The 108,963-nt window shown below is 69.5% G+C and carries 114 protein-coding genes, 2 tRNA genes and 1 pseudogene (2 of these 117 cut by a window edge); 60 read left to right on the forward strand and 57 right to left on the reverse strand.

Annotation, left to right across the window (positions count from 1 at the left end; all coding sequences use genetic code 11):
* Positions 1-201, forward strand: the end of a protein-coding gene (katG, locus tag F1C10_RS14885; protein WP_185207350.1) for a catalase/peroxidase HPI. Its footprint begins 2,037 nt before the window's first position; only the last 201 of its 2,238 coding nucleotides appear in the window; its start codon lies off the left edge, out of view; it ends in the stop codon at positions 199-201.
* Positions 202-275: 74 nt separating this feature from the next.
* On the opposite strand, the gene F1C10_RS14890 is transcribed toward katG, so the two are convergent.
* The gene (locus F1C10_RS14890; protein ID WP_185207352.1) at positions 276-2,324 is read right to left on the reverse strand and encodes a TonB-dependent siderophore receptor; all 2,049 of its coding nucleotides are present in this window, start codon (positions 2,322-2,324) and stop codon (positions 276-278) included.
* 230 nt (positions 2,325-2,554) lie between these two features.
* On the opposite strand from F1C10_RS14890, the gene F1C10_RS14895 reads away from it, so the two are divergent.
* The 4 genes from F1C10_RS14895 to F1C10_RS14910 all read left to right on the forward strand — a co-directional run bounded on the left by F1C10_RS14895 (position 2,555) and on the right by F1C10_RS14910 (position 6,678).
* A complete protein-coding gene (locus F1C10_RS14895) occupies positions 2,555-3,466 on the forward strand; it encodes a glutathione S-transferase family protein (RefSeq protein ID WP_185207354.1) in 912 nt (303 codons plus the stop codon).
* A 92-nt stretch (positions 3,467-3,558) separates the two neighbouring features.
* A complete protein-coding gene (locus F1C10_RS14900; protein ID WP_258042959.1) occupies positions 3,559-5,910 on the forward strand; it encodes a bifunctional diguanylate cyclase/phosphodiesterase in 2,352 nt (783 codons plus the stop codon).
* Positions 5,911-5,947: 37 nt separating this feature from the next.
* Positions 5,948-6,024: transfer RNA gene (locus F1C10_RS14905), tRNA-Trp, on the forward strand.
* A 153-nt stretch (positions 6,025-6,177) separates the two neighbouring features.
* Complete coding sequence (locus F1C10_RS14910) at positions 6,178-6,678, forward strand: hypothetical protein (protein WP_185207355.1); 501 nt, start codon at positions 6,178-6,180, stop codon at positions 6,676-6,678.
* A gap of 9 nt (positions 6,679-6,687) precedes the next feature.
* On the opposite strand, the gene F1C10_RS14915 is transcribed toward F1C10_RS14910, so the two are convergent.
* Positions 6,688-7,203: a GAF domain-containing protein gene (locus tag F1C10_RS14915; protein ID WP_185207357.1), complete on the reverse strand. Its 516-nt coding sequence runs from the start codon at positions 7,201-7,203 to the stop codon at positions 6,688-6,690.
* Between the two features lie 279 nt (positions 7,204-7,482).
* On the opposite strand from F1C10_RS14915, the gene secE reads away from it, so the two are divergent.
* Entirely contained in the window at positions 7,483-7,680 is a 198-nt protein-coding gene (gene secE / locus F1C10_RS14920; RefSeq protein ID WP_185207359.1) for a preprotein translocase subunit SecE, read from the forward strand.
* Between the two features lie 20 nt (positions 7,681-7,700).
* Positions 7,701-8,237 (forward strand): transcription termination/antitermination protein NusG, encoded by a 537-nt coding sequence (gene nusG / locus F1C10_RS14925; RefSeq protein WP_185207361.1) that lies wholly within the window; start codon positions 7,701-7,703, stop codon positions 8,235-8,237.
* A gap of 81 nt (positions 8,238-8,318) precedes the next feature.
* On the opposite strand, the gene F1C10_RS14930 is transcribed toward nusG, so the two are convergent.
* Both F1C10_RS14930 and glpX read right to left on the reverse strand, forming a co-directional pair.
* Positions 8,319-9,056: a CPBP family intramembrane glutamic endopeptidase gene (locus tag F1C10_RS14930; RefSeq protein WP_185207363.1), complete on the reverse strand. Its 738-nt coding sequence runs from the start codon at positions 9,054-9,056 to the stop codon at positions 8,319-8,321.
* A gap of 10 nt (positions 9,057-9,066) precedes the next feature.
* On the reverse strand, positions 9,067-10,032 hold the full coding sequence (gene glpX / locus F1C10_RS14935) for a class II fructose-bisphosphatase (protein WP_185207365.1): 966 nt from the start codon (positions 10,030-10,032) through the stop codon (positions 9,067-9,069).
* Between the two features lie 107 nt (positions 10,033-10,139).
* Between glpX and F1C10_RS14940 the strand changes: the two genes are divergently transcribed.
* A complete protein-coding gene (locus F1C10_RS14940; protein WP_185207367.1) occupies positions 10,140-10,694 on the forward strand; it encodes a hypothetical protein in 555 nt (184 codons plus the stop codon).
* A gap of 15 nt (positions 10,695-10,709) precedes the next feature.
* Here the strand turns inward: F1C10_RS14940 and F1C10_RS14945 are convergent, their stop codons facing one another.
* Complete coding sequence (locus tag F1C10_RS14945; RefSeq protein ID WP_185207369.1) at positions 10,710-12,458, reverse strand: fatty acyl-AMP ligase; 1,749 nt, start codon at positions 12,456-12,458, stop codon at positions 10,710-10,712.
* 114 nt (positions 12,459-12,572) lie between these two features.
* Here F1C10_RS14945 and F1C10_RS14950 point away from each other — a divergent pair, with 114 nt between their 5' ends.
* The 5 genes and pseudogenes from F1C10_RS14950 to F1C10_RS14970 all read left to right on the forward strand — a co-directional run.
* Positions 12,573-13,097 (forward strand): regulatory protein RecX, encoded by a 525-nt coding sequence (locus F1C10_RS14950; RefSeq protein WP_185207371.1) that lies wholly within the window; start codon positions 12,573-12,575, stop codon positions 13,095-13,097.
* Between the two features lie 68 nt (positions 13,098-13,165).
* The gene (locus tag F1C10_RS14955) at positions 13,166-13,735 is read left to right on the forward strand and encodes a cold-shock protein (RefSeq protein WP_258042960.1); all 570 of its coding nucleotides are present in this window, start codon (positions 13,166-13,168) and stop codon (positions 13,733-13,735) included.
* Positions 13,732-14,214 carry a DUF192 domain-containing protein gene (locus tag F1C10_RS14960; protein ID WP_185207375.1) on the forward strand — a complete coding sequence of 161 codons (483 nt, stop codon included), beginning with the start codon at positions 13,732-13,734 and terminating at the stop codon, positions 14,212-14,214. The genes F1C10_RS14955 and F1C10_RS14960 overlap by 4 nt, the downstream gene beginning before the upstream one ends.
* A gap of 85 nt (positions 14,215-14,299) precedes the next feature.
* Positions 14,300-14,692, forward strand: a complete 393-nt coding sequence (locus tag F1C10_RS14965; protein ID WP_185207377.1) for an NADH:ubiquinone oxidoreductase subunit NDUFA12 — start codon at positions 14,300-14,302, stop codon at positions 14,690-14,692.
* Positions 14,693-14,907: 215 nt separating this feature from the next.
* Positions 14,908-15,141: pseudogene (locus F1C10_RS14970) on the forward strand (DUF2155 domain-containing protein); the annotation flags it as partial.
* A gap of 35 nt (positions 15,142-15,176) precedes the next feature.
* On the opposite strand, the gene aat reads toward F1C10_RS14970, so the two are convergent.
* The 3 genes from aat to F1C10_RS14985 form a co-directional block, all read right to left on the reverse strand.
* Positions 15,177-15,911: a leucyl/phenylalanyl-tRNA--protein transferase gene (gene aat, locus F1C10_RS14975; RefSeq protein ID WP_185210284.1), complete on the reverse strand. Its 735-nt coding sequence runs from the start codon at positions 15,909-15,911 to the stop codon at positions 15,177-15,179.
* Between the two features lie 118 nt (positions 15,912-16,029).
* On the reverse strand, positions 16,030-16,413 hold the full coding sequence (locus F1C10_RS14980; RefSeq protein WP_185207379.1) for a hypothetical protein: 384 nt from the start codon (positions 16,411-16,413) through the stop codon (positions 16,030-16,032).
* An 81-nt stretch (positions 16,414-16,494) separates the two neighbouring features.
* The gene (locus F1C10_RS14985; RefSeq protein ID WP_258042961.1) at positions 16,495-17,814 is read right to left on the reverse strand and encodes a type VI secretion protein ImpB; all 1,320 of its coding nucleotides are present in this window, start codon (positions 17,812-17,814) and stop codon (positions 16,495-16,497) included.
* A 110-nt stretch (positions 17,815-17,924) separates the two neighbouring features.
* Between F1C10_RS14985 and radA the strand changes: the two genes are divergently transcribed.
* The 5 genes from radA to F1C10_RS15010 all read left to right on the forward strand — a co-directional run bounded on the left by radA (position 17,925) and on the right by F1C10_RS15010 (position 22,460).
* Positions 17,925-19,298 (forward strand): DNA repair protein RadA, encoded by a 1,374-nt coding sequence (gene radA, locus F1C10_RS14990; RefSeq protein WP_185207382.1) that lies wholly within the window; start codon positions 17,925-17,927, stop codon positions 19,296-19,298.
* Positions 19,299-19,367: 69 nt separating this feature from the next.
* Positions 19,368-19,940: a CvpA family protein gene (locus F1C10_RS14995; protein ID WP_185207384.1), complete on the forward strand. Its 573-nt coding sequence runs from the start codon at positions 19,368-19,370 to the stop codon at positions 19,938-19,940.
* Positions 19,937-20,374 (forward strand): iron-sulfur cluster assembly scaffold protein, encoded by a 438-nt coding sequence (locus F1C10_RS15000; protein WP_185207386.1) that lies wholly within the window; start codon positions 19,937-19,939, stop codon positions 20,372-20,374. The genes F1C10_RS14995 and F1C10_RS15000 overlap by 4 nt, the downstream gene beginning before the upstream one ends.
* A complete protein-coding gene (locus tag F1C10_RS15005; RefSeq protein WP_185207388.1) occupies positions 20,374-22,131 on the forward strand; it encodes a cation:proton antiporter in 1,758 nt (585 codons plus the stop codon). Before F1C10_RS15000 ends, F1C10_RS15005 begins: the two co-directional genes overlap by 1 nt.
* Positions 22,128-22,460, forward strand: coding sequence for a DUF423 domain-containing protein (locus F1C10_RS15010; protein ID WP_185207390.1), 333 nt, complete (start codon positions 22,128-22,130; stop codon positions 22,458-22,460). The genes F1C10_RS15005 and F1C10_RS15010 overlap by 4 nt, the downstream gene beginning before the upstream one ends.
* 21 nt (positions 22,461-22,481) lie before the next feature.
* Here F1C10_RS15010 and F1C10_RS15015 read toward each other — a convergent pair whose 3' ends face one another.
* From F1C10_RS15015 to F1C10_RS15025, 3 genes are read right to left on the reverse strand one after another with little or no spacing between them, the layout of a single operon-like run.
* Positions 22,482-22,622, reverse strand: coding sequence for a DUF2256 domain-containing protein (locus F1C10_RS15015; protein WP_185207392.1), 141 nt, complete (start codon positions 22,620-22,622; stop codon positions 22,482-22,484).
* Positions 22,622-23,722, reverse strand: coding sequence for a 3-dehydroquinate synthase (gene aroB / locus F1C10_RS15020; protein WP_185207394.1), 1,101 nt, complete (start codon positions 23,720-23,722; stop codon positions 22,622-22,624). The genes F1C10_RS15015 and aroB overlap by 1 nt, the downstream gene beginning before the upstream one ends.
* Entirely contained in the window at positions 23,719-24,282 is a 564-nt protein-coding gene (locus F1C10_RS15025) for a shikimate kinase (RefSeq protein WP_185207395.1), read from the reverse strand. The genes aroB and F1C10_RS15025 overlap by 4 nt, the downstream gene beginning before the upstream one ends.
* Positions 24,283-24,400: 118 nt before the next feature.
* On the opposite strand from F1C10_RS15025, the gene F1C10_RS15030 reads away from it, so the two are divergent.
* From F1C10_RS15030 to F1C10_RS15045, 4 genes are read left to right on the forward strand one after another with little or no spacing between them, the layout of a single operon-like run.
* Positions 24,401-24,538, forward strand: a complete 138-nt coding sequence (locus tag F1C10_RS15030; protein WP_185207397.1) for a hypothetical protein — start codon at positions 24,401-24,403, stop codon at positions 24,536-24,538.
* The gene (locus F1C10_RS15035) at positions 24,528-26,297 is read left to right on the forward strand and encodes a hypothetical protein (protein ID WP_258042962.1); all 1,770 of its coding nucleotides are present in this window, start codon (positions 24,528-24,530) and stop codon (positions 26,295-26,297) included. Before F1C10_RS15030 ends, F1C10_RS15035 begins: the two co-directional genes overlap by 11 nt.
* 2 nt (positions 26,298-26,299) lie before the next feature.
* Positions 26,300-27,199, forward strand: coding sequence for a tyrosine recombinase (locus F1C10_RS15040; RefSeq protein ID WP_185207399.1), 900 nt, complete (start codon positions 26,300-26,302; stop codon positions 27,197-27,199).
* 9 nt (positions 27,200-27,208) lie between these two features.
* Positions 27,209-28,162 (forward strand): acetyl-CoA carboxylase carboxyltransferase subunit alpha, encoded by a 954-nt coding sequence (locus tag F1C10_RS15045; protein WP_185207401.1) that lies wholly within the window; start codon positions 27,209-27,211, stop codon positions 28,160-28,162.
* 85 nt (positions 28,163-28,247) lie between these two features.
* Here the strand turns inward: F1C10_RS15045 and F1C10_RS15050 are convergent, their stop codons facing one another.
* On the reverse strand, positions 28,248-28,418 hold the full coding sequence (locus F1C10_RS15050; RefSeq protein ID WP_185207403.1) for a Flp family type IVb pilin: 171 nt from the start codon (positions 28,416-28,418) through the stop codon (positions 28,248-28,250).
* 128 nt (positions 28,419-28,546) lie between these two features.
* Positions 28,547-28,753, reverse strand: coding sequence for a Flp family type IVb pilin (locus F1C10_RS15055; RefSeq protein ID WP_185207405.1), 207 nt, complete (start codon positions 28,751-28,753; stop codon positions 28,547-28,549).
* A gap of 39 nt (positions 28,754-28,792) precedes the next feature.
* Between F1C10_RS15055 and F1C10_RS15060 the strand changes: the two genes are divergently transcribed.
* Positions 28,793-29,269, forward strand: coding sequence for a (deoxy)nucleoside triphosphate pyrophosphohydrolase (locus F1C10_RS15060; protein WP_185207407.1), 477 nt, complete (start codon positions 28,793-28,795; stop codon positions 29,267-29,269).
* An 11-nt stretch (positions 29,270-29,280) separates the two neighbouring features.
* The gene (locus F1C10_RS15065) at positions 29,281-30,096 is read left to right on the forward strand and encodes an acyl-CoA thioesterase II (RefSeq protein ID WP_185207409.1); all 816 of its coding nucleotides are present in this window, start codon (positions 29,281-29,283) and stop codon (positions 30,094-30,096) included.
* 4 nt (positions 30,097-30,100) lie between these two features.
* Here F1C10_RS15065 and F1C10_RS15070 read toward each other — a convergent pair whose 3' ends face one another.
* From F1C10_RS15070 to gltX, 5 genes are read right to left on the reverse strand one after another with little or no spacing between them, the layout of a single operon-like run.
* A complete protein-coding gene (locus F1C10_RS15070; RefSeq protein WP_185207411.1) occupies positions 30,101-31,291 on the reverse strand; it encodes a copper resistance protein B in 1,191 nt (396 codons plus the stop codon).
* Positions 31,288-33,165: a copper resistance system multicopper oxidase gene (locus F1C10_RS15075; RefSeq protein ID WP_185207413.1), complete on the reverse strand. Its 1,878-nt coding sequence runs from the start codon at positions 33,163-33,165 to the stop codon at positions 31,288-31,290. The genes F1C10_RS15070 and F1C10_RS15075 overlap by 4 nt, the downstream gene beginning before the upstream one ends.
* Positions 33,166-33,202: 37 nt before the next feature.
* Positions 33,203-33,403 carry a hypothetical protein gene (locus F1C10_RS15080; RefSeq protein ID WP_185207415.1) on the reverse strand — a complete coding sequence of 67 codons (201 nt, stop codon included), beginning with the start codon at positions 33,401-33,403 and terminating at the stop codon, positions 33,203-33,205.
* A 1-nt stretch (position 33,404) separates the two neighbouring features.
* Positions 33,405-34,685: a citrate synthase gene (locus tag F1C10_RS15085; protein ID WP_085810634.1), complete on the reverse strand. Its 1,281-nt coding sequence runs from the start codon at positions 34,683-34,685 to the stop codon at positions 33,405-33,407.
* Positions 34,682-36,142 carry a glutamate--tRNA ligase gene (gene gltX / locus F1C10_RS15090; protein ID WP_374939353.1) on the reverse strand — a complete coding sequence of 487 codons (1,461 nt, stop codon included), beginning with the start codon at positions 36,140-36,142 and terminating at the stop codon, positions 34,682-34,684. Before gltX ends, F1C10_RS15085 begins: the two co-directional genes overlap by 4 nt.
* A gap of 37 nt (positions 36,143-36,179) precedes the next feature.
* Here gltX and F1C10_RS15095 point away from each other — a divergent pair, with 37 nt between their 5' ends.
* Complete coding sequence (locus F1C10_RS15095; RefSeq protein ID WP_258043165.1) at positions 36,180-38,435, forward strand: ComEC/Rec2 family competence protein; 2,256 nt, start codon at positions 36,180-36,182, stop codon at positions 38,433-38,435.
* A gap of 149 nt (positions 38,436-38,584) precedes the next feature.
* Here the strand turns inward: F1C10_RS15095 and lexA are convergent, their stop codons facing one another.
* A complete protein-coding gene (lexA, locus tag F1C10_RS15100; RefSeq protein WP_185207419.1) occupies positions 38,585-39,247 on the reverse strand; it encodes a transcriptional repressor LexA in 663 nt (220 codons plus the stop codon).
* A 56-nt stretch (positions 39,248-39,303) separates the two neighbouring features.
* Positions 39,304-40,488, reverse strand: coding sequence for a molybdopterin molybdotransferase MoeA (locus tag F1C10_RS15105; protein WP_185207420.1), 1,185 nt, complete (start codon positions 40,486-40,488; stop codon positions 39,304-39,306).
* A gap of 87 nt (positions 40,489-40,575) precedes the next feature.
* Here F1C10_RS15105 and F1C10_RS15110 point away from each other — a divergent pair, with 87 nt between their 5' ends.
* Entirely contained in the window at positions 40,576-41,964 is a 1,389-nt protein-coding gene (locus F1C10_RS15110; RefSeq protein WP_185207422.1) for a M24 family metallopeptidase, read from the forward strand.
* 139 nt (positions 41,965-42,103) lie between these two features.
* Here F1C10_RS15110 and moaC read toward each other — a convergent pair whose 3' ends face one another.
* From moaC to F1C10_RS15130, 4 genes are read right to left on the reverse strand one after another with little or no spacing between them, the layout of a single operon-like run.
* Positions 42,104-42,571, reverse strand: coding sequence for a cyclic pyranopterin monophosphate synthase MoaC (moaC, locus tag F1C10_RS15115; RefSeq protein WP_185207423.1), 468 nt, complete (start codon positions 42,569-42,571; stop codon positions 42,104-42,106).
* Positions 42,568-43,365 (reverse strand): indole-3-glycerol phosphate synthase TrpC, encoded by a 798-nt coding sequence (gene trpC, locus F1C10_RS15120; RefSeq protein ID WP_185207425.1) that lies wholly within the window; start codon positions 43,363-43,365, stop codon positions 42,568-42,570. Before trpC ends, moaC begins: the two co-directional genes overlap by 4 nt.
* Positions 43,366-43,373: 8 nt before the next feature.
* The gene (trpD, locus tag F1C10_RS15125; RefSeq protein WP_185207427.1) at positions 43,374-44,363 is read right to left on the reverse strand and encodes an anthranilate phosphoribosyltransferase; all 990 of its coding nucleotides are present in this window, start codon (positions 44,361-44,363) and stop codon (positions 43,374-43,376) included.
* Positions 44,360-44,938 (reverse strand): aminodeoxychorismate/anthranilate synthase component II, encoded by a 579-nt coding sequence (locus F1C10_RS15130; RefSeq protein WP_185207429.1) that lies wholly within the window; start codon positions 44,936-44,938, stop codon positions 44,360-44,362. Before F1C10_RS15130 ends, trpD begins: the two co-directional genes overlap by 4 nt.
* A 182-nt stretch (positions 44,939-45,120) precedes the next feature.
* Here F1C10_RS15130 and F1C10_RS15135 point away from each other — a divergent pair, with 182 nt between their 5' ends.
* The gene (locus F1C10_RS15135; protein ID WP_185207431.1) at positions 45,121-45,621 is read left to right on the forward strand and encodes a hypothetical protein; all 501 of its coding nucleotides are present in this window, start codon (positions 45,121-45,123) and stop codon (positions 45,619-45,621) included.
* 126 nt (positions 45,622-45,747) lie between these two features.
* On the opposite strand, the gene F1C10_RS15140 is transcribed toward F1C10_RS15135, so the two are convergent.
* From F1C10_RS15140 to F1C10_RS15155, 4 genes are read right to left on the reverse strand one after another with little or no spacing between them, the layout of a single operon-like run.
* A complete protein-coding gene (locus F1C10_RS15140; protein ID WP_185210287.1) occupies positions 45,748-46,875 on the reverse strand; it encodes an alpha/beta fold hydrolase in 1,128 nt (375 codons plus the stop codon).
* A gap of 58 nt (positions 46,876-46,933) precedes the next feature.
* Positions 46,934-47,572, reverse strand: a complete 639-nt coding sequence (locus tag F1C10_RS15145; RefSeq protein WP_185207433.1) for a glutathione S-transferase family protein — start codon at positions 47,570-47,572, stop codon at positions 46,934-46,936.
* 45 nt (positions 47,573-47,617) lie between these two features.
* Positions 47,618-49,123: an anthranilate synthase component I gene (trpE, locus tag F1C10_RS15150; RefSeq protein ID WP_185207435.1), complete on the reverse strand. Its 1,506-nt coding sequence runs from the start codon at positions 49,121-49,123 to the stop codon at positions 47,618-47,620.
* Entirely contained in the window at positions 49,107-51,044 is a 1,938-nt protein-coding gene (locus F1C10_RS15155; RefSeq protein ID WP_185207437.1) for a peptidylprolyl isomerase, read from the reverse strand. The genes trpE and F1C10_RS15155 overlap by 17 nt, the downstream gene beginning before the upstream one ends.
* Before the next feature lie 87 nt (positions 51,045-51,131).
* Here F1C10_RS15155 and tpiA point away from each other — a divergent pair, with 87 nt between their 5' ends.
* Positions 51,132-51,866 (forward strand): triose-phosphate isomerase, encoded by a 735-nt coding sequence (tpiA, locus tag F1C10_RS15160; RefSeq protein WP_185207439.1) that lies wholly within the window; start codon positions 51,132-51,134, stop codon positions 51,864-51,866.
* A gap of 127 nt (positions 51,867-51,993) precedes the next feature.
* On the opposite strand, the gene F1C10_RS15165 is transcribed toward tpiA, so the two are convergent.
* Positions 51,994-52,080 (reverse strand) — tRNA-Leu (locus F1C10_RS15165).
* A gap of 122 nt (positions 52,081-52,202) precedes the next feature.
* Positions 52,203-53,003 carry a zinc-ribbon domain-containing protein gene (locus F1C10_RS15170; protein WP_185207441.1) on the reverse strand — a complete coding sequence of 267 codons (801 nt, stop codon included), beginning with the start codon at positions 53,001-53,003 and terminating at the stop codon, positions 52,203-52,205.
* A gap of 155 nt (positions 53,004-53,158) precedes the next feature.
* Between F1C10_RS15170 and ftsE the strand changes: the two genes are divergently transcribed.
* The 4 genes from ftsE to F1C10_RS15190 are packed head-to-tail and all read left to right on the forward strand — an operon-like array spanning position 53,159 to position 55,996.
* Positions 53,159-53,863 (forward strand): cell division ATP-binding protein FtsE, encoded by a 705-nt coding sequence (ftsE, locus tag F1C10_RS15175; RefSeq protein ID WP_185207443.1) that lies wholly within the window; start codon positions 53,159-53,161, stop codon positions 53,861-53,863.
* Entirely contained in the window at positions 53,860-54,753 is an 894-nt protein-coding gene (locus tag F1C10_RS15180; protein WP_185207445.1) for an ABC transporter permease, read from the forward strand. The genes ftsE and F1C10_RS15180 overlap by 4 nt, the downstream gene beginning before the upstream one ends.
* Positions 54,750-55,286, forward strand: coding sequence for a YdcF family protein (locus F1C10_RS15185; RefSeq protein WP_185207446.1), 537 nt, complete (start codon positions 54,750-54,752; stop codon positions 55,284-55,286). Before F1C10_RS15180 ends, F1C10_RS15185 begins: the two co-directional genes overlap by 4 nt.
* On the forward strand, positions 55,283-55,996 hold the full coding sequence (locus tag F1C10_RS15190) for a 1-acyl-sn-glycerol-3-phosphate acyltransferase (RefSeq protein ID WP_185207449.1): 714 nt from the start codon (positions 55,283-55,285) through the stop codon (positions 55,994-55,996). The genes F1C10_RS15185 and F1C10_RS15190 overlap by 4 nt, the downstream gene beginning before the upstream one ends.
* A 6-nt stretch (positions 55,997-56,002) precedes the next feature.
* Here F1C10_RS15190 and F1C10_RS15195 read toward each other — a convergent pair whose 3' ends face one another.
* Both F1C10_RS15195 and hisC read right to left on the reverse strand, forming a co-directional pair.
* On the reverse strand, positions 56,003-56,908 hold the full coding sequence (locus F1C10_RS15195) for a prephenate/arogenate dehydrogenase family protein (protein ID WP_185207451.1): 906 nt from the start codon (positions 56,906-56,908) through the stop codon (positions 56,003-56,005).
* Between the two features lie 106 nt (positions 56,909-57,014).
* The gene (gene hisC / locus F1C10_RS15200; RefSeq protein WP_185207453.1) at positions 57,015-58,112 is read right to left on the reverse strand and encodes a histidinol-phosphate transaminase; all 1,098 of its coding nucleotides are present in this window, start codon (positions 58,110-58,112) and stop codon (positions 57,015-57,017) included.
* Positions 58,113-58,208: 96 nt separating this feature from the next.
* Between hisC and F1C10_RS15205 the strand changes: the two genes are divergently transcribed.
* Genes F1C10_RS15205 through F1C10_RS15220 form a run of 4 tightly spaced genes read left to right on the forward strand, consistent with a single transcriptional unit; the run spans position 58,209 to position 60,783 of the window.
* Complete coding sequence (locus F1C10_RS15205; RefSeq protein ID WP_185207455.1) at positions 58,209-59,327, forward strand: homoserine O-acetyltransferase; 1,119 nt, start codon at positions 58,209-58,211, stop codon at positions 59,325-59,327.
* Positions 59,324-59,773: a GNAT family N-acetyltransferase gene (locus F1C10_RS15210; protein WP_258042963.1), complete on the forward strand. Its 450-nt coding sequence runs from the start codon at positions 59,324-59,326 to the stop codon at positions 59,771-59,773. The genes F1C10_RS15205 and F1C10_RS15210 overlap by 4 nt, the downstream gene beginning before the upstream one ends.
* The gene (gene metW, locus F1C10_RS15215) at positions 59,770-60,369 is read left to right on the forward strand and encodes a methionine biosynthesis protein MetW (RefSeq protein ID WP_185207456.1); all 600 of its coding nucleotides are present in this window, start codon (positions 59,770-59,772) and stop codon (positions 60,367-60,369) included. Before F1C10_RS15210 ends, metW begins: the two co-directional genes overlap by 4 nt.
* Before the next feature lie 21 nt (positions 60,370-60,390).
* On the forward strand, positions 60,391-60,783 hold the full coding sequence (locus tag F1C10_RS15220; protein ID WP_185207458.1) for a response regulator: 393 nt from the start codon (positions 60,391-60,393) through the stop codon (positions 60,781-60,783).
* On the opposite strand, the gene F1C10_RS15225 is transcribed toward F1C10_RS15220, so the two are convergent.
* The 6 genes from F1C10_RS15225 to F1C10_RS15250 form a co-directional block, all read right to left on the reverse strand.
* Positions 60,761-62,251, reverse strand: coding sequence for a sensor histidine kinase (locus F1C10_RS15225; protein WP_185210289.1), 1,491 nt, complete (start codon positions 62,249-62,251; stop codon positions 60,761-60,763). The two genes, F1C10_RS15220 and F1C10_RS15225, sit on opposite strands and share 23 nt — an antisense overlap.
* An 83-nt stretch (positions 62,252-62,334) precedes the next feature.
* A complete protein-coding gene (ssb, locus tag F1C10_RS15230) occupies positions 62,335-62,892 on the reverse strand; it encodes a single-stranded DNA-binding protein (protein WP_185207460.1) in 558 nt (185 codons plus the stop codon).
* A 27-nt stretch (positions 62,893-62,919) separates the two neighbouring features.
* Positions 62,920-64,773 carry a ferrous iron transporter B gene (locus F1C10_RS15235; protein WP_185207461.1) on the reverse strand — a complete coding sequence of 618 codons (1,854 nt, stop codon included), beginning with the start codon at positions 64,771-64,773 and terminating at the stop codon, positions 62,920-62,922.
* Position 64,774: 1 nt separating this feature from the next.
* The gene (locus F1C10_RS15240; RefSeq protein WP_258042964.1) at positions 64,775-65,026 is read right to left on the reverse strand and encodes a FeoA family protein; all 252 of its coding nucleotides are present in this window, start codon (positions 65,024-65,026) and stop codon (positions 64,775-64,777) included.
* Positions 65,027-65,100: 74 nt separating this feature from the next.
* Complete coding sequence (locus F1C10_RS15245) at positions 65,101-65,796, reverse strand: COQ9 family protein (protein ID WP_185207463.1); 696 nt, start codon at positions 65,794-65,796, stop codon at positions 65,101-65,103.
* Positions 65,797-65,837: 41 nt separating this feature from the next.
* Positions 65,838-66,752 (reverse strand): DMT family transporter, encoded by a 915-nt coding sequence (locus F1C10_RS15250; protein ID WP_185207465.1) that lies wholly within the window; start codon positions 66,750-66,752, stop codon positions 65,838-65,840.
* A 63-nt stretch (positions 66,753-66,815) separates the two neighbouring features.
* Between F1C10_RS15250 and F1C10_RS15255 the strand changes: the two genes are divergently transcribed.
* On the forward strand, positions 66,816-67,895 hold the full coding sequence (locus tag F1C10_RS15255) for an alkene reductase (protein WP_185207467.1): 1,080 nt from the start codon (positions 66,816-66,818) through the stop codon (positions 67,893-67,895).
* Positions 67,896-67,949: 54 nt separating this feature from the next.
* Here F1C10_RS15255 and F1C10_RS15260 read toward each other — a convergent pair whose 3' ends face one another.
* From F1C10_RS15260 to F1C10_RS15270, 3 genes are read right to left on the reverse strand one after another with little or no spacing between them, the layout of a single operon-like run.
* Positions 67,950-68,405 carry a GNAT family N-acetyltransferase gene (locus F1C10_RS15260; RefSeq protein WP_185210291.1) on the reverse strand — a complete coding sequence of 152 codons (456 nt, stop codon included), beginning with the start codon at positions 68,403-68,405 and terminating at the stop codon, positions 67,950-67,952.
* Positions 68,406-68,419: 14 nt separating this feature from the next.
* Positions 68,420-69,529, reverse strand: a complete 1,110-nt coding sequence (locus tag F1C10_RS15265; protein ID WP_185207469.1) for a carboxypeptidase family protein — start codon at positions 69,527-69,529, stop codon at positions 68,420-68,422.
* Positions 69,526-70,125, reverse strand: coding sequence for a DUF4136 domain-containing protein (locus F1C10_RS15270; RefSeq protein WP_185207471.1), 600 nt, complete (start codon positions 70,123-70,125; stop codon positions 69,526-69,528). Before F1C10_RS15270 ends, F1C10_RS15265 begins: the two co-directional genes overlap by 4 nt.
* A 135-nt stretch (positions 70,126-70,260) precedes the next feature.
* On the opposite strand from F1C10_RS15270, the gene ykgO reads away from it, so the two are divergent.
* Complete coding sequence (gene ykgO / locus F1C10_RS15275; protein ID WP_003046794.1) at positions 70,261-70,386, forward strand: type B 50S ribosomal protein L36; 126 nt, start codon at positions 70,261-70,263, stop codon at positions 70,384-70,386.
* Positions 70,387-70,402: 16 nt separating this feature from the next.
* A complete protein-coding gene (locus F1C10_RS15280) occupies positions 70,403-71,017 on the forward strand; it encodes an HAD family phosphatase (RefSeq protein ID WP_185207472.1) in 615 nt (204 codons plus the stop codon).
* 21 nt (positions 71,018-71,038) lie between these two features.
* On the opposite strand, the gene pyk is transcribed toward F1C10_RS15280, so the two are convergent.
* Entirely contained in the window at positions 71,039-72,493 is a 1,455-nt protein-coding gene (gene pyk, locus F1C10_RS15285) for a pyruvate kinase (RefSeq protein WP_185207474.1), read from the reverse strand.
* Between the two features lie 73 nt (positions 72,494-72,566).
* Between pyk and F1C10_RS15290 the strand changes: the two genes are divergently transcribed.
* The 4 genes from F1C10_RS15290 (at position 72,567) to F1C10_RS15305 (ending at position 75,256) form a co-directional block, all read left to right on the forward strand.
* Positions 72,567-72,857 (forward strand): DUF1244 domain-containing protein, encoded by a 291-nt coding sequence (locus F1C10_RS15290; protein ID WP_185207475.1) that lies wholly within the window; start codon positions 72,567-72,569, stop codon positions 72,855-72,857.
* 147 nt (positions 72,858-73,004) lie between these two features.
* Positions 73,005-74,375 (forward strand): amidohydrolase family protein, encoded by a 1,371-nt coding sequence (locus F1C10_RS15295; RefSeq protein ID WP_185207476.1) that lies wholly within the window; start codon positions 73,005-73,007, stop codon positions 74,373-74,375.
* 159 nt (positions 74,376-74,534) lie between these two features.
* Positions 74,535-74,801 carry a DUF2312 domain-containing protein gene (locus F1C10_RS15300; RefSeq protein ID WP_085810666.1) on the forward strand — a complete coding sequence of 89 codons (267 nt, stop codon included), beginning with the start codon at positions 74,535-74,537 and terminating at the stop codon, positions 74,799-74,801.
* A 98-nt stretch (positions 74,802-74,899) separates the two neighbouring features.
* Positions 74,900-75,256, forward strand: coding sequence for a hypothetical protein (locus F1C10_RS15305; RefSeq protein WP_185207477.1), 357 nt, complete (start codon positions 74,900-74,902; stop codon positions 75,254-75,256).
* 23 nt (positions 75,257-75,279) lie between these two features.
* Here the strand turns inward: F1C10_RS15305 and F1C10_RS15310 are convergent, their stop codons facing one another.
* On the reverse strand, positions 75,280-76,740 hold the full coding sequence (locus tag F1C10_RS15310; protein WP_185207478.1) for an ATP-binding protein: 1,461 nt from the start codon (positions 76,738-76,740) through the stop codon (positions 75,280-75,282).
* Positions 76,741-76,817: 77 nt separating this feature from the next.
* Between F1C10_RS15310 and F1C10_RS15315 the strand changes: the two genes are divergently transcribed.
* The 12 genes from F1C10_RS15315 to ftsH all read left to right on the forward strand — a co-directional run bounded on the left by F1C10_RS15315 (position 76,818) and on the right by ftsH (position 88,698).
* Complete coding sequence (locus F1C10_RS15315) at positions 76,818-77,561, forward strand: YebC/PmpR family DNA-binding transcriptional regulator (protein WP_185207479.1); 744 nt, start codon at positions 76,818-76,820, stop codon at positions 77,559-77,561.
* On the forward strand, positions 77,558-78,064 hold the full coding sequence (gene ruvC / locus F1C10_RS15320) for a crossover junction endodeoxyribonuclease RuvC (RefSeq protein ID WP_185210292.1): 507 nt from the start codon (positions 77,558-77,560) through the stop codon (positions 78,062-78,064). Before F1C10_RS15315 ends, ruvC begins: the two co-directional genes overlap by 4 nt.
* 71 nt (positions 78,065-78,135) lie before the next feature.
* On the forward strand, positions 78,136-78,732 hold the full coding sequence (ruvA, locus tag F1C10_RS15325) for a Holliday junction branch migration protein RuvA (RefSeq protein ID WP_185207480.1): 597 nt from the start codon (positions 78,136-78,138) through the stop codon (positions 78,730-78,732).
* Positions 78,729-79,127: a GFA family protein gene (locus F1C10_RS15330; protein ID WP_185207481.1), complete on the forward strand. Its 399-nt coding sequence runs from the start codon at positions 78,729-78,731 to the stop codon at positions 79,125-79,127. The genes ruvA and F1C10_RS15330 overlap by 4 nt, the downstream gene beginning before the upstream one ends.
* A 20-nt stretch (positions 79,128-79,147) precedes the next feature.
* Entirely contained in the window at positions 79,148-79,888 is a 741-nt protein-coding gene (locus F1C10_RS15335) for a ParA family protein (protein WP_185207483.1), read from the forward strand.
* Positions 79,885-80,907 carry a Holliday junction branch migration DNA helicase RuvB gene (gene ruvB / locus F1C10_RS15340; protein ID WP_185207485.1) on the forward strand — a complete coding sequence of 341 codons (1,023 nt, stop codon included), beginning with the start codon at positions 79,885-79,887 and terminating at the stop codon, positions 80,905-80,907. Before F1C10_RS15335 ends, ruvB begins: the two co-directional genes overlap by 4 nt.
* Positions 80,908-80,986: 79 nt before the next feature.
* Positions 80,987-81,322 carry a hypothetical protein gene (locus tag F1C10_RS15345; protein WP_185207487.1) on the forward strand — a complete coding sequence of 112 codons (336 nt, stop codon included), beginning with the start codon at positions 80,987-80,989 and terminating at the stop codon, positions 81,320-81,322.
* A 71-nt stretch (positions 81,323-81,393) separates the two neighbouring features.
* Positions 81,394-83,664, forward strand: a complete 2,271-nt coding sequence (ptsP, locus tag F1C10_RS15350) for a phosphoenolpyruvate--protein phosphotransferase (RefSeq protein WP_185207489.1) — start codon at positions 81,394-81,396, stop codon at positions 83,662-83,664.
* Between the two features lie 106 nt (positions 83,665-83,770).
* Positions 83,771-84,634: a helix-turn-helix domain-containing protein gene (locus F1C10_RS15355; RefSeq protein ID WP_185207491.1), complete on the forward strand. Its 864-nt coding sequence runs from the start codon at positions 83,771-83,773 to the stop codon at positions 84,632-84,634.
* A gap of 82 nt (positions 84,635-84,716) precedes the next feature.
* Positions 84,717-85,664 (forward strand): tetratricopeptide repeat protein, encoded by a 948-nt coding sequence (locus F1C10_RS15360; RefSeq protein WP_185207493.1) that lies wholly within the window; start codon positions 84,717-84,719, stop codon positions 85,662-85,664.
* A gap of 4 nt (positions 85,665-85,668) precedes the next feature.
* Entirely contained in the window at positions 85,669-86,652 is a 984-nt protein-coding gene (gene tilS, locus F1C10_RS15365) for a tRNA lysidine(34) synthetase TilS (RefSeq protein WP_185207494.1), read from the forward strand.
* A 75-nt stretch (positions 86,653-86,727) separates the two neighbouring features.
* Complete coding sequence (gene ftsH, locus F1C10_RS15370; RefSeq protein WP_308458063.1) at positions 86,728-88,698, forward strand: ATP-dependent zinc metalloprotease FtsH; 1,971 nt, start codon at positions 86,728-86,730, stop codon at positions 88,696-88,698.
* Positions 88,699-88,775: 77 nt separating this feature from the next.
* Here the strand turns inward: ftsH and F1C10_RS15375 are convergent, their stop codons facing one another.
* The 4 genes from F1C10_RS15375 to F1C10_RS15390 all read right to left on the reverse strand — a co-directional run bounded on the left by F1C10_RS15375 (position 88,776) and on the right by F1C10_RS15390 (position 93,494).
* Positions 88,776-89,891, reverse strand: a complete 1,116-nt coding sequence (locus F1C10_RS15375; RefSeq protein ID WP_185207496.1) for a DUF3667 domain-containing protein — start codon at positions 89,889-89,891, stop codon at positions 88,776-88,778.
* A 114-nt stretch (positions 89,892-90,005) separates the two neighbouring features.
* Positions 90,006-91,253: a cytochrome P450 gene (locus F1C10_RS15380; RefSeq protein ID WP_185207498.1), complete on the reverse strand. Its 1,248-nt coding sequence runs from the start codon at positions 91,251-91,253 to the stop codon at positions 90,006-90,008.
* Positions 91,254-91,308: 55 nt separating this feature from the next.
* Positions 91,309-92,568, reverse strand: coding sequence for an ABC transporter permease (locus F1C10_RS15385; protein ID WP_185207500.1), 1,260 nt, complete (start codon positions 92,566-92,568; stop codon positions 91,309-91,311).
* The gene (locus F1C10_RS15390; RefSeq protein ID WP_185207502.1) at positions 92,565-93,494 is read right to left on the reverse strand and encodes an ABC transporter ATP-binding protein; all 930 of its coding nucleotides are present in this window, start codon (positions 93,492-93,494) and stop codon (positions 92,565-92,567) included. The genes F1C10_RS15385 and F1C10_RS15390 overlap by 4 nt, the downstream gene beginning before the upstream one ends.
* Positions 93,495-93,585: 91 nt before the next feature.
* Between F1C10_RS15390 and queG the strand changes: the two genes are divergently transcribed.
* Together queG and F1C10_RS15400 are read left to right on the forward strand one after the other, a co-directional pair.
* Positions 93,586-94,629 carry a tRNA epoxyqueuosine(34) reductase QueG gene (queG, locus tag F1C10_RS15395; protein WP_185207504.1) on the forward strand — a complete coding sequence of 348 codons (1,044 nt, stop codon included), beginning with the start codon at positions 93,586-93,588 and terminating at the stop codon, positions 94,627-94,629.
* A 145-nt stretch (positions 94,630-94,774) separates the two neighbouring features.
* Positions 94,775-94,945 carry a hypothetical protein gene (locus tag F1C10_RS15400; RefSeq protein ID WP_185207512.1) on the forward strand — a complete coding sequence of 57 codons (171 nt, stop codon included), beginning with the start codon at positions 94,775-94,777 and terminating at the stop codon, positions 94,943-94,945.
* Between the two features lie 10 nt (positions 94,946-94,955).
* Here the strand turns inward: F1C10_RS15400 and F1C10_RS15405 are convergent, their stop codons facing one another.
* Together F1C10_RS15405 and F1C10_RS15410 are read right to left on the reverse strand one after the other, a co-directional pair.
* The gene (locus tag F1C10_RS15405) at positions 94,956-95,321 is read right to left on the reverse strand and encodes a hypothetical protein (protein ID WP_185207514.1); all 366 of its coding nucleotides are present in this window, start codon (positions 95,319-95,321) and stop codon (positions 94,956-94,958) included.
* Entirely contained in the window at positions 95,318-95,986 is a 669-nt protein-coding gene (locus tag F1C10_RS15410) for an EI24 domain-containing protein (protein ID WP_185207516.1), read from the reverse strand. Before F1C10_RS15410 ends, F1C10_RS15405 begins: the two co-directional genes overlap by 4 nt.
* 134 nt (positions 95,987-96,120) lie before the next feature.
* Here F1C10_RS15410 and F1C10_RS15415 point away from each other — a divergent pair, with 134 nt between their 5' ends.
* From F1C10_RS15415 to F1C10_RS15425, 3 genes are read left to right on the forward strand one after another with little or no spacing between them, the layout of a single operon-like run.
* Positions 96,121-97,113, forward strand: coding sequence for an adenosine kinase (locus F1C10_RS15415; protein ID WP_185207518.1), 993 nt, complete (start codon positions 96,121-96,123; stop codon positions 97,111-97,113).
* 36 nt (positions 97,114-97,149) lie between these two features.
* Positions 97,150-99,597, forward strand: a complete 2,448-nt coding sequence (gene hrpB / locus F1C10_RS15420) for an ATP-dependent helicase HrpB (RefSeq protein ID WP_185210294.1) — start codon at positions 97,150-97,152, stop codon at positions 99,595-99,597.
* A 10-nt stretch (positions 99,598-99,607) separates the two neighbouring features.
* Complete coding sequence (locus tag F1C10_RS15425) at positions 99,608-99,889, forward strand: ETC complex I subunit (protein WP_185207520.1); 282 nt, start codon at positions 99,608-99,610, stop codon at positions 99,887-99,889.
* A gap of 33 nt (positions 99,890-99,922) precedes the next feature.
* Here F1C10_RS15425 and F1C10_RS15430 read toward each other — a convergent pair whose 3' ends face one another.
* The 8 genes from F1C10_RS15430 to thpR all read right to left on the reverse strand — a co-directional run.
* Positions 99,923-100,828, reverse strand: coding sequence for a hemolysin family protein (locus F1C10_RS15430; protein WP_185207522.1), 906 nt, complete (start codon positions 100,826-100,828; stop codon positions 99,923-99,925).
* A complete protein-coding gene (gene ybeY, locus F1C10_RS15435; RefSeq protein ID WP_185207530.1) occupies positions 100,829-101,338 on the reverse strand; it encodes an rRNA maturation RNase YbeY in 510 nt (169 codons plus the stop codon).
* A gap of 51 nt (positions 101,339-101,389) precedes the next feature.
* Complete coding sequence (locus F1C10_RS15440; protein WP_185207531.1) at positions 101,390-102,391, reverse strand: PhoH family protein; 1,002 nt, start codon at positions 102,389-102,391, stop codon at positions 101,390-101,392.
* A 133-nt stretch (positions 102,392-102,524) separates the two neighbouring features.
* Entirely contained in the window at positions 102,525-104,648 is a 2,124-nt protein-coding gene (locus tag F1C10_RS15445; protein WP_185207533.1) for a M10 family metallopeptidase C-terminal domain-containing protein, read from the reverse strand.
* A gap of 224 nt (positions 104,649-104,872) precedes the next feature.
* Complete coding sequence (miaB, locus tag F1C10_RS15450; protein WP_185207535.1) at positions 104,873-106,198, reverse strand: tRNA (N6-isopentenyl adenosine(37)-C2)-methylthiotransferase MiaB; 1,326 nt, start codon at positions 106,196-106,198, stop codon at positions 104,873-104,875.
* A gap of 79 nt (positions 106,199-106,277) precedes the next feature.
* The gene (locus F1C10_RS15455; protein ID WP_185207537.1) at positions 106,278-107,003 is read right to left on the reverse strand and encodes a 1-acyl-sn-glycerol-3-phosphate acyltransferase; all 726 of its coding nucleotides are present in this window, start codon (positions 107,001-107,003) and stop codon (positions 106,278-106,280) included.
* A 19-nt stretch (positions 107,004-107,022) separates the two neighbouring features.
* Positions 107,023-108,582: an MFS transporter gene (locus F1C10_RS15460; RefSeq protein ID WP_185207539.1), complete on the reverse strand. Its 1,560-nt coding sequence runs from the start codon at positions 108,580-108,582 to the stop codon at positions 107,023-107,025.
* 43 nt (positions 108,583-108,625) lie between these two features.
* A protein-coding gene (gene thpR / locus F1C10_RS15465; RefSeq protein ID WP_185207541.1) for an RNA 2',3'-cyclic phosphodiesterase crosses the window boundary here: on the reverse strand, positions 108,626-108,963 show its 3' portion. The gene runs 205 nt beyond the window's last position; only the last 338 of its 543 coding nucleotides appear in the window; its start codon lies off the right edge, out of view; the stop codon is at positions 108,626-108,628.

The following is a 108,963-nucleotide window of genomic DNA, read 5'->3' on the forward strand; positions in this document are numbered from 1 at the left end:
TATGTCGGCAGCGACCGTGCGACGCACGAGAAGCGCTGGACCGCGACGCGTACCGACCTCGTCTTCGGCGCGAACTCGCAGCTGCGCGCGCTCGCCGAAGTCTATGCCAGCGCCGATGCGGGCGAGAAGTTCGTCAAGGACTTCGTCGCGGCCTGGACCAAGGTGATGAACGCCGACCGCTTCGATCTGAAGTATAACTGATCGATCGATCGGCGTGAGGAGGGGCCGCGGCAGCAGCAGCTGTCGCGGCCCTTCGCGTTCAGGAGCGGCGCGCGTCAGCCGAAATTATGCTTCACCGTCAGATACGGCAGGATGTGCTGGTTGCGGACGCGATCCTCGACGCGGAACGGCGCCGGGGTGCGCCGATCGGGGGTGAAGAACCGGCGTTCGCGGCGGGACGAGAAATCGCCGAGATTGTCGACCGCGAGCGTCACTGTGGTGCTGCGCGTCGGGCGATACTCGGCGAAGGCGGTGATGTACGGATTGCCAGGGACGAGCGTATCGAGTTCGTTCAAGCGGAAGGTGGTGAAGGGATCCTGTCCCTCGAACCCGAAGCCCCAGGCGAAGCTGCCGAGATCCTGCCGCCAGTTGAGCGAATAGACGAACGGCGAATTGCCCGAATAGGCGCGATAGCGCCCGGTATAGGGATCGCGCACCGACGTATCGACGTAGGACAGCCGGCCCGACACGCGCCCGCCCTTGATACCGAGCCGGGTGACGGGGAGGTCGAACGTCGCGCGTGCGATCCTGCTCGTCCCGTCACCCAAGTTGCCGGGCGCGTCGAACCCCTCGGGCGTGGGCACGCGATCCTGCACCAGCGCGGTGCGGGTGTATCCGAGCTCGATCTTGATCTGCCCGTCGCCGAGCACCTGCTTCTCGATCGTTGCGAGCCCCTCCCACGAGCGCTGGGGCAGCAGTTCGGCGTTGCCGCCGTTGACGCGTTCGTTGGAGAGTTCGGCCGCGCTGATGAAATCTTCGAAGCGAAGCTGCGCGACGGTGCGCGCGATCGATGCCTGCGCGCGCCAGCCGTCGCCGATGCGCCAGTCGACATTGGCGCGCGGCTTAAAGAAGCGCAGCGAGCGCTTCGCCGAAGCGTCGCCGGAAACGGTGAGACGCGAGATCTCGTAGTTCAACGCCAGATCCATGCGCAGCTTAGACGTCAGCGCGCGACTGGCGTTGGCGAACCCCTCGGCGCGATATTCGGTGACGGTTGCGTCGTCGACCGGCAGATCGATCCGCGCGCGCGTGCCCGCATCGTCGAACGCGAACAGGTCGACCTTGCTGCGTAGCCGGTTGAGCGCGCCCTCGATCCCCGTCTCGACCGACCAGGCGCCGAGATCGGGACGCGTCCACAGCCCGCGCAGCACCGCCTCGTCGCGCTGGCTGCGCACCTGCTGCTCGAACCCGCCGATCACCGCGCTGCGCACGCGCAGCAGCGACAGATCGCGATCGTTCCGATCGCGGCGCGAGGCGAGCCCGATCAGCTTGATGCCGCCGCCCATGAAGGGGCGCTGCACGTCGCCGCCGACCTCCCATTCGTCGAAGTGAAAGCGCTGCGTGAGCCGGTCGTCGCGGGCGATGCCGCCAACGGGAAACACGTCGTTCGCCTGACTCAGGCGGAAGCGATCGAAGGCGTAGCGCGCGTTGAAGCGCGCGGTCTCGAACTGCGACGCCTTGTAGTCCCACGATCCTGAAACGAATGCGTTGGGATCGGCGATGGTGTTGATCTTGCGGCGATATTCGATCAGCTCGCCGCCAGGCAAGGCGCGCAGCCGGTCGAACCCTTCCTCGCTGGTCTGGTTGTTGTTGACCCCGATCGAGGCGTTGTAGGTCGAATTGCCGTCGCGCAGCAGCGTCGAGACGCTGCCTTCGGGCAGCAGCCGCCCGTCATACTGCCGCCGCACGCTGCCGGTGGCGGTGCCGGCGAGCCCGCCCTCGCCGGTGAGGATCAGGTTCACTACCTGCGCCTTGCCGCTGTATTCGGCACCGAACAGCGTGCCCGAGCCGATCTCTACCCGCGCGACGCGGCTGGCGGGGATGCGCGCGAGAACGACGTCGATCGTGTCGCTCTTCGACGAGGGGCGCTGGCCGTTGATGACGACGTTGCCCGCCGCCTGGCCGAAGCCACGCACCTCTTCCTCCGACAGTTCGAGCGTGAAGCCGGGGACGCGGCGCACGACCTCTAGCGCGTTGGCCGGCTGAAAACGCTGGAAGAAGGCGGCATCGTAGACCGTACGTCCGCTCGCATCGACGGTCTGCGCGGCGACGGGGGCGGCGGTTGATGCGAGCGCGGCGGCAAGCACCGCGATGGAAACCAGACGCATCCTACCAAACTCCCCCGCACGCCGACGTACACGCTTGCGGGTGGCTATCCGCAAGGATCGCGCCAGTCGATCTGTGGCGTGTGGCGCAACGGAACCGCGGCGCAGCGTGCGTTTCCGGACAGCCGTGCTGTCCGATATCGGACGCGGGCACGAAAACGATCGACTTAATTCCGGCCGGTGATACCCATCGCACGACGCCAGAAGAGCCGGCCCGAGGAGGAGAGCGACAAATGACGATCCTGCTGCATCAATACGACACCTCGCCATTTTCCGAGAAGGTGCGCATCTGCCTTGGCATCAAGCGGCTCGAATGGGCGGCGGTCGATCAGCCCGTGGTGATGCCCAAGCCCGATCTGCTCGCGCTGACGGGGGGATATCGCCGCATTCCGGTGATGCAGATCGGGGCGGACATCTACTGCGACAGCGTGCTGATCGTCCGCGAGCTCGAGCGGCGCTTTCCCGAGCACAGCCTGTTCCCAGGTGGTACCGGCGGCTTGGATCAGGCAGCAGCGCAGTGGACCGATCGCAGCTTCTTCCAGGCGGCGGTGACGGTGATATTCGCCGGGATAGGCGACAGCGTCGGCGAGGAGTTCATCCGCGACCGCGAGAAGCTGAGCGGGCAGCCGTTCGATCCCGCCGCGATGCGTGCCGCCGTGCCGCACATGGCGGCGCAGCTGCGCGCGCATGCCGCGCTGGTGAGCGAGCAGCTGGCCGACGGCCGCGCGTTCCTGAGCGGCGAGCGGCCGGGGCTGATCGACGCCAACGCCTATTACAACCTGTGGTTCGTGCGATCGTTCAATCCGCCGGCGGCCGCCGCGTTCGACGACCTGCCGGGACTCGCGGCGTGGTACGACCGCGTGCGAGCAATCGGTCATGGCACGCGCACCAGCGTCAGCCGCGAGGATGCGATCGCGCAGGCCGCGGCGGCCGAGCCAGAGCCTACGCATGTCGAAGGGCCCGATGCCGAACTGTCCGGCCGCGACGTGATCATCGCGGCGACCGATTACGGGCGCGAGCCGGTGCGCGGCACGCTCGTCGGCGCGTCGCCGCATCAGCTGTCGGTTCGGCGCGACGATCCGCGTGCCGGTGCGGTCGTCGTCCACCTGCCGCGGATCGGCTTCTCGCTGTCGCCCGCAACATGATGTCGCGGAAGCGGTTCTAACCGCGACAAATAATGCTTCGTACACGTAATCGGAGAAACGATCGGTAAACCCCGTTCCGCTACGGCGGGCGGGTGAGCCGATCATCCGCCCCGCCCCGTCTGTCGATCCCCTTACGCACGCTGCTGGGCCTCGCCGAGGGCGACGATCCGGCGTTGTGGAGCCGCATCCGCGCGGCGCAGATGTTCGCCGGGCAGCAACTGGCGCCGCTGCTGCTCGCCGCCAACTTCTTCGCAGCCGGGATCGTCGCGCTGCTCTTCGCCACGACGGTGCCGATCCATTTCCTTGCCGCCTGGGGCATGGCGGTAAGCGCGATCTGCGCCGTCGTGGCGGTTCGCCGCCACCGCACAGCGCGCTTCGACAACGGCTATGCGACGCTGGGCGAGTTGCGCGATACGGCGCTGGAGGGGCTGGCGCTGGCAGCGGTGTGGAGCGTGCCGCCACTGCTGTTCGCAGGAGACGGCGCTTCCGCGAACCAGTTTGGGCTTTGGATGGTATTGTCGTTGCTGATGACCGCGGCGGCGGTGGCGATGGCGACGCTGGTGCTTGCCGCGGTCGCCTTCACCGGCGGCCTCGCCGTGACGATGACCATCCCGCTGATGCTGCAGCACGCCTATGTGCCGGCGGCGACGACGCTGCTGCTCGCCGCGCTGCTGATCGCGGCGTGCGTCACCCGCGCGCGCGCGCTGGTGGCGCTGCGCGGGTCCGAGCTGACGCTGTACGACCGCAACGAGACCGTCAGCCTGCTGCTGCGCGAGTTCGAGGACAGCGGCGCCGACTGGCTGTGGGAGACCGATGCGCAGCGCCGGCTGTGCAAGGTCAGTCCACGCTTCGCGCACGCGCTGGGACGGCCTGTGGCGGAACTAGAGGGGGTGCCGCTGGTGCAGGCGCTGGCGGGGGCGGACTGGGCGGACGGCCGGTTCGACGACGGCCTGCGATTGCTGGCGGAGCGGCTGAAGCGGCGCGACAGCTTTCGCGATCTGACGCTGCGGCTGACCATCGGGGGGGCAATGCGCTGGTGGTCGGTCGCGGCCAGCCCGCGGCTTGATGGACGCGGCGCGTGCGTCGGGTTTCGCGGTGTCATCTCCGACATCACCGAGCGGCGCGAATCGGAGGAGGCGATCACCCGCATGGCGCGCTCCGATATGCTGACGGGGCTGCCCAACCGGCTGGCGATCAGCGAGGCGCTGGCCGCGGCGCTCGACGCTGCGGAGCGGGGCGGCGGCCGCGCCGCGTTCATGATGATCGATCTCGATCGCTTCAAGGCGGTGAACGACACGCTGGGCCATCCGATCGGCGACCGGCTGCTCGGTCGCGTCGCCGAGCGGCTTGCCGCGATGGTCACCCGGACCGAGCTGATCGGGCGGCTGGGCGGCGACGAATTTGCGGTGGTGGTGACCGATGCGGGCGACAGCATGCGCGTCGAGCGGCTGGCCCACGCGATCATCGACACGCTGTCGCAGCCCTATGAGGTCGACCAGCACACGCTGTACGTCGGCGCGTCGGTCGGCGTCGCGACGTCGCCGCGCGACGGGCGCACCGCGGAAACGCTGATCCGTTCGGCCGATCTTGCGCTCTACCGGTCGAAGGACGCCGGCGGCGGGGTGTTCCACGCCTATGAGCCCACGTTGCACGTGGCGGCGGAGGAGCGGCGGATTCTCGAGATGGCGCTGCGCAAGGCGCTCGACAACGGCGAACTGCACCTCGATTATCAGCCGATGGTCGACGCCGGGGGCGAGCGGCTGAGCGGGTTCGAGGCGCTGCTGCGCTGGCAAAATCCGACGCTGGGATCGATCCCCCCATCGCGATTCATCCCGCTGGCGGAGGAAACGCGGCTGATCGGACCGATCGGCGCGTGGGTGGTGCGTACCGCGTGCGAGGAGGCGGCGCGCTGGCCCGGCGACACGCGCGTCGCCGTCAACGTCTCACCCGAGCAGCTGCACAATCCCGCCTTCGTGACGGTGGTGGCGCAGGCCCTTGCAGCAAGCGGCCTCGCGCCGTCGCGGCTCGAGCTGGAGGTGACGGAGGGCGTGTTCCTGAAGGAAGGCACGCTGGCGGTGCAGGTGCTCGAACGGATCCTCGATCTGGGCGTGCGCTTGAGCCTCGATGATTTCGGCACCGGTTATTCCTCGCTCGGCTATCTGTCGCGCACGCGCTTCTCGTCGATCAAGATCGACCGCAGCTTCGTCACCGCGGCAGCGAACGGCGCGCCCGAAGCGCTGGCGATTATCCGTGCCGTTGTCGCCCTGGCGCAAAGCCTAGGCCTCGCCACCACCGCCGAGGGGGTGGAGACCGAGAGCGAGCTGGCGATGGTCCGCGCGCTCGGCTGCACCAGCGTGCAGGGCTTCTACTTCGGGCGCCCTTTGCCCGTCGCCGAGGCGCGCAGCCTGGCGGTGCGCAGCCGCCCGGGTGCGCGCGCGGCTTGAACAGCGCGTGCGTGCCCGCTAAGGGGCAGGGCGCTGCAGGGGTGTAGCTCAGTTGGTTAGAGCGTCGGTCTCCAAAACCGAAGGCCCTCGGTTCGAGTCCGAGCTCCCCTGCCAGCCCTTTCCATCATCATCGACGTGCAGGCTGGCCGGCCGAGGCTATGTCGTGTCCGTCGCAACCCGAACGCAGGCTATGCAGTGGGCAGGGGCTTGCGGATCGGCGCTGTACGCGTGACTGATGGGGCGGGGATGATGCGAAGGGGGGAACGCATGCGGCAGGTGGGATGGCGGATGATCGGCTGGATCGCGCTCGCGGCGCTAGCCGCCTGCGACTCGACGCCGGCGGCACCCGAAGCCGCCGAAGTCTCCCCCAAGGATGCCGAGCTTGCCGAAACCACGCGGCTGTGCGCGTCGATCGGGGCGATCAGCAAGGGCGGCGACGACACGCTGCGCGGTGCCTTCATCTCGACGCCCTATGCCAACGAATATGGCGGCACGCTGATCGACGAACTGACGAAGGCGGGTGGCTATCGCTACGAGGGCGCCGAAATGGTGCGCAACACGTGCTACGCCTACGCAATCGCGCGTGGATCGCTGTTCGGGCGTTCGCACGAACTCGCCTGGCGCTGCCCCGTGAAGATGCTGAGCGACAGTCCGACCGAGCCGGGCAAGACGGAGATCGAGGCGGTCGAGGATCGCGAGTGCGATCTCGACACGCGGCGTGGTGATCCGTTCAAGCGGGCCGTCGAGGTGGAGATCATTCACTCCTGAGCGAACCGATCAGGCGGCGGCGCCGCGGAGCGCCAGCCGCTCGAACGTCGCATTCGCCGAGCGTGCCAGCGTCTCGACCAGCGTCAGCGCGGCGGGCTCGATCGGCTGCGCCTGCGCCCAATAGAGGCCGAGCGCGGCGAACGGCTCGCCGCTGCCGAGCGGGATCATCGCCATGCTGGCGACGAAAGTCGACAGATAGGCGTTGAGCGGCACGCGCGGATCGGTGGCGATATCGGGGATGAGGATGACCTGCCGTTCGATCATCGCGCGCCCCGACACGCATTGTTCGATCGGAAAGCGCTGACCCGTCCACAAGGGCGCGATCGCATCCTCGCCGACGTAAAGCACCGTCGCACTGATGCGCCGGACGACGCACACGCCATCGGCCAGCGCGATGCGCCGGGTATGCGCGCGAAGCACCTCGAGCGCGGCGTCGACCGACCAAACGGCGCCGAGCGCATCGATCGCCTTCGATACCAATCCCCATCGGCGGAACAGGATCGACAGGTCTTGCGGCGCTAACATGCTGTCACGCTATCGTCCGGCCCCTTAATAAGGGCCTAAAAACATCGTCTTATATCCTGATCGGGGGCAGCAAGCCGATCGCGCGGCGCGGCACGGCGCTGCACCGCCCGCCGTCGCCGCCGATCACCCCGGTCGCCCGCCCCTTGCTCTTGCCGGGTGGCAGCGCTATCTCGCCCGACGCATCCGACAGCGCGGACGGCCCTTCACCGTTTCCTTACCCGGGGAAGCGGTAGAGCGGTTATGCCCCGCTGCCGGCCGATATGATTAAAGGCAAGGCACGTGGCGAAGACGTCCCCGATCGAATTCATCAACCAGGTCCGCACCGAGACGAAGAAGATCGTCTGGCCGACGCGGCGTGAGACGATCATGACCGGCGTGATGGTGATGATCATGACGACGATCCTGGCGCTCTTCTTCCTGAGCGTGGACACGATCTTCAACGCGATCGTCAACGCGCTGCTGAGCCTGGCCAAGTAAAGAGAGGGACGCGTCCGATCATGGCACGCTGGTACATCATCCACGCCTATTCCGGCTTCGAGGGCAAGGTTCGCGATTCGATCATGGCCGAGGCGACCCGCATGGGCCTCGAGCAGCTGGTCGAGCAGATCGAAGTGCCGACCGAAACGGTGCAGGAGGCGCGCCGCGGCAAGAAGGTGCAGGTCGAGCGCAAGTTCATGCCGGGCTACGTGCTCGCAAAGCTCGAGATGACCGATCAGGTCTATCACCTCGTTAAGAACACGCCCAAGGTGACGGGCTTCCTGGGATCGTCGGGCAAGCCGCAGGCGGTGAGCGAGGCGGAAGCCGCGCGGATGCTCAACAGCAAGGAAGAGGCCGCCGCCGCGCCGAAGGCCAAGATGAAGGTCGACTACGAGATCGGCGATTCGGTGAAGGTACTCGACGGCCCGTTCGCGAGCTTCAACGGCACGGTCGAGGAACTCGATTTCGACAAGTCGAAGGTCAAGGTGTCGGTGTCGATCTTCGGGCGCGCGACGCCGGTCGAGCTCGATTTCGAGCAGGTCGAGCGCAGCAAGTAATCGCCCGCATCGCGGCAGCGCGATGGTGGAATAGCAAAGGCGCCGTCCCGATCGTCGGGGCGGCGTTTTTGCGTCGGGGCGCTACACGTCGCGGCGCGCGAACACGCGTTCGAGCCATGGGCGGATGACGAGCGCGTTGGCGTCGATGATCGTGTGCAGCAGCACGACGAGCCACAGCGATCCCGTCGCAAGGTACAGCCACGCGAGGACGAGGCCGACCAGCCCCACCGCCGCCATCGCGCGCCAGCCCTGATAGCGGTGCGCGATGGTGAACAGCGCCCAGCCGACCGCGCAGCCGGCGACGCCGCTGCCGAAAACGATCGCGACGAGCAGCGGCACAGCGAGCCGGAAGAACAATTCCTCGCCGAACCCGGCGGCGGCGGCCAGCACCAGCGCGGCGCTGGCTTCGGCGCGCGAGGCGGCGATGGCGGACGAGCGATAACCGAGGTCGATCGTACGGCGCCGGCGCCATGCGGTGAGCGCGACGAGTATCGCGCCGCCCAGGAAGCCGCCGGCGATCGCCCCGGCGACGTCGCGGATGCCGATTGCCGAGAGCGGTGCGATGCCGAGCGCCCGCGCGGCGGCGAGCTCGGGGGGCAGGGTGGAGAGCGCGTCGAGCCGCCCGAGCAGCGCCAGCGCGGTGAGGGCGGTGACGCCGTACATCGCGGCGATCCCCGCCGCCCAGCCGAGTGTCGCGCGTCGACGATCGCGCGATTGGCCGCGTACCGCGCGCGCGACAGAGGCGGCGATGCTGCGCCCGCGCCACCAGCCGTAGACGATCATCCCGATCGCGGCGGCGAGCAGCGCGGCGGCGAGCATCACACGCGCATCAGAGGCGGTGTTCGCCCTTCACCCAGCGCACCGTGCCCGACGACGCACGCATCACGACGCTCTCGGTGGTCATCACCTTGCCGCGGCGCTTGACGCCGTCGAGCAGCGATCCGTCCGTCACGCCAGTCGCGGCGAAGATGCAATCGCCCTTTGCCAGTTCCTTCAAGTCGTACTGCTTGTCGAGATCGGTGATGCCCCACTTGCGCGCGCGGGCGCGCTCGTCCTCGTTGCGGAATAGTAGCCGGCCCTTGAACTGCCCGCCGACGCAGCGCAGCGCCGCGCACGCCAGTACGCCTTCCGGCGCGCCGCCCGATCCCATGTAGACGTCGATCGTGGTGTCGGGATTGGTGGTGGCGATGACGCCCGCGACGTCGCCGTCGCCGATCAGCACGACGCCGCAGCCGATCGCGCGCAGCTCGGCGATCAGCTTCTCGTGGCGCGGGCGATCGAGCACGCAGGCGATGATCTCGTTCGGGGCGACGCCCTTTGCCGCGGCGATCGCGTGGACGTTCTCTGTCGGCGTCTTGTCGAGATCGATGATACCCTCTGGCAGGCCGGGGCCGACGGCGAGCTTGTCCATGTACACGTCGGGCGCGTTGAGCAGGCAGCCCTCCTCGCCGATCGCGAGCACCGCGAGGCTGTTCGGCCCGGCCTTGGCGCAAATCGTCGTGCCCTCGAGCGGATCGAGCGCGATATCGATCTTGGGTCCGGTGCCCTGCGCCGACCCGACCTTCTCGCCGATGTAGAGCATCGGCGCCTCGTCGCGCTCGCCCTCTCCGATCACCACGGTGCCGTCGATCTCGAGGCCGTTGAGCGCCTCGCGCATCGCTTCGACCGCGGCGGCGTCGGCGGCCTTCTCGTCGCCGCGGCCGATCAGCGTCGAGGCGCCGATCGCGGCGGCTTCCGTCACGCGAACCATCTCAAGCACCAGGACGCGATCGAGCACCTTGCTGGCTGTCGGCATGTATTCCCCCAAAAAACCGGTATCTTTCCGCCGCGCGATAGGCGGCGCGCGGGGCGGTGTCGAGACGGCGCTTGTCGCAGGCAAGCGATCGCGCGACAAACGCCGCTATGGCGACGCTGAAGGTCTATCGCACGCCTGCGGGCTTTCACGACGCCTATGTCGCGGCGCCGAGCCAGAAGGCCGCACTCGCCGCGTGGGGCAGCGACGCCAACCTGTTTGCGCGCGGCCTGGCCGAGGTGGTGACCGACCCCGAACTGACCCGCGAACCGCTCGCGCATCCCGGTGACGTGATCCGGCGCATGCGCAGCGCGCCCGACGAACCGGCGCCGGCAACCAAGAAAGCGCGGCGGACGACGCCCGATCGCGAAGCGAAGGCGGAGCTGGCGCCTGCGTCTAAGGGCAAACCGAAGCCCAAGCCCAAGCCCAAACCTAAGCCCAAGCCGAGTCGAGCCAAGCTGGCGGCGGCGGAGGCGGCGATCGAGGCGGCCGAGGCGCGCTACGCCGAGCAACGCACCGCGCTGAAGCGCGAGGAGGAGGCGCTGGCGGCGAAGCGGCGCACGCTCGACAAGGCGCACGGCGCCGAGCGGATCAAGCTCGATCGTGCGCGGATCGCCGCGCGCGACGATTACGAGGCGGCGCTGGCCGACTGGCGCGACGACTGACGCCGGCGCCTCAAATCAGGCGGCGACCGCGTAGGGCTTGATCTCACCCGAGAGATAGAGGTTGCGCGCCTTGGCACGGCTGAGCTTGCCCGAGCTGGTGCGCGGCAGCGTGCGTGGCGGGATGAGCTCGATCACGCAGTTCATGCCGGTGACGGCGCGGACACGGTCGCGGATCTCGTTGCGCAGCCGGCTGCGTTCGGCATCGTCCGACGTGCGGCACTGGACGAGCACCGCGGGCGTCTCCTCCCCGCCCGGCGTGGTGATCGCAAAGGCGGCGATGTCGCCTTGCTTGAAGCCGGGGAGCTGCTCGACCGCCCATTCGATGTCCTGCGGCCAATGGTTGCGGCCGTTGACGATGATCATGTCCTTGGCGCGGCCGACGATGTAGATGTAGCCGTCCGACAGATAGCCCATGTCGCCGGTGTCGAGCCAGCCGTCGGTGAGGCAGGCGTCGGTCGCGGCGTCGTCGCGGAAATAGCCGACCATCAGCGAGGGCCCGCTGCACCACACCTTGCCGATCGCGCGCTCGGGCAGCGGGGTGCCGTCCTCCTCGCGGATCTCGACGCGCATGTCGCGCACCGGCTTGCCGCAATTGACGATCGCGCGGTAGCGCTGTGGGCGGTCCTGCCCGGCGGGGACGCCCGACAGCTGCGTCTCCTCGACCAGTTCGACGCGGATGCCCTCGCCCGGCGGCATGATCGAGACGGCGAGCGTCGCTTCGGCGAGGCCGTAGGACGGGAGAAATGCCGTCGCCTCGAAGCCGGCATCGGCGAAGGCGTCGACGAAATCCTGCATCACGTCGGGGCGGATCATGTCCGCGCCGTTGCCCGCGAGGCGCCAGCGCGACAGATCGAACCGGTCGGCCGCCTTGGTCTGGCTCGACATGCGGCGCGCGCAGATATCGTAGCCGAAGGTCGGCGAATAGCTGATTGAGGTGCCATCGTTACGGCTGATGAGATCGAGCCAGGCGAGCGGGCGGCGCGCGAAATCCTCGGTCTTCAGGTAATCGACCGACACCTGGTTGGCGATCGGCGACAGGAAGCAGCCGACCAGCCCCATGTCGTGGTACCACGGCAGCCACGAGATGCAGCGATCGCTGTCGATCAGCGCCATGCCGTGCGCGTGCGCGGCGAGATTGTTGAGCAGCGCGTGGTGCGTGATCGCAACGCCGTGCGGGAAGCGCGTCGATCCGCTGGAATATTGCAGATAGGCGATGTCGTCGCCGGACGCCTGCGGCAGATCGACGGCGGGCGCGGCGCGGGCGAGGAGATCGCCCCAGTCGATCCCCTGCGTGCCGACCGCCTGCGCCGCGGCGCCGGCCATCTCGGCGAGCTCGGGCGGGTAGATCAGCACCGCGGGATCGCAGCTCGTCAGCTGGACGCGCAGCTGATCGATGTACGATTCCTTGCCGCCGAACGACGTCGGCAGCGGCAGCGGCACGGGCCACGCCCCGGCATAGACGGTGCCGAAGAACAACGCAGCGAATTCGGCGCTGGTTTCCGCGACCAGCGCGACGCGATCCCCCGGCGCGATGCCGGCGGCGACCAGGCGATAGGCTGCGGCCTTTGCATCGGCCTGCAGCTCGGCGAAGGGATAGGCGCGCGCGATCGTGCCGCGTGCGTCGTGGAAATTGAGCCCGCGCGTGCCGGTGGCCGCATAGTCCAGCGCCTCGCCCAGCGTCGCGAAATCGGCGAACCGCCGCGGCAGCGCGTCACCGGTCGGGGTGGCGCCGGTCGGGGTGGAGGAGGGGGTCGCGGTCGTCATGGTCTTCTGCTCAAGTCTCGATGGTGGTGCCACGAATGGCATCAACGATTGGGCCTGGCCACGGATCGGTCGCCAACGTTCAAATTCGTCTGCCAGTGTGGCAACAAGAAGGCCATGCCGAAAAGCCGACATCCAGCCCCGCCGCTCAACCAGGCGGCGCTCGACGCGTTGGCGCTGCGCTACGTCGAGCGGTTCGCCACGACGCGCGGCAAGCTGGCGGCGTATCTGGCGCGCAAGATCCGCGAGCGCGGCTGGGACGGGCCGCCCGCCGATCCGCAGGCGATCGCGGAGCGGATGGCGGGGTACGGCTATGTCGACGACCGCGCCTACGCCGAGGCGAAGGCACGCGCGCTGACGCGCCGCGGCTATGGCGCACGCCGCGTGTCGCAGGCGCTGCACGCCGCGCACGTCGCGCCGGCAGACGCGGGGCAGGCGCTGGAAGAGAGCGCGGATCAGGCATTTGACAGCGCGCTGGCGCATGCCCGGCGACGCCGTTTCGGCCCGTTCGCCAAGGCACCGGCGGACGATGCGACACGCGCGCGTCAGCTGGCGGCAATGCTGCGCGCCGGACACGACTTCGCGCTCGCCCGGCGGATCCTCGCTGCATCACCTGGCGAGGAACTGGAACCGTACGATTGATCGGTCTTTCACGACTATCATGTTGTGCAGCGCGTCAACCATGCTAGCGTTTCCGGGCCTGAAAGACGATGGACATGCGCAGCGATCCGCCTGACGCGGCCTACCGCGACGACGCCGATTTCGGCGACGAGGAAGGCGTGCGCGTCGAAGGCACGCTGAAATGGTTCGACGTAACGCGCGGCTTCGGCTTCCTGGTGCCCGACAGCGGTGAAATCGGCGACGTGCTGGTGCATTTCTCCGTCCTGCAGGCGCTCGGCCGGCGCAGCCTGCCCGAGGGCACGCGGATCGAGGCGATCGCGGTGCAGCGCGATCGCGGCTTCCAGGCGCGCGAGATCCTGAGGCTCGATACCTCTACCGCGATCGAACCCGCGCCGCGGCCGTCGAACCGGATCGATCCCGTCGCGCTGCTCGACGAGGCGGGGGATTGGGAGCCGGTGAGCGTCAAATGGTTCAACCGGCTGAAGGGTTACGGTTTCCTGGTGCGCGATGCGATGCCGGGCGATATCTTCGTCCATATGGAAACGCTGCGCCGCGGCGATATCGGCGAGGTCGAGCCCGATCAGCGGCTGCGCGCGCGGGTGGTTGATGGGCGCAAGGGGCCGATGGCGGTCAGCGTCGCACGAGAGGATGTGCAATGAGGTTTCACGGTTTGGCGGCGATTGCATTGCTCCTTGGCGCATCCGCCTGCACCGGGCGCGACGCCGCGGCGTCCGCCGGTAACGAGGCGGCACCGGCGGCGCTTACGCCGGTGACGATCACCAGCGCGACCGGCCGCCACGTCTTCAAGGTGGAAATGGCGCGGACCCAGCCGCAGCAGCAGCGCGGGCTGATGTACCGTACCAACATCCCGGCCGACGGCGGCATGCTGTTCTCGCCCTATCCGCCCGAGGGCGGGCCGCCGCGCGAGGCGAGCTTCTGGATGAAGAACACGCCCTCGCCGCTCGACATCATCTTCATCCGCGCCGACGGCACGATCGCACGCATCGCCGAGAATACCGTGCCCTTCTCCGAGGCGCAGGTGCCGTCGGGCGAGCCGGTCGCCGCGGTGCTGGAGATCAACGGCGGGCGCGCGGCCGAACTCGGCATCGCCGAGGGGGACAAGGTCAGTTGGAAGTAGCACCGACGTGCGGCCGGTATCCGTCGGATGGCGGGCGACGTGCCATTGAAGCGCGGTCCGCCAGCCGCTAAGCGCTGACCCCGATATGGCGATCAACCTCAATCCCTTCACGTGGTGGAACGGCGCCACCATCGGCACCTGGTTCGGGCTGCGCGGCAAGACGCGCGTCGGCGAGGACGGGCTGGGGAACGTCTATTACCAGGGCGGGAAGGACACCGCGGGCAATCCACGTCGCTGGGTGATCTACGACGGCGCGAACGACGCCAGCCGGGTTGCGCCTGAGTGGCTCGCCTGGCTGCAGCACACGATCGACGACGTGCCCGATCGCGCGCTGCCGCCCGTGCGTCAGTGGCAAAAGCCCGCGCTTGCCAATATGACGGGGACGCCGCACGCCTACCGTCCCTCCGGTGCGCTTGAGAAGGGCGGCAACCGCGTCAGCGCGACGGGCGATTACGAGGCGTGGAGTCCCGACGCGTGAAGCGCGCCGCCGCGGCGGGGACGCTCGCCGTCGCCGCGCTGGTCGGCGTGGGTATCTGGCAGGGACCGCGCCTGTTCGGCGGTGGCGACGAGGCGCGTGCGCCGGCGGCGAGCCAGCCGGTGCCCGACAGCGCCTCCGACGCCAACCCCGATACCGCCGGCGACGTAGTGACGGTGGAGGGCGACGCGGCGCCGGTCGACGCCGGGGCGACGCCGATGGCGCAGCGCGTCGCGGTCGTCGGCCTGCTCAACAAGCGCAACGGCGTCAGCCGCGACCTGACGATTAAGCCCGGCCAAGCGCTGCGCGTCGGCGACACGATCGTGCGGCTGCGCGCGTGCGAGCGGACCGCGCCGTGGGAGCCCGAACAACTGACCGGCGCGTTCGTCCAGCTCGACGTTCAGGGCGCGGATCGCAAGTGGCGGCGCGCCTTCTCCGGCTGGCTCTACAAGGAGCGGCCGGCGTACAACGTCGTCCAGCACCCGATCTACGACGTCTGGGCCAAGAGCTGCGCGATGACCTTCCCCGACAAGGGGCCTGCGACCGACGTGCTGGCGAGCCCGTCGAGCGCGCGGAAATCGGCGGCGCCGTCCGCCCAGCGTGGTTCGGGAGACGCGGAGCCCAGCGTCTCCGAGAGCGCGGCGCCCAGCAACGCGACGTAATCGGCGCGCGCGATCTCGACCGCGCCGAGCGTGGCGAGATGATCGGTCATGAACTGGCAGTCGAGCAACGTGAACCCGCCGACGCGCAGCCGCGCGACGAGCGCGGCGAGCGCGACCTTCGACGCGTCGGTCGCGCGACTGACCATGCTCTCGCCGAAGAAGGCGCGTCCGAGCGCGAGGCCGTAGAGCCCGCCGACGAGGCGGTCGCCGTCCCAGCATTCGATCGAATGCGCGAAGCCGGCGGCGTGGAGTTCCAGGAAGACTGTTTCGATCGGGCGGTTGATCCAGGTTTCCGGGCGATCGGTCGCCGCTTCGGCGCACAGCGCGATGACCTCGCCGAACGCGGCGTCGGCGGTCAGGCAGAAGCGCTCGGCGCGCAGCGTGCGGCGCAGCGATCGGGAGAGGTGGAAGCCGTCGAGCGGCAGGATCGCGCGGGTGCGCGGCTCGACCCAGTAGACGCCGGGCGCATCGCGCGCGTCGGCCATCGGGAACACGCCCACCGCATAGGCGCCGAGGACAGTGGCGGGATCGAGCATCTCGGGCGGGCGGCGGCGCGGCATCGGGAGCGGCGAGCCTAGCAGATCGGCGGTGCGGCGCACGCGGCAAAACGCGTCGCCGACCGTACGCACGCGGGCTGCGGCGCACCGGGACGTGCCCGGCGCGCCGCGATCGACGGGATCAGCCCTTGCAGGTGAGCGAGAGCTTGCCGGGCTGTTCCAGCGTGATGTTGGTGGGGGTGCCCGTCAGCTTCCAGCCGCCATCGGCGACCAGCGGCTCGCCGCCGTTCGGCGCGGTGACCGTCGTCGGCGCGCCATCCTTGGCGGTGCGCACGATCGCCTGCTTGTCGCCTTCGAAGAAGGTGACGTAGACGACGCTGTTGTCCTTGCAGCGCATCGACTTGTCCGCCTTGATCGCGGGCGGCAGCTCGACCGCGCCCGCATTGGCGAGCTGCGTCGCCATGGGATCGGGGTTCGTGTCGATCACCTCGGGTTCGGCCGACTTGGAGTTGCAGGCAGCGAGCGCCAGGAGCGCCGCGATTGCGATGGGGAGGGGGCTCTTCATACGGCTCGCGGATTTCGCGCATGCAACCCGAAGCGTCAAGTTGGTGCCGCGTTTAACGGATATTTTATAGCATGTTCGAACTTACTCGTGAAACTCGTCGAGTTCCGGGATGCGGCCGAACGCGATCTTGCTGCCGATCCGGTCGATCCGCCCGCCGTTGAGCGGCCCGACCGACACCGCGTTGCGCCCGAAACGCTGGTTGATCCGGTCCATCGCCTCGCTGAGCGCAAGGCCGCGCGTCTCGCGTGCCAGCGGATCCTCGGGCGCGAGATGCGCGAACAGCGAACCCTGGTCGCCCGCGACGGGCGCGATCTCCGCCAGCGTCACGCCGATCATGCGCAGCCGGAAGCCGCCCGGCCGCACCACGGCGGCAGCGCGCAGCCGCGGGAACAGCGCGTCGAGCCGGGCAAGGACGACGAAGCTGTCCTGCGTTTCTGGAAGGCGGATCGAAGCGCGCCAGCCGCTCTTGTCGTCCTCGAACTTGGCATGGAGGACGAGCAGGCGCGCGCGATAGCCTTTGCGGCGCAGCCGGCTCGCGGCCTTGAGCGCGAGCCGTCGCGCAGTGAGCCGCGCCGGCTCGTCGCCGCGCTTCGATGGGGACAGGACGTGGCTGTGCCCGACGGTACGGCTCTGGGTCGCCTTCTCGGGCAGGTCGACGCCGTGCAGCTGGTACCACAGCCGATCGCCGTCGGTGCCGCCCCAGGCGAAGCCCGCGTCGCGCGGGCGGCGCGCACAATATTGCGCGATGTCGTTCACCCCGTCGAGCGCCAGCCGACGCTCCATCTTGGCGCCGATTCCGGCGATCTCGGTGAGCTTCAGTCCGAACAGCGCGTGCGGCAGATCGCGATCCTCGAACACGACCAGCCCGTCGGGCTTCTGCAGATCGGACGCGAGCTTCGCGAGCAGGCGGTTGGGCGCGATGCCCACCGACGAGGTGAGGCAGGCGCCGATCCGCTGGCGGATGCCGGCCTTGATCCGCTGCGCCAGCGCGACCGCTGCGGCGCGATCATTCTCGTTGTCGAGCAGGCGGCAGGCGACCTCGTCGATCGAGCAGACGCGAGTGACGGGGATGTGACGCCAGATCTCCGTTACGATCGCGTCGTGGAACTCGACGTAGCGGCGGTGGCGGGCAGGGGTGACGATGACGTCGCGGCACAGCCGCCGCGCCTCCCACACCGGCGTGCCTGTCTTGATGCCGAAGCGCTTCGCCTCGATCGACGCGGCGATCGCGACGGTGGTGTCGCTGCCGATCGGCGCGACGATCACCGAGCGGCCGCGCAGCGCGGGCTGGAGCTGCTGCTCGACACTGGCGAAATAGGAATTGAGATCGAGGAACAGCCAGCGCAGCGGCCGCGGCGGCAAATCTGGTCGCGAAGCGGCGGGCGACTCGGACTGGGTCATCGGAATGAGAACGATACCAGAACATTGCATCGTTCCCTAGTTGTTCTGAAGCGCTCCGTCGCCTAGATCGCAGAGCCCGCCCGGGCGCGCTGACAACGGAAAAATACCAGATGGCCAAACCGCAGAAACGCTACGTCTGCCAGGCATGCGGCTCGGTCGCGTCGCGTTGGCAGGGGCAGTGCGTCGACTGTTCCGAGTGGAACACGCTGGTTGAGGAAGCGCCAGTGGTGGTGACGCCTTTCCAGGCGAAGCACAATCTGCAGGGCGGCGGGCGCGCGGTGACGATGGTCTCGCTCGATACCGAGGTGGCGCTGCCGGCACGGATGGCGAGCGGCATCGCCGAGCTTGACCGCGCGCTGGGCGGCGGCTTCGTCGAAGGGAGCGCGACGCTGATCGGCGGCGATCCGGGGATCGGCAAGTCGACACTGCTGCTCCAGGCGGCGGCGCGCATGGCGCTCGCGGGGGGCGACGTCGCCTATATCTCGGGTGAGGAGGCGGCGGACCAAGTGCGGCTACGCGCGCGCCGCCTCGGGCTGGGCGAGGCGCCCGTGCGGCTCGCCTCGGCGACGTCGGTACGCGACATTCTGACGACGCTCGGCGCGGGCAAGCCGCCAGCGCTGCTGGTGATCGATTCGATCCAGACGATGCATTCGGACCTGATCGAGGGCGCGCCCGGCACCGTCAGCCAGGTGCGGGCGAGCGCGCAGGAGCTGATCCGCTTCGCCAAGGAGCGCGGCACCGCGATGGTGCTCGTCGGCCACGTGACCAAGGACGGCACGATCGCCGGCCCTCGCGTGCTCGAACATATGGTCGACACCGTGCTGAGCTTCGAGGGCGAGCGCAGCCACCAGTATCGCATCCTGCGCGCGATCAAGAACCGCTTCGGCGGCACCGACGAGATCGGCGTGTTCGCGATGGAGAGCGAGGGGCTGGCCGAGGTGTCGAACCCTTCGTCGCTGTTCCTGACGCAGCGCGACGAGAGCGTGACGGGCGCTATCGTCTTTCCCGCGCTGGAGGGGACGCGGCCGGTGCTGGTCGAGATCCAGGCGCTGGTCGTGCGCCTCGCCAGCGGTGCGACGCCGCGGCGCGCGGTGGTCGGCTGGGACAGCGGGCGGCTGGCGATGATCCTGGCGGTGCTCGAGGCGCGCTGCGGGCTGAGCTTCTCCTCGGCCGAAGTCTATCTCAACGTCGCGGGCGGCTATCGCGTGCAGGATCCCGCCGCCGACATGGCGGTCGCCGCGGCGCTGGTGTCGGCGCTGTCCGAACGGCCGGTCGCGGCCGACGCGGTCGCGTTCGGCGAAGTCGCGCTGTCTGGCGAGGTACGCAGCGTGGCGCACGGCACGCTGCGGCTGAAGGAGGCGGCGAAGCTCGGCTTCGGCAAGGCGCTGGTGCCCGCCGCGATGACGGGCGAAAAGGCGGCGATGCGCCTCGCGGGCTTTTCCACGCTGGCGCGGCTAGTCGATCACCTTCTGGGGCGCGACTGAGGCCCGCCGGACGCGCCGGCCCAAACAGACCCGTTCTCAAGCGCGCCGCTACGCCCTAGATGCGGCGTGATGAACTTGAACGGACTCGATATCGCGGTGCTGACCGCCGTCGGCGGCAGCGCGCTGCTCGGGCTGAAGCGCGGGTTCGTCACCGAAGTGCTGGCGCTGTTCGCCTGGGTCGCGGTCGTCTTCGCGGTGAAGATCTTCCACCTGCCGCTGGCGAAGGCGCTCACCGCGCCGATCGGCACCGCATCGGGCGCGGCGTCGCTCGCCTTCGTGCTGCTCGGCGGTGCGACCTACGTGCTCGGGCGGATCATCGCCAATGCGGTCGGCGGGCGGGTGCGCTCGTCGGTGCTGGGGCCGGTGGATCGCGCGCTCGGCTTCGGCTTCGGCGCGCTGAAGGGGCTGATCCTCGCCAGCCTCGCCTTCCTCCTCCTCGTGCTAGTGCTCGACACGATCGGCGGCGGGCCGACGCGTCGCCCGCTGTGGATCAAGGAAGCGCGCACCTATCCGCTGCTCAACGCGACCAGCGCGGCGATCGCCGATTTCGTCGACCGCCGCCGCCGCGGCCAGCCGGTGTTCGGCCCCCGCACCCCGCCGCTTGATCTGCCGGCGGCGGACAACACGAGTGATCCCCGATGAGCGCGACGCTCTACAATGACGCGATCCTTCGCCTCGCGACCGACAATCCGATCGACGAGCGGCTGCCCGACCCGCAGGGGACGAGCGAGAAGCGCTCGCCGATCTGCGGCAGCCGCGTGACGGTCGACGTCAACCTCGGGTCTGACGGGCGCGTCAGCGAGGCGGGGATGCTGGTGCGCGCCTGCGCGCTCGGCCAGGCATCATCGTCGCTGCTTGCCGCCAACGTGATCGGCCGCACGCCCGAGGAACTCGCCGCGGCGCGCGACGCGCTCGCCGACTGGCTCGCACAGGGCGGCGACGTGCCGGCCTGGCCGGGGGTGGACGTGCTGGCGCCGGCGCGCGACTATCACGCGCGCCACGCGTCGATCCGGCTCGCCTTCGAGGCGGCGGCGGAGGCGGCGGCGCAGGCGCGGATGCGCAGCGAGGGGGATTGATGGAACACGGCGCCGCCGGATCGCTGCTGCGCGACGGCTTCATCCTGCTGGGCGCGGGGCTCGGCTTCGTGCTGCTGTTCCGCCGCTTGGGCCTCGGCGCGACGCTGGGCTATCTCGTCGCCGGCGCAGTGGTCGGCCCGCACGTTCTGGGGCTGGTCGGCGACGCCGAATCGAAGATGGGGATCGCCGAACTCGGCATCACGCTGCTGCTGTTCGTCGTCGGGCTCGAGCTCAATCCGACGCGGCTGTGGCGGCTGAAGGAGGATATCTTCGGGCTTGGGTTGCTGCAGGTTGTCGCCTGCGGCGTGGCGATCAGCGCGATCATCGCGGTCTTCGCGCACTTCTCGATCCCGGCGGCGTTCGCGCTCGGCCTGCCGCTGGCGCTGTCGTCGACCGCGCAGGTGCTGCCGATGCTGCAATCGTCGGGGCGGTTGCGCACCCCGTTCGGCGAGCGCGCCTTCTCGATCTTGCTGTTCCAGGATCTGTCGATCATCCCGCTGATCACGATCATCGCCGCCATGAGCCGCAATCCCGACGACGCGGGGGGCCCGCCGGGATGGCTGCTGATCGTCTACACGGTGCTGGCGATCGCCGGGCTGATCGCCGCGGGGCGATTCCTGCTGCGCCCGCTGTTCCGCGGGATCGGCAACATGGGCGAACGCGAGATGTTCGTCTTCGCCGCGCTGTTCACCGTCATCGCCAGCGCGGCACTGATGGAGGCGCTGGGGCTATCGACGGCGCTAGGCGCGTTCGTCGCGGGCGTGATGCTCGCCGACAGCCCGTACCGCCACGAGCTGGAGGCGGACGTCGACCCGTTCCGCTCGATTCTGCTCGGCTTGTTCTTCCTCACGATCGGCATGATGCTGAACCTGACGGCGATCGCCGAGCGGCCGTTGTTCGTCGTTGCGATGGCGCTGGCGCTGATCGCGACCAAGACGGCGGTGATCGTCGGCATCGGCATGGCGTTCCGCATGAAGTGGCGGTCGGCGCTCGCGCTGGGTCTGCTGCTCAGCCAGGGCGGCGAATTCGGGTTCGTGCTGTTCGCGCAGGCCGCCGACGCCTATCTGATCGCGCCCGACGCGGCGTCGCTGTTCGGCGCGATCATCACGCTGTCGATGGCGACGACGCCGTTCCTGATGGGGATCACGCGGCGCTTCCGCGAGGAGCCGATCGTGGCGCAGGAGCGCGACGGGCCGACCGCGGACGGCGCCAATGCGGTGATCGTCGGCTACGGCCGGTTCGGCCAGACGGTGGGGCAGATGCTGCTGACGCAGGACATCCCCGTCACGCTGATCGACACCGATATCGATATGATCGACATCGCCGGTGAGTTCGGCGCCAAGGTCTATTACGGCGACGGTACGCGGCTCGATCTGCTGCGCCAGGCGGGCGCGGCGGAGGCGGAGCTGATCCTGTTCTGCATCGACGGTGACCAGGTAACCCCCGAGGTCGTCGAGGCGGTGCACGAGGCATTTCCGCAGGCGTCGATCTACGTCCGCGCGTTCGACCGCCGATCGCTCGTCAAGCTCAAGAACGGCCCGGCGACGCTGGTGGTGCGCGAGGTGCTCGAATCGGCCGTGAAGATGGCGCGCGCGGCGATGCACGGGCTGGGGATCGAGCGCGCCGACATCGATCGCGCCGAGGACATGTATCGCGCGCGCGACAAGGAGCGGCTGCGGATCCAGATCGAGGCGGGCGACATCCGCGCCGCGCGCAAGCTTGTCGCCGAGCAGCAGCCGTGGGGGAACGATCGATGAACTGGCTGGTGATCCTTGCGGCGCTGTCGGGTGCGCTCGCGGTGGGGGCGGGGGCGTTCGGGGCGCACGGCGCGAACGGGCAGGCGCGGGAGTGGCTGCAAACGGGTGGCCAGTATCAGCTGATCCACGCCATCGCGGCGCTCGTCGCGCTGCGGCTGGAGGCGCGCGGGCCGGCGTGGCTGTTCGTCGCGGGCGGGGCGATCTTCGCCGTAACGCTGTATCTGATGGCGGTCGGCGCGCCGCGCTGGTTGGGGGCGGTCACGCCGATCGGCGGCACGCTGCTGATCGCGGGCTGGCTGTGGCTGGCGTGGATCGGCGCGCGCGGCTGACGTTTGCGCGGCGGCTACGATCTAGCGTTTCTTGCGGCACGCGTCCGAGCAGTAGACGACGTTTTCCCAGTTCTTCGCCCACTTCTTGCGCCAAGTGAATGGGCGTCCGCACGCCGGGCAGGTCTTGGTCGGCAGATCGCGCTTCGCGACGCCGTTGGGCATCAGCGCGGCTGTATCGCGAGGAATTCACCGACGTCGGCGAGCGCGACCTGTTTGTCGAGATACGTCTGGCCGATGCCGCGCGCGAGCAGAAAGGGGATCTGCCCGCCGCTCGCCTTCTTGTCGTGGCGCATATGCTCGACCAGCCGGTCCGCCGGCGCGTCGATCCCCGCCGCGGCGAGCCCGTCGGGCAGCCCGACCGACTGCCAGTGCGCCGACACGCGCACCGCGTCGAGCGCGGGGCACAGATCGCGCACCGCGGAATAGCCGAAGGCGAGTGCGCATCCCGCCGCCACCGCCTCGCCGTGGAGCAGCCGATCGGAGAAGCCGGCTTCCGCCTCGAGCGCGTGGCCGAAGGTATGGCCGAGGTTGAGCAGCGCGCGACGCCCCAGCGTTTCGAACTCGTCTTCGCCGACGATCCGCGCCTTGGCCGCGACCGAGTGGGCGATGGCATATTCGCGCCGCGCGGGATCACCCGCGAGCAGCGCCGCGCCGTTCGCCTCGCACCATTCGAAAAACGCCGCATCGTCGATCAGGCCGTATTTGACGACTTCGGCGTAGCCCGCGCGCAGCTCGCGCGGCGGCAGCGTGTCGAGCACCTGCGGGTCGATCAGCACCAACTTCGGCTGATGGAACGCGCCGACGAGGTTCTTGCCCGCGCGCGCGTTGATCCCCGTCTTGCCGCCGACCGACGAATCGACCTGCGCCAGCAACGTCGTGGGCACCTGCACGAAGCCGCAGCCGCGCTTCAGGATCGCGGTCACGAAGCCGACGAGATCGCCGATCACGCCGCCGCCGAGCGCGATCACATGGTCGCCGCGCTCGACACCGAGATCGAGCAGCCTGTCGACGACGTGCTCGAGCGTCGCCCAACTCTTCGACTTCTCGCCCGCGGGAATGACGATCGCCTCATGCGGCACACCGGCGGCGTCGAGCGACCGCTGCAGCGTCTGGAGATGCGGGCCGACGTTGGCATCGGCGACGATCGGCACGCGCCGGCCGCGCGCGAGCGGCGCGATATGTTCGCCGGCGCGGACGAGCAGCCCGTTCTCGATCACCACGTCGTAACTGCGCGCGTCCAGCGCCACCCGAACAATCGTCATGCCGCCCCGTAACCGATCGCCCGCAGAATCGCACGCACCGTCGCCTCGTGCGGCGCGTTGTTGCTGGCGACGCGGATGTGGGCCTGCGCGTAGAGCGGGTTACGCGCCGTCGCCAAGTCGCGCAGCACGGCGGCGGGGTCCTTGTCGCGCAGCAGCGGCCGGGTGTCGCGGCGGCGGACGCGCTCGACCAGCACGTCGATATCGGCGTCGAGCCATACCGCCAGCGCCTCGGCGAGAATCAGCGCGCGCGTCGTGTCGTTGACGAACGCGCCGCCGCCGGTCGCGATCACCTTGGGCGTGCCGTCGATCAGCCGCTGAATCACGCGCCGTTCGCCGTCGCGGAAATACGCCTCGCCGAATTGCGCGAAGATCTCCGGGATCGACATGCCGGCGGCTTCCTCGATCTCGCTGTCGGCATCGACGAAGGGGAGGCGCAGGCGCTGCGCGAGGCGGCGCCCGACGGTGGATTTGCCCACCCCCATCAGCCCGACGAGCACGATCGGCGCGCGTCGCCAGCGCTTCGTCGGATCGCGATCGGGCTGGGGCGGGCTTTGCAACATGGCGAGGTGGGCTATACAGCGCGCCGGCGCTCCGGGTACAAGTTTCGGAAATGTCGGCTTCGCGGCCCACGCGAAGCGCCGCGGGTGCCGGTTGTGCTGCGTCGTACAGGGTTTGAACATGTCGCGATTGATCGTCTCGCTGGTGGTGCTGTTGGTCGTGGTGATCGGCGGGCTGGTCTTTCTCGCGGGTAGCGCGACCGAGCGTCCGACGACGCGGGTCGAGAAGACGGTCGAGCTCGGCAACCTTGCGAGCTAGGCTGCTCGCGGCCGTCGCGGTCGCCGCCTCGCTGGCCGCCGCCGCGGTCGCGCAGAACCAGCAGGCCCCCGAATCACTGCTGCCACCGGGCTTCGGCGATCCCGCGCCGCCCCCGCCGCCCGCCGCGACCACGCCCGGCGGCGCGACGGTGCAGCCGCTACCTGACAGCCGGCCGCTCGAACTACCGCTGCCCGAAACCGCGCCGACGCCAAGCCCGACGCCGACGCCGACGCCGCCGAGCGCGGCGGAACTCGCGCGCTACGAGATGCCGCTGTTCGCGCGCCGCTCGCTCGCGCTGATCGGCCCGGTCGGGGCGGCGGAGGGCGGATTGCCCGCCGATGCCTTCGGCGCGGCGGACGGCGGCTTCCTCGAGGTGCTGATGCGGCGGCTGTCGGCGCCGCTGCCGTCGCGCTGGATGTCGATCGCGCTGCGCCGTGCGCTTGTCTCGCGCGTCGATACGCCGGCGGGGCTCAACGGCGCCGATTTCGCCGCCGAGCGCGCGTGGCTGCTGCTGCGGATGGGCGAATCGGTCGCGGCGCGCAGCGTGATCCAGGGCGTCGATACCGGCGATGCGACGCCCAAATATCGCCAGGTCGCGATGCAGGCGCTGCTCGCCACCGCCGATCCCGCCGGGCTGTGCCCGCTCGCCGACGCGGCGGGCAACAGCGAGCGCGGCTGGATCATGGCGCGCGCGATGTGCGGATCGCTGGGCGCGGCGGCGGGTGGCTCGCGCGCGCTGATCGCCGATGCGCGGCGGCGCCGTATCGCGACCGGGATCGACCTGCAGCTGGCGGAGAAGGTGGCGGGCGCGGGGCTCAACAGTCGCCAGGCGATCACCATCGAGTGGGATCCGGTGACACAGCTGACCGCGTGGCGGTTCGGCCTCGCCACGGCGACCGGCGTTGCGGTGCCCGATACGCTCTACGCCACCGTCGGCCCGCAGGTGACGGGATGGCGCGCGCTGGCGCCGGCGATCCCGCTCGCCGATCGCGCCGCGCCGGCGGAAGCGGCCGCGGCGATGGGGATTATCTCCAATGCCGCGCTGGTCGATCTGTTCTCGGCGCTCGACGCGGCGGACGAGACGCCCGCCGCGCTCGGCGCGATCGCGTCCGACCTGCGCTCGGCCTATGTCGGGGCGGATGTCGCGACGCGGCTCGGCGCGCTGCGGCAATTGTGGGACGCGGGCTCGACGCCTGAGCCGCGCTACGCCCGCCTCGTGCTGACCGCCCGCGCGGCGGCGCGCGTGCGGCCGAGCGATGCACGCGCCGACGCCGACCGGATCGTTGCGGCGATGCTGTCCGCCGGGCTCGATCGCAGCGCGCAGCGTTGGCGCGGGCAGGTGAAGGAGGGCGGCGATGCCTGGGCGCTGCTCGAACTGTCCGATCCCGATGCGCGCACGCGGCTCGGTTACAATGCGGTGAGCAGCTACAGCGGCACGGGCGACGCGACGCTCAAGCGGCGGATGTTCTTCGCCGGGCTCGCGGGGCTGGGCCGGCTGAGTGCGCAGGAGATCGAGAGCGGCGCCGAATCGCTCGACGTGCGGATCGGCACCACCAACGCCTGGACGCGCGCGCTCGACCGTGCGGTGCAGGCTGGCCAGCCGGCGACGGTGATCCTGCTCGCCGCGGTGGCGATGCAGACCGGCGACTGGCGCGGCGTGCCGCCCGCCGCGCTCTATCGCATCGTTGCCGCGCTGCGCGCGGTGGGGCTGGGCGGCGAGGCGCGGATGATCGCCGCCGAGGCGATCGCGCGGCTCTGACCATGGCGGGCGATCGCGCGCTGATCGACCTGTTCCTCGAGATGATGGCGGCGCAGGCGGGGGCGGCGCGAAATACGATCGCGGCCTATCGCAGCGACCTGCTGCTCGCCTCCGACGCGCTCGGCGGGCGGCTGGCCAGCGCGGACGGTGTGGCGATCGCGCAGCTCGGCGATGGCTGGGCGGCGCTGTCGCGATCCACCGTCGCGCGCAAGGCGGCGGCGCTGCGCCGGTTCTTCGCCTTTCTCGCCGAAGAGGGCATCCGCGCCGACGATCCCGGCAGCGCGCTGCCCCGCCCGGGCACGCGCCGCCCGCTGCCGCGCACGCTGAGCCACGCCGACGTCGATCGGCTGTTCGGCGCGGTCGCTGCGCGCCTCGACCGCACGCCCCCGCTGCCCGTCGACCTGCGCGACGCCGCATTGCTCGAATTGCTCTACGGCTCGGGCCTGCGCGCGAGCGAGCTCGTCTCGCTACCACGCAATGCGATTTACCCCGATCGGCCGTTCGTGATCCTGGCGGGCAAGGGCGGCAAGGAGCGGCTGGTGCCGATCTCCGATCGCGCGCGCGCGGCGGTGGCGGCATGGCGCGCGCATGTCGCGGTCGATCGCCAGTTCCTCTTCCCGTCTGGCAAGACGCATCTGTCGCGCGTGCGGCTGTTCCAGATCATCCGTGCGCTCGCTGCCGACGCGGGGATCGCGCCCGACCGGATCAGCCCGCACGTGCTGCGGCACGCCTTTGCGACACACCTGCTGGAAGGCGGGGCCGACCTGCGCGCGCTCCAAGCGATGCTCGGCCACGCCGATATCGCAACGACCGAGATCTACACCCATGTCGATCGTGCGCATCTGGTGCAGCTCGTCAACGAACGCCACCCGCTCGTTGACGCGATGAAACGACCGGCCTAGCGCCGCGCGATGCCGACCTTTCTAGATTTCGAGAAGCCGATCGCCGAGCTTCAGGGGCGCATCGACGAACTGCGCGAGACGGGCGCCGAGGGCGGAATCGACATCTCCGCCGAGATCGCCAAGCTCCAGGCGAAATCCGACAAGCTGATGCGCGACACCTTCGCCAAGCTGTCGCCGTGGCAGAAGACGCAGGTCGCGCGGCATCCCGAGCGCCCGCACTTCAAACACTATGTCGCCGGGCTGTTCGACGAATTCATGCCGCTGGCCGGCGATCGCGCGTTCGGCGACGATCAGGCGATCCTCGGCGGGTTCGCGACGTTTCGCGGGCGGCGCATCATGGTGCTCGGGCACGAAAAGGGCGACGACACGACGTCGCGGCTGCGGCACAATTTCGGCATGGGCAAGCCCGAAGGGTATCGCAAGGCGGTGCGGCTGATGTCACTCGCCGACCGCTTCGGGTTGCCGATCGTGACGCTGGTCGACACGTCGGGCGCGTTTCCCGGGCTGCAGGCGGAAGAGCGCGGGCAGGCAGAGGCGATCGCGCGATCGACCGAGGCGTGCCTTGCCGCGGGCGTGCCGCTCGTCTCGGCGATCGTCGGCGAGGGCGGTTCGGGCGGGGCCATCGCGCTGGCGAGCGGCAATCGCGTCCTGATGTTCGAACATGCGGTTTATTCCGTGATCTCACCCGAGGGTTGCGCGTCGATCCTGTGGCGCACCGCCGACAAGGCGCCCGAGGCGGCCGAGGCGATGAAGGTCACCGCGCAACATCTGAAGGAGCTCGGCGTGATCGACACGATCGTGCCCGAGCCGCTGGGCGGCGCGCATCGCGGCGCATCGGCGGCGATCGGTGCGCTCGGTGACGCGATCGCGGCGGCGCTCGACGAGCTGGCGCCGCTCGATCCCGCGGCACTGCGCCGCGACCGGCGCGAGAAGTTCCTGGCGATGGGCCGCGCGCTCGCCTGACCCGATGACGCCATCGCCATAACGAGAAAGGGGCGGCGAACCGTGGTCCGCCGCCCCCATCGTTACGTCCGAAGACGTGGCGCTATTAGGCGCCGGCCTTCATGTTCGTCGAAACGTTGCCGAACGTCTTGGTCAGCTGGTTGCCCAGGTTGCCCATCGCGGCGATGGCGGCGACGGCGATCAGCGCGGCGATCAGGCCGTACTCGATCGCGGTGGCGCCCTTGGAATTCTTCAGGAAGGTGCGGATCTTCTGCATGTTCGATCTCCAGTGGTTCTAATCTTCAGTCACCCGACCGGTTCGAAGATGCCCCCGCTCCGGTGATTGTCGGGATAATCGCGGTAGGTTGAGAAACGTTTAAAGCCGGTCCGGCTTGATTTCGTTACTCAGCGTGCGTTGGTCACCTTGCTGCTGACGTTGCTCCACACACCCTTCGTCACGTCGGCGACGCCGATCAGGCTGACCATCATCGCGAGAACGATGACGGCAAGGATCAACCCATATTCCACTGCGGTCGCGGCACGGCGATCACGCAGCAGCCGTCGGCCCATCGGCGGCAGCAGGCTTTTGATGCGGGACGAGAGACGGCGCATGAGATAGCCATCGCACGGCAAGCTTAACGAAAGGTCCACATGGCGAACGACCCATCGCTTTTGCTCGTCGTCGCGGCGGCGCTCCATGCGCGGGACGGCCGATTTCTGCTGCAACAGCGCCCGGCGGGAAAGCATCACGCCGGACTATGGGAGTTCCCCGGGGGCAAGGTCGAACCGGGCGAAGCACTGTCCGCAGCACTCGCGCGCGAGCTGGCGGAGGAGCTCGGCATCGCCGTGGATCCGGCGACGCTGGTGCCTGTCACCTTTGCTAGCGAGCGCCGCGACGACGGCGCCGCCACCGGCGTGCGCACGTTACTGCTGCTACTGTTTGTCACACGCGACTGGTCGGGTACGCCGCACGCGCTTGAGGCAGCGGATCTGCGCTGGGTGACGACGGACGAGATGCGCCGGCTACCCATGCCGCCCGCCGACGCGCCGTTCATCGACGTGCTCGCGCGGTTGGACGCGCCCGATCCGCTGGCGCCCGGCGCTGGACAGGCCAGCGCGATCGTGTGAACGACGCCGCCATGCCAGCGCCGTTCATCGATCTGCAAAAGACGTCCGACCCAGCGACGTTCCGCCTCGTCATCACTGATCGCGTCTGCGTCGGGCCACCGGGCAACGTATTCATGTTTGGCGGCGTCGGGCTCGCCGCGGCGACGATCGCTGCGGAGCGTGCGACGGGGCGCAATGCCGTCTGGTCGAGCGCGCAGTTCATCTCCTACGCGCGGATCGGCGACACGCTCGATTTCACGGTCGAGGTGCTGTCGGGCGGGCGCAACATCAGCCAGGTGCGGATCGTCGCCGGCAGCGCTGGCAAGCCGGTGCTGAGCGTCGCCGCGGCGCTCGGCGATCGCAGCGACCAGCCCGATGGGCAGTGGATGATGCCCCCGCCCGACATGCCGCCGCCCGCGGAGTGCGGCCCATGGCCGTTATGGCCGGTGCAGGATGCGACGCTGATGAGCCGGCTCGACATCCGCATGGCGCCGGGCCGCTACGGCGCGGTGCCGCGCAACGGTGTTCCCTCAGCCGACGGGCGGATGGTGCTGTGGATGCGCCCGCGCGAAGATGCGCCGATCGATGCCAGCATGCTGGCGCTGTTCGCTGATTTCGTGCCCTCGGGGCTCGCCGCCGCGTTCGGCCGGCGCGGCGGGGGCAACAGCCTCGACAACACGTTGCGCATCGCGCGGATCGTGCCGACCGACTGGGTATTGTGCGACGTCAGGATCAGCGCGGCGGCGCGCGGCTTCGGCCACGGCGCGATCCACATGTACGCCGAGGACGGGACGATGCTGGCGAGCGGCAGCCAATCGGCGATCCTACGCTTCATGGATCAGGGCTGAGCACTCAGAACCAGGCGCGCACGCCGACCACCGCGGCGAGCCCGCCGGGGTCCTCGCCAGCCGCGCGTGCCCGTCGTGCGCTCTCGCCGATCTGCCGTTCCAACGATACGCCAACGTAGGGCGCGAACTCGCGCGCGATCTCGTAGCGCAGCCGCAGCCCAAGCTCGATATCGGTGAGGCCAGCCCCGACGCGCTGAGCCCGAGCATCCTGCGCGGCGAGGTTGAGCTCGACACGCGGCTGGAGGACGAGCCGCTGGGTGATGCGCTGGTCGTAATAGGCCTCCGCGCGCGCGAACAGATCGCCGCGGCCGGACAGGAACAGCGTTCCCTCGACATCGAACCAATAGGGCGCGAGGCCCTCGATGCCGAGCGAGGCATAGGTACGCCGCGGCGCGGTGCCGAGATCCTGCCGCAGCCCGGCCTGAAGGTTGAAATACGGCCCGATCGCGCGGCTGTAGAGCGCCTGCACCTCGGCCTCGTCGATGCGCTCGCCGAATTGACCGCCCCCTTCGCTCTTGACGACGAAGCGATCGACATCGCCGCCGAACCACCCCTCGCCATCCCAGCGATAGCCGTCGCGCCCGCGCGCGATCGAGGCCTCGGTGAGGTTGAGCATGATCATCGAGAAGGTGCCCCCGCCATGCTCGCGGCGCAGCGTGGCGCGCGCGCGATCCATTGCGGCGCTGCCCCAGATGCGGTCGGCATAGGGGGCGGGTGCGGAGGCCGACGGCGTTCTGCCGGTTACCGGTGCGGCGGCGACGCAATGTCCCATCGCAGCGTGCTCGGGCGCGCAGGCGAGTGCGGGCGGCGACGGTGCCGGGGACAGCGGGGTTACGGGTGCGGCGGCGGAGCAATGCCCCATCGCGGCGTGCTCGGACGCGCAGGCGGCGGCGGGGGCGAGCGGCGGCGGTGCCGCAGATAGCGGGGTGGTGGGTGCGGCAGTGACACAATGCCCCATCGCAGCGTGCTCGGGCGCGCAGACGGGGGCGGGCGGAGGCGGTGCCGGAGATGGCGAGGCGGTGGGTGCGGCGGGGACGCAATGTCCCATCGCGGTGTGCTCGGGCGAACAGCCAGGAGCGGCGGCGGGGCGGTTGCTGTGTGGCGGGGCGTCCGCCTGTGCGGCGGCGGGGGCGGCCCAGACCAGCGCGGCGAGCGGAAGGAGGGCGGCGGCGATTGGCGCAGGGATCAGCGTCATGCCGTAGCCTCACGGACGCTGACGACCTGCATCATCCCGGCGTGCATATGGTAGAGCAGATGGCAGTGGAACGCCCAGTCGCCGACCGCGTCGGCGGTGAGATCGAACGTCACCGTGCCGCCGGGCTGCACCTGTACCGTATGCTTGCGCGGTGCGTGATCGCCGTGGCCGGTGACGAGCTCGAAGAAATGCCCGTGCAGGTGGATCGGGTGCCCCATCATCGTATCGTTGACGAGCGTGATCCTCACGCGTTCACCCTTGGTGAAGGCAATCGGCGCGGTGACCTCGTTCAGCTTCCTGCCGTCGAACGCCCACATGTAGCGTTCCATGTTGCCGGTGAGATGGATGCGCATCGTGCGCGTCGGCGGCCGCACGTCGGGATTGCGCTCAAGCGCGACGAGATCGCGGTACACGAGCACGCGGTGCCCGACGCCGTCGAGCCCCTGGCCCGGCTCGCCGGTGCGATCGACCGGCATCGGCGAGATCGTCTGCACCGTCGGCGTCTTGGCCACCTCGGGTGCGTTGGCGAAATCGCGCATCGAATGGTCCATCGCATGCTGCTCGCCGCCGTGGCCCATCGCGGCGTGATCGGTAGCCGGCGCGGCGTGGCCCATCGCCGCGTGATCCATCGTGCCGGCCTTGGGCGTGCAGTGACCCATCGCGGCATGTTCGGGCGGGCAGGCGGGATCGGCGGCGCTGGTGCCGCCGGCGGGGGCGGACGTCGCGGCGGGGGGCGCCGCGGCGCCCATGCCTCCCATGCCCATGTCGTTCATGTCGGCGAGCGGACGGCGGCGCAGCGGCGGGACGGCGCCCACCATGCCCGGACGCGGCGCCAGAGTGGCGCGCGCCATGCCTGAGCGATCGACGCTCTCGGCGACAAGCGTATAGGCGCGATCCTCGGCAGGCTCGACGATCACGTCGTAGGTTTCCGCCACCGCGATCTGCAGCTCGTCGACGGTGACGGGGCGGACGGGGAGCCCGTCGGCCTGTACCACGGTGAGCGGCAGCCCGGGGATGCGCAGGTTGAAGGTCGTCATCGCCGAGGCGTTGACGAGCCGCAGCCGTACGCGCTCGCCGACTGCGAACAGCCCTGTCCAGTTATCGCGCGGGCCATGGCCGTTGACGAGATAGGTGTAGGTCGCGCCCGTCACGTCCGCGACGTCGGTCGGGTCCATCCGCATCGCACCCCACCGGGCGCGCTCGCCTGCCGGCTGGTCGCGCCCGGCAAGCATGCCGGCAAGCGTCTGCTTCTGGTAGTTGAAATATCCGCCCTGCTGCTTGAGCTTGCGGAAGATCGCGTGGGGATGGAGCCGGCTGTGATCCGACAGCATGACGACATGCTCGCGATCAGACGCGATCGGATCGGCGCCGACGGGATCGATCACGATCGGGCCGTAGAGGCCCATCTGCTCCTGCAACCCCGAGTGGCTGTGATACCAATAGGTGCCCGACTGGATCACCGGAAATTCGTAGGTGAAGGTGCTGCGCGGCGCGATGCCGGGGAAGCTGACGCCGGGCACGCCATCCATGTGGAATGGCAGCAGCAGGCCGTGCCAGTGGATCGAACTGTCCTCGCCCAGCGTGTTTTCGACGTGGAGCCGCACCGTCTCGCCCTCGCGCAGGCGGATCAGCGGCGCGGGCGCGCTGCCGTTGATGCCGATCGCGTGGCCGCTGCGGCCGTCAACCGTCATCGTCTGGTGCGCGATGCGCAGGCGGATGTCGCTGCCGGTGAGCGCCGCCGGCCCCGGGCCGGGGGCTGCGGCGAGCCCCGCCGACACGGGTTGCGCCCAGCCGGGCACCGCGGGGAAGAGGGCTGCACCACCGAGCGAGGCAGCACCGCGCAGCAGTGCGCGGCGGTCGATCGTCGTCGTCATACGGCGGCGCTATAGCGTGCGGAAGCTGTCGGGCGCCTTACCGCAGCCGCCGTGCGACGAGGATCAGGATCAGCCCGATCGCCGCGGTGATCGCGCCGCGATCGGCCCAGACGCGCTGATCGAGCATGAAGCTCGACCGCGGCCACTGGACGTAGCCGAGCCCCTGGCCGACCCATAGCATGCCCAAGAGGAACAGCAGCGCGCCCAGCGCGAACAGCACCGGGCGCCGCCGCCGCATGTCAGCGCTGCGCGACCGGAACGTACGGGCGCTGCGTCGGGCCGGTGTACAGCTGGCGCGGGCGGCCGATCTTCTGATCGGGATCGGTGATCATCTCGTTCCACTGCGCGACCCAGCCGACGGTGCGGGCGAGCGCGAACAGCGCGGTGAACATCGATGTCGGGAAGCCGATCGCCGATAGGATCACGCCCGAGTAGAAATCGACGTTCGGGAACAGCTTTTTCTCGACGAAATAATCGTCGTTGAGCGCGAGTTCCTCGAGCCGCAGCGCGGTCTCGAACAGCGGATCGTCGACCTTGAGCGCGTCGAACACCTCGCGCACCGTCTTTTGCATCACCGTCGCGCGCGGATCGTAATTCTTGTACACGCGGTGGCCGAAGCCCATCAGGCGGAACGGATCGTTCTTGTCCTTCGCGCGGCCGATGAACTCGGGGATGCGATCGGGCGTGCCGATTTCCTTGAGCATGTTGAGCGCGGCTTCGTTCGCGCCGCCGTGCGACGGGCCCCACAGGCAGGCGATGCCCGCCGCGATGCACGCGAACGGATTGGCGCCCGACGAGCCGGCGAGACGCACCGTCGAGGTCGACGCGTTCTGCTCGTGATCGGCGTGAAGGATGAAGATTCGGTCCATCGCTTTCTCGACCGCCGGATGCACCTCATACGCCTCGGCCGGGACGCCGAACGTCATGCGCAGGAAGTTGCCGGTGTAGGACAGCGAATTGTCGGGATAGAGGAACGGCTGGCCGACGCTGTACTTGTACGCCATTGCCGCGATCGTCGGCATCTTGGCGATCAGCCGGTGCGACGCGATCATGCGCTGCTGCGGATCGGCGATGTCGGTCGAATCGTGGTAGAAGGCGCTGAGCGCGCCGACCACGCCGCACATGATCGCCATCGGGTGTGCATCGCGGCGGAACCCGCGATAGAAGGTCGCGAGCTGCTCGTGCAGCATCGTGTGGCGCGTGATCGTCGTCTCGAAGGTGTTGAGCTCGTCGCCCGACGGCAGTTCGCCGTTGAGCAGGAGATAGGCGACTTCCATGAAGCTCGACTGTTCGGCGAGCTCGCCGATCGCGTAGCCGCGGTGCAGCAGCACGCCCTCGTCACCGTCGATATAGGTCAGCTTCGACTGGCACGACGCGGTCGAGGTGAAGCCAGGATCGTAGGTGAAGGCGCCGGTCTGGCCGTACATCTTGCGGATGTCGACCACGTCGGGGCCGACGCTGCCGGACAATACCGGGTAGGCGAAGTCCTTCTCGGCGATCGAAAGCTTGGCGTCGGTCATCGGTTTTGGTCCTTCCCCTGGGCGGCCGTCTGATCTGCGATCCGGGCGAGGCTGTCGTCACGCCCGAGCAATACGAGCACGTCGAAGATCCCCGGCGAGGTGCGCCGGCCGGTGAGTGCGACACGGAGCGGCTGGGCGACCTGGCCGAGCTTCAAGCCCAGCGCCTCGGCGACCTGCCGCACCGCTTCTTCGAGCGTCTCCGTATCCCACTCGTCCAGCGCGTCAAGCGCAGCGTGCACCCGCGTGAGTGTGCCGCGTGCATCGCCCGCCAGCAGCGGCGCGGCATCGTCAGCGATCGGGAGCGGTCGGGTGGCGAGCAGGAAGCCTGCGCCGTCGGCGAGTTCGTTGACGTTCGCAGCGCGCGGCTTCAGCGCCGGCATCGCCCGCGCGATCAGCGCGCGACGCGGATCGCCCGCGTCCAGCCCGAGGGTGGCCGCGACGAGATCGGCGAGCCGCGCGTCATCCGTGGCGCGGATGTAGTGGCCGTTCAAGTTCTCGAGCTTCTTCAGGTCGAAGCGCGACGGCGACTTGCCGACATGTGCCAGATCGAACCATTCGATCGCCTGCGCGCGGCTGATGATCTCGGCATCGCCATGGCCCCAGCCGAGCCGCAGCAAATAGTTGTCGAGCGCTTCGGGCAGGATGCCGAGCTCGTCGCGATACGCCTCGATGCCGACCGCGCCGTGGCGCTTCGACAGCTTGGCGCCGTCGCTGCCGTGGATAAGCGGGATGTGCGCATAGACCGGATCCGGCCAGTTGCCCTCGATCGCGTCCATCGCGCGGATGATCGGCAGCTGGCGAAAGGCATTGTTGAGATGATCGTCGCCGCGGATGATGTGCGTGACGCCCATGTCGTGATCGTCGACCACCACCGCGAGCATGTAGGTCGGCGTACCGTCCGAGCGGAGCAGGACGAGATCGTCGAGCTCGGCGTTCTGCACGGTGACGCTGCCCTGCACGCGATCGTCGATCGTCGTCGCGCCCTCCGTCGGCGCCTTGAGGCGAACGACATAGGAGGCGGTGGGATCGTCGTTGGTCTTGTCGCGCCACGGCGAGCGAATCCGCAGCGGCTGCTTCTTCGCCTGCGCTTCGGCGCGCATCGCGTCGATCTCCGCGGCGGTCATGTAGCAGCGGTAGGCGGCGCCCGCCTCGACCATCGCGTGCGCGACCACGGCGTGGCGATCGGCGCGGGTCGACTGATAGACCTCCTCGCCGTCCCAATCGAGGCCGAGCCAGCGCATGCCCGAAAGGATCGCCTCGATCGCCGGCTGCGTCGAGCGCGCACGATCGGTGTCCTCTATCCGCAGCAGGAACTTGCCGCCGTGGTGGCGCGCGTAGAGCAGGTTGAACAGCGCGGTGCGCGCGCCGCCGAGATGCAGGAAGCCCGTCGGCGACGGGGCAAAGCGTGTGACGACAGGAGCGGCAGGGGTGCCGGCAGGATCGGTGGTTGCGCTCAAGCGCGCTTGCTCCCAGGCTGGATTCGAGATGGCGACGATGGCCGCGCAGCCCCCTAGCATGCACCTTCGCGGGCTTCAAACCGCGCGGGCGCGGCTCGAGGCGTGGCTGGAGGCCGAGCGCGACCAGCTGGTGCTATGGCTGCCGGTGGCGCTGGGCGGCGGCGTGACCGCGTGGTTCCTGCTGCCCGATGCGGTGACCTGGCGCGCCGCACTGCTCGCGGCGGGGGCGACCGCGCTGTTCGCCGCGGCGCTGGGGCGGGGCGGGCGCGCCGGGCGGGCGGTGACGATCGGCGCGCTCGCCTTCGCGCTCGGGCTGTCGCTCGTGTGGTGGCGTGCCGAGCGTGCGGCGGCGCCGGTCCTTACCCGCCCCGCGATCGCGCGGCTGACGGCACGCGTCGAGCGCGTCGATCGGCTGCCGGCGCGCGATATGGTGCGCGTGCGGCTGACCGATCTCGTGTGGCAGGATCGCGCGCCGCGCCCGGCCCCGACGCGCATCCGCGTCAACATCGCGCTCGCCGACGCACCCGGTGCGCTTGCACCAAACGCACGAATCGCGCTGCGCGTGCGGCTGATGCCGCCGCCGCCACCGGCGGTTCCCGGGGCCTATGATTTCGCGCGCGTCGCCTGGTTCGATGGCATCGGCGCGACGGGGCGCGCCTTGGGCAAGCCGGCGATCGTGGCGGGTGGCGCCAGCGGCGAGCCGCTGCGCGCGCGACTGTCGCGGCACATCCAGGCGCGGCTGGCGGGAAGCGCGGGCGGGATCGCCGCGGCGCTCGCCACCGGTGACACGGGCGGGATCGCGGAGGAGGATCAAGAGGCGATGCGCCGCTCCGGGCTTGCGCACCTCCTGTCGGTGAGCGGGTTGCATATCACCGCCGTCGTCGGGCTTACGATGTTGCTCGCCGCCCGGCTGCTCGCGCTCAACATGCGGCTGGCACTGACCGGGCGGGTGCCGCTGCTCGCCGCCGCGATAGCCGCCGCGACGGCGGTCGGCTACACGCTGCTGACGGGCAGCGAGGTGCCGACGATCCGCAGCTGCGTCGCCGCGCTGCTGGTGCTCGTCGCGCTGGCGCTCGGCCGCGAGGCGCTGACGCTGCGGCTGGTCGCCGCGGGCGCGCTCGTCGTCCTGCTGCTGTGGCCCGAATCGCTCGCGGGGCCAAGCTTCCAGCTGTCGTTCGCGGCGGTGACCGCGATCATCGCGCTTGCCGAGCATCCGCGCGTGCGTGGCTGGTTCGGCCAGCGCGAGGAAGGTCTGATCCCACGGATGCTGCGCGGACTCGGGTCGCTACTGCTGACCGGGCTTGCGGTCGAACTCGCGCTGCTGCCGATCGCGGTGTTCCATTTCCACAAGGCCGGGATCTACGGTGCGCTCGCCAACATCGTCGCGATCCCACTGACGACGTTCGTCGCCATGCCGCTGGAGGCGCTGGCGCTCGCGCTCGACATCGTAGGAGCGGGCGCGCCCGCGTGGTGGCTCGCGGGGCATGCGCTCAGCGCGCTGCTGTTGATCGCGCGTACCGTTGCGGCGGCGCCGGGCGCGGTGGCGGCACTGCCCGCAATGCCGCACGGCGCGTTCGCGCTGATGGTTGCGGGCGGGCTGTGGCTCGCGCTGTGGCGCACGCGCTGGCGGCGGCTCGGGCTGCTGCCGCTGGCAGTCGGCGCGGCATGGGCGCTCGCGACCGCGCCACCCGATCTGCTGGTGACGGGTGACGGGCGCCACGTCGCACTGCGCGTCGACGGCGGGCGGGTAGCGCTGCTCCGCGAACGCGCCGGCGATTACGCGCGCGACATGCTGACGGAGAATGGCGGGAGCGACGACGAGCCCGTGCTGCTATCGGCGCAGCGCCAGGCGCAATGCTCGCGCGACCTGTGCCGCGCGGATGTGATCCGGGACGGGCGTCGCTGGCGCATCCTGGCGACGCGCAGCGCCTATCTCGTCCCGGTGCGCGAACTAATCGCGGCGTGTCGGTCGGCGGACATCGTGATCAGCGAGCGCCGGCTGCCACGTGGCTGCACGCCGCGCTGGCTTCGCCTCGACCGGGCGACGCTGGCGCAGACCGGCGGCGTCGCGCTGACGCTGGCGACGGGGCGGGTGATGACGGTGCGGCAGGCGGGGGATCGCCATCCTTGGGTGTTGGCGGCGGCGCCTGCGTTTACCGCGGCGCGACCGAAGAGCGGCGACTATCGCAAGGGGTGGACGCGGTTTGGAGAGAAACGCCCGATGCGCGGTCCGACTGTTCGCCGACCGCAAGAGCGACTTAGCGAACCGATGCCTGACGCCTATACCCGGTGATACGATCGAGCTGCGCTTCAACGGACGAGATCAGCGATCGACTGACTGCCGATCCACGGTCTCAACGCGAACGCCGCGGCCCGTCAATCGCCAGGCGTTATGCGTACGCAAGCGCACGTGATCCGCCGAGCCTCGCCGCGCCTGATCGATCAGGAATAGCGGCGCAGAATACCTGCGAGCTTGCCCTGCACGCGAACCTGTGCGGGGGCGTAGCGCTGCGGATCATAGGCGCGGTTGGCCGGATCGAGCCGTACCATCGCGCCTTCGCGGCGGAAATACTTCAGCGTCGCCTCGTTGTCCTCGATCAGCGCCACGACGATCTCGCCGTCGCGCGCCACGTCCTGCTTGCGGATCAGCGCGAAATCGCCGTCGAGGATGCCGGCTTCGACCATCGAATCGCCCGCGACCTCGAGCGCGAAATGTTCGCCCGAGCCGAGCAGGGCGGCGGGGACGGGAAGCGACGTCGCGCCCTCGAACGCCTCGATCGGTACGCCCGCGGCGATGCGGCCGTGCAGCGGCACCTCGACCACGTCGTTGGCAGGTTCAGGCAGGATGCGCCGCGTCGACGGGGCGGCGGCGGTGCGCTTGGCATCCGTCCGCTCGGGCATCTTGAGCACTTCGAGCGCGCGCGCGCGGTTGGGCAGGCGGCGCAGGAAACCGCGCTCCTCGAGCGCCGAGATCAGCCGGTGCACGCCCGACTTCGACTTGAGGTCGAGCGCCTCCTTCATCTCCTCGAACGACGGCGACACGCCGGTATCTTCCAACCGATCGCTGATGAAACAGATCAGCTCGTGCTGCTTCCTGGTAAGCATCGCACCTTCTCCGCCGTGAACAGACGAAGAACCTTTAAGGAACGTATCAGTCGGCGTCAAGCGATCATGAGGATTTCCGCCGAGTCGCCAGCAGCGCGCCCGGGATCGTACGGCGGGCGCACGACAAGGCAGTCGGCGCGCGCGAGGGTCAGCAGCATCGAGCTGTCCTGAATGCCCGCGACGAGCGCGCGCCCGTCGCGCAAGCCTGCACGCATATAATCGGTGCGCGGGCCGTTGGCGGGCAGCGGCTCGCCGAGGATCGCGTGTGTCGTCGCGGGAAGCGGATTCGCCGCGCCACCGAGCCGCGCGATCAGCGGCTTGACGAAGAGCAGCGCGGTGACGAACGCCGACACCGGGTTACCCGGCAGCCCGAGCACCGCCATCTGCCCGCGCCGGCCGGCCATCAGCGGCTTGCCTGGGCGGAGCGCGACGCGCCAGAAGTCGATCGTCGCTCCGGCGCCAAGCAGCGCCGGCCGGACGAGATCGTGATCGCCGACCGACGCCCCGCCGGTGGTGACGAGCAGATCCGCCTCCACGGTCGCGAAAGCATCCGCGAGCGCGCCGAGCCGATCGGGCAGGATGCCGAGGTCGACGATCTCGACCGGCAGATCGGCGAGTAGCGCGCGCAGCAGCAGGCGGTTCGATTCGGGCAGAGCTTCGGGCCCGGCATCGCTGCTCGGCTCGACCAGCTCGTCGCCGGTGGCGGCGATCGCGACGCGAACGCGGCGGTGCACCGAGACGTGGCCGACCCCGCCGGTCGCGGCGACCGCGAGCCGCGCGGGCGTCAAGCGCTCGCCGGCGGTCGCCAGAACGTCGCCCTCAGTGAAGTCGAGCCCACGCCGGCGGACGTTGCCGCCGCGGCGCAGCGGCCCTTCGCCGTCGAGGATCAGCGTCGCGCCGTCACGCACCGCTTCCTCCTGCACCATGACCGTGTCAGTGCCGTCGGGCAGCGCGGCGCCGGTGAAGATGCGTACCGCCTCGCCCGCGCCGACGCTGCCGTCGAACGGCCGCCCAGCGGCGCTCTCGCCGATCACCTGCCACGGGCCCGGCAGATCGGCAAAGCGCAAGGCATAGCCATCCATCGCCGACAGGTCGCGCGCGGGCTGCGTACGCCGCGCGTGATGATCAGCCGCACACCAGCGGCCGGCGGCGGCGACGATCGGAAGGGTTTCACTGGCGACAGGGGCGAAGCCGGCGAGCAAGCGCGCCTGCGCCTCGGCGACGGGAAGAAGCTCGGTCATCGATCGGCGGCGTGGCAGATTCGGCGCGCGAGTGACAGCCCGATCGGCTAGGCCCGAAGCAACGAACGAAAACGGGGGGACACGAACATGCGGCGGTGGATGGCGGCGGCGCTCGCGGGGCTGGTGGCGGCAGGGGCGGGGGCGCAGATGGCGGGCGGGCGGTCGGCGGGTGCACCGTCGGCGTTCGATCAGGCGGAAACGTTATCGCCGGTCGCACCCGCGGTGCTGCCGCTGCGCGAGCAGGCGCGGATCCGCGACGGCTGGCTGCGCGAGCGGCTCGACCGGCTGGTGCCGGCGCTGATGCGCGAGAACAAGGTCGACATGTGGATCCTCGCCGCGCGCGAATATGCCGAGGATCCGGTGTTATCGACGATGCTCGATGCGGAAAGTTTCCACGCGCGGCGCCGTACGATTCTGGTGTTCTTCGATCCGGGGCATGGCCGGCCGGTCGAGCGCTTCACCGTCAGCCGCTACGGGCTCGCGGAGCTGTTCGACGCGGCGTGGAAGCCCGAGACGCAGCCCGACCAGTGGCAGCGACTCGCTGAGATCGTGCGCGAGCGGCGGCCGTGCCGCATCGCCGTCAACGTCTCGTCCGCGAGCGCGTTCGGCGATGGGCTGACCAAGAGCCAGTATGACGAACTCGCCGCCGCGCTCGGCGACGATGCGAAGCGGATCGTGCCGGCGGGGGCGCTGGCGATCAACTGGCTCGAGTCGCGCACCCCGGCGGAGATGGCGCGCTATCTCGAGATCGTGCGGCTGGCGCATGCAATCATTGCGCAGGGCTTCTCGACGCAGGCGGTGACGCCGGGGCGAACGACCGCCGCCGACCTCGTCTGGTGGTATCGCGAGCGGATTGCCGGGTTGAAGCTTGCCACCTGGTTCCAGCCGTCGGTCGCGATCTACCGGCGCGGCGCCGGGGAACTTGGCGGCGACGAGGTGATCCGGCCGGGCGACATGCTGTGGGTCGATTTCGGGATCACGTACATGGGGCTCAACACCGATACGCAGCACCTTGCCTATGTCCTGCGGCCGGGCGAGCGGGCGGCGCCGCAAGGCTTACGCGACGGGCTGGCGGCGGCGAATGGCGTGCAGGATGCGGTGACCGGCGCGTATCGCACAGGGCTCAATGGCAACCAGATCCTCGCGGCGGCGCGCAGCGCGGCGATCGCGAAGGGGCTGCGGCCGACGATCTACTCGCATCCGATCGGCTATCACGGCCACGCCGCGGGCAGCGCGATCGGCTTCTGGGACGATCAGCAGCCCTCGCCGCGCGGCGACCATCCGGTGCGGCCGATGACGGCATGGTCGATCGAGCTGTCGGCGATGCACAAGGTGCCCGAATGGGGCGGGCAGGACGTGCCGTTCCGGCTGGAGGAGGACGCGTGGTTCGACGGCCGCCAGGTGCGCTACATCGACGGACGGCAGACGCGCTTCCACCTGGTCGGGGCGCCAGCGGGGGGCAGGCGCCGGCGCTGACGGCGATATGCTTCCGAGCCGGTGGTTGTCGGTGTGTGACGATGAGGCGAGGGCGGACGACGGGCGGGTCACGCACCCGCTTTGTCCTCGAAGCTGACAGCGGAAGCCGCCCGTCGGTAGCGCCACGACCGCCGGTACGTCAGGCGGTGAAGTCGCCCGACTTGCCGCCAGTCTTGGTGAGCAAGCGAATGCCGCCGATCGTCATCCGCTTGTCGATCGCCTTGCCCATATCGTAGATCGTTAGCAGCGCGGTCGAGACGGCGGTGAGCGCCTCCATCTCCACACCGGTGCGCCCGGCGGTGGCGACCGTCGCGGTGGCGGCGACGCCGTCTGCGTCGACGGTGAGGTCGATCGATACCTTGGTCAGCGGTAGTGGGTGGCACAGCGGGATCAATTCGCTGGTACGCTTCGCCGCCATGATCCCCGCGACGCGCGCGACGGCGAGCACGTCGCCTTTCGCCACTGCGCCGTCGGCGATCGCGCGCGCGGCCTCGGTGGACATCGCGATCCGCCCTTCGGCAACCGCCTCGCGCACCGTCTCCACCTTGCCGCCGACGTCGACCATCCGCGCCGCGCCTGCGTCGTCGAGATGGGTGAGGCGGCTCATGCGACGAGTGCGCGCGTCGCGGCGGCGATATCGTCCTGCCGCATCAGCGATTCGCCGATCAGAAAGGCGCGCACGCCATGCGCCGCCATTGCATCGAGATCGGCGCGCGTGTTGAGCCCGCTCTCCGCGACGAAGGTGCAGCCGGCGGGCGCTTGGCCGACGAGTTCATAGGTGCGATCGAAGCTGACCGAGAAATCGCGCAGATTGCGGTTGTTGACGCCGATCAGGCGCGAGCGGAGGCGAAGCGCACGCTCGAGCTCGTCGGCGTCGTGCACCTCGACCAGCACGTCCATGCCGCGTTCGATCGCCGCCGCCTCGATCTCCGCCGCTGCGGCGTCGTCGAGCGCGCTCATGATGACGAGGATCGCGTCGGCGCCGATCGCGCGCGCCTCTGCCACTTGCCACGGATCGATTAGAAAATCCTTGCGGATCACCGGCAGGTCGCACGCCGCCCGCGCGGCGATCAGATAGTCCTCATGCCCCTGGAAATAGTCGCGGTCGGTAAGGATCGACAGGCAGGTCGCGCCGCCTTCCGCATAGGCGCGGGCGTGGGCGGGCGGATCGAAATCGGCGCGGATCAGCCCTTTCGACGGACTCGCCTTCTTGATCTCGGCGATCAGCGCATAGGCGGGCGCGGTGCCTTCCGCGGCCATCACGCGATCGAGCGCGGCCTTGAACCCGCGCGGCGCGGTCTGTCCGGCGGCGATTGTGTCGAGATCGGCGAGCGAGTGCGTCTGCCGCCGCGCGGCGACCTCTTCGCGCTTCGTCGCGAGGATCGTGTCGAGGATCGTCATGCCGCCGCTCATGCCCATCGGATCCAACGTTCGAGAAGATCGCGTGCGGCGCCGCTGTCGATTGCCTCGGCGGCGCGCTGCGCACCGATCTCGAGCGGTTCGCCGACGAGCGCGAGCGCGGTCGCGGCGTTGAGCAGCACCGCGTCGCGATACGCGCCCTTTTCCCCGCCGAGCAGCGCGTGGAGCGCGGCGGCGTTATGCGCCGGATCGCCGCCGCGGATCGCCGCGATCGGATGGCGCGCGAGGCCCGCATCCTCGGGCACGATGCGATCGGGCAGCGCCACGTCGCCGATCGACACAGCGATCGTCGATCCAGCGCCCGACACCTCGTCGAGCCCTTCCTCCCCAGACACCACCAGCGCGGCCTCGGTCCCGAGCTGTTCGAGCGCCTCCGCATAGACCGGCGCATAATCGGGTCGCGCGATGCCGATCAGCTGGCGCGTGACGTGCGCGGGATTAGCGAGCGGGCCCATCAGGTTGAAAATCGTCCGCTTGCCGATGCGCCGGCGGATCGGCGTGATGCGCGCCATCGCGGGATGGTGGTTGGCGGCGAAGAGAAAACAGATGCCGAGCTCGTTCAGCGTCTCCTCGGCGAGCGCGCCCGCGCGTTCCATGTCGAGCCCGAGCGCCTCGAGCGTGTCGGCCGCACCCGCCTTCGACGAGGCGGCGCGGTTGCCGTGCTTCGCCACGGGCACGCCGCACGCCGCGACGACGAGGCTGACCGCGGTCGACACGTTGAGCGTGTGGTGCCCGTCGCCGCCGGTGCCGCAGACGTCGATCGCGCCCGCCGGCGCGCTGATCGGCACCAGCCGCTCGCGCAGCGCGCGCGCCGCCTCGGCGATCTCGATCGACGTCTCGCCGCGTGCCGACAGATCGACGAGGAAGGTCGCGATCGCCTCCTCGCTCGCGCGGCCGTCGAGGATGTCGGTGAAGGCAGCGCGCGCGCTCTCGTGCGACAGCGGGGTGGATGGGTCCGGCAGCAGCGCGATCGTGGTCATCGACCGGCCTTCGCGCTGGTGAGCGCGACGAAATTGGCGAGCAGGTCGTGCCCGTGCTCGGTGGCGATGCTCTCGGGATGGAATTGCACGCCGTGGATCGGCAGCTCGCGGTGGCGCAGCCCCATCACCGATCCATCCGCCGCCATTGCGTTGGGGACGAGCACGTCGGGCACGTCCTCGACGACGAGCGAGTGATAGCGCGTGGCGGTGAAGGGGGAGGGCAGGCCGGCGAACACGCCGGTCGCGTCATGCTCGATCGCGCTGGTCTTGCCGTGCATCAGCCCGCCGCGCACCACGCGCCCGCCGAAATGCTGGCCGATCGCCTGATGGCCGAGGCACACGCCGAGCAGCGGCCGCCGGCTCTCGGCGCAGGCGGCGACGAGATCGAGGCTGATCCCCGCCTCGTTCGGCGTGCACGGTCCGGGTGACACCAGGAAACCGGTGGCGTTGGAGGCGAGCGCGTCCGCCGCGCTCATCGCGTCGTTGCGTTCGACGCGCACCTCCGCCCCCAGCTCCATCAGGTAATGGACGAGGTTCCAGGTGAAGCTGTCGTAATTGTCGATGACCAGGATCATGGCGCGTCCGCCATAGCCGAATGCGCCCGGCTCGCAATGTCCGGCCGGCAATGTCTGATGCGCAACGGTCCGGTGCGCGCGATGGTGCGGCGTCGCGCGATCGCCGCAATTGTGACGATATGTTGGGAAGGGATAAAGCGCGCTCGGTGATCGTTACAGAATCACCCCAGGAGGTCGCCCCCATGTTCCGCCCGCTCATCGCCGTCCGTGCTTCCGTTCTCGCGCCGCTGCTCGCCGCGGCGTTCGTGCTCCCCGCGGTTCCCGCGATCGCGCAGACCGCGCCGATGCAGGACCTCTCGCAGGCCGAGACGGGGCAGCCACCGCAGCGCATCCGGCAGGTGACGCTGCAGGGCGCCGAGCAATGTCCCAAGGCGGCGGCGGATGAGATCGTGGTGTGCAGCCGGATCAATCCCAACGAACAGTATCGCGTGCCCAAGGAACTGCGTACGCCGCCCGAAATCCCGGCGCAGAACCAGAGCTGGGTGAACCGCGCCGCGGCGGTGGATCAGGTCGGGCGCGTCGCGGGCGGGCTGCCGAACACCTGCTCGCCGGTCGGCACCGGCGGCCAGACGGGCTGCGCGATCACCGCCGCGCGCGCCTATGCAGCGGAGAAGCGGCAGGCGAAGCGCGAGGCAGAGCAGGCCGCGCCGCTGACCGATCCGAACGACGACGGCGGCCGCTGAGCGCTGACCAGCCGGCTAGATCTGTAGGGCTGAAGGCAAGCGCGCTGGCACGTAGCCATACGCTACGTTCAGCGTCGCGGTCGTGATAGCGCCGTCGCGCCTAGCGGCAGGCAGCCGCCGATCGGCTCAGCGCTCGGCGAGCAGCCGCGTCAGATCCGCCTTCCAGAACTTCGCCCAGGTGTGCGTGCCATGCCCCTTCGTCTCGGGCGTCGCCTCGATCAGGCGGAAGGTGGCGCGCAGCATGCGCTTCGCGGCGGGCGCGGTGACGCCGTAGCCCGACGGATTGATGAAATCGTCGCTCGAATTGATCCACAGCACCGGCACAGTAATCTTCTCGAGCGCGGGCGAGGGATCGTAATTCCGCGACGCGTCCAGCTGGTAGATATAGTCATTGGCGTCGCGCCCGGCGCTGTTGCGCGCGAACGCCTGCGCCAGAAACGCCTCGGCGGCGGCGCGCGTCGGGTACAGCTTCTGCAAGGCGAGCGGGTTGGCGCCGGCGATAATCGATAGGCTGGCGGCGGTGCGCAGCCCCTGTACGGGCTGCGCGGTGTAATTGCCGCCGTTCCACGCCGGATCGGCCTGGATCGCGTCGATCGTCATCTTGCGCCACATGCGGTTCAGCCCCGCGATCGGCACGGGCAGGCAGGCGAAGGGGGCGAGCCGCTCGGCATAACCGGGATAGCTCTCGCCCCAGACGAAGGCGTGCATGCAGCCCATCGAGGTGCCGAGGATCACCTTCAGTCGGGTGACACCGATCTTCTCCAGCATCGCCTTCTGCGCGGCGACCATGTCGTCGTAATCGTATTTCGGGAACGCCATGCGCTTGCCGTCGGACGGCTTGGACGACGCGCCGTGGCCGACATTGTCGGGCAGGATGACGTAGGTGGTGCGGATATCGAACGGCTGCCCGGGACCGTAGAGTTCGTCGGCGAATTGCGGCTGAAGGAACTGCTTGCCGGTGCCGCCGGTGCCGTGAAGCACCATCACCGCATTGTCGATCCGCCCGTCCGCTCCGCGATGCGGCGTGCCGAGCGTGGTGTAGTGCATCCGCACGTCCATCGTCTCGCCGGTCTTGAAGCGGAACCGGGGCAGAGTGACGTCGGCTTCCTTCGTCGGCCAGGTGGCGGCGGCGGGCGCAGGATTAGCGGGCGTTGCGACCGGCTGCGTCGTCTGAGCGGCCGGGGCGGGCGGTGCGGTCTGCGCCGTAGCGGGGAGCGCGGCGGCGGAGAGGGCGAGCAGGGTGAGGAAGCGCATCGCCGATGCGTATCGTGCACGCTGGCCGGTGGGAAGCCCGGCCGGCGTACGCACCGGATCAGTCGATCATCGGCGCCATGCCCGGCTCCGCCTTCGCCATTGCGCGCTGATAGGCCGGGCGCTCGGCGATGCGGCGCAGATAGGCGCGCGTGTTGGGCAGATCGTCCAGCGCTGCGCCCGCGCCGAACGCGCGAGAGGTGGTGAGCGAATAGACCATCATGATGTCGGCGAGCGTCAGGTTGCGCCCGCCGAAGAACGACGCCGCGCCGAGCCGCGCCTCCATCATTTCCGTTGCACGCCGCGCGCGCTCGAGCACGAACGGCACGCGCTGCGCGTCGCCGCCGCCATAGCCGATCACGCCGACCATCATCTTGGTCGCCATATACGTCGCGTTCGACCAGTGGAACCAGAACAGGTGATCGGCATAATCGGGGTCGCCCGGCGGCGGCGCCATGCGCCCGCCGCCGTGGACGGTGTTGATATATTCGCAGATCGCCGCGCTCTCGCCGAGTACGAGATCGCCGTCGGTGATCACCGGCGCGATCCCCATCGGATGCAGCGCCTTGTACTCGTCGGGCGCGAGGCGGTTGTCGGAGCGGCGATCGTAGCGCTTTAAGGCATAGTCGAAGCCAAGTTCCTCGCACACCCACACGACGCGCTCGGACTGCGACAAGCCGAGGTGATGAACGGTCAGCATCCTATCCACTCCCGTTGACCGCACGCGCGGCGACAATTGTCTCAACTACTGGCCGAAGCCGCCGCCGCTCGCCTGCGCGATCGCCTCAAGCGCAGCGGCGAGCAGCGCGCCGGCCTTCGCCTCGCACTCGCGCTGTTCATAGGCAGGATCGCTGTCGGCGACGATACCGGCACCTGCCTGGACGTGCATCGTTCCGTCCTTCACCACCGCGGTGCGCAGCACGATGCACGAATCCATCGATCCGTCGGGCGAGAAATAGCCGACGCCGCCGGCGTAGGCGCCGCGCTTCTCGCCTTCCAACTCGGCGATCACCTGACACGCACGCACCTTGGGCGCGCCGCTGACGGTGCCGGCGGGGAAGCCCGCGAACAGCGCGTCGATCGCGTCGTGCTTGGGATCGAGCGCGCCGACGACGTTCGACACGATATGCATGACGTGGCTGTAGAATTCGACGGTGTAGCTGTCGGTGACGCTGACCGAGCCGGCGGCGGCGACGCGTCCGACATCGTTGCGACCGAGATCGAGCAGCATCAGATGCTCGGCGCGCTCCTTGGGATCGGCGAGCAGGCTCGCGCGGTTCGCCTCGTCCTCGCTCGCGGTCTTGCCGCGCGGGCGGGTGCCGGCGATCGGGCGGATCGTCACTTCGCCGTCGCGCACGCGCACCAGGATCTCGGGGCTCGATCCCGTCAGCGCGAAGCCGGGGAGGTCGAGGTGATAGAGGAACGGCGACGGATTGATCCGGCGCAGCGCGCGGTACAGCTCGAACGCGGGCAGCGCGAACGGCGCGGTAAAGCGCTGCGCAAGGACGACCTGGAATACGTCCCCCGCGACGATATAGTCCTTCGCCGCGCGCACCATGTCGGCATAGCGGCCGGCGGGCAGCGTCGGCGTGAGCGCGATCTCGCTCGGCTCGCCGCGGACTCGCGGGGGCAATGCGGTCGCCTCCAGCCGCGCCTCGATCGCATCGAGCCGCTCGCCGGCGTCCGCGACGATCGCGCGCGGATCGCGGTCCGCATCGGGCCACACCGGCGCGACGAGGAACAGCGCGTCGGCAAGGCGGTCGAACACCAGGATCACCGTCGGCCGCACGAACATCATGTCGGGCAGGCCGAGCGCATCGACCGATGGCTGCGGCAGCCGCTCGACCAAGCCGATCGTCTCGTAGCCGAAATAGCCGACGAGGCAGGCGAGCGCGCGGGGAAGCTCGGGCGGCACGTCCATCCGGCAGGCGGCGACGAGATCGCGCATCGCGGCGAGCGTCGGGACGGGGCAGGGTACGAACGCGTCCCGATCAGTGAGCCAGTGGCGGTTGATCGTGGCGTCGTTGCCGTGCGCGCGCAGCACCAGATCGGGCGCGAGGCCGATCATGCTGTGGCGGCCGCGCACCGCGCCCCCCTCGACCGATTCGAGCAGGAAATCGCCGCGCCCCGGCTCGATCAGCTTGAGCGCGGCGGCGACCGGCGTCTCGGTATCGGCGATGCGGCGGCGCCAGACGAGCGCCGGCCGGCCGTTCGCCAGCACCGAGGCGGCGGGGTTACTGATCGGAGCCACCGGCACCGGCGAGGCTGGCCTTCACCCGCGCGATCGCATCGGCGTTGCGGGACACCTTGAGCGCGGCCTTCACCGCATCGGTGAACTGCTGCGCATATTCCCCGCCGATCACCTGCCCCAGATCGCGGCGCGTGGCGGCGATCACCGGCGGCACCTTGGCGGCATCGCCGGCCTGGATCTGCTCCAGCTTGACGAGCAGCCAGCCCTGGCCGTCGGGCGCCTCGATCATCTTGGCGGTGCCGCCCTTCATGCTGAACATCAGCGCGAGCACCGGATTGGGGCCGTTGGGACCGGCGTTGATCTGCGAGCGCGCGGCGACGAGCCGCTGCACCTTGGCATTGCTTGCGCCCGCGCTCGACAGCGCCTGCGGCAGCGCGGTGCCGCCGTTGAGCGCGGCGAGCGCCTTCGCCGCAGCCGTGCGCGCCGCGCGGCGCGCGCGATCGGCGGCGAAGTCCTTCGCCACCTGATCGCGCACCTGCGCCAGCGGGCGCGGCGCAGCGCGCACGATGCGGTCGAGCGCAACCAGCGCGAAGCTGCCATCGTCGCCCGTCTGCACCACCTGCGGATCATCGCCTTCCTCGGCCTGGAAGCCGGCAGCGACGATGTTGGCGAGGAACGGCTGTGGGCGATAGGTGAGGTCGAGCGGGTTAATGCCGACCGAGGAGATCGGCGGGGTCGCTTCGGCGGCGAGCTTCTGGTCCGCGACGAGCTCGGCGAAGGTCGAATTGTCGCCGATCGCACCCTCGACCGCGTCGCGGATCGCGTTGAGCGCGTCCGCCGTCTTGGTCTTGGTCAACTCGGTCACGATCGTCGGGCGCGCTTCGGCGAGCGTCTTGCCCGGCACCTGCGCGACGCCGTCGACCTTGCCGACGACGAAGCCGATCGCGCCGCGCACCGGGCCGACGACGCCGCCGCTCGGCGCCGCGAACAGCGCGTCGGCGACCGCGGCAGAGGTGGCGGTGGTGAGCGCGGCCTTGTCCTGCCCTTCCAGCTTACGCGCCTCGAGCCCGGCCGCGCGGGCCGCATCGGCGATCGACGCGCCGCCGCGCACGTTGCCGGCGAGCGCGTTGGCGGCGGCCTGGTCGAGCACCGTCACCAGCGAGACGGTGCGCGTCTCGCGCGCCGCCCAGCGCGCCTTGTCACCGCCATAAGCGGCGGCGATCTCCGCGTCGGTCGGCGTCGCGCGCGCCTTGACGCTGTCCGGCGTCACCTGCGCGTAGCGGATCACGCGGCGCTCGGGCACCGTGTAACGCTGCAGGTTGCGGCCGTACCACGCCTGTAGCTCGGCGTCGGTCGGCGCGGGGCCGCCCGGGATTGCCGGGATCAGCGCGACCTGGCCGGCACGCTTCTCGAGCAGCAGCGAGGCATAGGGCAGCGCCAGCGTCTTCGGCACCTGGCTCGCGCCGACCTGCGGGCGGATGAGGAACTGCACCATCGTCTCGCGCGCGATATCCGACTGTACCTGCGCGTCGGTGAGGCGATTGCGCGCCAGCACCTGTTCGTAGATCGCCTGATCGAACTTACCCGTCGGGCCCTTCAGCGCGGGAATGTTGCGCAGCTCGCTGCCGATCAGCGCGCGGCTGACGACCATCCCCTGGTCCTCGCCATATTCCTGCAGCGCGATACCGTTCAGCATCCGGTCGAGCACGTTCTCGACGCCGCCCGCGGCGATGAACTGCGCCATGTCGACATTGGGATTGCGCTGCTGCACGTCGCGCAGTTCGTCCTGCGCGCGGCGCGCGAGCTCGGCTTCACTGATCGTCTGGTCGCCGACGCGCGCCACCGTGCCGCCCGTTACCCCGCCCGCGCTGAGACCCGTCACGTCGCCGAGCGCGAAGGCGAGCGCGATCACGCCGAGCACCACGCCCGAGACGATCACGCCGATGCGCGAGTTGATGATGCGACGAAAGAAACCCAGCATGGTGCGCCAATCTGATTGAACGGCGCTCGCTTTAGGGGGCCCTCTTCGTTACCGCAACGGCCGCAACCCAATGACGAGGGAGGAACCATGCGGCGCAAGTTCGTGGCCGGGAACTGGAAGATGAACGGCAGTCTGGCGGCGCTGGCCGAACTCGACGCGATCGGCGCAGCGATCGACCCGCGCGTCGACGTGGCGCTAGCGGTGCCCGCGACGCTGATCCAGCCCGCGTCGGCGCGCGCCGGCTTTCCGATCGGCGCGCAGGACGTGCATGGCGCGGCGAGCGGCGCGCACACCGGCTGCGTATCGGTGGCGATGATCAAGGAAGCGGGCGCCGCCTTCTCGATCGTCGGCCATTCGGAGCGGCGCCAGGCGCAGGGCGAGAGCGATGCCGACGTGAAGGCCAAGGCTGAGGCGCTGCACGCCGGCGGGCTCGACGCGATCCTGTGCGTCGGCGAGACGCTGGACCAGCGCGAGGCGGGCGAGGCGGAAAAGGTGGTCGCGGCGCAGATCCGCGCCTCGTTGCCTGAAGGTGCGGACGGCGGCTGGCTGGTGATTGCTTACGAGCCGATCTGGGCGATCGGCACCGGCAAGGTCGCGACCGTTGCCGACGTCGAGGCGATGCACGCCGCGATCCGCGCGACGCTGGTCGACGCGCTGGGCAACGAGACGGGTTCGGGCATCCGGCTGCTCTACGGCGGGTCGGTGACGGCGGAGAATGCCGCCGGGCTGCTCCACGCCGCCGAGGTCGACGGCGCGCTCGTCGGCGGGGCGAGCCTGACGGCGGCGAAGTTCGTGCCGATCATTACTGCCGCGATCGGCTGATCGAGCCTGTCGTTACCGATCGCGTCCGGGCCGTCCGGGCGCGATCGAACCGCGCGTGAAAAGCCTGCGCCCTGAACGGGCGTTTCACTCCAGCGATATCGGATGAACCCTGTCCGCAGGACAGGAGTGGTGCGGTCGAGAAGACTCGAACTTCCACGGCCTTTCGGCCACAACGACCTCAACGTTGCGCGTCTACCAGTTCCGCCACGACCGCACGTGATGTCCGCCGGGCTGGCCCGGTGGCTGGCAGGAGCGCGCCACTAGCAAGCGTTTGGGGGGCTGGCAATGCCCGTGTCGCGGCGCCGCGAAAAGATTCGCGGGCGCCGGTCCGCGTTGTCAGTTGTCGTCCTCGCCGACGAAGCTGAGCTCGAGCCGCTTCGAGCTTGCCGGCACGTCGAGCTTGGCGGAATTGAAGTCGATCGCGCTCTTGGGCGACAGGCTGCGCTGCTGCGGGATGATCGTCCAGCTGAACACGATACGGCCCCGCGCATCGCGCAGATCGGCGCGGATATCGGGCACGCGCTGCCGCTCGGTCGAGGGGTTGAGCACCTTGCCGCTGACCGCGAACAATTCGCTGCCGTTGTTGATCTCGCGCCGCTCGATCGGATTGTCGATCAGCCGCAGCGGTGATTCCTCGGGGCCGAAGGAGAGGCCGAGCTGCGAGGCGAGCCCGGGCGCGCTGGTCCACAGGATCGCGGCGACCGCAACGAGCATCAGCAGTGCGGCGACGACCGCGGCGATCGTCCAGCGACGAACCGGATTGATCCGCGGCCGGAACGGCGCGCGCGGCGCGAGCAGATCGTCGTCCGCCGCCGTGGCGGGCGCGGTGTTCGGATCGATCCGCGGCGGCGAGGGCGTGATCGGCGGCGGGGACGTCGGCGCCGGGAAAGGGGCGAGCGGGGTGGGGGGCGGCGTCACCGGCGATACGGCAGCCAGCCCACCGGGGGCGGCGATCGACGCGGGCGCTTCGACAGGTGCGGCGTCGGCCTGCGCCGCAACGCTCTGCGCCGCGCGCGCGTCCGGCGCCTGGAACCAGCTGTGGCGGCAATTGGCGCAGCGCACGGTGCGCCCCTCGGCCCCGATCGACGCGTCGGGCACCAGATAGCGGGTGCGGCATTCGGGGCATTCGAGGATCATTGCGCGAGGCTGCCGACGGCTGGAGCTGGAATTGCGACCATCGCGAATCTAAACACGCCCCTTGCGTTGCATGCAAGCGGTGGTTGAAGCGGCGGGCGTCGTCGTGCGATGGCATCGGGCGGGGTTACATTGGGCAAGGGCAGCGGCGCCGGATAATGGCGAACATCGTGCAGTTCGATAACGTGGGGCTGCGCTATGGCACCGGGGCGGAGACGCTGGCGGACCTGAGCTTCTCGCTCGCCGCGGGGTCCTTCTACTTCCTCACCGGGGCGAGCGGCGCGGGCAAGACATCCTTGCTGCGGCTGCTGTACCTCGCGCAGCGACCCAGCCGCGGCGTGATCCGGCTGTTCGGCGAGGACGCGGTGATGATGCCGCGCAGCCGACTACCGGGGTTCCGCCGCCGCATCGGCGTCGTGTTTCAGGATTTCCGGCTGGTCCCGCATCTTTCGGCGGCGGACAATATCGCGCTGCCGCTGCGCATCGCCGGCATGCCCGAGGCGGAGATCGCCGAGCCGGTGGGCGAGATGCTCGCCTGGGTCGGGCTGGCCGACCGTGCAGGGGCACGACCGGCGACGCTGTCGGGCGGCGAGCAGCAGCGCGTTGCGATCGCGCGCGCGGTGATCGCGCGGCCCGAGATGCTCGTCGCCGATGAGCCGACCGGCAACGTCGATCCCGAAATGGCGGAACGGCTGCTGCTTTTGTTCGATTCGCTCAACCGACTGGGCACGACGGTGGTCGTCGCGACGCACGACCTGCACCTGATGAACCGTATCCCGAGCGCGCAGATGATGCGACTCGACAAGGGGCGGCTGCTCGACCCGACGGGGATGCTGCGCCACCCGCCGGCGCGCCCGCAATGAGGCGGCCGGACAAGACGGCGGAGCGGACGCGCCGCGTGCTCGACGAGGCGCGCGGGGTGCGCGCGATGACGTGGGTCATCGCGATCATGCTGTTCCTGACGATCCTCGGCGCAGCGCTCGGCATCGCGACGCGCAACGCGGCCGGCACGCTGGAGACGCAGCTCGTCGGGCGCGCAACGGTACAGATCGTCGTCGCCGACCCCGCGCGCCGCGATGCGCAGGCGCGCCGCGCGCTCGCCGTGCTCGCCGCCGCCCCCGACGTGCGCCGCGCGACCGCGGTGAGCCGCGCGGCGCTGACTGCATTGCTGCGCCCGTGGCTCGGCAGCGACGGCGCCGATCCCGAGCTGCCGGTTCCGGCGATGATCGACGTCGAGCTCGCCAGCGGTGACCCGGCGGCGATCGGCCGCGTGCGCGCGGCGTTGCGATCCGCCGCGCCCGATGCGCGCGTCGACGCGCACGAGGCGTGGATGACGCCGGTGGTCGGCTTCCTCGATCTGGTCACGCTGATCGCGCTGCTGCTGGTCGCGCTGATGGCGGCGGCGACCGGCGCGGTCGTCGTGCTGGCGGCGCGCGCCGGGCTCGACGCGCATCGGCCGACGATCGAGGTGATGCACATGCTGGGATCGACCGACGTCCAGGTTGCGCGGCTGTTCCAGCGCCGCATCGCGCGCGACGCGGTGATCGGCAGTGCGATCGGCACCGTCACCGCGCTCGCGCTCGTCGCGGTGATCGGCAACCGTGCCGACGCGCTCGGCTCCGAGCTGCTCGGCGGCGCGACGCTCGGCACCGGCGGGTGGGTGACGCTGGCGCTGCTGCCGCTCGGCTTCGTCGTCCTCGCCGCGGTCGCGGCGCGCTTCGCGATCACCCGCGCGCTGGGACGCGTGCTGTGATCGCGCGATTGTTCGCACTGGCGGCGATCGCCTGGGCCTTGGGATTCGCGGTGTTCATGCTGACGCTCGCCGAGCCGGCCGACGACGCACGCAGGACCGACGCGATCGTCGTGCCGACCGGGGGCGCGGGGCGGATCGGGCGCGGGCTGGCGCTGATCGAGGCGGGGCGCGCACGCCGCCTGCTGGTGAGCGGCGTCGCGCCGGGGCTGCGTAAAGTCGATCTCATCGCAGCGAACGGCCACGCGCCGGCGATCGAATGCTGCGTCGATCTCGGCCGCGAGGCGGTCGACACGCGCTCCAACGCCGAGGAGACCGCGCGCTGGGTGCGCGAGCATCGCTACCGCTCGGTCCGTCTCGTCACGTCGAACTGGCACATGGCACGCGCGCGGATGGAATTGGGCGCGGCGCTCGACGACGGCGTCGTGATCGTGCGCGACGGCGTGCCCGCCGAGCAGCGGCTGGGGCAGCTCGTCAACGAATACAACAAGCTGCTGCTGCGCCGCGCGGCGCTGTGGATGGGGGTGGGACGATGATCGCGTGGTTACGGACGCTGCTGTACCGCTGCGTCTTCTACGCCGGCTCGGTGCCGATCGTCGTCGGCATCGCCTTCGTCGCGCCGTTCGGGCAGCGCGCGGTGATCCGTCACGCGCACCTCTGGTCAAAGCTCAACCGCTGGTGCACCCGCGTCATCCTCGGCATCACGACGCGGATCGAAGGGGAAGTGCCGCCCGGCCAGTATCTGTTCGTCTCGAAGCACCAATCGATGTTCGAGACGACCGAGCTGCAGCTGATGCTCGGCGGCCCGGCAATGGTGCTGAAGCGCGAGCTGCGCCGCATTCCGATGTGGGGCTGGGCGACCGAGCTCTACGGATCGATGTCGGTCGATCGCGACGCATCGGCCAAGGCGCTGCGGCGGCTGATGAGTGAGGGCGCGGCGCTGCGTGCGCAGGGCCGGTCGGTGGTCGTCTATCCTGAAGGAACGCGCGTGCCGCCGGGCGAGACGCCGCCGCTGCGATCCGGCTTCGCCGGCCTGTACAAGGCGGTCGGCCTGCCGGTGGTGCCGATCGCGGTCGACAGTGGCTTGGTGCTGCCCAAGAAGGGCGTTGCACGGCGCGGCGTCGTCACCTTTCGCTTCGGCGCACCGATCCCCGCCGGGCTGCCGCGACGCGAGGCGGAGCAGCGCGTCTGGGCGGCGATCAACGCGCTCGAACCCGACCGGCCGGAGACGATGCCGCCCGCTTGATGCTTGCTAATGCTTGCGGCCGAAGTCCGCCGCCGCGTCATCCTGCCCCTGGTCGACGATCGAGCGGCGGATCGTGCGCGTGCGGCTGAATAGATCGAACAGCGTGTCGCCGTCGTCCCAACGGATCGCGCGCTGGAGGTGCGACAGATCCTCGCTGAACCGCTGCAGCATCTCGAGCACCGCGTCTTTGTTGGCGAGGAACACGTCGCGCCACATCGTCGGATCGGATGCGGCGATACGGGTGAAATCGCGAAAGCCGCCGGCGGAGAACTTGATCACCTCGGACTGCGTCACCTCGGCGAGATCGTTGGCGGTGCCAACGATCGTATAGGCGATGAGGTGTGGCAGGTGGCTCGTCACCGCCAGCACACGGTCGTGATGCTCGGGTGCCATCGTCTCGACCTGGCTGCCGAGCCGCCGCCAGAATTTGGCGACGCGCTCGGTCGCGGCAGGATTGCCGCCGTCGAGCGGGGTGACGATGCACCAGCGGCCGTGGAACAGCGACGCGAACCCCGCTTCCGGGCCGCTTCGCTCGGTGCCGGCAACGGGATGCGCGGGAACGATCGTGCGGCCCGGCAGCGCGGCGGATAGCGCGCGCGCGACCTCCGCCTTGCAGCTGCCGACGTCGCTGATCACCGCGTCGCCCGGCAGATCGGCCGCCATGTCGGCCGCGACCGCGCCCATCGCGCCGACCGGCACGCACAGGATCACTAGTTCTGCGTCGGTCACCGCGGCGCCGACCGTGTCGGTGACGTCGTCGACGATGCCGAGCGCGTCGGCGCGCGCGCGCACCCCGGCGTCGGCGTCATGCCCCGTCAGGCGCACCGTCGGCATGTGCTCGCGCACCGCGCGTGCGACCGAGGAGCCGATCAGGCCGAGCCCGACGATCGTGACGCGGGAAAAGGGGAGCACATCTACCTCCGTTCGCCCCGCGCCGGTCGACGGGCCGTTTCTGTCCGCCGCGCGTGTCGCGGACCGGCGGCGCTTCGGCAAGCCCGACGGCGCGTGCAGGCTGCGATCAGGCGACGCCGATCAGCGCCCGCAGCGCGGCGACGACGCCGCGCGTCTCGTCCTCGGTGCCGATCGTGATGCGCAGCCCGTGCGGCAGGCCCTGGCCCGGCAGCCAGCGGACGATATAGCCCGCGTCCATCAGCCCCTTGTACGCGGCCTCGGCGGTGAGTTCGCCCTCGAACAGGACGAGGACGAAATTGGCCTCGCTTGGCACCGCGCGCAGCCCGGCGTTGCCCAGCTTGCCGATCTCGTCCGCGAACCACGTGCGCCAGCGCGCATTGTGCGCGGCGGTGTGCGCGACGAAATCGGTATCGCCGAGCGCGGCGACCGCGGCGGCGGTGCCGGCAATGGTGATCGAGAAGGGCAGGCGGATACGGTGCATCGCCTCGATGATCGGCGCCGCGCCATAGCCCCAGCCGATCCTCTCCGCGGCGAGCCCGTACATCTTGGAGAAGGTGCGCGTGACGAGGACGTTGGGCGCGCTTTGCGCAAGCGCCATGCCGCCGTCGTCGTCGCTGCCCTCGATATATTCGGCATAGGCGTGGTCGAGGACGAGCAGGATGTCGTCGCGCAGGCCGGCGTGCAGCCGCGCGATCTCGGCACGCGGCACGTAGGTTCCGGTCGGATTGTTCGGATTGGCGACGAAGATCACCCGCGTCCGCTCGGTCACCGCGGCGAGGATCGCGTCGACGTCGGTCGCGTAATCCTTGTCGGGCGCGATGACGGGGGTGGCGCCGACGCGGCGCGCGGCGATCGGATAGACCGCGAAGCCGTAGTTGACGTAGATCACCTCGTCGCCCGGCCCGGCGAACGCGCCGGCCGCGAGGTGCAGCACCTCGTCCGATCCGTTGCCGTAGATGATCCGCGCCGGATCGAGCCCGTGTTTGGCGGCGAGCGCGTCGCGCAGCTCGGTCGCGCTCGCGTCGGGATAGCGTTCGAGGTTGGTCGCGGCGGTGGCAAAGGCTTCGCGCGCCTTGGGGCTGGTGCCGAGCGGGTTCTCGTTCGACGACAGCTTGGCGACCTTGCGTCCGTCGTCGGTCGTCGAGCGGCCGGGTACGTACGGGGCGATCGCCATGATCCACGGCTTGGGAGTAGGGCCAGTCATGGCGCGGGCGTGTAGCGGCGGGGGCGGAGGGGGGCAACGCTTGGCGCCCGCGACAGGTCGCTTCCCCCGCCACCTGCACTTTGCTAGCGGCGCGCGATGCTCGGCGACGACCAGCGCTTCGGCCTCCAGCGCCACGTGATCCTGCCCGGCCCGCTGCCGCTCGACGGCGGGGGGCAGCTCGCGCCGGTCGAGATCGCGTACGAGACCTACGGCACGCTCGCGCCCGATGCCGGCAACGCGGTGCTGATCTGCCACGCGCTGACGATGGACCAGCATGTCGCAGGCGCCAATCCGCGCACCGGCAAGCCCGGCTGGTGGACGCAGATGGTTGGGCCGGGGCGCCCCGTCGATACCGACCGCTTCTTCGTCATCTGCGCCAACGTGCTCGGCAGCTGCATGGGATCGTCGGGCCCGGCGACGATCAATCCCGCGACGGGCGCGCCGTTCGCGATGGCTTTTCCCGTCATCACGATCCGCGACATGGTGCGCGCGCAGGCGCTGCTGCTCGATCACCTCGGCATCGCGCGGCTGAAGGCGGTGATCGGCGGATCGATGGGCGGCATGCAGGCGCTAAGCTGGCCCGCGACCTTCCCCGATCGCGTCGAAGCGGTGGTGGTGATCGCCTCCGCGCCGCGTCACTCCGCGCAGAACATCGCGTTTCACGAGGTCGGCCGCCAAGCGGTGATGGCCGATCCCAACTGGCGCGGCGGCGACTATTACGGGCGCGAGGGGCCGGCGGCTGGCCTAGCCGTCGCGCGAATGGCGGCGCACATCACCTATCTGTCCGAGGCCGGGCTGACCGAGAAGTTCGGCCGCCGGCTGCAAGCACGCGACGCCAAGAGCTTCGGCTTCGACGCCGACTTCCAGGTCGAAAGTTACCTGCGGTACCAGGGGATCGCGTTCGTCGATCGCTTCGACGCGAACAGCTACCTCTATATCACGCGCGCGATGGATTACTTCGATCTGGCGGAGGAGCATGGCGGGCTGCTTGCCAACGCCTTCCGCCACACCCGGGCGCGCTTCGCGCTAATCAGTTTCGATACCGACTGGCTGTATCCGACGCGCGAATCGCGCAGCATCGTCCAGGCGCTCAACGCCGCGGGCGCGCCCGTCAGCTTCGTCGAACTGTCGAGCCCGTACGGCCACGACGCGTTCCTGCTCGATTCGCTCGAGATGAACCGGGTGGTCGCGGGTTTCCTGGGGGCGGGGCAGTGACGCACGCCGACACTATTGCGCTAAGCGACGATCGCGTGCGGATCGACGTCGCGCGCGTGCACGGATGGCTCGCCTCAAGCTACTGGTCGCCCGGGATCGAACGCGGCGTGGTCGAGCGGGCGATCGCCGGGTCGCACTGCCTCGGCGCCTACCACCATGATCGCGGGCAGATCAGCTTCGCGCGGATGATCACCGATCACGCGACCTTCGCCTGGCTCGCCGACGTGTGGGTGGACGCGGCGGTGCGCGGGCAGGGGCTCGGCCGGCGCATGGTGCGCTGGTTCCTCGACCATCCGGACTTCGCCGGCATCCGGCGGATCGGGCTGACCACCGCGGACGCACACGGCGTCTATGCCGCGCTCGGCTTCACCCCGCTGCTGCGGCCCGAACGCTATATGGAACGGCTCGACCCCGCGTTCCTCGCCATGCTGAAGGCGGCGCCATGAGCCTGCGCGCGGATCTTGCGATCATCGCCGACCATGTCGCGCCGGGTGCGCGCGTGCTCGACATCGGCTGCGGCGACGGCGCGCTGATGGCGGCACTGCGTGATGCCAGCGGCGTCGACGCGCGCGGGCTGGAGATCGATCCGCGCAACGTCGCCGCCGCGGTCGGGCGCGGGCTCAGCGTGATCCAGGGCGACGCCGACGTCGATCTCGCCGGATACCCCGACGCGAGCTTCGATTACGCGATCCTCAGCCAGACGCTGCAGACCTGCCGCGCGCCCGATGCGGTGCTCGGCGAGCTTCTGCGGATCGGGCGGCGCGCCTTCGTCAGCTTCCCCAATTTCGCGCATTGGCGCGTACGCCTGTCGCTGCTCTGGGGCGGGCGTATGCCGGTGACGCGGCTGTTGCCCGAGCGCTGGTACGATACGCCCAACATCCATCACCTGACGATCGATGACTTTCGCGCGCACCTGAAGGATCGCGGGATCGCGGTGGAGGGCACGTGGTTCCTGTCGGGTGGTACGAAAACCACATCGGCGGCGGCAAACTTCCGCGCCGAGCACGCGATCTTCCTGCTGCGAGGAACCGATCTAGGTTAATCGTGTTAGCTTGCGGACATCATGGCGAAAACAGCACTCATTATCGAAGACGAGATCTTCGTCGCACTCGATCTGGAGCGGATCCTGGTCGACGCCGGCTATAGCGTCGCCGCCATCGCGGCGGATAGCGAGCAGGCGCTGGCCGCGGCGCCGGGATGTGAGATCGCCTTCGTCGACATCAACCTGCGCGATGGCGCGACCGGGCCCGAGATCGCGCAGCGGATCGCGCGTGAACATGGCGTCAAGGTGGTGTTCGTTACCGCCAATCCGGCGCAGATCGGCATGCCGTCCGAAGCGCTCGGCTACGTTCGCAAGCCGTTCAGCGACAAGGCGATCCTTGCTGCCGCGGCGCTCGCGAGCGGCGCGGACGAGGCCGCCAACGACGACGTGATCAGGCTGGGCGCGCTCGGCTGAGCGACGCGATCGGCATTTCGATTATCAGGTGCAGACCCTCTGGGCGCCAGTCGCGCGTCACGCTGCCGCCCATTTGCCGTACCGCGCTCAATTCGATCAACTGACTGCCGAACCCGCCGAGCGCATCGTCGCCCGTCACCGCCGGGCCACCCTGCTCGTGCCACGTGATCCGCACGTTATCGCCATCGCGCGCGATATCGATCGTCACCCGTCCGTCCGCATTCGATAGCGCGCCATATTTGCTCGCGTTGGTGGCAAGCTCGTGAAACAGCAGCGCAAGCGGCGTCGCGGCGCGATCGTCGATGTCGAGATCGACGCCTGAAATCGTCAGGCGCTCACCCGGATGCGCCTCATAGGGGGCGAACAACTGTTCCAGCAGGCCGCGCAGGCTGTCCTGCTGAGCTGATGGCCGCGAGTTGGGGCTGTGCGGGCGGACGAAATCGTGTGCCCGACCAAGCGCGGCGAGCCGCTGGCGCAGGTCACCCGCGAGCGATGCAATCTCCGGATGGGTGCGCGCGGCAAGCTGGATCAGACCGCCCATCACGGCAAAAATGTTCTTGATCCGGTGCGACAGCTCCTGGCTGATGATCTCGCGCTCTTCGAGCGTCAGCTTCTGCTCGTGAATGTCGGTGCAGGTACCGAACCAGCGCTGGATCGTGCCCGCATCGTCGCGGATCGGCAGCGCGCGGCCGAGCACCCAGCGATAGGTGCCGTCGAAATGCCGCAGCCGATATTCGATCTGATACGGCTCGCCGGTTGCGAGGCAGTCGCGCCACACCTGCCACGCGCGCTCGCGATCCTCGGGATGGAACATGTCGTTCCACCCCTTGCCGTCGGTCGTCCCCGCCGGGGCGCCGGTGAAATCGTACCAGCGCGCATTGTAATAATCGTGATAGCCGTCGGGCAGCGTCGACCACACCATCTGCGGCATCGTGTCGGCGAGCGTGCGGAAGCGCAGCTCGCTGTCGACCAGCGCCGCCTGCGTCTGTTCCACGCGCGCATTCTGCTCGCGTCGTTCGCGCGCGACGCGGCGCGCATCGAGCCGCGCCATCGCGGCGGCGGCGAGGATTTCCATCCCGCGCGTCTGGAACGGCGTCAGCCCGTCGCGCGGCTGATCGTCGATGACGCAGATCGCGCCGAGCGGCACACCCTCGCGCGTGACGAGCGGCGCACCGGCGTAGAAGCGGATGTACGGCGCCCCCGTGACGAGCGGGTTGTCGGCGAAACGCGCGTCACGCGTCGCGTCGGGCACCTCCATCACGTGAAGCCCGTGCATCGCGTGCGCGCAGAATGATTGCGAGCGCGGCGTCTGCGCGAGATCAGTACCGACGCGCGATAGGAACGTCTGGAACTTCTCTTCGACCAAGCTGACGAGCGCGATCCGCGCGCCGCACAATTCTGCGGCGAACGCGGCGAGATCGTCGAGCACCCCTTCGTCACGTGCGCCCGCAAGATCGTGCAACGCCATCACGCGCGCGCGATCAACCTCGTCGAGCAAAGGCAGGTCGTGGGACGTAACGGCTCCTGAAACAATCGGGGCGGGAGGATGCGTCAGAACGGCACGTCGTCGTCGAGATCGTCGGCGAAGCCGCCGCGCGACTGGCCGAACCCGCCACCGCCGCTCTTGTTGCCACCGCCGCTGCCGCCACGACCGCCGCCTGAATAGCCGCCGCCACCACCGCCACCGAAATCGTCGTTGCCGCCGAAGTCGTCGCGGCCACCACCGCCGCCGCCGCCGCCGCCGCCGCTATTGCCGCCCGGGCCGTCGAGCATCGTCAGCACGCTGTTGAAGCCCTGCAGCACGATCTCGGTCGAATATTTGTCCTGCCCGTTCTGGTCCTGCCATTTGCGCGTCTGCAGCTGGCCCTCGATATAGACCTTGGAGCCCTTGCGCAGGAATCGCTCGGCGACGTTAGCGAGCCCTTCGTTGAAGATCGCCACCGAATGCCACTCGGTCTTTTCCTTGCGCTCGCCCGAGTTGCGGTCCTTCCAGCTCTCGCTCGTCGCGATGCGCAGGTTCACCACCTTGCCGCCGTTCTGGAAGCTGCGGCTTTCCGGATCGCGGCCGAGATTGCCGACGAGGATGACCTTGTTGACGCTGCCCGCCATGGTTCGTTCGTGTCCTAACCTTGAAAGCTAGAGGCCCAGCGCGACGGCGAGCCAATAGGTGATTCCGGCCATGATGTAGGCGGCGGCGAACAGATAGCCAACCATGAACAGCGGCCACTTCCAGCCGTTGGTCTCGCGTCGCGTCACCGCGATCGTCGAGATGCACTGCGGCGCGAAGACGAACCACATCAGGAAGGCAAGCGCGGTCGGCAGCGACCAGCGGTGGCGCAGATTGTCGACGATCGTGCGCTCGCCCGCCGCATCGTCGGGATTGTCGACCGCGTAGACGGTGCCGATCGCCGCCACCGCCACCTCGCGCGCGGCCATCGCTGGGATCAGCGCCAGCGCGATGTCGCGGTTGAAGCCGATCGGTGCGACCACCGTTTCGATCCCGCCCGCGATACGCCCGGCGATCGAATAATCGACCTGGCTCTGCCCCTTGGGCGCCTGCGGAAAGCTCAGCAGCGCCCACAGGATCACGGTGGTGAGCGCGATGATCGTGCCCGCGCGTTTCAGGAAGATCCACGCGCGCGTCCACAGCCCGATCGCGATGTCGCCCAGCCGCGGCATCTGGTACTTGGGCATCTCCATCATGAAGCCCGAGGAATCGCCGCGCGTCACCGTCCGCCGCAGCACCAGCGCCGCGACGAACGCGCCGACAATGCCGGCGAGGTAGAGCCCAAGCAGGACGAGGCCCTGCAGCCCGACGCCGGGGAGCACGCGCGCATTGGGAATGAACGCGCCGATGATGATCGTGTAGACGGGCAGCCGCGCCGAGCAGGTCATCAGCGGGGCGATCAGGATCGTCGTCAGCCGGTCCTTCTCGTCGCTGATCGTGCGCGTCGCCATGATCCCGGGCACCGCGCAGGCGAAACTCGACAATAGCGGAATGAACGCGCGCCCGGACAGGCCGACGCCCGCCATCAGCCGGTCCATCAGGAACGCCGCGCGTACCATATAGCCCGACGCCTCGAGCACGAGGATGAAGGTGAACAGGATCAGGATCTGCGGCAGGAAGACGACCACCGCGCCGACGCCGGCGATGATCCCGTCGGTGAGCATCGAGCGCAGCAGCGAATCGGGCAGCGCACCGCGGACCGCGTCGTCGAGCGCCGCGAAGCCGCCCTCGATCCAGCCGATCGGCGCTTCGGACCAGGTGAACACCGCCTGGAACATGACGAACATCAGCGCGACGAGCACCACCGGGCCGACGAACGGATGCAGCGCGACCTTGTCGAGCACGTGGTTCCAGCGCCGCATCGGCGTCTCGGACATCGTGGCAGCGGCAGAGATCGCGCGCGCGCGGCGCTGGAGTACCGCAATCGGCTGTTCCGCCGCCTCGCTGCCCCGCGCGACGCGGGCGTGGCTCTCCACCGCCTCGGTCAGCGCGGCGCGCAGCGTGTCGAGTCCGCGGCGCCGCACCGCGACGGTCGGCACGACGGGCACGCCGAGCTCGCGCGACAGCGCCTCGGGCGACAGGATCAGCCCGTCGCGCTCGGCAAGATCGACCATGTTGAGCGCGACGACGACGGGCAGGTCGAGCGCTATCAGCTGCAGCGCGAAGCGCAGGTGCAGATCGAGGTTGGCGGCATCGACGACGATCACCAGCGCGTCGGGCCGCCGCTCGCCTGCCTGTCGGCCGAACAGCACGTCGCGCGTCACCTGCTCGTCGGGGGAGGAGGGATCGAGGCTGTAAGTGCCGGGCAGGTCGACGAGCTCGATCGGGCGTCCGTCGTCGAGCGCGAGCCGCCCCGAATGTCGCTCCACCGTAACGCCGGGATAATTGCCGACCTTCTGCCGCGCGCCGGTCAGCGCGTTGAACAGCGCCGACTTGCCGGCATTGGGATTGCCGACCAGCGCCACGAGCGGAAGCGCACTCATGTCAGTCGGTCGTCACCGTGATCGCGGCGGCAACGTTGCGCCGCAGCGCCACCGTCATCCGGCCGATACGACACGCGACGGGCCCGCGGAACAGCGTCGCGCGATGCAGGATCTCGACGCGGACGCCCTCGTCAAATCCGAATTCACGCAGTCGCCGTGCCTCGGGCGCCGCCATCCGCTCCCACGCGATTGCCGTCACCGTCGCGGAACGGCCGAGCGGCAGGGCTTCGAGCGCCAGGGGGGCAGGGGCCAACACGCACCCTACATACCAATGCTGCGAACGATTATCAATTGCCGTCGGTAACGCTGCGTCGCCGGTCGGCGCGATCAGCCCACCGGATAGCGCAGCCGGCCGACGAAGCGGCTGAGGCTGGGGCGGTGGCGGGTGCGCTGGACGAACCCCGCCTTGGCCTTTTCGAACCGCATGATCCCTTCGATCCGCCGCGCGAGGAAGCCGCGCGTGTCGCCGTAATCCTCGCTGTCGTCGTCGAGGAACACCGTCACCGTCGCGCCGTACACCGCGAGCAACATCGCGCGCTTGGTATAGTGATTGTAGTCGGTCGCGGTATCGCCCGCCGCGCGCCACATCACGTCGACGCTGCGCCAGCCGAGCCGCGCGGCGGTGGCGACGTTCTGCGGCAGCGCGAGGATCGCGAGCGCGCGGCGCAGCGCCTCACGGTGCGGCGCGACGATCTCCAGCCGGCGCTCGATCAGCACGGTGATCCGCGCGCGGATCTTCATCGCGGCGAGATCGCCGGGGGCGAAGGACGCGATCATCGCGGCATCGATGCTGGCGAACCACGCGTCGATCATTGCCGCCGCGCCGCCGTCGAACGCGAGCGCGGCGACATCGCGATCGACGCCCGCCTGCTCCGCCGCCATGTCGCGCGCGGCATCGCCCCAGCCGTCGAACGCGGCGTTCTCGGCGATCAGCGGCGCCAGCGTTGCACGCACCTCGTCGAGCGTCATGTCCTGCGGGTCGGGGCCCGCGCCTGCGGCAGTGTCGGTCACGGTATCGATCATGGCACGTTCCTTAGCGTTCTTCCTCAACGCCGCGCCACCAGTTACGATGCAGCGGCGACGCGCCGTTCGGGCGCGATCCGCACCAGCACCAGCGCGATCGCCACCAGTATCGCGCCGACGAGATCGGCCGCACCGAGCCGCTCGTCATAGGCGAGCCAGCCGACGATCGCGGCGACCACTGGCTGGGTGAGCAGCGCGAGGCCGATGACGAGTGGCGGCAGCCGGCCGAGCGCGTAGATCATCAGCCCCTGGCCGATCACCTGGCTGAGCAGCGCGAGCGCGACCAGCGGGGTCCAATTGCCGGGCAGCACGCGCTCGCCCAGCGCAATCGCCGCCACCAGCAGCGGCACGACCGCCGCGGCCGACGACAGGCCGAGCGCGGGCAGCGGCGCCATCGTCGTGCGCGCGCGCGCCATCAGGATGAAATAGCCGGCGTAGAGGATGCCGGCGAGCAGGCAGAGCAGGTCGCCGACGAGGTTCTGCGGATCGAGCTGGTACGATCGCCCCATCAGCAACGCGGCGCCGATTGCGGCGAGCGCGAGTGCCATGCCTTGCATCCGCGTCGGCCAGGCGCGCGCGACGAGGAAGCCGTAGAGCGGGAAGACGAACGTTGCCGCATTGCCGAACAGCGTCGCATTGGCAAGCTTGGTATGGTGGATGCCGACGTGCCAGCTGGCGAGATCGCCGGCGAACAGCACGCCCGAGCCGACCAGCACCCAGCCCAGTCCGCGCGCGCTACTCAGCGGTCGACCGCCGGTGATCGCGGCGAGCAGCAGCAACAGCGGCGTCGCCAGCGCGATGCGCCAGAAGCCGGCGGCGACGGGCCCGACGTCGGTCAGCCGCACGAACCACGGGCCGAAGGCGAGCGCGAGGTTGCCGGCGAGCAGCGCGGCGAACGCCAGCGCGCCGCCGCTTGGCCGCGCCGTAGCTTTTCTTGCGTCGCTTCCCTCGTGCATGGCGCCCCGTAACCGCCTAGATCGGCGAAGTCCCGTAGCAATGCGAAACGGAAAGGGAATTGAATGCCAAGCCTCTTCGATCCGATCGAACTCGGCGCGATCCGCGCGTCGAACCGCGTCTTGATGGCGCCGCTGACGCGCACCCGCGCGAGCGACGCGCACGTGCCGACCGAGATGATGATTGAATATTATCGGCAGCGCGCAAGCGCCGGCCTCATCATCTCGGAAGCGACCGGGATCAGCCCGCAGGGGCTCGGCTGGCCCAACGCGCCGGGGCTGTGGAGCGAGGCGCAGGTCGAGGCGTGGAAGCCGGTGACCGAGGCGGTGCACGAGGCCGGCGGCAAGATCATCGCGCAATTGTGGCACCAGGGCCGACTCGCCCGTCCCGACGTCAACAAGCTGCAGCCGCTGTCCGCCTCCGCGACGCGCGCGCCATATCATAACCCCGACAAGAACCCCTACGGCGAGGCACGCGCCGCGACGCTCGCCGAGATCAAGGAAGCGGTGGAGCAATATGCCCAGGCCGCGCGTAACGCGCTCGAGGCCGGGTTCGACGGGGTGCAGGTGCACGGCGCCAATGGCTATCTGGTCGACCAGTTCCTGCGCGACAACACCAACCTGCGCGATGACGATTACGGCGGCTCGCCCGAGAACCGCATCCGCTTCATGAAGGAAGTGGTGTCGGCGGTGATCGCGGTGGCGGGCGGCGATCGTACATCGATCCGGCTGTCGCCCAACGGCGAGACGCAGGGCGCCGACGACAGCAATCCCGAAGCGGTGTTCGTTCCCGCCGCGAAGGCGCTCGACGAACTCGGTATCGCCTTCCTCGAGCTGCGCGAGCAGAGCCCGGACGGCACGTTCGGCGCGAGCAGCGTTCCCAAGCTTAGCCCGCAGATCCGTAAGGCATTCAGCCGGCCGCTGGTGCTGAACCAGGATTACACGCTCGAGCAGGCGCAGGCCGATCTCGATTCGGGGCTGGCCGACGCGATCGCGTTCGGTCGCGCGTTCATCGGCAACCCCGATCTCGTCGAACGGTTGCGCACCGGCGCGCCGCTCGCGAAGGACAATCCCAAGACGTGGTATTCGTCGGGGCCCGAGGGCTATATCGACTATCCGCCCTATCAGGCGCAGGCCGCGGCCTGACGACGACGGCCGGCGGCGTTCCCGTTTCGTCGATGGGGGCGCCGCCGTCGCCGGCTACAGCTGCCGCGTCATGAAGCGGTTGTGCGGGCTTTCTGGATAGCCGCCGAACGGCGGACCGTCGACGAAGCCGCTCGCCTCGTAGAGCCGGTTGGCCGCGGCGAACATCGGTGCGGTCCCCGTCTCCAGGCTGATCCGCGTGCAACCGCGCGTTCGCGCGAGCGCGATCAGGTGATCGAGGATCAGGCGCGCGACGCCGCGGCGCAGATGCGCGGTCGCGGTGCGCATCGACTTCACCTCCGCGTGATCGGGCGAAAGCTGGCGCAGCGCACCGAAGCCGAGCAGCGCATTATCCGCCCACACCGTCCAGAAGCTGATGTCGGGCGCGCGCAACGCCTCCGGGCCGAGCGCATGGGCATTGTCCTGCGGGGTCGAAGCGCGCGCCTCAGCCAGATGATGGCGGATCAGGGCGTCGACGCGTGGATCGTCGAGCCCGCCCTCGCGCAATTCCATCGCACGCCGCTCCATCACACGTCGCTGATCATCCCGGCAAGCACCTCCAGGCACGAGACGCCAAGCTTCGCCGATCGCTCGGGCGACCAGCCGTGGACCGGATCGGCGTTGGGATCGTGGTCCTTGAACGGCATCTCCAGTGTGATAGACACCGCGCCGAACCGCTCGGCGAGCTGATTGGTCGACATCGACAGATTGGCGCGGCCGGCGGGCGTCTTGGCATAGCCGAGCTCGGTCTGGAAATCGGGGGTATGCGCCGCCAGCCGCCGGCCGAACTCGGTGAACAGCGCGGCGCGATCGGCACGCAGCGAAGGGATCCCCTCGAACCCGGCGATGAAGTTCGCCGCGATCGCCTCGTCGCCGTGAACGTCGAGCGCGAAGTCGACGCCCGTCTCGTCCATCGCGGCGCGCACGTGATAGACTTCAGGGCTCTTCTCCAGCGTCGGTGCGTGCCATTCGCGATTGAGGTTCACGCCGGCGGCATTGGTGCGCAGGTGGCCGCGGCGCGTGCCGTCGGGGTTCATGTTGGGGACGACGTGGACCGTCGCGGCGGCGAGCAGCGGCGCCGCGGCGGGGCTTGTCAGCCAGTCGAGCGCGCCTTCCATCCACCATTCGGCCATCGATTCGCCGGGGTGTTGGCGCGCGTAGAGCCACACCTGCTTGGCGCCCGTCCCGATGCGGAAATAGTCGATCGCCTGCCCGTCGAGCGTGGTGCCAAGCTCACGATGCGTGATCCCTGGTCGCGCCGCGATCCGCGCGACGAGATCGGCGTGCTGCTCCGTCGTATAGGGGGCGAAATAGGCGAACCAAGCGACGGCTGCGTCGCCCGGCCAGTCGAATTCGAGGACGCCGTCAGCGTAGCGCGTCTCGATCTGGCGCCAGCTGCGCCGATCGGTCGAGACGCGCGCGCGATAGCCCGGCCAGCCGAACGGATAGGCCGCGCCGGCGGCGTTGAGGATGCGGAAAGTGAGCGGCCGCCCTTGGGCGCCGGCGACGCGAAAGTAGAACCATTGAAAGAAGTCGGACTGGTGATCGGCGACGATCTCGAGGTCGACGCGGTCACCGTCGATCGCGACGAGCCGGATGTTGCCGCTGTCGAACGCGGCGTTGATGCTGAAGGTCATGGTACCTCGATAGTGCGCCCGCTCTCGCCGGGGAAGCCGGCGAACAGCGCGCGCGCGAGCCGCCCGGCGATCGCGGGAGCGTCGGCATCCGATGCCTGCGCATCGGTGAGCGATTGCGCCTGGCCCTCCCACACCGCGTCGGCGCCATGGCGGATGCGCACCGACAATTCGGTGACGATCCCCTCGCGCCCGCCGCTGCCGCCGACCGGGAAGTTCACCCCGCCGCCAAGACCCACGCCGCCGCCGCGCCCGCCGCTGATCCCGCCGCCGCCGATCCCTACCGAGAACGGTGAGCGACGCGGGGGCAGCGGGCGGGAGGTGCGGGTGAAGCCGACGGTGGCGAGGAAATCCGCCTTCGCGCCGGGTGCTGGATTTGTGTAGCCGAGCCGCAGCAATGCGCTCTGCACCGCGGCGGCATAGGTCTTGTACTCGATGCTCGCGCTGCCGCCGCCGGCCAGCGGCTCGACCGCGATCGTGCCGCGATCGGTCATCGCGTTGAAATGGAAGCGCGTCGTCTGGACGGGGAAGCGCGACGGGCCGGTGGCGCAGCCCGCCAGCGCGACGGCAAGGCCGGCGATCGTCAGAAAGGTGCGCATGGCTGGTCGTTTCCCCGTGGTCGTTACGCCGCTATAACGCACCGGTTCGTCGACGGCTCCGGCTTGACTTGCAAGGGGGCTGCCACTAGGCGCGCACGCTTTCCGATCACGCCCATATAAAGAAGCGAATCCGCCATGAAGATCCGCAACAGCCTGAAGTCGCTCAAGGACCGCCACCGCGACAACCGCGTCATCCGTCGCCGCGGCCGGACCTACGTCATCAACAAGACGAATCGCCGCTTCAAGGCGCGCCAGGGCTGATCCTGCCGCGCGCGTGATGCCGGGGCCGAGCGCCGTCGTTTTCGACGTCGGCCACGTCCTCTACGATTGGGATCCGCGGATCCTCTACCGGCGCCTCATCCCCGACGATGCGGCGCTGGACGCGTTTCTACGCGACGTGTGCACGCGTGAATGGCATTTCCAGCACGATGCCGGGCGGCCGTTCGCCGAAACGTCGGCCGAACTATCGGCGCGCAATCCCGAGCACGCGCATCTGATCGCCGAATGGGGACCGCGCTTTTCCGAGCAGATCCCCGGCCCCATCGCCGGTATGCCCGAACTTGTCGCAGAGCTCGACGCGGCGGGCGTGCCACTATTCGCGATCACCAACTTCAGCGACGAATTCTTCGCGCCGTTCCGCGCGCAGGAGGCGGCGCTGTTCGATCGTTTCCGCGGCATCGTCGTCTCGGGCGCCGAGCGGCTGATGAAGCCGCACGCGCCAATCTATCACCTCGCGCTGGCGCGGTTCGGGCTGGCGCCGCACGAGGCGCTGTTCGTCGACGATCGGCAGGACAATGTCGACGGCGCACTGGCGGTGGGCATGCACGCGGTGCGCTTCGCTGATGCCGCGACGCTTCGCGCGGACCTCGCGCGCTACGGCCTGCTTGGCTGAACCGCGACGCGGCGCCAGGCGTCAGCCGTAATTCTTAAGCTCGTCGCCGACGATCCGCACCACGTGAATGACGTTGGTCGACCCCGGCGTACGGAACGGGACGCCGGCCATGATGATCACCCGGTCACCCGCCTCGACGATCCGCTGACGCAGCGCGACGCGCTTCGCCTTGGCGACCATCTCCTCGAACGAATCGACGTCGCGCGTGTGCACCGCATGCGTGCCCCATAGCAGCCCGAGCCGGCGTGCGGTCTCGACGCGCGGCGTCAGCACCAGCAGCGGCACCGACGGCCGCTCGCGCGCGACGCGCCGCGCCGTCGAACCCGACGTGGTGAAGCAGATGATCGCCTTGGCGGAAACGGTCAGCGCGATGTTCTTAGCGGCCTCCGCCAATGCATCGGCGGTGGTGGGGTCGGGCCGCGTCACGGTGAAGCGGATGCGGTCGCCGTGCATCGGATCGCGTTCCACCGCCTCACCGATCGCGTTCATCATCGCGACCGATTCGACGGGCCACGCGCCCGCCGCGCTCTCCGCCGACAGCATGATCGCGTCCGCCCCGTCGTAGATCGCGGTGGCGACGTCGGACACTTCGGCGCGCGTCGGCGAGGGCGACGTGATCATCGATTCGAGCATCTGCGTCGCGACGATCACCGGCCGGCCGAGCCGGCGCGACGTCTCGACGATGCGCTTCTGCAACGGCGGCACCGACTGCGGCGGTAATTCGACGCCGAGATCGCCGCGCGCGACCATCACGCCGTCGCACATCTCGACGATCTCCTCGAGCCGATCGATCGCGGCAGGCTTCTCGATCTTGGCGAGCAGCGCGGCCTTGCCGGCGATCAGCTTGCGCGCCTCGGCCAGATCCTCCGGCCGCTGGACGAACGACAGCGCGATCCAGTCGACCCCCTCGTCGATCGCAAAGGCGAGATCGGAGCGGTCCTTGTCGGTCAGCGCCGCCATCGGCACGACGACGTCGGGCACGTTCAGCCCCTTGTTGTTGCTCAGCGCCCCGCCGACCTCGACGCGCGTGACGATGCGCGCGTCGTCATGCTCCACCACGCGCAGTACCAGCTTGCCGTCGTCGAGCAGCAGTCGCGCGCCCGGCTCGATCGCGGCGAAGATCTCTCGGTGCGGCAGCTCGACGCGCGTCGCGTCGCCGGGCGTCGCATCGCGATCGAGCGTGAAGCTCGCACCCTGTTCGAGCATGATCCGCCCGTCGGCGAAGCGCCCAACGCGCAGCTTTGGCCCCTGCAGATCGGCGAGGATCGTCGTCGGGCGGCCGAACTTCTTCTCCAGCGCGCGGATCGCCTGGATCACGCCGACCTTGGATGCCTGATCGCCGTGGCTCATGTTGATGCGGAACGCGTCCGCCCCCGCCTCGAACAGCGTGGCGATCATCTCGGGCGTCGCGCTGGCGGGCCCCAGCGTCGCGAGCACGCGGACCTTGCGGCTGCGGGGGCTGATCGCTCTCGTCATGAAAAGGGTTCCTCGGGCGTTGCCGCGGCTGCCCTAACGCCTATCTGCGGTCGATCAACCTTGGAGCAGAAGAATGGACCCGATTGACGCAATCGACGATGCGACGGCGGCCGCCGCCTTCCGCCGGCTGGTGCACCACCTGCGCCACCGCGACGACGCGCAGAACGTCGATCTGATGGGGCTCGCCGGCTTCTGCCGCAACTGCCTGTCGGACTGGATCGGCGAGGCGGGCGGGCTGCCGAAGGAGGAGGCGCGCACCGCGATCTACGGCATGCCGTACGACGCGTGGAAGCAGGCGCATCAGCAGGAGGCGACGCCCGAACAGCTCGCGCGGATGAAGGCGAGCATCGCGCGCAACGCCTGAGGCCGGCGCTCCGATCGACGCGGGCTTGATCGACCTTTGGCGTATGGCGCTTGTCGACCAAGGCTTGTCGAACCGCGCCGCATTCTTCTACCGCCCGCCGGTACAGGACGGGCGGCGGCATAGCCGCGCGCGAACGGGGGGACGGTAATGACGAAGACGCTTCTGACCGCAATGATGATCACCGTGGCGGCGCCCGCACTGGTCGCGCCGGCGATGGCGCAGACCGCACCCGCGGCCCCCCCCGTCGCTTCGCCCGGTGCTTCCCCCGTGGCTTCCAAAGTCACCTTCATCCACGCCGGCGCGCTGCTCGACCGGCCGGGCCAGGCGCCGCGCGGCAACAGCACGATCGTGGTGCGCGACGGGCGCATCGCCGAGGTGCGTGACGGCTTCGCCGCGCCCGATGCCGGCGCGATGCTGGTCGATCTCAAGGACAAGTTCGTCCTGCCCGGGCTGATCGATCTCCACGTCCACCTGCTCGGCATCGGCGGCGATCCGATGCGCGCGCGCCTCTCCGCGCTCAACACCGAGCAGGCCGACGATCTGATGTACGGCGCGGGCAATGCACGCGCGACGCTGCGCGCGGGCTTCACCACGGTGCGCGACCTGGGCGGCGATCCGCGCGGGATCCGCGCGCTGCGCGACGCGATGGAGCGCGGCGACGCCGAAGGGCCGACGATCATCAACGCCGGCGCGCCGATCTCGGTGACGGGCGGGCACGGCGATCCATTGAACGGCCTCGCCGAGCCGTACGCGCACGCGGTCGCCGAAACGGTCGAGAACACCTGCGACGGCCCCGCCGATTGCGTGCGCGCGACGCGGCGGCAGATCGGGCTGGGCGCGCAGGTGGTGAAGATCACCGCGACGGGCGGCGTCCTGTCGAACGTGTCGGGCGGGCTCGGCCGCGCGTTCACGCCCGAGGAGATGAAGGCGATCGTCGACACTGCGCACGGCCTCGGCCGCAAGGTCGCCGCGCACAGCCACGCGGCCGAGGGCAGCAACGCGGCGCTGGCGGCGGGCGTCGACACGATCGAGCACGGCAGCTTCATCACCGACGAGACGATCGCGCTGTTCAAGAAGACCGGCGCCTATCTGGTGCCGACCGAGATCGCGCCCGTCGCGGCGCTGGCGCAAGCCCGCGCCGGCGCGCTGCCGCCGGCAACGATCCCCAAGGCCGAGGCTGCCGCCGCCGCGATGCAGGACAGCCATCGCCGCGCGTACAAGGCGGGCGTCAAGTTCGCCTTCGGCACCGACAGCGGCGTGTCGAAGCACGGCGACAATGCGCAGGAGTTCGCGCTGCTCGTCGACAAGGTCGGCATGACCCCGACCGAGGCGATCCGCAGCGCCACGGTGACCGCCGCGGAGGTGCTGAACCAGGGCAACACGATCGGCACGATCGAGCCGGGCAAGACGGCGGACATCATCGCCGTCGACGCATCGCCGCTGCAGGACGTGCGCCAGCTCGAGCGGGTGCGCTTCGTGATGCACAAGGGGGCGATCGCCCGCCGGCTCGGCGAATAAGCCGGTCGGCGGGCGCGCGCCGCGCTTCGCCGAATAGCATTTGATCGGGGCGGCGGCGCCACGTAGAGGCCGCCGCCGCAACCGGATTAACGGTAACCGCACCGTCCCCCGCACGCGATTCGTGTGGGGCGGCGGTGCTTCATCTTTGGGGGTTTTGAAATGGCTGAGGAACGCGGCGAAGGCATGGGCGGCGGGCAGGTCGCGGCGGACGAGCTGCGCCTGCTGATCGAGCGCGCCGAGCGGCTCGAGGAAGAGAAGAAGGGTATCTCGGACGACATCAAGGACGTGATGGCCGAGGCGAAATCGCGCGGCTACGATCCCAAGGCGATCCGCAAGATCATGTCGATCCGAAAGAAGAAGCGCGAGGAATATCAGGAAGAGGAGATGATCCTCGAGACGTACATGCAAGCGCTGGGCATGCTGTAACCCGCACGACTGCGACATCTGAAAGCAATAGGACGAAGATCGCGGTCGCCGCCGCGGAGCCGATCGTTCCCGCCGCCGCCGGCGCGCAGGCGCCGGCAATGGCGGGCGGCTTCTGTGCCCGCATGGCGAGCCAGTTCGGGATGAAGCCGGTCAAGGCGGCGGGCGGCAAGCCCGCCTACGAGGCGTGCGCGCTCAAGGGGCTGGGCGTCGCGCTGTTCGGCGGATCGACGATGGTGAGCGTGGCGCTGAAGCCCCCAGCGAGCGGCCCGATCGGCGATCCCGCGCGCTTCGGCGACGCATGCGGCGTCGCCGCTAAGCGGGTCGCCTGCGCGGTCACCGGCCCCGCGGTATTCGAGATGGCGGTTGGCGCGCAGACCACGCCGCTCGAGGCTTGCGACGGCGAGACCGCCGAGGCCAGCATGGCGAAGAACCGTATCCGCTACGAGGAGCGCTGACGCGGCGGCGGCGCTAGCGGACGCTACGCCGCCTCTGCCGGCGCGGTCGTCCAGCCTAATCGCGCGATGGTGATCGAGCGCTTGCCCGACAGGTCAGTGCGCGTGACGATCAGGTCGCGGCTCTCGATATAGCCCATCAGGCGCCGCACCCGGCCGAGCGACGACGTGCCGTAGGTCTCCGCCAGCGCGGCGTCGCTGGGGCAGGGGGCGCCTTCCTTCGCGGCCTTGGCGACGAGCAGGAACGGGCCGACCATCTCGTCGGGCAGCGCACCGGCGAGTGCCACCGCATCGGCCCATGCCGGATCGGCGGTGTCGAAGATGCCGGCACGCGCCGACGACAGGCGGCGCGTGAAGTCACCGAGCTCGATCCCCGAGCGGGCGAGCCCCTGCATGCGGCAGCGGACCTGGAAATCCTGGAACAGCACCGACGCGGGGCGGCCGGCCGATTCGGGATCCGCGACAATCGCGCGCAGCACGTCGGCGACGATCGCGGCGACTTCCTCGTCCGACCGCTCGGGTTCGGGCGGCAGCGGGGCGGGGCGCGCCATGTCGGAGATCAGCTCTTCTGCCGGCACGCGGCGCGGCCGTGCCTCGAACGTCATCGGCAGCTGCGGCGCCGCCTCGGGCTCGGGCTCGGCGAAGATCAGGTCCTTGAGGTCGGCGGGCGACGCTGCGGAGGGGAGTGGGGTGAGCTTGGGGCTGCCCGAACGCGCGCTCGTCTCGACCGCGCCGATCTTCACCGTCTGCGGGCGGCGGCACACCGCGGGGCCCAGTGCCAGGAACGTGCCGCGCGGCAGATCGCGGATCGCCTCGGCCTGGCGGCGCTCCATGCCGAGCAGGTCGGCAGCGCGCGCCATGTCGATGTCGAGAAAGGTGCGCCCCATCAGGAAGTTCGATGCCTCGGCGGCGACGTTCTTGGCGAGCTTCGCCAGCCGCTGCGTCGCGATGACGCCCGCGAGGCCGCGCTTGCGCCCGCGGCACATCAGGTTGGTCATTGCCGAGAGCGACGCGCGGCGGACGTCCTCCGCCACTTCGCCGCCCGTGGTCGGGGCGAACAATTGCGCCTCGTCGACCACGACCAGCGCCGGATACCAATGCTCGCGCGGGGCATCGAACATCGCCGACAGGAAGGTCGCGGCGCAGCGCATCTGCCCCTCCGCCTCGAGCCCCTCAAGGCTCAGCACCACCGACGCACGATGCTCGCGCAGCCGCCCGGCGATTCGCGCGATCTCGCGCTCCGAATAGTCGGTCGCCTCGACCACGACGTGGCCGTACGTCGGTCCGAGCGTGACGAAATCCCCTTCGGGATCGATCACCACCTGCTGCACCTGTCCCGCCGAGCGTTCGAGCAGGCGGCGCAGCAGGTGCGATTTTCCCGATCCCGAATTGCCCTGCACGAGCAATCGGGTGGCGAGCAGTTCCTCGAGGTCGATCAGGACCGGCGCGCCCGAGGCATCGGCGCCCATGTCCACGGCTATCGTCATGGCGCCGCAGATGCCGCATGCGCGGGAGTCGGTGCAAGGCTTGATGAACGCCCCGGCGCACGCTTATGGGCGGCGGCATGGCAGGTCATTCCAAATTCAAGAACATCATGCACCGCAAGGGTGCGCAGGATAAGAAGCGGTCGGGCATGTTCTCGAAGCTTTCGCGCGAGATCACCGTCGCGGCGAAGATGGGGCTTCCCGATCCCGACATGAACCCGCGGCTGCGCGCGGCGGTCAACGCCGCCAAGGCGCAGTCGATGCCCAAGGACAATATCCAGCGCTCGATCGACAAGGCGAGCCGGGGCGATGCGGAGAATTACGAGGAGATCCGCTACGAGGGCTTCGGCCCCGGCGGGGTCAGCCTGATCATCGAGGCGCTGAGCGACAACCGCAACCGCACCGCCACCAACGTGCGCACCGCGGTGAGCAAGAACGGCGGCAACCTCGGAGCGTCGGGCTCGGTCAGCCATGCGTTCGACCGGCTCGGCCTGATCAACTATCCAGCCAGCGTCGGCGATGCGGAAAAGGTGTTCGAGGCGGCGCTGGAAGCGGGTGCGGAGGACGTGACGTCGAGCGACGACGGCCACGAGATCTGGACCGCGCAGGCCGATCTCCACGAAGTCGCGAAGGCGCTGGAGCCGGTGCTGGGCGAAGCGGAGAGTGCCAAGCTCGCGTGGCGTCCGCAGACGATGGTCGCGGTCGACGAGAGCGATGCGGCGACGCTGTTCAAGCTGATCGATGCGCTCGACGACGACGACGACGTCCAGCAGGTGTGGGGCAATTACGAAGTCTCCGACGAGGTGATGGAGAAGCTCGGCTGATCATCCTCGGGCTCGATCCGGGGCTTGGCACCACCGGCTGGGGCGTGATCGCCGCGGAGGGCAACCGGCTGCGGCACGTCGCCAACGGGCAGATCAGGACCGATCCTTCGATGGCGCTGCCGCGGCGGCTCGCCAATCTCCACGCCGCGCTGATCGACGTGATCCGCGCCGAGCGGCCGGCGAGCGCGGCGGTCGAGGAGGTGCTCGGCAACACCAATGCGCAGTCGACGCTGAAGCTGGGGCAGGCGCGCGGCGTCGTGCTGCTCGCCGCTGCGGGGTCCGGACTCGCGGTCGACGAATATCATCCCTCGACGGTCAAGAAGGCGGTGGTCGGCACCGGCGGCGCGGAGAAGCGGCAGATCCAGGCGATGATGGCGGTGCTGCTTCCCGGCGCGAAGCTCGCCGGGCCCGATGCCGCGGACGCGCTGGCGGTGGCGATCTGCCACGCACACCATCTGGCGAGCGCCGCGGGTATGATGCGGCGCGCGCGCGCGACCTCCTGAAGCGCCCACGTCACACGGTTGGCCGGCGAATCGCGACCTGCTAGGCCCGCGATCATGCTGGGTGTCGAACGGTGATCGCATATCTCAAGGGCGTGCTGGCGAGCACCAGTGCCGAACATGCGGTGATCGAGGTGAATGGCGTCGGCTATCTCGTCGGCGCCTCGTCGCGCACGCTGGCCGCGCTGGGGCCGGTCGGCGAGGCGGTGCACGTTCACACCGAACTCCTCGTCGGGGAGGATTTCCAGCGGCTGGTCGGCTTCTCGGGCGCGGACGAGCGCGACTGGTTCCGACTGCTCACCAGCGTTCAGGGGGTAGGCGCGCGCGTCGCGCTCGCAATCCTCTCGGCGCTCGAACCCGCCGAGCTCAGCCGCGCGGTCGCCGCGCAGGACAAGGCGATGGTCGCGCGCGCCAACGGCGTCGGGCCCAAGCTCGCCGAGCGGATCGTGCGCGAGCTCAAGGACAAGGCGGGCGGGATCGTACTCGGCCCATCTGCGGCCGCACAGGCAATCCCTGTCGGTGCAAGTGCCGATGCGGTATCGGCGATGCTCAATCTCGGCTTTCGCCCCGCTGAGGCGAGCGCTGCGGTCGCCGCCGCGGAGGAGGAACTCGGCCCGGCGGCGACGCTCGACGCGCTCGTCCGGCTCGCGCTGCGCAAGGCGGCGAAATGATCCACCGCCGCGCCACCTGCCAGTGCGGCGCGGCGGCGATCGACTGCGAGGGCGAGCCGGTCCGCGTCTCGGTATGCCACTGCCTCGATTGCCAGCGCCGCAGCGGCGCGCCGTTCGCCGCGCAGGCGCGATTCCACGACGCATCGGTAAGTATTACCGGCGATCTCGCGCATTGGCGGCGCACCTCGGCGCGCGGCGGGGTGTCCGACCATCATTTCTGCCGCACCTGCGGATCGACATTGTTCTATCGCGTCGCGGCCGAGCCCGGCATCGTCTCGATCCCGATCGGCGGCTTCGGCGACGCGCCGCTCCCGCCGCCGGTCTATTCGGTCTATGAGGCGCGCAAGCGATCGTGGGTCGCGATCGTCGGCGACGCGATCGAGCATCACGACTGAGCGGTGGGGCTGGCTGAGCGATGAGCGCGCGGACGATCGCGGTGTACAGTCTGAAGGGCGGCGTGGGTAAGACGACGCTTGCGGTCAATCTCGCCTGGGCGGCGGCGACGCTGTCGGCGCGGCGCACGCTGCTGTGGGATCTCGACGGCCAGGCCGCGGCAACCTGGATCCTCGGCCACGACGCCGGCGGGCGCGAGGCGGGGGCGGCGATCCGGCGCGAGGTGGAGGCGAAGCGCCTCGTCCGCCCGACTGCGTTCGAACGGCTCGATCTGCTGCCCGCCGACGCCTCGCTGCGCGAGCTCGACGTCGCCTTTCACACGCTCGACAAGAAGAAGCGGCTCGCGCGCCTGGTCGACGATCTCGGCGGCGACTATGACCGGATCGTCATCGATTGCCCGCCGGGGCTTACCGACACGTCGGACCAGATCATGCGCGCCGCCGATCTCGTCGTCGTTCCCGTCATCCCCTCCGCGCTGTCGCGCCGCGCGCTCGATACGATCACCGCGCACGTGCAGAAGAAGAAAGGGCCCAAGGTCACGCTCGCGCCGGTCTTCTCGATGGTCGATCGCCGCCGCCTGCTGCATCGCGAGGCGCTGGCGCAGCATCCCGACTGGCCGGCGATCCCGATGGCAAGCGCGTTTGAGGCGATGACCGAGCGCCGCGCGCCGCTGGGTAGCTTCGCGCCGCGCACGTCGCCGGGAGCGGAGGCGATCGCCGCGCTGTGGCGCCGCGTCGAAAACGCGCTATCGGACCTGCGATGACCGACGACGACCGCCTGATCACGCCCGCGCGCCGCACCGAGGATGCCGACGCGGCGCTGCGCCCGAAGCGGCTCGACGAGTTTGTCGGCCAGGCCGCGGCGCGCGAGAACCTGCGCGTCTTCATCGAGGCCGCGCGCGGCCGCGGCGACGCGCTCGATCACGTGCTGTTCTTCGGGCCCCCCGGGCTCGGCAAGACGACTCTGGCGCAGATCGTCGCGCGCGAGATGGGCGTGGGGTTTCGCGCGACGTCCGGCCCGGTGATCGCCAAATCGGGCGATCTTGCCGCGCTCCTCACCAACCTCGAGGACGGCGACGTGCTGTTCATCGACGAGATCCACCGATTGCAGCCATCGGTGGAGGAAGTGCTCTACCCCGCGATGGAGGATCGCGCACTCGATCTGATGATCGGTGAAGGGCCGTCGGCGCGCAGCGTCCGCATCGATCTGCCGCGCTTCACGCTGGTCGGCGCGACGACGCGGCAGGGCCTGCTGACGACGCCGCTGCGCGACCGCTTCGGCATCCCGATCCGGCTGCAGTTCTACACGGTCGAGGAACTGACGCGGGTGGTGACGCGCGCGGCGTCGCTGCTCGATCTCGACGTCTCGCCCGATGGCGCAGCGGAAATCGCGCGCCGCTCGCGCGGGACGCCCCGCATTTCGGGACGGCTGCTGCGACGCGTGCGTGATTTCGCCAACGTGGCAGGCGTGAGGATCGTCGATGCCACTGCGGCCGATCGTGCGCTCAACCGGCTCGAGGTCGACGCGCTCGGCCTCGACGCGATGGATCGCCGCTACCTGTCGATGATCGCCGACATCTATCGCGGCGGGCCGGTGGGGGTCGAGACGCTTGCCGCCGGCCTCAGCGAGCCGCGCGACACGATCGAGGAGGTGATCGAACCGTATCTGATCCAGCTCGGCCTCGTCGCGCGAACGGCGCGCGGCCGCGTGCTCAACGCGGGCGGGTGGAAGCACCTCGGGCTCAATCCGCCCGCGGGCAGCCAAGACGGATTGTTCGACTGACCGCGTGCGTCACGCGTACGCCGCGGAGCCAAGCGCCGCCCGCGACGTTGGGCGAGACACCTGAAAAGAGGGACGAGCCATGACGCATACGCCGCCGGTGCCGCCGGGCAACCAGTCACCCTATCCGATCCAGGAGCCGCCGCACGCCGCGGACGCGGCGCCTGCGATCCCGACGACTTCCGCCGCCAAGCCCACCGCGCCCGCCATCGCCGATGACAACGCGGCAGACGAATGGGCGCCGTCGGCGTCACCGGCTCGCTGGTCACTCGGCACGATCGTCGGCGCAGCGGCGGGCGTCGGTGCGATCGCGATCGGTGTCGCCGCAATTCTGTTTCCGCGCGACAGTGCGGCCAGCCCCAAGCCTAAGCCAAGTGCCAAGCGGACGCCGAAGTCGAAGCCGAAGCCGGCCAAGTGACAGGCTTTGCCGCGGTGCCGCGCAGGAAATGTTGCGTGGCACCCACGGCACCTGCCTGCTAGCCCCGGCCTATGCCCGTATCCGCCGCCGCCTCCGCCCGCGAGATCCTCGTCAACCTGCACGACGTGATGGCGGCGCGATCGAACGCGCAGGCCAAGCTCAACCAGGTCGTCGACATCATTGGCGAGGCGCTCGATAGCGAGGTCTGCTCGATCTACCTGCTGCGCGAGGGCGTGCTCGAGCTCTACGCGACACGCGGCCTCGCGGCAGACGCGGTGCACGTCACCAAACTCGTACTCGGCGAGGGACTGGTCGGCACGATTGCCGAGAGTGGCGAGATCCTCAACCTCGACGAAGCGGCGAGCCATCCCGATTTCGCCTACAAGCCCGAGACCGGCGAGGACCGCTTCCACAGTTTCGCCGGCGTGCCCATCATCCGCCGCGAGCGCTCGGTCGGCGTACTCGCGGTGCAGCACGCCGATCCGCGGCGCTACGCCGATATCGAGATCGAGGCGCTGCAGACGGTGGCGATGGTGCTGAGCGAGCTCATCGCCAACGCCGGGCTGATCGACCAGCGCGGCCCCAAGGATCGCCCGCAGTCGACCGCGAGCGTCCGGCTGATCGGGCAGAAGCTGGTCGAGGGGATGGGCGCCGGATGCGCGGTGTTCCACCAGCCGCGCATCCATATCGAGCACACCGTTGCCGAAGACACTGAGGCCGAGCGCCACCGCGTCTACGCCGCGTTCGACAAGATGCGTGACCAGATCGAGAAGATGACGCGCGAGGCGGAGTTCGGCGTCGGCGGCGAGCATGAAGAAGTGCTCGAGACGTACAAGATGTTCGCCTATGACGAGGGCTGGTCACGCCGCATCAACGAGGCGATCGACAGTGGGCTGACGGCGGAGGCGGCGATCGAGCGCGTTCAGCAGCGCACCCGCCAGCGCATGCGCCAGATCGACGATCCGCTGCTCGCCGATCGCATGCACGATCTAGAGGATCTGGCGAACCGCCTCTTGCGCATCGTGTCGGGCCAGATGGGCACGGCGGCGCAGATGGGCCTTCGGCAGGACACGATCCTGATCGCGCGTAACCTTGGGCCGGCGGAACTGCTCGAATATGATCGCCGCCGGCTGAAGGGCGTTGTGCTCGAGGAAGGCTCGCTCACCGCGCACGTCACGATTGTCGCGCGCGCGATGGGCGTGCCGGTGCTGGGCCGCGTGCGCGACGTGCGCCGCGCGATCGGCGAGGGCGATCTCTTGCTGCTCGACGTCAACGAAGGCTCGGTCGTCGTGCGCCCGTCGACCGCGATGGAGGAGGCGTTCGACGCCAAGCTGCTGCTGCGGCAGAAGCGCAAGGCCGCCTATGCCGCGCTGCGCGACGTTGCACCCGTCAGCAAGGACGGCCACCGCGTGACGGTGATGGTCAACGCCGGCCTGCGCGACGACGCCGCCGCGCTCGACGTGACGGGCGCCGACGGCATCGGGCTGTTCCGCACCGAATTCCAGTTCCTTGTCTCGGCCACTTTGCCGCAGCGCGAGCGACAGCAGCGGCTGTACCGCGAGGTGCTCGACGTCGCGGGCGATCGCCCGGTGATCTTCCGCACCGTCGACATCGGCGGCGACAAGGCGCTGCCGTACCTGGTGCAGGACGCCGCGGAAGAAGAGAATCCGGCGATGGGCTGGCGCGCGCTGCGGCTCGCGCTCGAACGCGACGGGCTGATGAAGGCGCAGGCGCGCGCGCTGCTCGAGGCGGCGGCCGGGCGCACGCTCAACGTCATGTTCCCGATGGTCAGCGAGGCGTGGGAGTTCGCCGAGGCGCGCGCGCTGTTCGAGCAGCAGCGCGACTGGATCGCCTCGCGCAATCGCCGCCTGCCGAACGAGATTCGCTACGGCGCGATGCTCGAAGTGCCGAGCCTCGCCTATCAGCTCGATCTCCTGCTGCCCCAGGTCGATTTCATCTCGATCGGCACCAACGATCTGACGCAATTCCTGTTCGCCGCCGATCGCGCCAATCCCAAGCTCGCCGAACGCTACGACTGGCTGTCCGCCTCGATCCTGCGCTTCCTCGCTGCGCTGGTCGCGCCGTGCGCCGAGGCGGGCGTGCCGCTCGCGGTGTGCGGCGAGATGGGCGGGCGGCCGCTCGAGGCGCTCGCGCTGATCGGCATCGGCATCGATCGCTTCTCGATCACGCCCGCCGCGGTGGGGCCGATCAAGGCGATGGTCCGCTCGCTCGATCACGTCGCGGTGCGCGCGGAAATGGCGCGGCTGCTCGCCGCCCCGCCGCGCGATCTGCGCGGTGCGCTTGCCGCTTGGGCGGCCGCGCAAGGCGTTGAACTGGGCTGAACCGCCGACCAAAAGCGGCGCGGTTCGATTGACACCCATGGCCCGCTCTGTGAGACGTTGCCGGGCAAGGTCGGGCGGGGTCGGTCCGTCCGGAGCGGAGATCCGAATGACTGACGCCGGTCGCAGCGACGACGCGACGCCACTTCCGCAACGTGTCGGTGACAGGCTGCGGGACGAGCGCGAGCGGCAGGGCATGTCGCTCGAGGAGATCGCTGCGCGCACGCGGGTGCCGCTGCGCCATTTGGAGGCGATCGAGGCGTCGAACTACGGCGCGCTGCCGTCCCCCACCTATGCCGTCGGCTTCGTGCGTGCCTATGCCCGCGCGCTCGGCACGAACGAGGTCACGCTGGCGAGCGAGGTGCGTGTCGAGGCGCTCAAGGCGCCACGTGCGCAGCCGCAATATCAGCCGTACGAGATCGCCGATCCGGCGCGGGTGCCGAGCCGCGGACTGGTGATCGGCGCCGCCGGGCTCGGCCTGGCGCTCGTCATCCTCGCGATCCTGTGGTTCGCAACCGGGCTGCTGCGCGGCGATACCACGGCGGAAACGCCATCGGTCGCCGTCGCCGTGCCCGCCGCACAGCCGCCTGCCGCGCCGACGCCGTCGGGGGCCGGGCAGGTCACGCTGGTCGCGACGGGCGAGGTGTGGCTGCGCGTGTACGACGCCGCGAACAAGACGCTGTACCTTGGCACGATGAAGCCGGGCGACCGGTTCGACGTGCCGCCGACTGCCGACAATCCGATGATCAACGTCGGCCGGCCGGACAAGCTGCAGGTGACGCTCAATGGATCGAACCTGCCGCCGCTCGGCACGGGCGAGCGCGCGATCAAGGACGTGCCGGTCGGCGCCGCCGCGCTCGCCGGCCGCGCGAACCCGCAGCCCGGCGCAACGCCGACGCCCGCCGCCGCGCCCGCGCTGACGACGCGGCGCGACGTCCCGCCCGCCTTCGCGACCGCCCCCGCCGGCCAGTGAGCGCGCCGGTCCTTAAGGCTGGCGACAGGCGCGGCGTTGTAGCTATAGCGTCCTTCTGTTTCCGCACCGGGGGGTGTCGTTGATGCGTAAGTTGCTGTTCGCCGTTCTGCTGGTGGGGTCCGCCACGCCCGCCCTCGCGCAATCGGGCCTCGACGGCCGCGTCGGCAAGCTCGAAAGCGAGATGCGCGCCGTCCAGCGCAAGGTGTTCCCCGGCGGGGCTGCGTATGTCGAGCCGCAGGTGCGCGCGCCCGATGCGCCGCGCGAGGAGATCGGCGCGCCGTCGTCGAGCGCGGTTGACGATCTGACGCAGCGCGTCTCCTCGCTCGAGGCGCAGATCGCCTCCATCACCGGGCAGATCGAGCAGACGCAATATCGCATGCGCCAGCTCGAAGATCAGTTCGCCGCCTACAAGAAGGCCACCGACGCGCGGCTGGCGAGCGGTGCGTCGGCGCCGGCTGGCGTATCGGGTGACGATGACGCCGGCCCGGTCGTACCGCCACCGCCGCGCGCCGCCGGATCGGGCGCGTCGCGGCCCGCTACGCGTCCGGCGGGCAGCCTCGAAGGACAGCTCGGAGGCGGCGGCGCGCCGACCGCTACCGCAAGCGCGTCGACCGGCGGGATCGAGAAGCCTTCGACGGGCCAGCCCGACGAGGACGAATATATCTACGGCTACCGGCTGTGGGCCGCCAAGCGCTACCCGGCGGCGGCGGAGCAGCTAAAGAAGGTGGTTGCCGCCTATCCCAAGTCGCGCCGCGCGAGCTACGCGCAGAACCTGCTCGGCCGGTCGTATCTCGACGACGGCAAGCCGAGCCTCGCGTCGATCGCCTTCTACGACAATTACAAGAAGATGCCCGATGGCGAGCGCGCGCCCGAGAGCCTCTATTATCTCGGCCAGGCGCTGACCAAGCTCAACAAGCCCGCCGACGCGTGCAAGGTCTATGGCGAGCTGATCGACGTCTACGGCGATCGGATCGGGCAGGGCATGAAGGACGACGTCGCGCGTGCCCGCACGTCCAACAAGTGCAAGTGATCGGGTGATCGACGCCGCCGACGTCGCGCGCTTCCGCGACGACGTCCTGGCGCTGATCGACACGCCGCTCGGTCCCGCCGCGCCACTCGGCCTCGCGGTATCCGGTGGCCCGGACAGCATGGCGCTGCTGCTGCTCGCGCGGGCGGCGTTTCCGGGCGCGGTGGCGGCGGCGAGCGTCGACCATGGTCTGCGCGCGGGCAATGCCGATGAGGCACGGATGGTCGCGCGCGAGGCGGCGGCGCTCGGCGTGCCGCACGCGATCCTCGGCATCGACGGCGAACTCGTGGGGGCGAGCCTGCAGGCGCGTGCCCGTGGCGCGCGATACGCGAGCCTCGCACGCTGGGCCGACGCGGCGGGGGCTGTCGCCATCGCCACCGCCCATCATGCCGACGACCAGGCGGAGACCTTTCTGATGCGCGCCTCGCGCGGCTCGGGCGTCACCGGTTTATCAGCGATCCGCCCGCGCGCGGTGGTGGCGGGGGCGCAGCTGGTCCGCCCGCTGCTCGGCTGGCGACGCGCGGCGCTGCGCGCGATCGTGCGCCGCGCCGGCGCGGCGTTCGTCGACGATCCGTCAAACGCCGATCCGCGGCACGATCGCACGCGCTTTCGCCGGCTGCTCGACCAGAACGAATGGCTCGATCCACCCGCGCTCGCCCGCACCGCCGGCGCGATCGGCGAGGCGGAGCGCGATCTCGCCGCGCTCGCCGACCTGTTATGGGCCGAGCGCGCGACGATCGGCGATGCGAGCGTCGCCATCGACGTGGCCGGCCTGCCGCGCGACACGCGTCGCCGCCACGTTCGCCGCGCGATCGCGCTGGTCCGCGACGGCGCCGCGATCGCCACCCCCGCGTTCGACGCTGGCGCCAATGTCGAGGCGCTGATCGACGCGCTCGACGGCGGGCATCGCGCGACACAGGCGGGCGTGATCGGCAGCCCCCGCCAAGGGCGTTGGCACTTCCGCGCAGCCCCGCCGCGTCGATCACTCTGACCGGCCCAATTCCGCGTCGCGTTCCATTGCCATTAACCTTGGGCAGCCTACATTGCTGCTGTTGAAAGGTAGCGCATGAACGAGAACGACAAGCAGTCCGGCGGCGACAATGGCGGCAACGGCCCCAACCCGTGGATGAAGAGCCTGCTCATCTGGGTGGGTATCCTGCTGTCGCTCGCGATCGTCGTGACGATGTTCGACGGGCGGACGGCCACGGCCAGCGGCAATTCGATCGCCTATTCGGCGTTTCTCGACAAGGTTGACGAGGGCACCGTCAAGGATGTCGTGATCTCACGCGACCAGATCAGCGGCACGCTGTCGAGCGGTGACAAGTTCCGCACTGATCCCGTTTCCGATCCGCAGCTCACTGATCGCCTGCGCAAGGCGGGCGTCGAGATTTCGGGCAAGCGCGAGGAAGGCCCGTCGATCTGGCAGTATATGCTCGTCCAAGCGCTGCCGTTCCTGCTGTTTCTCGGCATCGCCTTCTTCGTCGTGCGCCAGATGCAGAAGGGCGGCGGCGCGGGCGGCGCGATGGGCTTCGGCAAGAGCCGCGCGAAGATGCTGACGCAGAAGGAAGGCAAGGTTACCTTCGCCGACGTCGCCGGCATCGACGAGGCGCGCGAGGAGCTTGAGGAGATCGTCGAGTTCCTGAAGGATCCGTCTAAGTTCGCACGCCTCGGCGGCAAGATCCCCAAGGGTGCGCTGCTCGTCGGCTCGCCCGGCACCGGCAAGACGCTGCTCGCCCGCGCGATCGCGGGTGAGGCGGGCGTGCCGTTCTTCACCATCTCTGGCTCGGACTTCGTCGAGATGTTCGTCGGCGTCGGGGCGAGCCGCGTGCGCGACATGTTCGAACAGGCCAAGAAGTCGGCGCCGTGCATCGTCTTCATCGACGAGATCGACGCCGTCGGCCGCCATCGCGGCGCCGGCCTCGGCAACGGCAACGACGAGCGCGAGCAGACGCTTAATCAGCTGCTGGTCGAGATGGACGGCTTCGAGGCTAACGAGGGCATCATCATCATCGCGGCGACCAACCGCCCTGACGTGCTCGATCCCGCGCTGCTGCGTCCGGGCCGCTTCGACCGCCAAGTCGTCGTGCCGCGCCCTGACATCGAGGGCCGGATCAAGATCCTCGAAGTGCATATGAAGAAGGTGCCGCTGGCGCCCGACGTCGATGCGCGCACCATTGCGCGTGGCACGCCGGGTTTCTCCGGCGCCGATCTCGCCAACCTCGTCAACGAGGCGGCGCTGATGGCGGCGCGCAAGTCGAAGCGCCTTGTCGCGATGCAGGAGTTCGAGGAAGCCAAGGACAAGGTCATGATGGGCGCCGAGCGGCGTTCGATGGTGATGACCGACGACGAGAAGCGCATGACCGCCTATCACGAGGCGGGCCACGCGATCGTCGCGCTGCACGAGCCAGCGTCCGATCCGATCCACAAGGCGACGATCATCCCGCGCGGCCGTGCGCTGGGCATGGTGATGCGCCTGCCCGAGCGCGACAGCTACAGCTACCACCGCGACAAGATGTACGCGAACCTCGCGGTGGCGATGGGCGGCCGCGTCGCCGAGGAGATCATCTTCGGCTACGACAAGGTCTCGTCGGGGGCGAGCGGCGACATCCAGTATGCGACTGGCCTCGCGCGCGACATGGTCACCAAATGGGGCATGTCGGACACCGTCGGCCCGGTCGATTATGCGCAGCCCGAGGGGGAGAGCTTCCTCGGCTATTCCTCCTCGCAGCCGACTCATATGTCGAACGAAACCGCCAAGCTGATCGATCACGAGATCAAGACGATCGTCGAGGGCGGGTTGGCACGCGCCAAGACGGTGCTGACGCAGCACAACGATCAGCTCCACCTGCTCGCCGGCGCGCTGCTCGAATATGAGACGCTGTCGGGCGACGAGATCAAGAAGCTGATCGCGGGCGAAAATATCGGCCGGATCGATCAGGGGCCCAAGACGCCCGCGGTTCCGTCGGTGGGTACGTCGATCCCCAAGACGCGGCGTCCGCAGGGGCCGTTCGGCACCCCGTCACCCGCCGGCGCGTGACGCGGTAAACAGAAGGACGCGGCTGCCGAGAGGCGGCCGCGTTTTTCTTTGTGCGCTCTCCCCCCGCTGACGGGCGGTCAGGCGAGCCCGAAGTACAGGAGCAGCAGCGCGAAGGCGGGAACGATCGCGCCGACGATCAGCCCGACGAGGATCGTCGTGCGCACCAGCGCGCCGACGCGGCCGAGCCGGTACGCCCCCTTCATCTGGCGATAGATGTGGAACGGCGGCACGATCAGCGCGGCGACGATGACGATCCAACTAGCGACGCCGACGGTGCTCAACAGCGCGAGAATGATCGTCAGCAACGAGATGAACGTCAGCGAATAGGTGGTGAAGACGGCGTGGTCGTAAACGCCGAAGCGGCGGCTGAACGGGAACAGCAGCCACAGGAACGGGATCGACAGTGGGATCAGCGCCCAGCTGTATTTGTACGCCGATGTCTTGAGCTTGTAGAGCAGCAGCTTGGGGTTCTCCTTGGCATGGCGGAACTTGCCCTCCAGCCAATTGTCCTCGCTGGCCGGCGGCGCGCCGGCGACATCGAACGTCGCTGGCACGGGAAGTAGCCGCTCGGCATCGGCGAGGTCGCTGCGCGCCTTCTCCGCCACTTTCAGCCGTCGGTCGAGCCGCGCCAGCCGCTCGGCGTCGGGGCTGAGCTCGCGGCGCTCCTCGGCGATCGACTGGCGCAGCTCGCGTACCTCGCTTTCGGATCGCACGCGCTCCTCGGTCACCTTGGCGCGCGCCTCCGCCATTCCGCCGGTGATGCCCGATTTGAGGAAGTCGGCGTCGCCGAACGACCAGCCGGGTAGGTTGGCGACGATTGCGAACATCAGGAAGACGGTGAACAGGAACAGCGCCAGCGGCGACACGAAGCGCGCTCGTTCGCCGTCGACGTAGCGCCGCGTGAGCTCGCCCGGCTGCGTCACCAGCATCGGCAGCGTGTGCCAGGCCTTGCCCTCGAAATGGAACACGCCGTGCGCGATGTCGTGCAGGATCGCGCCTGCGGTGCGATGCACGTGCGCCGCCTGGCCGCAGGCGTGACAGTGCGATCCGATCAGCGCGGTGCCGCAATTGAGGCAGGCGTGCTCATCGGCATGATCGTGCGAGATGCCGCCTGCGGCCCTCGGCCGCTCGACCGCGCGCGCGATCAGCCCGCCGGTCAACACGTCCGCGCCCGCTTCGATACCGTCCGTCATCCGCCAACCCCCTGCCGGACGCCCGGTTTAGCGCGTCGCGTCGGCAACGCAAAACGGCGGTGGGATCGCGCCCGCCGCCGCCGCTCTACGCCCGAACCGGTGCCCGGCGCGCGCTCAGTACTTACTGAGCGTCACCGGCAACCGGCGATAGCCGTGGACGAAGCACGCCGCTACGCGCTCGGGCGCGCCGGTTACGTTCACGCGCATCCGCCGCGCCGCCATCTCCTCGAGCAGGATACCGATCTGCAACTCGGCGAGCCGTGCACCGACGCAGCGGTGGATGCCGTGACCGAAGGCGAGGTGGCGGCGGGCATTGGGGCGATCGATGACGAGATCGTCGGCATCCGTGCCGAACACGCTCTCGTCGCGATTGCCCGAGATGTACCATAGCGCGAGCTTGTCGCCGGCCCTGATCTGCTGCCCCATCAATTCGGTATCGGCGGTGGCGGTTCGCCGCATGTGCGCGAGCGGCGTCTGCCAGCGGATGATCTCGCTCACCGCATTGGGGATCAGCGACGGATCGGCCTCCAGCTTCGCCCGCTGGTCGGGATATTTGTCGAGACCATAGGCGAGCCCCGACATCGTGTTGCGCGTCGTATCGTTGCCGCCGACGATCAGCAGGATCAGGTTTCCGATGAACTCACCGTCGTCCATCTCGCGCATCGCGTCCGAATGGATCATCATGCTGATGAGATCGGGCTGGCGCGGCTTGTCGACGCGCTCGTTCCACAGCCGGCGGAAATAGCTGCCGCATTCGTACATGTGCTGCAGCCGCTGCTGGCGAAGCTCGGGGTTCTTGATGATCTCGATGTCGCCCGCCCAGTCGGACCAGAAGGTCAGCTTGCGGCGATCCGCCCAGGGGAAATCGAACAGGATCGCGAGCATCCCCGTGGTCAGCTCGATCGAGACGGTATCGACCCAGTCGAATTCCTCGCCCCACGGCAGTCGATCGAGCACCTCGCCGGTGCGGCGGCGGATATCATCCGCCATGCGCGTCATTTCGGACGGGGTGAAGGCGGGGGAGACGGTGCGGCGCTGCGCGGTATGCACCGGGCGATCACGCGCGATGAACATCGGCATGCGCACCGCATTGGGATCGTCCACCTCGAAATTGGCGAGCGTGATCCCGCCGGTTTCCGACGAGTAGAGATCGGGCAAAGATTCGACCTCGACGATCGGCTTGTAGCTCGAGACCGACCAATAGGGGCCGAATTCCGAATCGGGCACATAGTGGACGGGCGCCTCGGCGCGCAGCCGCGCGAACGGTTCGCGCCACGTATCGTCGCGGTACAGCTCGGCCCGGCTGACGTCGAACGGATCGACCGTCGCCGTGTCCAACGCACTTTTCGCAAGCGTCGCCATCATCACTCTCCCGCGTCGTTATTGGTTGCGAGAGAAAACCTAACTGACAGGCTTGTCAATAGGTCTCACGGGAGGTCGTGCGGTGTTTGCGGCCGAACAGCTTGCGCCACGCGCCCGCCGGGCTGCCCGATTGCAATACCCCGCGCCGGAACAGCCGCGCGCCGACCGCGATGAAGATCGCCACCCACGCGATCTGCCAGCCGAGCGCCGCCACGTGCGGCCACAGCGTGGGCGAGTTGGCCGCACGCCCGGCCATCGCGAACGGCGAGGACAGCGGGAACACCTCCGCCGCCGTCGCGATCCATGTCCCCGGCTTCGACGCGGCGGCGGAGGCGAGCGCGAACATGCCGACCTGCAGGATCGTGATCGGCAGCGACAGCATCTGGATCTCGCGCATCGTCGAGGCCTGCGCGCCGATCCCGAGGAAGACCGAACCGAGCAGCAGATAGGCGGTGGTGAAATACGCCGCGAACAGCAGCGCGAACGTGCCGAAGCCGACCGCGGGGGTAAGCTCGGCGATGTTCGCCCCCGCCGGCAGCAGCGCGCCGACCTGGCTGACGACGATGCCCCAGAAGCCGACGAACAGCACCGCGACGCCGAACATCCCGAGCAGCTTGCCGAGGAACACGCTTTCCAGCGGCACCGCCGCCGCGAGCACCTCGATCACCTTGTTGTTGCGCTCCTCCGCCATCGTGCCGACGACCTGCCCCGACAGGAACAATGTCAGGAAGAAGATGCCGAACACCGCGAAGAACGCCGAGGCGTTGCGTCCGCCGAGCGACGGCGCGTCTCGCGTAGCGCGTATCAGCGTCGGTCGGCTCATCGGCTGCGCGCCGTCGCGATCGAGGCGGATCGCCTGCTCCGCAATCACGGCGAGGTAATAGGCCGGGCGGCGGCTGCGCCCGTATAGTATCTGCGGTGCGGCGAACGGCCCGCTCATCACCGCAGACACATCGATCCCGGGCGCGTTGAGCGCGGCGCGCGCCTGCGCCGCGACGTCGCCCGCCGGGGCGCGGACGTCGAGCGCCGGCGGCCGCGCATCTGCGCCGAACAGCGCGCGCAACTCGCGATCGGCGGCGACGATCGCCGCCGCCTCGGCCGGCGGCGCAATCACCACCAACCGCTCCTTGTCGGCGGAGCCGGCGGACACCGACGCCGCGCCGAGCCCGCCGATCGCGCCGAACGATCCCATGATGACCGGCGCGAACAGGAACAGGAGGAAGATCGGCGTGAACACCGTGGCGGTGAAATCGCGCCGCGCGATCGTCAGCGTCTGGCGCAGGCGGCGGCGCAAATTGCCGGGGGCGGCGCTCACGCGGCCTGCTCCCGCGCCGTGTCCGCGTCACCGGCAGCCTGGCCGACGATCCGGACGAACGCCTCGTGCAGCCCCGGCCGTTCGATCGACAGGCCGGAAATGCCGTAACCCGCGTCGATCAGCTGCTTGAGCAACGCCTCGATCCCGTCCGCCGGCAGCACGAAGCGCCATCCGTCCCCGTCGGCGCGCGCGTCGGGCGGCAGCTGCGCGGCAAGGTTCGCGTCGGGAAAGTGCGGCACGTAATGCACCTGCTGCGGCAGCGTGCCGCGTGCCTCGTCCACCGTGCCCTCGAACCGCCGCTTGCCCCCGGCGATGATCGCCAGTCGGTCGCACAATCGCTGGGCATGCGCCATGACGTGCGTCGAGAACAGGATCGTCGCGCCGCGATCGCGCTCGGCGAGGATCAGCGCCTCGAGCCGCTCCTGGTTGACCGGGTCGAGCCCGGAGAAGGGCTCGTCGAGCACCAGCAGGTCGGGCTGGTGGACGACCGAGCCGAGCAGCTGCACCAGCTGCGCCATGCCCTTCGACAGCTTCCGGATCTTCTGCTCGGTGGCGTGGCCGATCCCGGCCGCCTCGAGTAGGTCGCCCGCGCGCGCGCGGCCCTCGCGCCACGGCAGGCCACGCAGCGCGCCCATGAAGGCGATCGCCTCGCGTGCCTTCATCGCCGGATACAGCCCGCGCTCTTCGGGTAGATAGCCGACGCGGTCGCTCGCCTCGCGCGGGTGCGCCGCGCCGAACAGCGTGCGGCTGCCCGCGTCGGGCTCGATGATCCCCAGCAGCATGCGCAGCGTCGTCGTCTTGCCCGCGCCGTTGGGGCCGAGCACCCCGTAGATCGCCCCGCGCGGTACCTGGAGGTCGATCCCGTCGACGACGCGGCGCTCGCCGAAACGCTTCACCAGGCCGCTGGCGGTGATGGCATGATCCATGGAGCGGGAACGATCCTCGTACAGCCGATCGATCCCCCCTCTGGGGAAAGCGGGCGTGCCATCGCACGCCGGGGCGTGGTAGCGGGGCGCGATGCCGCAAGACAACCTCGAAGCGCTGCTGAAGGCGAAGGCGATCGCGCTCGGCTTCGCCGCGTGCGGCATCGCGCGCGCTGATGCCGCACCCCGCGCCGGCGAACGACTGCGCCAGTGGCTGGCGGACGGTTGCCACGGCGACATGATCTGGATGGAGGCGCGCGCGCACCACCGCGAAAGTCCCGCGGGTCTGTGGCCCGAGGCGCGTAGCGTGATCGCGCTGGGCATGAGCTACGCGCCCGCCGAGGATCCGCTGCGGCTGGCGGGGGAGGGCGGCATCGGCCGCATCTCCACCTATGCGCAAGGGTCCGACTATCACGACGTCGTCAAGAAGGCGCTGAAGGCGCTCGCCCGCTGGCTGGTCGATGCGGCGCCGTGCGATCTCAAGGTATTCGTCGATACCGCGCCGGTGATGGAAAAGCCGCTGGCCGAGGCGGCGGGGCTCGGCTGGCAAGGCAAGCACACCAATCTCGTCAGCCGCAGCGACGGCAGCTGGCTGTTCCTCGGCGCGATCTACACCACGCTCGATCTCGCGCCCGACGCCCCCGGCCGGCCGAGCTGCGGATCGTGCGACGCGTGTCAGCAGGCGTGCCCCACCAACGCCTTTCCCGCGCCCTATCGGCTCGATGCGCGGCGCTGCATCTCGTACCTGACGATCGAGCATGCCGGGCCGATCCCGCACGAATTCCGCCGCGCGATCGGCAACCGCATCTACGGCTGCGACGATTGCCTCGCCGTCTGCCCGTGGAACAAGTTCGCGTCCGCATCGCGTGCGAACCAGGCCTATGCCGCGCGCGCCGAGCTCGCCGCGCCGCGCCTCGCCGATCTGCTGGCGCTCGACGATGCGGGGTTCCGCCAGGTGTTCGCCGGATCGCCGATCAAGCGCATCGGGCGCGGGCGAATGATCCGCAACTGCCTGATCGCGGCGGGCAACAGCGGCGATCCCGATTTGCTGCCGCGCGTCGCAACGCTGCGCGACGATCCCGATCTCGTCGTCGCCGAGGCCGCCGACTGGGCGATGCACGCGCTCGCCGGGCACTGAACCCCTCGCACGGCGCTAGTCACCGACATGACGCGGTGCAGCAAGAAATCGTTACAGCTGGCCCAAACACGGAAACATCCGCCGGCTTATATCATCGTCTCACCAATAAGGAGTGCAACAGATGGACGAACCAAAGAGAAGAAACATGGAGGAGATCAAGCAGAGCCTGCTGTCGTCCGTGTTTTTCATGGGCTTTGGTGCCGTCCTGCTCCTATTCCTCGTCGCGACCGAGCATCCCAATTGGTTCCACATCAAGCCAATGTCGACCGCGGCCTCGGCGATGACTTACGCCGCGGACAGCAGCGACCAGTCGTAACAGCCGATCATTATCGCCCGCCGTCGCGCCTGGTTAACGCGGCGACGCAGCTCGCGCGGTCGATCGCGCTGCCGTCGGGCTGGCGGGCATCGACATAGGTGACGCGCGGCTCACCCGATCCCTTCGGGTAGAGATAGGTGTCGAGCACACAGATCCGGCTCTGGAACTGCAGCTTGCGCGCCGTTCCTTCGCGGACGTCGGCGTTGGGCTCGCCGAGCAGACGCGTCAGCGCGGCGGCATTCTGCCCGATGACGCGCTCGAGCCCCGCGCCGGTGAACGGCAGCGGCACGCGATCGGCGCGCTCGGGGGTACCGCCGGGTACGGTGGCGCAGCCCGACAAGAGCGCGAGGGCGGCAACGACGGCAGCAGGCTTCATGATGAGCTCCGGTGAAACAGGTGCGCCGCCATCGCCGCACCGATCACCGGTGCGAGGAAGTTGACGAACGGCAGCAGGAACAAGAGGGTGACGGCGAGGCCGAGCAGGAAACGGCGCGCGGCCGTCGCGCGACGCCAGCCCGCCAGCGCCTCGGCAGGCATGTGCCGCGCCGCGACCATGTCGCCGAGATCGCGGCCGAGCAGCCAGGCGTTGACGGCGAGGAACAGCGCCGCGGTGCCGATGCCGGTCGCGAGCAGGATCAGGTATAGCGGCGCGAGCAGCAGATTGATCGCGACGAACCGCGCCGCCGAGCCGAGCCCCATCCGCGCCGCGCGATGAAGCGGGATCTCTCGCGCCTTCGCCAAGGCGGCGGGATAGTGCCGCCGCTCGACCGCGGCGACCACCGTATCGGCGAACAGCCCGACGACCGCGATCGCCACCGCACGGAACAACAGCCACAGCGCGAGCAGCGTGACGACGAGCGCCCCCACCGAGGCGAGCGTGCCGCCCCAGCGTGATCCCGCGAGCCACGCGTCGAGCCCCCACCAAATTCCCGAGCCTAACAGCGCGAAGATTGCCAGCGTCAGCGCCAGGCTCTTGGCGAGCACCGCCAGGATCGGCCGATCGCCGAGCTGGGCGAGGCTGCGGGCGAAGGCACCGAACATGGCGTCCTCGAATGCGCAAGGACGCGCGGTTGCGCAAGACGGGCGCGGCAATTACGGCGCGGCTATCCTTCACCTCGTTGCGGTCGCCCCTATCGGCCGGCCGCACGCCTTCTTTCGAACGGGACCTCGAAACCGTGACCCAGCCTGCCTATGATGTCGTCGCGATCGGCAATGCGATCGTCGACATCCTCTCCCCCGCAACCGACGCCTTCGTCGCCGACAACGGCATGACGAAGGGCGCGATGGCGCTCGTCTTCTCGCCCGAGGATGCCGACGCGCTCTATGCCAAGATGGGGCCGGGGCAGGAGGTGTCGGGCGGATCGGCGGCGAACACGATCGCCGGCATGGCCGCGCTCGGCGGCAACTGCGCCTTCATCGGCCAGGTCGCGGACGATCAGCTCGGCGACGTCTTCGCGCACGACATCCGCGCCGCCGGCATCCGCTTCGATACCGAGGCGCGCCCGGGCAGCCCGACGACGGGCCGCTGCATGATCTTCGTGACGCCCGACGGGCAGCGTACGATGAACACCTTTCTGGGCGCGTCGCACTATCTGCCCGAGGCCGCGCTCGACCGCGCGCTAATTGCCGACGCGCAGTTCCTCTATCTCGAGGGCTATCTGTGGGATCCCGAGGAACCGCGCGCCGCGATGCGCGCCGCGATCGACGTCGCGCGTGCCGCAGGCCGCAAGGTCGCCTTCACGCTGTCGGCCGAATTCGTCATCGATCGCCACCGCGACGCGTTCCACGAACTGATCGACGCCCGGCTGATCGACGTGCTGTTCGCCAACGAGGCGGAGATCGTGTCGCTGACGCAGGCCGCCGATACGGAGGCTGCGATCGCCGCGGTGAAGGACAAGGTGCCGCTCGTCGTGGTGACGCTGAGCGAGGCGGGCGCCTGCGCCGTCGCGGGCGATCGCCGCGTGCGCGTGCCCGCGGCGCCGGTCGACAAGGTGGTCGACACGACCGGGGCGGGCGATCTGTTCGCCGCGGGCTTCCTCCACGGCCAGGCGCGTGGCTGGGATCTCGAACGCTCGCTGAAGCTCGGTGCCTTGTGTGCGGCGGAGATCATCAGCCACTTCGGCGCGCGCCCGCTCGCCGACATGAAGGCGCTCGCCGCGCGGGTATGACCGCGGCGTCGGCGCATCGCGTAGCGGAGGCGGCCTCTGGCTGACGCGCTGCCGATCCACGCCGTCCTGCCCGATCTGCTCGCGACGCTGCGCGCTCGATCGTCGGCGGTGCTCGTCGCGCCGCCGGGGGCGGGCAAGACCACCGCGGTCGCGCCCGCGCTGCTCGCCGAGCGATGGTGCACCGGCGAGATCCTGCTGCTGTCGCCGCGCCGTCTTGCGGCGCGCGCGGCGGCGGAACGGATGGCGGCGCTGGCGGGCGAATCCGTCGGGCAGACCTTCGGCTATGCGACGCGCCTCGATACGCGGCGCTCCGCCGCGACGCGCGTGACGGTGGTGACCGAGGGGATTTTCACCGCGCGAATCCAGCGCGATCCCGAACTCGCCGGCGTCTCCGCGGTGCTGTTCGACGAGGTGCACGAACGCAGCCTCGATGGTGATTTCGGACTCGCGCTCGCGCTCGATGCGCAGGCCGGGCTGCGTGAGGACCTGCGCCTCGTTGCGATGTCTGCGACGCTCGATGGCGCACGCTTCGCCGCGGTGATGGAGGGTGCGCCGGTCATCGAGAGCGCCGGGCGAAGCTGGCCGCTCACACTGCACCACGTCGGGCGCACGCACGAGCGGATCGAGGATGCGGTCGCCGCGACGATCCGGCTCGCGCTGCGCGATGCGGAAGGGGGCATCCTCGCCTTCCTGCCGGGCGTGGCGGAGATCGAGCGGACGGCGGAGCGGCTCGAAAGACTCGACGACGTCGCGCTGCATCGGCTTCACGGCAGCCTCGATCCCGCCGCGCAGCGTGCCGCGATCCGCGCCGAGCCCGACGGCCGCCGCAAGGTCGTGCTCGCCACGTCGATCGCGGAAACCAGCCTGACGCTCGACGGCATCCGCATCGTCGTCGATTCGGGGCTCGCGCGCCGCCCGCGCTACGATCGCGCCGCCGGCATGACGCGGCTGGTGACCGAGCGCGCGAGCCAGGCGTCGGCGACGCAGCGCGCCGGGCGCGCCGCGCGGCAGGGGCCGGGCGTCGCCTATCGCCTGTGGGAGGAGGCGGCCACTGCGGGCCTACCGCGTTTCGATCCGCCCGAGATCCTCGAGGCCGATCTGTCTGCACTGGTGCTCGCCGCCGCCATCTGGGGCGTCGCCGATCCGCGCGACCTGCGCTGGATCGATCCGCCGCCCGCCGCCGCCGTCGTCGAGGCTCGCGCGCGGCTCAAGTCACTCGATGCGCTCGATGACGACACCCGCCCGACGCCGCATGGCCGCGCGATCGCGACGCTGCCGATGCCGCCGCGTCTCGCGCACATGTTGTTGCGTGCCGGTAAAATCGGCCAGGCCCGCGCCGCCGCCGAGGTCGCGGTGCTGCTCGGCGAGCGTGGGCTCGGCGGCAGCGACGTCGATCTCGACCAGCGCCGACGCCGCTGGCGCGCCGACCGATCACCCAAGGCGCAGGCGGCGCGCAAGCTTGCCGAGCGCTGGGCGCGCGCGGTGCCCGACGCCACCGGCGCGACCCCGCACGACAGCCCTGTCGCGCTCGCCGTCGCACTCGCCTTCCCCGATCGCATCGCGCGGCGGCGCGACGCGTCGGGCGAGACCTGGGCGTCGGTCGGCGGCCGCGGCTTCCGGCTCGATCCCACTGCCTCGCTCACGCGCGAGGAATGGCTCGCGGTGGCCGAGACGCAGGGCATGGCGGCGGGCGCGCGCATCCTGTCCGCCGCGGCGATCGATCTCGCGACGATCGAGGCGCTGCTCGGCGACCGGATCGAAACGCAGCGCCGCGTCGACTTTGATCCCGCCACCGGCGCGGTTCGCCCGATTCGCGAGCGGCGGCTCGGCGCGCTGCGGCTGTCGGGCGGCCCCGACAGTGACGCCGCGCCCGCCGCGATCGAGGCCGCGCTGGTCGAGGGTGTCCGCACCCATGGCGTCACCCTGCTCGCATGGAGCGATGCGGCGACCGCGCTGCGTCAGCGCGCCGCCTTCGCCGGCGTGCCGCTCGATGACGAAACGCTGCTCGCGCGGCTCGACGATTGGCTACCTGCGCTCGTCGCCGGGCGCCGCCGGCTCGACGCGATCCCACCCGGCGCGCTCACCGATGCGCTGCGCGGCCTGCTGACGTGGGACGAGCTGCAGCGGATCGACCGGATCGCCCCGCCGCATTTCACCAGCCCCGCGGGCAGCACCCACGCGATCGATTATGCGGCGGAGGGGGGCCCGCGTGTCGAGCTGCGCGTTCAGGCGCTGTTCGGGCTCGCCGATCATCCCGTCGTCGGCGCGGACCGCGTGCCGCTGGTGCTGTCGCTCACCTCACCCGCCGGCCGCCCGATCCAGACGACGCGCGATCTGCCGGGCTTCTGGGCGGGCAGCTGGGCGGCGGTGGCGAAGGAGATGCGCGGCCGCTATCCCCGCCATCCCTGGCCCGACGATCCCGCCGCCACCGCCGCCACGCTGCGCACGAAAAATGCCGATGCAAGATCGCGCGGCATCCGGTAAGGCGACCGCCATGCCACACGCCCGCATCTTCCAGCGCCCGAAGAACGCCACGCAATCGGGCAAGCACCGCACCGACGCCTGGCAGCTCGAGTTCGTGTCCGACGCGCCCAAGCACGCCGATCCGCTCACCGGCTGGGCCGGCGGCGGCGAGACGGACGAGCAGGTGCGGTTGCTGTTCCCGACGCGCGAGGCGGCGATTGCCTATGCCGATCGCGAGGGCGTCACCTACACCGTCACGCCATCGCCCGAGAGGACGCTGAAGCTGCAGGCCTACGCCGACAACTTCAAGTAACGCCGGCGCCGCGGCGGCGGCACGCGCCGCGCTCTATTCCTCTTCCGGCGCCGGCACCGGCGGGTGGAGGCGGACGCGATTGACGCGGCGTTCGTCGGCGTCGATCACCTCGATCCGCCAGCCGCTGGCATGGTCGACGCATTCGCCGGCCTCGGGCACCCGCCCGGCGAGCACCGCGGTCAGCCCGCCGATCGTGTCGACGTCGCTGTCTTCCTCGTCGAAGCGCGCGTCTACCGTCTCCGCGATGTCCTCCAGCTCGACGCGCGCATCGGCCTCCCACGCACCGCCGTCGAGCGGCACGAGCAAAGCGGCCGGCGCTTCGTCATGCTCGTCCTCGATCTCGCCGACGATCTCCTCGATCAGGTCCTCGATCGTCACCAGCCCCTCGGTGCCCGAATATTCGTCGAGCACGACGGCGAGGTGGACGCGCGTCTGGCGCATGTCGGCGAGCAGGTCGAGCGCGCCGCGGCTCATCGGCACGAACAGCGGCTGGCGGATCAGCGTGGTGATGTCGGCCGGTCGAGCCGCGTCGGTAGCGAGGATCGCGAACACGTCCTTGATGTGGACCATGCCGACGATCGTATCGAGCCGCTCGCGATAGACGGGCAGGCGGCTGACGCCCGCCTCGGCGAAGACGTGGACGAGCTCGTCGAACGTCGTCTGCTCCTCGATCGCGATAATGTCCGCGCGCGGCACGCCGACGTCGCCGGCGTCGCGCTCGCTGAAATGGAGAAGGTTGCGCACCATCTGCCGCTCGAGCGGCGTCATGTCACCCTTCGCCTCGGGGCCGGGATCTTCCTCGTGCCGGTCGATCGCCGCCTCGAGCACGTCGCGCAGCGTCGCTTCCTCGGTATCGCCGAAGATCAGGGTACGCAGGCCGCGCCAGATGCTGCCGTCATTGGGTGCGCCGTTGCCGGCGCTACTTCGGTCGTCGGACACTTAGTCCTCTCGTATGGCGTAGGGGTCAGCAATGCCGAGCGTCGCGAGCGCATCGCGCTCGATCGTCTCCATCGCATCCCCCTCGTCGTCGGTCAGATGATCGTAGCCTAGCAGATGCAGCGTGCCGTGCACGATCAAATGCGTCAGGTGATCCTCGGTCGATAGGCCGCGCTCCGTCGCCTCCGCGTTGCACACGCCGTGCGCCAGCACGATGTCGCCCAGCAGCACCTCGCCGTCGTCCGAATTCTGGCTGACGGTATCGATGAGGTCCGGCTGCACCATCGGAAAGGACAGGACGTTGGTCGGCTTGTCCTTGCCGCGATACTGCCGGTTGAGCGCGTGCACCTCGTCGTCGGAGGTCAGGCGGACGCTGATCTCGACCGCGGCGGGGGAGGTGAGCAGCGTGCCGTATGGCGTGGCGGTGATCGCGGCGCGCGCGCCCGCGGCGGCCAGCGTTTCCCAGTCCGCGTCCGGCCACGGCGCCTCGTGCGACAGCGCGATCTCGATCATCGCCGCCCCGTGTGCACGATTCGCCCGCGTTTGTAATGCCGCATCATGCGCTCAGCCATCGCGTCCCTCATACGCCTCGACGATCCGGCCGACGATCGGGTGGCGCACGACGTCGGCGGCGGTGAAGCGGCACAGCGAAATGCCCTCGACACCGTCGAGCCGCATCGTCGCATCGGCGAGCCCGCTCGCCGCCACGCCGCCGGGCAGGTCGGTTTGGTTCGGATCACCGCAGATCACCATGCGGCTGTTCTGGCCGAAGCGGGTGAGGAACATTTTCATCTGTGCGGGCGTCGTATTCTGCGCTTCGTCGAGGATCACGAAGGCGTCGGCGAGCGTGCGGCCGCGCATGAAGGCGATCGGCGCGATCTCGATCTCGCCGCTCGCGATGCGCCGCTCGACCTGCTCGGCGGGCAGGCAGTCGTACAGCGCGTCGTAGAGCGGGCGCAGATAGGGATCGACCTTCTCCTTCATGTCGCCCGGCAGGAAGCCGAGCCGCTCGCCCGCCTCGACCGCGGGGCGCGACAGGATCAGTCGCTGGACGCTGCCGGTGATGAGCTGCGCGACTGCCTGCGCGACGGCGAGATAGGTCTTGCCCGTGCCCGCCGGGCCGAGCGCGAAGATCATGTCGTGCGTGACGAGTTCGCGCATGTAATGCGCTTGCGCCGGCGTGCGCGGCACGATCGTCTTCTTGCGTGTGCGGATCATGATCGGCGGCGCACCGCCCGCGCGCTCGGCCGAGATTATGCCGTCGAGCGTCGGTTCCGCGGCCATCGCGATCGACGCGTCGACCAGCCCGGCGTCGACTTCCTCGCCGCGCACGGCGCGCTGGTACAGGTCGTTCAGCACGTCGCGCGCGATCGCCACCTGCTCGGCCGTGCCTTCCAGCCCAACGCGGTTGCCGCGCGCGGTGATGTAGACGCCAAGCCGGTTCTCGAGCGCGACAAGATTGCGGTCATATTGCCCAAACAGCACGCTCAGCATCTGCGGCCGCTCGAACGTCAATTCGGTTCGGCTTCTCTCGCCCGTCTGCGCGGGAATTGGCTTTCGGCTCATTGTGCTCCTTGGCGCCGGTTGAGCGCCGATCCTGACAGGTGCGATGACGCCGGGTAAGTCCCTTTCGTTCCCGCAAAAGAAAAGGGCCCCGGAACGCTGGTGCGTTCCGGGGCCCCGATCATCGCGCCGTGGCTTATACCAGGGCGACGTGCAGCATATCGACCAGCTGGAAGTCCTTCAGCGGCGTGAAGGCAAGGTGCGTCTCGACATCGACGAACTCGGCCGCAGGGCCAGCGAACGCTCCGGCCGAAACCGAACCCATCGCCTGGCGCGCATCGTCGAGCCCGGAGAGCGGCGCCGAGTCGTGCGCCATCGGGCTGGTCGGCGCGGTGAAGCCCAGTTCCTCCAGCGTCGGTGCGGCTTCGTAGACGCGGCCGGCGGCGAACGCGTCGGTCACCGTCGGCATCGCCGACGTCGGCGCACCGTTGTAGCGATAGTAATACAGGCCGTTCTCTTCGCCGGCGAGCCGCAGCCCGGCGCTGAGATCGAGACCGCCCTGCAGCACGACACGCGACGTCGTCGCATTGTCGATCACCAGCACGCCATTCGACGCGACGTTGATCACGCCGTCACGGTTCGGATCGGCGAGCGCCTTGTCGGTGACGATGAAGTCGTCGCGGCCGAAATCGGTGATGGTGTCGACGCCGCTGCTACCGTTGGCGACCTTGAAGACGAACGTGTCGACCCCGCCGTTGCCGGTCAGGCGATCGTTGCCCGCGCCGCCTTCGAAGGTGTTGTCGTTGACGCTACCCGTCAGACGATCGTTGAACGCCGAGCCGATCAGATTCTCGACGTTGACCAGGCGATCGCCCAGCGCACCGACATTGCCGATGCCGGTCTGGAGCGACATGATCGCCCCTTCGGTAGCGGTTTCGTAGCTGACGGTATCGATCCCCGCGCCGCCATCGACGCGGTTCGCGACGCCGTTGACGATGATGAGGTCGTTGCCGCCGCCGCCGACGGCATTCTCGATCGTCGCGCCGTACGCGATCGAGACGTTGTCGGTGAACAGGCCGTTGGTGAGGCCGAGTTCCTCGCGCAGACCGACGTAGAAGTCATAGGTCTCCTGCGAGCGCGGCGCGAAGCCGAGCTCGGCGCGCTTGGCGTTTACTTCCTCGAGCGAGGGGAATTCGATCACGCCGCCACCCGACGAGAACGAGCCTTCGTTGAGGTCGATGATCGACGGCGTGTCCCAGCCCGAGAAGTCGAGCGTGTCGCGGCCGCCGGCATCCCAGATCGTCACGATCGGGCGCAGGTTGAGCGTGAAATCGTAGGCGTCGTTGCGCGCGGTCGAGTTGAATCCGTACACGGTGTTACCCGTGCGCGTCGTCGTGTCGGCACCATAGACCTGCTGGATCGCGGCGATGTCGTGCACCAGCGGGGTCGCGGCATAGGCGAAGTTGGTCAGCGTGAAATCGATGTGCTGCGCGCCCGTCTCATAAGCGTCGAAATAGCTCATGATCGAATACTGGCGCGAATCCTGCGCGAACTTCGCATCGTTCGCGTAGGTGATCGGATCGGGCTGGCCATCACCGTCATTGTCGTCGGTCGCGTTATAGTCGCCCGGATGGCTGAGGCCGATCGCGTGACCGATCTCGTGGATCATCGTCGTCACGGCGTAGTAGCTGTTGGCGAGCGGGTTGAAGTTCGACGAAACGAAGCCGTCGATCCACACGTCGCCGCCGAGCCGGCCGACTTCGGAGAAATCGTACTGGTCCTTGTACGCCTGATCGAGACCCGCGCCGAACGGCAGATAGGCATAGGCCTGCGCACCACCGGTGGAGGTGTTGCCGAACGTGATATCCGCGTCGAACGACTTGGTCTCACGGAACGAGATGCTGGTCACCTCATCCCACAGCTTCATCGCATCGCGCGCAATGCCCTTCTGGCCGGCATTGAAGGCGGAGAAATTCTCCTTCTCGCCCTCGGCGAAATAATCGGTCCCCGTGGCGTTGAAATAATAGCTGTTCTGCAGCTCGCCGTAGTTCTTCCAGAAGCCGTAGTTCAGGACGCCGTCGTTCAGCTCGCCGTAGTTGTTGACGTACCAGTTCTGGCCGGTGCGCACGAGATTGTCGGCAACCTCGTCGACGGTCCAGATCGGCTTGCCGTTGAGTGAGCCGCCGGCATCGGGATCGACCGAGCCGTAGGAGACGTAGCGCCCGTCGTCCCAGAAGGTGTTTTCAGGATGCGTGCCGCTGCCGCCGACACAGGCGGGGCACTGGCACATCGCGCCTGTTGGCGCGTCTACATTCGACATTCATTCCTCCCTGATCAACTGTTTGCGTCGCGCAAGCCGAACACTCTGCGTCCGACCAACCCGACTGGAATGGTCGGGCGGTGACGGTCGGACGTCGATCGAGGCGGTCTTGCGATTGCCGTGCGTGAACAAATCTTTTTCTTGTTATGTTCGCAGGTTTGGCCGCCCCGGCCGATTTGTCAATCGCTACAATTGCTGTGGGAAAAGAATAAGGTGAAAAGTCGTCAGGCCGCCGCCGCGAATAGTGTGCGACCGACCAGGGAATTCGGGCCCGCACCGGTAATCTGCAATGTAACAATATCACCTATTGCAACGTCGTCTTCGACCAGCACCGATTGCAGCCACGGCGATTTGCCCAGCATCTGTCCGGCGAGCTTGCCGCGCCGCTCGATCAGCACCGCGCAGGTCTTGCCGACGCTCGCCGCGTTGAACGCATGCTGGTCACGGTTGAGCGCCGCCTGCAACCGCTGCAGCCGCTCGTCCATCACCGCGGGCGCGATCTGGTCGCCCATGTCTGCCGCGGGCGTGCCGGGGCGCGGGCTGTACTTGAAGCTGAACGCCTGCGCGTAGCCGACCGCGTCGACGAGGCTCAGCGTGTCGGCGAAGTCCGCCTCGCTCTCGCCGGGGAAGCCGACGATGAAATCCCCCGACAGCGCGATGTCGGGGCGCACCGCGCGGATGCGGTCGAGCAGGCGCAGGTACGAATCGCGGCTATGGCTGCGGTTCATCGCCTTCAGCACGCGGTCGCTGCCCGCCTGCACCGGCAAGTGAAGGAACGGCATCAGGCTCTCGACGTCGCCGTGCGCGTCGATCAGCCCCTGTTTCATGTCGTTCGGGTGGCTGGTAGTGTAGCGGATCCGCGCGAGCCCCGGGATACGATCGAGCGTGCGGATCAGATCGTGCAGCCCGCGCCCGTCGGCATCCTCCCACGCGTTGACGTTCTGGCCGAGCAGCGTGATCTCGCGCGCGCCGGCGTCGACCAGCGCCTTCGCCTCGTCGACGATCGCCGCGAACGGCCGGCTGACTTCGGCGCCGCGCGTATAGGGCACGACGCAATAGGTGCAGAACTTGTCGCACCCCTCCTGCACCGTCAGGAACGCGGTCGGCCCCACGCGGCGCCGCGCGGGGAGGGCACCGAACTTCGAGGCGAGCGGCATGTCGGTATCAAGTGCCGGCGCGCCCGCGGCCGCGGCGGAAACCAGCGCGGGCAGATTGTGATACGCCTGCGGCCCGACGACGACGTCGACCTTGGCGCGGCGCACGATCTCCTCGCCTTCGGCCTGCGCGACGCAGCCGGCGACCGCGATCATCGGCGCGTCGAGCGCGCGGACGCGGCGGTCCTTGCGCAGCCGGCCGATGTCGGAGAACACCTTCTCGGTCGCCTTCTCGCGGATGTGGCAGGTGTTGAGGACGACCAGATCGGCGTCGGCGGCGTCGACCGCGGTCATGCCCTGGCCGGCCATCAGCTCGGCCATCCGCTCGCCGTCGTAGACGTTCATCTGGCAGCCGAAGGATTTGACGGCAAAGGTCTTTGGGGTCGGTTTCACCATCGCGCGGCTATAGCGGCGGCGCGGCCGTTTCGCCACCGCCCCCCAGCCTGCGGCGCTTAGCCCTTAATGCCCGCCGGCCTTAGCCCTCGCCGCCCGCCGCGGCGATCCGCGCCCGTGCTTCGGCCGCGGTCGCCTTGCGGCCGGGCACGTCACGCGGATCGAACGGCTCGCAGAAGGTCAGCGTCGCAGTGAAGTTCCCGCGCCGGCGCAGCACGCGCGCGGCATGCGCCTGCCCCGGCTCGTCGCCGACCCAGGCGAGCTCGCGCGTCGCCGCGCCGTAATCGATCCGCACCGGCTGAACGCGCACGCCCGGCGGCGGCGGATCGAGCACCGCGAGCAGCGCGGCCTTGAACGGCAGCAGCGTCGCGCCGTCGCCGGTCGTCCCTTCGGGGAAGACGGTGATCGCCTGATTCTCGGCCAGCGCGTCGCGCAGCAAATCGATCTGCTCCGCCACCGCCATCCGGTCCTCGCGGCGCACGAAGATCGTGCGGTTGAGCGTGCACAGCCAGCCGACCAGCGGCACCTGGCGAAGTTCCGCCTTGGCGACGAACGCGCTGCCGCTGCGCCCGGCGAGCAAGGGAATGTCCATCCAGCTCAGGTGATTGGAAACGAACACCACGTCGTGCGTCAGCGGCGTGCCGATCGTGCGCCGCCGCGCCCCCACGATCCAGCCGACACCGGCAAGGAACAGCCGCGGCCACGGCGAGGGCAGGCGGAAGAGCCGCCACAGCGCATGCAGCGGCAGCGCGCCGAGCAGCGCGGCGACGAGCGCGGCCAGCCGCAGCGCGATACGGATGCGGCCCATCGTCGCGCCCGGTGCGGCGTCAGGCGAGGTCCGGCTCGCCCGCCGCGCGCGCGCGCGCCTCGCGGCTCGCCTCGGCGGCGGGGACGAGCCTGAACGCCGCGATCGCCGCCGCCAGTGTTATCGGCACCGTCACGAGCAGCGACAGCATGCCGGTCGACAGGCTGCCGGTCAGCGACGAGACGCGTCCTGCGAGATACGGCCCCATCGCGAGCCCGATCAGCGTCGTGCCGATGAAATAGGTCGCTGTCGCCGTCCCGCGCATCCGCGGCAGGACGAGATCCTGCGTCGTCGCCGCGGAAGATCCCAGACCCCAGCTCGCGGTGAACTGCGCGAGGAACAGGCAGACGTAGAGGACGATCGGCGTGTCGGTGGTGAAGGCGATCGCCATGAACGGCGCCGGGATCACCGCACCCAGCGCGACCATGATCAGCCGCCCACCCGGATGCTTCCTGCGCAACCGATCGCCGAGGATGCCGCCGACGGTGACGCCGAGGAAGCCCGACAGAGCGCCCTGGCCGCCGAGGATCAGCCCCGCCTCGGCCGGCGAGATGCCGAGATCGCGCATCGCATAGGGTGCCGCCCAGAAGCCCGCGGCGTAGCTGAGAAAGGCGTTGAGGCCGTAAGCGACCACCGTGCACAGGAACGCCGGCGTGCCGACGATCAGCGCGAAGGTCGGCGGATCGCGAAAGCGCAGCGTGCTCGCCCAAGAGAAGACCGCATAGACGCCGAGCCCGACTGCAATCCACTGGGGCAACGGCTCGCCGAAGCTGACCAGGAGCGCTATGATACCGATGATCACGGCGGCGGCGATCACGTTCGTCACCAGCACGCGCGTCCCGTGCCGCGCCGCGCCGATCAGCGTCAGCGGCGGGATGATCGTGACCAGCTCTTCGAAGAACGCCTTGAACGGCGTCGGATGTGGCTCCTGCGCCAGCCCTTCGGAGAGCCCGCGCACCGGCTCGCGCAGCGTCGCGATCCACAGCGCGATGACGAGGCCGGGGATGCCGACCGCGAGGAATGCCGCCTGCCAGCCGACCAGCCCGAACGGCCCGCCGCCGGGATAGGCGCGGTTCCAGTTCTGCACGATCAGCCCGCCGATGAACAGCGAGATGCCGCCGCCGACGTAGATCCCGGCCGAATAGATCGACAGCGCCGTCGCGCGCAGCCGCTTGGGGAAATAGTCCGAGATCAGCGAATAGGCCGACGGGCTCGCCGTCGCTTCGCCGATGCCGACGCCGATCCGCGCCGCGGCGAGCTGCCCGCCGGTGCGCGACAGCCCCGACAGCGCGGTCATCGTCGACCACAAGGCAAGCCCCGCGCTGATCAGCCGCACGCGGTGCCAACTGTCCGCCAGCCGGCCGAGCGGGATGCCGAACAGCGCGTAGAACACGCCGAACGCGGTGCCGTACAGGAACCCCAGATCCTCGTCGCGCAGGTTCAGGTCGCGCTTGATGTCCTCGGCCAGGATCGAGATCACCTGCCGGTCGATGAAATTCAGGATGTAGACCACGAACAGGATCGACAGCACGTACCAGGCATAGCCGGTGGCACGGTATTCACCGTCCGCGTCGGTCGTCATCCAATCCCCTCCCTCAAGCAACTCGGCCCGGGGTAACAGAGCATCAGGCGAGGGGCCAGCGGGCGATTGGCGTGTAGCTCGCCCCTGCCTGGCCGAGGTGGCTCTCGTACAGCACGAGGTGCGGCAGCGCGAACGGCGCTGAGCGCAACGCGGCATGCCGCGCGAGCCACGCGCCAACCGCTTCCTCCGCGCCCAAACTGCGCGGCAGCCGCGCCAGCGTGACGTGCGGCAGATAGGCGCGCCGTTCGGGCGGCAGGCCGACGCGCACCATTGCCTGGTCGACCTTGCGGTGCAGCGCTGCCAGCGGCTCGTGCGGCGCGAGCGCAGCCCACAGCGCCTCGCTCCGCCCGCGATGCTCGAACCGGCCGACGCCGGCGAGCG

Source organism: Sphingomonas sp. NBWT7, assembly GCF_014217605.1.
In the GTDB taxonomy this organism is placed as follows: Bacteria; Pseudomonadota; Alphaproteobacteria; order Sphingomonadales; family Sphingomonadaceae; genus Sphingomonas.

Coding starts and splice junctions, on each gene's coding strand:
- F1C10_RS15255 (WP_185207467.1), top strand. CDS start 66,816: ATGCCAAGCCTCTTCGATCCGATCGAACTCGGCGCGATCCGCGCGTCG.
- F1C10_RS14980 (WP_185207379.1), bottom strand. CDS start 16,413: ATGAAGAGCCCCCTCCCCATCGCAATCGCGGCGCTCCTGGCGCTCGCT.
- F1C10_RS14895 (WP_185207354.1), top strand. CDS start 2,555: ATGACGATCCTGCTGCATCAATACGACACCTCGCCATTTTCCGAGAAG.
- F1C10_RS15305 (WP_185207477.1), top strand. CDS start 74,900: ATGGCGGGCGGCTTCTGTGCCCGCATGGCGAGCCAGTTCGGGATGAAG.
- F1C10_RS15065 (WP_185207409.1), top strand. CDS start 29,281: ATGCCAGCGCCGTTCATCGATCTGCAAAAGACGTCCGACCCAGCGACG.
- F1C10_RS14950 (WP_185207371.1), top strand. CDS start 12,573: ATGCCGAAAAGCCGACATCCAGCCCCGCCGCTCAACCAGGCGGCGCTC.
- F1C10_RS15300 (WP_085810666.1), top strand. CDS start 74,535: ATGGCTGAGGAACGCGGCGAAGGCATGGGCGGCGGGCAGGTCGCGGCG.
- F1C10_RS14960 (WP_185207375.1), top strand. CDS start 13,732: ATGAGGTTTCACGGTTTGGCGGCGATTGCATTGCTCCTTGGCGCATCC.
- F1C10_RS15040 (WP_185207399.1), top strand. CDS start 26,300: ATGGCGGGCGATCGCGCGCTGATCGACCTGTTCCTCGAGATGATGGCG.
- trpD (WP_185207427.1), bottom strand. CDS start 44,363: ATGACCACGATCGCGCTGCTGCCGGACCCATCCACCCCGCTGTCGCAC.
- F1C10_RS15010 (WP_185207390.1), top strand. CDS start 22,128: ATGAACTGGCTGGTGATCCTTGCGGCGCTGTCGGGTGCGCTCGCGGTG.
- F1C10_RS15250 (WP_185207465.1), bottom strand. CDS start 66,752: ATGCACGAGGGAAGCGACGCAAGAAAAGCTACGGCGCGGCCAAGCGGC.
- F1C10_RS15140 (WP_185210287.1), bottom strand. CDS start 46,875: ATGCGCTTCCTCACCCTGCTCGCCCTCTCCGCCGCCGCGCTCCCCGCT.
- ykgO (WP_003046794.1), top strand. CDS start 70,261: ATGAAGATCCGCAACAGCCTGAAGTCGCTCAAGGACCGCCACCGCGAC.
- F1C10_RS15235 (WP_185207461.1), bottom strand. CDS start 64,773: ATGAGTGCGCTTCCGCTCGTGGCGCTGGTCGGCAATCCCAATGCCGGC.
- moaC (WP_185207423.1), bottom strand. CDS start 42,571: ATGAGCCGCCTCACCCATCTCGACGACGCAGGCGCGGCGCGGATGGTC.
- F1C10_RS14930 (WP_185207363.1), bottom strand. CDS start 9,056: ATGCTCGCCGCCGCGCTGCTCGCCGCCGCGATCGGGATGATCGTCTAC.
- F1C10_RS15130 (WP_185207429.1), bottom strand. CDS start 44,938: ATGATCCTGGTCATCGACAATTACGACAGCTTCACCTGGAACCTCGTC.
- F1C10_RS15110 (WP_185207422.1), top strand. CDS start 40,576: ATGCGGCGGTGGATGGCGGCGGCGCTCGCGGGGCTGGTGGCGGCAGGG.
- F1C10_RS15355 (WP_185207491.1), top strand. CDS start 83,771: ATGACTGACGCCGGTCGCAGCGACGACGCGACGCCACTTCCGCAACGT.
- F1C10_RS15050 (WP_185207403.1), bottom strand. CDS start 28,418: ATGCAGAAGATCCGCACCTTCCTGAAGAATTCCAAGGGCGCCACCGCG.
- F1C10_RS15225 (WP_185210289.1), bottom strand. CDS start 62,251: ATGGCGTTGCACGATCTTGCGGGCGCACGTGACGAAGGGGTGCTCGAC.
- F1C10_RS15330 (WP_185207481.1), top strand. CDS start 78,729: ATGATCCACCGCCGCGCCACCTGCCAGTGCGGCGCGGCGGCGATCGAC.
- F1C10_RS15410 (WP_185207516.1), bottom strand. CDS start 95,986: ATGTTCGGTGCCTTCGCCCGCAGCCTCGCCCAGCTCGGCGATCGGCCG.
- miaB (WP_185207535.1), bottom strand. CDS start 106,198: ATGGTGAAACCGACCCCAAAGACCTTTGCCGTCAAATCCTTCGGCTGC.
- F1C10_RS14915 (WP_185207357.1), bottom strand. CDS start 7,203: ATGTTAGCGCCGCAAGACCTGTCGATCCTGTTCCGCCGATGGGGATTG.
- F1C10_RS14910 (WP_185207355.1), top strand. CDS start 6,178: ATGCGGCAGGTGGGATGGCGGATGATCGGCTGGATCGCGCTCGCGGCG.
- metW (WP_185207456.1), top strand. CDS start 59,770: ATGAGCCTGCGCGCGGATCTTGCGATCATCGCCGACCATGTCGCGCCG.
- F1C10_RS15025 (WP_185207395.1), bottom strand. CDS start 24,282: ATGTTGCAAAGCCCGCCCCAGCCCGATCGCGATCCGACGAAGCGCTGG.
- radA (WP_185207382.1), top strand. CDS start 17,925: ATGGCCAAACCGCAGAAACGCTACGTCTGCCAGGCATGCGGCTCGGTC.
- F1C10_RS15080 (WP_185207415.1), bottom strand. CDS start 33,403: ATGCGGCGGCGGCGCCCGGTGCTGTTCGCGCTGGGCGCGCTGCTGTTC.
- F1C10_RS15000 (WP_185207386.1), top strand. CDS start 19,937: ATGAGCGCGACGCTCTACAATGACGCGATCCTTCGCCTCGCGACCGAC.
- ybeY (WP_185207530.1), bottom strand. CDS start 101,338: ATGATCGAGATCGCGCTGTCGCACGAGGCGCCGTGGCCGGACGCGGAC.
- F1C10_RS15060 (WP_185207407.1), top strand. CDS start 28,793: ATGGCGAACGACCCATCGCTTTTGCTCGTCGTCGCGGCGGCGCTCCAT.
- ruvB (WP_185207485.1), top strand. CDS start 79,885: ATGACCGACGACGACCGCCTGATCACGCCCGCGCGCCGCACCGAGGAT.
- pyk (WP_185207474.1), bottom strand. CDS start 72,493: ATGACGAGAGCGATCAGCCCCCGCAGCCGCAAGGTCCGCGTGCTCGCG.
- F1C10_RS15460 (WP_185207539.1), bottom strand. CDS start 108,582: ATGACGACCGACGCGGACGGTGAATACCGTGCCACCGGCTATGCCTGG.
- F1C10_RS15315 (WP_185207479.1), top strand. CDS start 76,818: ATGGCAGGTCATTCCAAATTCAAGAACATCATGCACCGCAAGGGTGCG.
- F1C10_RS15075 (WP_185207413.1), bottom strand. CDS start 33,165: ATGACGACGACGATCGACCGCCGCGCACTGCTGCGCGGTGCTGCCTCG.
- F1C10_RS15055 (WP_185207405.1), bottom strand. CDS start 28,753: ATGCGCCGTCTCTCGTCCCGCATCAAAAGCCTGCTGCCGCCGATGGGC.
- queG (WP_185207504.1), top strand. CDS start 93,586: ATGCCGCAAGACAACCTCGAAGCGCTGCTGAAGGCGAAGGCGATCGCG.
- F1C10_RS15070 (WP_185207411.1), bottom strand. CDS start 31,291: ATGACGCTGATCCCTGCGCCAATCGCCGCCGCCCTCCTTCCGCTCGCC.
- F1C10_RS14985 (WP_258042961.1), bottom strand. CDS start 17,814: ATGACCCAGTCCGAGTCGCCCGCCGCTTCGCGACCAGATTTGCCGCCG.
- F1C10_RS15155 (WP_185207437.1), bottom strand. CDS start 51,044: ATGCTGGGTTTCTTTCGTCGCATCATCAACTCGCGCATCGGCGTGATC.
- F1C10_RS15425 (WP_185207520.1), top strand. CDS start 99,608: ATGCCACACGCCCGCATCTTCCAGCGCCCGAAGAACGCCACGCAATCG.
- trpC (WP_185207425.1), bottom strand. CDS start 43,365: ATGACGATCCTCGACACGATCCTCGCGACGAAGCGCGAAGAGGTCGCC.
- F1C10_RS14945 (WP_185207369.1), bottom strand. CDS start 12,458: ATGACGACCGCGACCCCCTCCTCCACCCCGACCGGCGCCACCCCGACC.
- ftsH (WP_308458063.1), top strand. CDS start 86,728: ATGAACGAGAACGACAAGCAGTCCGGCGGCGACAATGGCGGCAACGGC.
- F1C10_RS15295 (WP_185207476.1), top strand. CDS start 73,005: ATGACGAAGACGCTTCTGACCGCAATGATGATCACCGTGGCGGCGCCC.
- F1C10_RS14890 (WP_185207352.1), bottom strand. CDS start 2,324: ATGCGTCTGGTTTCCATCGCGGTGCTTGCCGCCGCGCTCGCATCAACC.
- F1C10_RS14955 (WP_258042960.1), top strand. CDS start 13,166: ATGGACATGCGCAGCGATCCGCCTGACGCGGCCTACCGCGACGACGCC.
- F1C10_RS15045 (WP_185207401.1), top strand. CDS start 27,209: ATGCCGACCTTTCTAGATTTCGAGAAGCCGATCGCCGAGCTTCAGGGG.
- F1C10_RS15345 (WP_185207487.1), top strand. CDS start 80,987: ATGACGCATACGCCGCCGGTGCCGCCGGGCAACCAGTCACCCTATCCG.
- F1C10_RS15335 (WP_185207483.1), top strand. CDS start 79,148: ATGAGCGCGCGGACGATCGCGGTGTACAGTCTGAAGGGCGGCGTGGGT.
- aroB (WP_185207394.1), bottom strand. CDS start 23,722: ATGACGATTGTTCGGGTGGCGCTGGACGCGCGCAGTTACGACGTGGTG.
- F1C10_RS15455 (WP_185207537.1), bottom strand. CDS start 107,003: ATGGGCCGCATCCGTATCGCGCTGCGGCTGGCCGCGCTCGTCGCCGCG.
- F1C10_RS15270 (WP_185207471.1), bottom strand. CDS start 70,125: ATGCGCACCTTTCTGACGATCGCCGGCCTTGCCGTCGCGCTGGCGGGC.
- F1C10_RS15030 (WP_185207397.1), top strand. CDS start 24,401: ATGTCGCGATTGATCGTCTCGCTGGTGGTGCTGTTGGTCGTGGTGATC.
- F1C10_RS15380 (WP_185207498.1), bottom strand. CDS start 91,253: ATGGCGACGCTTGCGAAAAGTGCGTTGGACACGGCGACGGTCGATCCG.
- F1C10_RS15405 (WP_185207514.1), bottom strand. CDS start 95,321: ATGAAGCCTGCTGCCGTCGTTGCCGCCCTCGCGCTCTTGTCGGGCTGC.
- F1C10_RS15170 (WP_185207441.1), bottom strand. CDS start 53,003: ATGATCCTCGAATGCCCCGAATGCCGCACCCGCTATCTGGTGCCCGAC.
- F1C10_RS14965 (WP_185207377.1), top strand. CDS start 14,300: ATGGCGATCAACCTCAATCCCTTCACGTGGTGGAACGGCGCCACCATC.
- hisC (WP_185207453.1), bottom strand. CDS start 58,112: ATGACTGGCCCTACTCCCAAGCCGTGGATCATGGCGATCGCCCCGTAC.
- F1C10_RS15400 (WP_185207512.1), top strand. CDS start 94,775: ATGGAGGAGATCAAGCAGAGCCTGCTGTCGTCCGTGTTTTTCATGGGC.
- aat (WP_185210284.1), bottom strand. CDS start 15,911: ATGCCGCGCCGCCGCCCGCCCGAGATGCTCGATCCCGCCACTGTCCTC.
- F1C10_RS15135 (WP_185207431.1), top strand. CDS start 45,121: ATGTTCCGCCCGCTCATCGCCGTCCGTGCTTCCGTTCTCGCGCCGCTG.
- F1C10_RS15445 (WP_185207533.1), bottom strand. CDS start 104,648: ATGTCGAATGTAGACGCGCCAACAGGCGCGATGTGCCAGTGCCCCGCC.
- lexA (WP_185207419.1), bottom strand. CDS start 39,247: ATGCTTACCAGGAAGCAGCACGAGCTGATCTGTTTCATCAGCGATCGG.
- F1C10_RS15085 (WP_085810634.1), bottom strand. CDS start 34,685: ATGACCGACGCCAAGCTTTCGATCGCCGAGAAGGACTTCGCCTACCCG.
- F1C10_RS15390 (WP_185207502.1), bottom strand. CDS start 93,494: ATGGATCATGCCATCACCGCCAGCGGCCTGGTGAAGCGTTTCGGCGAG.
- F1C10_RS15015 (WP_185207392.1), bottom strand. CDS start 22,622: ATGCCCAACGGCGTCGCGAAGCGCGATCTGCCGACCAAGACCTGCCCG.
- F1C10_RS15360 (WP_185207493.1), top strand. CDS start 84,717: ATGCGTAAGTTGCTGTTCGCCGTTCTGCTGGTGGGGTCCGCCACGCCC.
- F1C10_RS15265 (WP_185207469.1), bottom strand. CDS start 69,529: ATGACCTTCAGCATCAACGCCGCGTTCGACAGCGGCAACATCCGGCTC.
- F1C10_RS15205 (WP_185207455.1), top strand. CDS start 58,209: ATGCTCGGCGACGACCAGCGCTTCGGCCTCCAGCGCCACGTGATCCTG.
- F1C10_RS15260 (WP_185210291.1), bottom strand. CDS start 68,405: ATGGAATTGCGCGAGGGCGGGCTCGACGATCCACGCGTCGACGCCCTG.
- F1C10_RS15145 (WP_185207433.1), bottom strand. CDS start 47,572: ATGCTGACCGTTCATCACCTCGGCTTGTCGCAGTCCGAGCGCGTCGTG.
- ssb (WP_185207460.1), bottom strand. CDS start 62,892: ATGGCGGGCAGCGTCAACAAGGTCATCCTCGTCGGCAATCTCGGCCGC.
- F1C10_RS15095 (WP_258043165.1), top strand. CDS start 36,180: ATGGCCGCGCAGCCCCCTAGCATGCACCTTCGCGGGCTTCAAACCGCG.
- F1C10_RS15005 (WP_185207388.1), top strand. CDS start 20,374: ATGGAACACGGCGCCGCCGGATCGCTGCTGCGCGACGGCTTCATCCTG.
- F1C10_RS15375 (WP_185207496.1), bottom strand. CDS start 89,891: ATGACGGACGGTATCGAAGCGGGCGCGGACGTGTTGACCGGCGGGCTG.
- F1C10_RS15290 (WP_185207475.1), top strand. CDS start 72,567: ATGGACCCGATTGACGCAATCGACGATGCGACGGCGGCCGCCGCCTTC.
- tpiA (WP_185207439.1), top strand. CDS start 51,132: ATGCGGCGCAAGTTCGTGGCCGGGAACTGGAAGATGAACGGCAGTCTG.
- F1C10_RS15180 (WP_185207445.1), top strand. CDS start 53,860: ATGAGGCGGCCGGACAAGACGGCGGAGCGGACGCGCCGCGTGCTCGAC.
- ptsP (WP_185207489.1), top strand. CDS start 81,394: ATGCCCGTATCCGCCGCCGCCTCCGCCCGCGAGATCCTCGTCAACCTG.
- F1C10_RS15440 (WP_185207531.1), bottom strand. CDS start 102,391: ATGAGCCGAAAGCCAATTCCCGCGCAGACGGGCGAGAGAAGCCGAACC.
- F1C10_RS15280 (WP_185207472.1), top strand. CDS start 70,403: ATGCCGGGGCCGAGCGCCGTCGTTTTCGACGTCGGCCACGTCCTCTAC.
- F1C10_RS14940 (WP_185207367.1), top strand. CDS start 10,140: ATGGCGACGCTGAAGGTCTATCGCACGCCTGCGGGCTTTCACGACGCC.
- glpX (WP_185207365.1), bottom strand. CDS start 10,032: ATGCCGACAGCCAGCAAGGTGCTCGATCGCGTCCTGGTGCTTGAGATG.
- F1C10_RS15190 (WP_185207449.1), top strand. CDS start 55,283: ATGATCGCGTGGTTACGGACGCTGCTGTACCGCTGCGTCTTCTACGCC.
- F1C10_RS15220 (WP_185207458.1), top strand. CDS start 60,391: ATGGCGAAAACAGCACTCATTATCGAAGACGAGATCTTCGTCGCACTC.
- F1C10_RS14995 (WP_185207384.1), top strand. CDS start 19,368: ATGAACTTGAACGGACTCGATATCGCGGTGCTGACCGCCGTCGGCGGC.
- F1C10_RS15310 (WP_185207478.1), bottom strand. CDS start 76,740: ATGACGATAGCCGTGGACATGGGCGCCGATGCCTCGGGCGCGCCGGTC.
- F1C10_RS15245 (WP_185207463.1), bottom strand. CDS start 65,796: ATGATCGATACCGTGACCGACACTGCCGCAGGCGCGGGCCCCGACCCG.
- F1C10_RS15105 (WP_185207420.1), bottom strand. CDS start 40,488: ATGACCGAGCTTCTTCCCGTCGCCGAGGCGCAGGCGCGCTTGCTCGCC.
- nusG (WP_185207361.1), top strand. CDS start 7,701: ATGGCACGCTGGTACATCATCCACGCCTATTCCGGCTTCGAGGGCAAG.
- ftsE (WP_185207443.1), top strand. CDS start 53,159: ATGGCGAACATCGTGCAGTTCGATAACGTGGGGCTGCGCTATGGCACC.